Source organism: Haloarcula rara, assembly GCF_029338235.1.
In the GTDB taxonomy this organism is placed as follows: Archaea; Halobacteriota; Halobacteria; order Halobacteriales; family Haloarculaceae; genus Haloarcula; species Haloarcula rara.
Genome location: NZ_CP119785.1, coordinates 282,286 through 392,677 on the forward strand (window position 1 = coordinate 282,286; position 110,392 = coordinate 392,677).

The 110,392-nt window shown below is 66.7% G+C and carries 109 protein-coding genes, 2 tRNA genes and 7 pseudogenes (2 of these 118 running past the window's edge); 55 read left to right on the plus strand and 63 right to left on the minus strand.

The window, feature by feature from the left end:
* A protein-coding gene (locus tag P1K32_RS01400) for a cation-translocating P-type ATPase (protein ID WP_276250948.1) crosses the window boundary here: on the minus strand, window positions 1-1,271 show its 5' end (the start). It extends 1,411 nt beyond the left edge of the window; only the first 1,271 of its 2,682 coding nucleotides appear in the window; its start codon is at window positions 1,269-1,271; the stop codon falls past the left edge of the window.
* Window positions 1,272-1,657: 386 nt separating this feature from the next.
* Between P1K32_RS01400 and P1K32_RS17735 the strand changes: the two genes are divergently transcribed.
* Entirely contained in the window at window positions 1,658-1,900 is a 243-nt protein-coding gene (locus P1K32_RS17735) for a DUF7522 family protein (protein WP_419181056.1), read from the plus strand.
* Window positions 1,843-2,082 (plus strand): DUF7522 family protein, encoded by a 240-nt coding sequence (locus P1K32_RS01405; RefSeq protein WP_276250949.1) that lies wholly within the window; start codon window positions 1,843-1,845, stop codon window positions 2,080-2,082. The genes P1K32_RS17735 and P1K32_RS01405 overlap by 58 nt, the downstream gene beginning before the upstream one ends.
* Here P1K32_RS01405 and P1K32_RS01410 read toward each other — a convergent pair whose 3' ends face one another.
* A complete protein-coding gene (locus tag P1K32_RS01410) occupies window positions 2,083-2,334 on the minus strand; it encodes a DUF8145 family protein (protein WP_276250950.1) in 252 nt (83 codons plus the stop codon).
* Window positions 2,331-2,830: pseudogene (locus tag P1K32_RS01415) on the minus strand (macro domain-containing protein). The gene P1K32_RS01410 and the pseudogene P1K32_RS01415 overlap by 4 nt, the downstream one beginning before the upstream one ends.
* 93 nt (window positions 2,831-2,923) lie before the next feature.
* Between P1K32_RS01415 and P1K32_RS01420 the strand changes: the two are divergent.
* A complete protein-coding gene (locus P1K32_RS01420; protein WP_276250951.1) occupies window positions 2,924-3,610 on the plus strand; it encodes a YqjF family protein in 687 nt (228 codons plus the stop codon).
* 214 nt (window positions 3,611-3,824) lie between these two features.
* Here the strand turns inward: P1K32_RS01420 and P1K32_RS01425 are convergent, their stop codons facing one another.
* Window positions 3,825-4,151 (minus strand): DUF4870 domain-containing protein, encoded by a 327-nt coding sequence (locus tag P1K32_RS01425; RefSeq protein WP_276250952.1) that lies wholly within the window; start codon window positions 4,149-4,151, stop codon window positions 3,825-3,827.
* Between the two features lie 286 nt (window positions 4,152-4,437).
* On the opposite strand from P1K32_RS01425, the gene P1K32_RS01430 reads away from it, so the two are divergent.
* From P1K32_RS01430 to P1K32_RS01460, 7 genes are all read left to right on the plus strand, one after another.
* Window positions 4,438-5,127: a DUF2071 domain-containing protein gene (locus tag P1K32_RS01430; protein WP_276250953.1), complete on the plus strand. Its 690-nt coding sequence runs from the start codon at window positions 4,438-4,440 to the stop codon at window positions 5,125-5,127.
* A 118-nt stretch (window positions 5,128-5,245) separates the two neighbouring features.
* Complete coding sequence (locus P1K32_RS01435; protein WP_276250954.1) at window positions 5,246-5,851, plus strand: DUF998 domain-containing protein; 606 nt, start codon at window positions 5,246-5,248, stop codon at window positions 5,849-5,851.
* A gap of 66 nt (window positions 5,852-5,917) precedes the next feature.
* Window positions 5,918-6,655 (plus strand): ABC transporter ATP-binding protein, encoded by a 738-nt coding sequence (locus P1K32_RS01440; protein ID WP_276250955.1) that lies wholly within the window; start codon window positions 5,918-5,920, stop codon window positions 6,653-6,655.
* Window positions 6,652-8,049 (plus strand): hypothetical protein, encoded by a 1,398-nt coding sequence (locus P1K32_RS01445; protein ID WP_276250956.1) that lies wholly within the window; start codon window positions 6,652-6,654, stop codon window positions 8,047-8,049. Before P1K32_RS01440 ends, P1K32_RS01445 begins: the two co-directional genes overlap by 4 nt.
* 70 nt (window positions 8,050-8,119) lie before the next feature.
* Window positions 8,120-9,484 (plus strand): ATP-binding response regulator, encoded by a 1,365-nt coding sequence (locus P1K32_RS01450; RefSeq protein WP_276250957.1) that lies wholly within the window; start codon window positions 8,120-8,122, stop codon window positions 9,482-9,484.
* A 34-nt stretch (window positions 9,485-9,518) separates the two neighbouring features.
* On the plus strand, window positions 9,519-10,301 hold the full coding sequence (locus P1K32_RS01455; protein WP_276250958.1) for an HAD-IIA family hydrolase: 783 nt from the start codon (window positions 9,519-9,521) through the stop codon (window positions 10,299-10,301).
* A gap of 108 nt (window positions 10,302-10,409) precedes the next feature.
* Complete coding sequence (locus tag P1K32_RS01460; RefSeq protein WP_276250959.1) at window positions 10,410-10,658, plus strand: MTH865 family protein; 249 nt, start codon at window positions 10,410-10,412, stop codon at window positions 10,656-10,658.
* Here P1K32_RS01460 and P1K32_RS01465 read toward each other — a convergent pair.
* Window positions 10,651-11,136 (minus strand): metal-dependent hydrolase, encoded by a 486-nt coding sequence (locus P1K32_RS01465; RefSeq protein WP_276250960.1) that lies wholly within the window; start codon window positions 11,134-11,136, stop codon window positions 10,651-10,653. The two genes, P1K32_RS01460 and P1K32_RS01465, sit on opposite strands and share 8 nt — an antisense overlap.
* 85 nt (window positions 11,137-11,221) lie before the next feature.
* Here P1K32_RS01465 and P1K32_RS01470 point away from each other — a divergent pair, with 85 nt between their 5' ends.
* The 5 genes from P1K32_RS01470 (at window position 11,222) to P1K32_RS01490 (ending at window position 17,435) form a co-directional block, all read left to right on the plus strand.
* Window positions 11,222-11,374, plus strand: a complete 153-nt coding sequence (locus P1K32_RS01470) for a hypothetical protein (RefSeq protein ID WP_220587193.1) — start codon at window positions 11,222-11,224, stop codon at window positions 11,372-11,374.
* 103 nt (window positions 11,375-11,477) lie between these two features.
* On the plus strand, window positions 11,478-12,167 hold the full coding sequence (locus P1K32_RS01475; RefSeq protein WP_276250961.1) for a metal-dependent transcriptional regulator: 690 nt from the start codon (window positions 11,478-11,480) through the stop codon (window positions 12,165-12,167).
* Entirely contained in the window at window positions 12,164-12,871 is a 708-nt protein-coding gene (locus tag P1K32_RS01480) for a TMEM165/GDT1 family protein (protein ID WP_276250962.1), read from the plus strand. Before P1K32_RS01475 ends, P1K32_RS01480 begins: the two co-directional genes overlap by 4 nt.
* A 117-nt stretch (window positions 12,872-12,988) precedes the next feature.
* Window positions 12,989-15,607 (plus strand): heavy metal translocating P-type ATPase, encoded by a 2,619-nt coding sequence (locus P1K32_RS01485; RefSeq protein WP_276250963.1) that lies wholly within the window; start codon window positions 12,989-12,991, stop codon window positions 15,605-15,607.
* 43 nt (window positions 15,608-15,650) lie between these two features.
* On the plus strand, window positions 15,651-17,435 hold the full coding sequence (locus P1K32_RS01490) for an ABC1 kinase family protein (RefSeq protein ID WP_419181057.1): 1,785 nt from the start codon (window positions 15,651-15,653) through the stop codon (window positions 17,433-17,435).
* 1 nt (window position 17,436) lies between these two features.
* On the opposite strand, the gene P1K32_RS01495 is transcribed toward P1K32_RS01490, so the two are convergent.
* The 4 genes from P1K32_RS01495 to P1K32_RS01510 form a co-directional block, all read right to left on the minus strand.
* Window positions 17,437-18,963: a cryptochrome/photolyase family protein gene (locus tag P1K32_RS01495; protein ID WP_276250964.1), complete on the minus strand. Its 1,527-nt coding sequence runs from the start codon at window positions 18,961-18,963 to the stop codon at window positions 17,437-17,439.
* Window positions 18,964-19,352: 389 nt separating this feature from the next.
* Window positions 19,353-19,426: transfer RNA gene (locus P1K32_RS01500), tRNA-Arg, on the minus strand.
* Between the two features lie 32 nt (window positions 19,427-19,458).
* The gene (gene tatA, locus P1K32_RS01505) at window positions 19,459-19,749 is read right to left on the minus strand and encodes a twin-arginine translocase TatA/TatE family subunit (protein ID WP_379690665.1); all 291 of its coding nucleotides are present in this window, start codon (window positions 19,747-19,749) and stop codon (window positions 19,459-19,461) included.
* 180 nt (window positions 19,750-19,929) lie between these two features.
* A complete protein-coding gene (locus P1K32_RS01510) occupies window positions 19,930-20,166 on the minus strand; it encodes a hypothetical protein (RefSeq protein ID WP_276250965.1) in 237 nt (78 codons plus the stop codon).
* Window positions 20,167-20,257: 91 nt separating this feature from the next.
* Here P1K32_RS01510 and P1K32_RS01515 point away from each other — a divergent pair, with 91 nt between their 5' ends.
* From P1K32_RS01515 to P1K32_RS01525, 3 genes are read left to right on the plus strand one after another with little or no spacing between them, the layout of a single operon-like run.
* Window positions 20,258-20,731, plus strand: coding sequence for a redoxin domain-containing protein (locus P1K32_RS01515; protein WP_276250966.1), 474 nt, complete (start codon window positions 20,258-20,260; stop codon window positions 20,729-20,731).
* A 39-nt stretch (window positions 20,732-20,770) separates the two neighbouring features.
* The gene (locus P1K32_RS01520; protein WP_276250967.1) at window positions 20,771-21,583 is read left to right on the plus strand and encodes an HD domain-containing protein; all 813 of its coding nucleotides are present in this window, start codon (window positions 20,771-20,773) and stop codon (window positions 21,581-21,583) included.
* Window positions 21,584-21,640: 57 nt separating this feature from the next.
* Window positions 21,641-22,000 carry a hypothetical protein gene (locus P1K32_RS01525; RefSeq protein WP_276250968.1) on the plus strand — a complete coding sequence of 120 codons (360 nt, stop codon included), beginning with the start codon at window positions 21,641-21,643 and terminating at the stop codon, window positions 21,998-22,000.
* 104 nt (window positions 22,001-22,104) lie between these two features.
* Here the strand turns inward: P1K32_RS01525 and P1K32_RS01530 are convergent.
* The 5 genes from P1K32_RS01530 to P1K32_RS01550 all read right to left on the minus strand — a co-directional run bounded on the left by P1K32_RS01530 (window position 22,105) and on the right by P1K32_RS01550 (window position 24,330).
* Window positions 22,105-22,175, minus strand: a tRNA-Gly gene (locus P1K32_RS01530).
* A gap of 138 nt (window positions 22,176-22,313) precedes the next feature.
* On the minus strand, window positions 22,314-22,970 hold the full coding sequence (locus P1K32_RS01535) for a class I SAM-dependent methyltransferase (RefSeq protein ID WP_276250969.1): 657 nt from the start codon (window positions 22,968-22,970) through the stop codon (window positions 22,314-22,316).
* A 41-nt stretch (window positions 22,971-23,011) separates the two neighbouring features.
* Entirely contained in the window at window positions 23,012-23,479 is a 468-nt protein-coding gene (locus P1K32_RS01540; RefSeq protein WP_276250970.1) for a redoxin domain-containing protein, read from the minus strand.
* A gap of 36 nt (window positions 23,480-23,515) precedes the next feature.
* Window positions 23,516-23,812, minus strand: a complete 297-nt coding sequence (locus tag P1K32_RS01545; RefSeq protein WP_419181058.1) for a hypothetical protein — start codon at window positions 23,810-23,812, stop codon at window positions 23,516-23,518.
* Entirely contained in the window at window positions 23,809-24,330 is a 522-nt protein-coding gene (locus P1K32_RS01550; protein WP_276252153.1) for a DoxX family protein, read from the minus strand. Before P1K32_RS01550 ends, P1K32_RS01545 begins: the two co-directional genes overlap by 4 nt.
* A gap of 217 nt (window positions 24,331-24,547) precedes the next feature.
* Here P1K32_RS01550 and P1K32_RS01555 point away from each other — a divergent pair, with 217 nt between their 5' ends.
* The gene (locus P1K32_RS01555) at window positions 24,548-26,014 is read left to right on the plus strand and encodes an RtcB family protein (protein ID WP_276250972.1); all 1,467 of its coding nucleotides are present in this window, start codon (window positions 24,548-24,550) and stop codon (window positions 26,012-26,014) included.
* Between the two features lie 78 nt (window positions 26,015-26,092).
* On the opposite strand, the gene P1K32_RS01560 is transcribed toward P1K32_RS01555, so the two are convergent.
* Complete coding sequence (locus tag P1K32_RS01560; protein WP_379691335.1) at window positions 26,093-27,304, minus strand: MFS transporter; 1,212 nt, start codon at window positions 27,302-27,304, stop codon at window positions 26,093-26,095.
* Between the two features lie 409 nt (window positions 27,305-27,713).
* Here P1K32_RS01560 and P1K32_RS01565 point away from each other — a divergent pair, with 409 nt between their 5' ends.
* From P1K32_RS01565 to P1K32_RS01575, 3 genes are read left to right on the plus strand one after another with little or no spacing between them, the layout of a single operon-like run.
* The gene (locus tag P1K32_RS01565) at window positions 27,714-28,130 is read left to right on the plus strand and encodes a DUF2178 domain-containing protein (RefSeq protein WP_276250974.1); all 417 of its coding nucleotides are present in this window, start codon (window positions 27,714-27,716) and stop codon (window positions 28,128-28,130) included.
* Window positions 28,127-28,333, plus strand: coding sequence for a helix-turn-helix transcriptional regulator (locus P1K32_RS01570; protein ID WP_276250975.1), 207 nt, complete (start codon window positions 28,127-28,129; stop codon window positions 28,331-28,333). Before P1K32_RS01565 ends, P1K32_RS01570 begins: the two co-directional genes overlap by 4 nt.
* Before the next feature lie 42 nt (window positions 28,334-28,375).
* On the plus strand, window positions 28,376-28,786 hold the full coding sequence (locus tag P1K32_RS01575) for a universal stress protein (RefSeq protein WP_276250976.1): 411 nt from the start codon (window positions 28,376-28,378) through the stop codon (window positions 28,784-28,786).
* On the opposite strand, the pseudogene P1K32_RS01580 reads toward P1K32_RS01575, so the two are convergent.
* Window positions 28,787-29,926, minus strand: a pseudogene (locus tag P1K32_RS01580) (acyl-CoA dehydrogenase family protein).
* Between the two features lie 76 nt (window positions 29,927-30,002).
* On the opposite strand from P1K32_RS01580, the gene P1K32_RS01585 reads away from it, so the two are divergent.
* The gene (locus P1K32_RS01585; RefSeq protein WP_276250977.1) at window positions 30,003-30,800 is read left to right on the plus strand and encodes an RIO1 family regulatory kinase/ATPase domain-containing protein; all 798 of its coding nucleotides are present in this window, start codon (window positions 30,003-30,005) and stop codon (window positions 30,798-30,800) included.
* 84 nt (window positions 30,801-30,884) lie between these two features.
* Here the strand turns inward: P1K32_RS01585 and P1K32_RS01590 are convergent, their stop codons facing one another.
* From P1K32_RS01590 to P1K32_RS01610, 5 genes are all read right to left on the minus strand, one after another.
* Window positions 30,885-31,436, minus strand: coding sequence for an FAD-dependent oxidoreductase (locus P1K32_RS01590; protein ID WP_276250978.1), 552 nt, complete (start codon window positions 31,434-31,436; stop codon window positions 30,885-30,887).
* 63 nt (window positions 31,437-31,499) lie between these two features.
* A complete protein-coding gene (locus P1K32_RS01595; RefSeq protein WP_276250979.1) occupies window positions 31,500-31,985 on the minus strand; it encodes an SRPBCC family protein in 486 nt (161 codons plus the stop codon).
* A gap of 625 nt (window positions 31,986-32,610) precedes the next feature.
* A complete protein-coding gene (locus P1K32_RS01600; RefSeq protein ID WP_276250980.1) occupies window positions 32,611-33,867 on the minus strand; it encodes a Glu/Leu/Phe/Val family dehydrogenase in 1,257 nt (418 codons plus the stop codon).
* Window positions 33,868-33,997: 130 nt separating this feature from the next.
* Window positions 33,998-35,785 (minus strand): DUF2339 domain-containing protein, encoded by a 1,788-nt coding sequence (locus P1K32_RS01605; RefSeq protein WP_276250981.1) that lies wholly within the window; start codon window positions 35,783-35,785, stop codon window positions 33,998-34,000.
* Window positions 35,786-35,877: 92 nt separating this feature from the next.
* The gene (locus P1K32_RS01610) at window positions 35,878-36,705 is read right to left on the minus strand and encodes an HpcH/HpaI aldolase/citrate lyase family protein (protein WP_276250982.1); all 828 of its coding nucleotides are present in this window, start codon (window positions 36,703-36,705) and stop codon (window positions 35,878-35,880) included.
* Between the two features lie 75 nt (window positions 36,706-36,780).
* Between P1K32_RS01610 and P1K32_RS01615 the strand changes: the two genes are divergently transcribed.
* Window positions 36,781-37,230: a MaoC family dehydratase gene (locus P1K32_RS01615; protein ID WP_276250983.1), complete on the plus strand. Its 450-nt coding sequence runs from the start codon at window positions 36,781-36,783 to the stop codon at window positions 37,228-37,230.
* Between the two features lie 9 nt (window positions 37,231-37,239).
* Here the strand turns inward: P1K32_RS01615 and P1K32_RS01620 are convergent, their stop codons facing one another.
* Window positions 37,240-37,605 (minus strand): DUF5658 family protein, encoded by a 366-nt coding sequence (locus tag P1K32_RS01620; RefSeq protein WP_276250984.1) that lies wholly within the window; start codon window positions 37,603-37,605, stop codon window positions 37,240-37,242.
* Window positions 37,606-37,732: 127 nt separating this feature from the next.
* Here P1K32_RS01620 and P1K32_RS01625 point away from each other — a divergent pair, with 127 nt between their 5' ends.
* Window positions 37,733-37,885, plus strand: coding sequence for a hypothetical protein (locus tag P1K32_RS01625; protein ID WP_276250985.1), 153 nt, complete (start codon window positions 37,733-37,735; stop codon window positions 37,883-37,885).
* A gap of 9 nt (window positions 37,886-37,894) precedes the next feature.
* Here P1K32_RS01625 and P1K32_RS01630 read toward each other — a convergent pair.
* Window positions 37,895-39,664, minus strand: a pseudogene (locus P1K32_RS01630) (acyl-CoA carboxylase subunit beta).
* A 188-nt stretch (window positions 39,665-39,852) separates the two neighbouring features.
* Here P1K32_RS01630 and P1K32_RS01635 point away from each other — a divergent pair.
* Entirely contained in the window at window positions 39,853-41,853 is a 2,001-nt protein-coding gene (locus P1K32_RS01635; RefSeq protein ID WP_276250986.1) for a PKD domain-containing protein, read from the plus strand.
* Between the two features lie 15 nt (window positions 41,854-41,868).
* On the opposite strand, the gene P1K32_RS01640 is transcribed toward P1K32_RS01635, so the two are convergent.
* Window positions 41,869-42,747: a class 1 fructose-bisphosphatase gene (locus tag P1K32_RS01640; RefSeq protein ID WP_276250987.1), complete on the minus strand. Its 879-nt coding sequence runs from the start codon at window positions 42,745-42,747 to the stop codon at window positions 41,869-41,871.
* Window positions 42,748-42,991: 244 nt separating this feature from the next.
* On the opposite strand from P1K32_RS01640, the gene P1K32_RS01645 reads away from it, so the two are divergent.
* Entirely contained in the window at window positions 42,992-43,849 is an 858-nt protein-coding gene (locus P1K32_RS01645) for a 3-hydroxyacyl-CoA dehydrogenase family protein (RefSeq protein WP_276250988.1), read from the plus strand.
* Window positions 43,850-43,870: 21 nt separating this feature from the next.
* Here P1K32_RS01645 and P1K32_RS01650 read toward each other — a convergent pair whose 3' ends face one another.
* From P1K32_RS01650 to P1K32_RS01660, 3 genes are all read right to left on the minus strand, one after another.
* Window positions 43,871-44,158: a PadR family transcriptional regulator gene (locus tag P1K32_RS01650; RefSeq protein WP_276250989.1), complete on the minus strand. Its 288-nt coding sequence runs from the start codon at window positions 44,156-44,158 to the stop codon at window positions 43,871-43,873.
* Between the two features lie 38 nt (window positions 44,159-44,196).
* Entirely contained in the window at window positions 44,197-44,547 is a 351-nt protein-coding gene (locus P1K32_RS01655; protein ID WP_276250990.1) for a hypothetical protein, read from the minus strand.
* Between the two features lie 125 nt (window positions 44,548-44,672).
* Window positions 44,673-45,617 carry an HTTM domain-containing protein gene (locus P1K32_RS01660; protein WP_276250991.1) on the minus strand — a complete coding sequence of 315 codons (945 nt, stop codon included), beginning with the start codon at window positions 45,615-45,617 and terminating at the stop codon, window positions 44,673-44,675.
* 84 nt (window positions 45,618-45,701) lie between these two features.
* Here P1K32_RS01660 and P1K32_RS01665 point away from each other — a divergent pair, with 84 nt between their 5' ends.
* The 6 genes from P1K32_RS01665 (at window position 45,702) to P1K32_RS01690 (ending at window position 51,251) form a co-directional block, all read left to right on the plus strand.
* Window positions 45,702-45,977, plus strand: a complete 276-nt coding sequence (locus P1K32_RS01665; protein WP_276250992.1) for a DUF7111 family protein — start codon at window positions 45,702-45,704, stop codon at window positions 45,975-45,977.
* 141 nt (window positions 45,978-46,118) lie between these two features.
* A complete protein-coding gene (locus P1K32_RS01670; RefSeq protein ID WP_276250993.1) occupies window positions 46,119-46,886 on the plus strand; it encodes a response regulator in 768 nt (255 codons plus the stop codon).
* Window positions 46,887-46,904: 18 nt separating this feature from the next.
* Complete coding sequence (locus tag P1K32_RS01675; protein ID WP_276250994.1) at window positions 46,905-48,740, plus strand: PAS domain S-box protein; 1,836 nt, start codon at window positions 46,905-46,907, stop codon at window positions 48,738-48,740.
* 51 nt (window positions 48,741-48,791) lie between these two features.
* The gene (locus P1K32_RS01680; protein ID WP_276250995.1) at window positions 48,792-49,211 is read left to right on the plus strand and encodes a cobalamin B12-binding domain-containing protein; all 420 of its coding nucleotides are present in this window, start codon (window positions 48,792-48,794) and stop codon (window positions 49,209-49,211) included.
* Window positions 49,208-50,260, plus strand: a complete 1,053-nt coding sequence (gene meaB / locus P1K32_RS01685) for a methylmalonyl Co-A mutase-associated GTPase MeaB (protein ID WP_276250996.1) — start codon at window positions 49,208-49,210, stop codon at window positions 50,258-50,260. The genes P1K32_RS01680 and meaB overlap by 4 nt, the downstream gene beginning before the upstream one ends.
* A gap of 49 nt (window positions 50,261-50,309) precedes the next feature.
* The gene (locus P1K32_RS01690) at window positions 50,310-51,251 is read left to right on the plus strand and encodes an alpha/beta fold hydrolase (RefSeq protein WP_276250997.1); all 942 of its coding nucleotides are present in this window, start codon (window positions 50,310-50,312) and stop codon (window positions 51,249-51,251) included.
* On the opposite strand, the gene P1K32_RS01695 is transcribed toward P1K32_RS01690, so the two are convergent.
* From P1K32_RS01695 to P1K32_RS01705, 3 genes are all read right to left on the minus strand, one after another.
* Window positions 51,252-51,638: a Zn-ribbon domain-containing OB-fold protein gene (locus P1K32_RS01695; RefSeq protein ID WP_276250998.1), complete on the minus strand. Its 387-nt coding sequence runs from the start codon at window positions 51,636-51,638 to the stop codon at window positions 51,252-51,254. It lies immediately after the preceding gene.
* Complete coding sequence (locus P1K32_RS01700) at window positions 51,635-52,801, minus strand: thiolase domain-containing protein (protein WP_276250999.1); 1,167 nt, start codon at window positions 52,799-52,801, stop codon at window positions 51,635-51,637. Before P1K32_RS01700 ends, P1K32_RS01695 begins: the two co-directional genes overlap by 4 nt.
* A 149-nt stretch (window positions 52,802-52,950) precedes the next feature.
* On the minus strand, window positions 52,951-53,148 hold the full coding sequence (locus P1K32_RS01705; protein WP_276251000.1) for a DUF5800 family protein: 198 nt from the start codon (window positions 53,146-53,148) through the stop codon (window positions 52,951-52,953).
* Between the two features lie 174 nt (window positions 53,149-53,322).
* Between P1K32_RS01705 and P1K32_RS01710 the strand changes: the two genes are divergently transcribed.
* Genes P1K32_RS01710 through P1K32_RS01725 form a run of 4 tightly spaced genes read left to right on the plus strand, consistent with a single transcriptional unit; the run spans window position 53,323 to window position 58,069 of the window.
* On the plus strand, window positions 53,323-54,333 hold the full coding sequence (locus P1K32_RS01710) for a polymer-forming cytoskeletal protein (RefSeq protein WP_276251001.1): 1,011 nt from the start codon (window positions 53,323-53,325) through the stop codon (window positions 54,331-54,333).
* 50 nt (window positions 54,334-54,383) lie between these two features.
* A complete protein-coding gene (locus tag P1K32_RS01715) occupies window positions 54,384-55,592 on the plus strand; it encodes an outer membrane protein assembly factor BamB family protein (protein ID WP_276251002.1) in 1,209 nt (402 codons plus the stop codon).
* Window positions 55,589-56,842, plus strand: a complete 1,254-nt coding sequence (locus P1K32_RS01720) for an outer membrane protein assembly factor BamB family protein (RefSeq protein ID WP_276251003.1) — start codon at window positions 55,589-55,591, stop codon at window positions 56,840-56,842. Before P1K32_RS01715 ends, P1K32_RS01720 begins: the two co-directional genes overlap by 4 nt.
* 48 nt (window positions 56,843-56,890) lie before the next feature.
* Window positions 56,891-58,069: a redox-regulated ATPase YchF gene (locus tag P1K32_RS01725; protein WP_276251004.1), complete on the plus strand. Its 1,179-nt coding sequence runs from the start codon at window positions 56,891-56,893 to the stop codon at window positions 58,067-58,069.
* A gap of 132 nt (window positions 58,070-58,201) precedes the next feature.
* Here the strand turns inward: P1K32_RS01725 and P1K32_RS01730 are convergent, their stop codons facing one another.
* The 7 genes from P1K32_RS01730 to P1K32_RS01760 all read right to left on the minus strand — a co-directional run bounded on the left by P1K32_RS01730 (window position 58,202) and on the right by P1K32_RS01760 (window position 65,697).
* The gene (locus P1K32_RS01730) at window positions 58,202-58,918 is read right to left on the minus strand and encodes a ZIP family metal transporter (protein ID WP_276251005.1); all 717 of its coding nucleotides are present in this window, start codon (window positions 58,916-58,918) and stop codon (window positions 58,202-58,204) included.
* A gap of 150 nt (window positions 58,919-59,068) precedes the next feature.
* Entirely contained in the window at window positions 59,069-60,412 is a 1,344-nt protein-coding gene (locus tag P1K32_RS01735) for a nucleotide sugar dehydrogenase (protein WP_276251006.1), read from the minus strand.
* Window positions 60,409-61,521: a non-hydrolyzing UDP-N-acetylglucosamine 2-epimerase gene (wecB, locus tag P1K32_RS01740; protein WP_276251007.1), complete on the minus strand. Its 1,113-nt coding sequence runs from the start codon at window positions 61,519-61,521 to the stop codon at window positions 60,409-60,411. Before wecB ends, P1K32_RS01735 begins: the two co-directional genes overlap by 4 nt.
* Window positions 61,522-61,760: 239 nt before the next feature.
* Window positions 61,761-62,687: a glycosyltransferase family 2 protein gene (locus P1K32_RS01745; protein ID WP_276251008.1), complete on the minus strand. Its 927-nt coding sequence runs from the start codon at window positions 62,685-62,687 to the stop codon at window positions 61,761-61,763.
* Between the two features lie 274 nt (window positions 62,688-62,961).
* Entirely contained in the window at window positions 62,962-63,738 is a 777-nt protein-coding gene (locus P1K32_RS01750; protein WP_276251009.1) for a glycosyltransferase family 2 protein, read from the minus strand.
* Between the two features lie 64 nt (window positions 63,739-63,802).
* Window positions 63,803-64,462 carry a cohesin domain-containing protein gene (locus tag P1K32_RS01755; protein WP_276251010.1) on the minus strand — a complete coding sequence of 220 codons (660 nt, stop codon included), beginning with the start codon at window positions 64,460-64,462 and terminating at the stop codon, window positions 63,803-63,805.
* Complete coding sequence (locus tag P1K32_RS01760) at window positions 64,462-65,697, minus strand: metallophosphoesterase (protein ID WP_276251011.1); 1,236 nt, start codon at window positions 65,695-65,697, stop codon at window positions 64,462-64,464. Before P1K32_RS01760 ends, P1K32_RS01755 begins: the two co-directional genes overlap by 1 nt.
* 377 nt (window positions 65,698-66,074) lie before the next feature.
* On the opposite strand from P1K32_RS01760, the gene P1K32_RS01765 reads away from it, so the two are divergent.
* The 4 genes from P1K32_RS01765 (at window position 66,075) to P1K32_RS01780 (ending at window position 70,647) form a co-directional block, all read left to right on the plus strand.
* The gene (locus P1K32_RS01765; RefSeq protein ID WP_276251012.1) at window positions 66,075-67,214 is read left to right on the plus strand and encodes a Gfo/Idh/MocA family protein; all 1,140 of its coding nucleotides are present in this window, start codon (window positions 66,075-66,077) and stop codon (window positions 67,212-67,214) included.
* Window positions 67,215-67,464: 250 nt separating this feature from the next.
* Window positions 67,465-68,202, plus strand: a complete 738-nt coding sequence (locus P1K32_RS01770; RefSeq protein WP_276251013.1) for a hypothetical protein — start codon at window positions 67,465-67,467, stop codon at window positions 68,200-68,202.
* A gap of 9 nt (window positions 68,203-68,211) precedes the next feature.
* Entirely contained in the window at window positions 68,212-68,778 is a 567-nt protein-coding gene (locus P1K32_RS01775; protein ID WP_276251014.1) for a hypothetical protein, read from the plus strand.
* A 3-nt stretch (window positions 68,779-68,781) separates the two neighbouring features.
* Window positions 68,782-70,647, plus strand: coding sequence for a glycosyl hydrolase family 28-related protein (locus P1K32_RS01780; RefSeq protein ID WP_276251015.1), 1,866 nt, complete (start codon window positions 68,782-68,784; stop codon window positions 70,645-70,647).
* Between the two features lie 16 nt (window positions 70,648-70,663).
* On the opposite strand, the gene P1K32_RS01785 is transcribed toward P1K32_RS01780, so the two are convergent.
* Window positions 70,664-72,070, minus strand: a complete 1,407-nt coding sequence (locus P1K32_RS01785) for a glycosyl hydrolase family 28-related protein (protein WP_276251016.1) — start codon at window positions 72,068-72,070, stop codon at window positions 70,664-70,666.
* A gap of 333 nt (window positions 72,071-72,403) precedes the next feature.
* Here P1K32_RS01785 and P1K32_RS01790 point away from each other — a divergent pair, with 333 nt between their 5' ends.
* Entirely contained in the window at window positions 72,404-73,903 is a 1,500-nt protein-coding gene (locus P1K32_RS01790) for a lipopolysaccharide biosynthesis protein (protein ID WP_276251017.1), read from the plus strand.
* A gap of 7 nt (window positions 73,904-73,910) precedes the next feature.
* Here the strand turns inward: P1K32_RS01790 and P1K32_RS01795 are convergent, their stop codons facing one another.
* A complete protein-coding gene (locus tag P1K32_RS01795) occupies window positions 73,911-74,696 on the minus strand; it encodes a hypothetical protein (protein WP_276251018.1) in 786 nt (261 codons plus the stop codon).
* Between the two features lie 203 nt (window positions 74,697-74,899).
* Window positions 74,900-75,874, minus strand: coding sequence for an ATP-grasp domain-containing protein (locus P1K32_RS01800; RefSeq protein WP_276251019.1), 975 nt, complete (start codon window positions 75,872-75,874; stop codon window positions 74,900-74,902).
* A gap of 115 nt (window positions 75,875-75,989) precedes the next feature.
* Between P1K32_RS01800 and P1K32_RS01805 the strand changes: the two genes are divergently transcribed.
* The gene (locus tag P1K32_RS01805) at window positions 75,990-76,673 is read left to right on the plus strand and encodes an HAD family hydrolase (RefSeq protein WP_276251020.1); all 684 of its coding nucleotides are present in this window, start codon (window positions 75,990-75,992) and stop codon (window positions 76,671-76,673) included.
* A gap of 50 nt (window positions 76,674-76,723) precedes the next feature.
* Here the strand turns inward: P1K32_RS01805 and P1K32_RS01810 are convergent, their stop codons facing one another.
* Together P1K32_RS01810 and P1K32_RS01815 are read right to left on the minus strand one after the other, a co-directional pair.
* The gene (locus P1K32_RS01810; RefSeq protein ID WP_276251021.1) at window positions 76,724-77,356 is read right to left on the minus strand and encodes a PIG-L deacetylase family protein; all 633 of its coding nucleotides are present in this window, start codon (window positions 77,354-77,356) and stop codon (window positions 76,724-76,726) included.
* Window positions 77,357-77,516: 160 nt separating this feature from the next.
* Entirely contained in the window at window positions 77,517-78,689 is a 1,173-nt protein-coding gene (locus P1K32_RS01815) for a glycosyltransferase (protein WP_276251022.1), read from the minus strand.
* Window positions 78,690-79,025: 336 nt separating this feature from the next.
* On the opposite strand from P1K32_RS01815, the gene P1K32_RS01820 reads away from it, so the two are divergent.
* Entirely contained in the window at window positions 79,026-80,123 is a 1,098-nt protein-coding gene (locus P1K32_RS01820) for a glycosyltransferase family 4 protein (RefSeq protein WP_276251023.1), read from the plus strand.
* Window positions 80,124-80,129: 6 nt separating this feature from the next.
* Here the strand turns inward: P1K32_RS01820 and P1K32_RS01825 are convergent, their stop codons facing one another.
* Both P1K32_RS01825 and P1K32_RS01830 read right to left on the minus strand, forming a co-directional pair.
* Complete coding sequence (locus tag P1K32_RS01825) at window positions 80,130-81,053, minus strand: glycosyltransferase (RefSeq protein WP_276251024.1); 924 nt, start codon at window positions 81,051-81,053, stop codon at window positions 80,130-80,132.
* Window positions 81,054-81,183: 130 nt separating this feature from the next.
* Window positions 81,184-81,594, minus strand: coding sequence for a DUF8044 family membrane protein (locus tag P1K32_RS01830; RefSeq protein WP_276251025.1), 411 nt, complete (start codon window positions 81,592-81,594; stop codon window positions 81,184-81,186).
* A 336-nt stretch (window positions 81,595-81,930) separates the two neighbouring features.
* On the opposite strand from P1K32_RS01830, the gene P1K32_RS01835 reads away from it, so the two are divergent.
* The 4 genes and pseudogenes from P1K32_RS01835 (at window position 81,931) to P1K32_RS01855 (ending at window position 86,703) form a co-directional block, all read left to right on the plus strand.
* Complete coding sequence (locus P1K32_RS01835) at window positions 81,931-83,187, plus strand: heparinase II/III family protein (protein WP_276251026.1); 1,257 nt, start codon at window positions 81,931-81,933, stop codon at window positions 83,185-83,187.
* Window positions 83,085-83,821: pseudogene (locus tag P1K32_RS17650) on the plus strand (heparinase II/III family protein). Before P1K32_RS01835 ends, P1K32_RS17650 begins: the two are co-directional and overlap by 103 nt.
* A 146-nt stretch (window positions 83,822-83,967) precedes the next feature.
* Entirely contained in the window at window positions 83,968-84,918 is a 951-nt protein-coding gene (locus tag P1K32_RS01850; RefSeq protein WP_276251028.1) for a DUF1616 domain-containing protein, read from the plus strand.
* Complete coding sequence (locus tag P1K32_RS01855) at window positions 84,919-86,703, plus strand: hypothetical protein (protein WP_276251029.1); 1,785 nt, start codon at window positions 84,919-84,921, stop codon at window positions 86,701-86,703.
* 125 nt (window positions 86,704-86,828) lie between these two features.
* On the opposite strand, the gene P1K32_RS01860 is transcribed toward P1K32_RS01855, so the two are convergent.
* Together P1K32_RS01860 and P1K32_RS01865 are read right to left on the minus strand one after the other, a co-directional pair.
* Window positions 86,829-87,914, minus strand: a complete 1,086-nt coding sequence (locus P1K32_RS01860) for a Gfo/Idh/MocA family protein (RefSeq protein WP_276251030.1) — start codon at window positions 87,912-87,914, stop codon at window positions 86,829-86,831.
* 201 nt (window positions 87,915-88,115) lie between these two features.
* Complete coding sequence (locus P1K32_RS01865; protein WP_276251031.1) at window positions 88,116-89,363, minus strand: polysaccharide pyruvyl transferase family protein; 1,248 nt, start codon at window positions 89,361-89,363, stop codon at window positions 88,116-88,118.
* Between the two features lie 251 nt (window positions 89,364-89,614).
* Here P1K32_RS01865 and P1K32_RS01870 point away from each other — a divergent pair, with 251 nt between their 5' ends.
* Window positions 89,615-90,904: a glycosyltransferase family 4 protein gene (locus P1K32_RS01870; RefSeq protein WP_276251032.1), complete on the plus strand. Its 1,290-nt coding sequence runs from the start codon at window positions 89,615-89,617 to the stop codon at window positions 90,902-90,904.
* Window positions 90,905-90,931: 27 nt separating this feature from the next.
* Here the strand turns inward: P1K32_RS01870 and P1K32_RS01875 are convergent, their stop codons facing one another.
* Window positions 90,932-91,501 (minus strand): metal-dependent hydrolase, encoded by a 570-nt coding sequence (locus P1K32_RS01875; RefSeq protein ID WP_276251033.1) that lies wholly within the window; start codon window positions 91,499-91,501, stop codon window positions 90,932-90,934.
* Window positions 91,502-91,754: 253 nt separating this feature from the next.
* Here P1K32_RS01875 and P1K32_RS01880 point away from each other — a divergent pair, with 253 nt between their 5' ends.
* Window positions 91,755-92,903 carry an FG-GAP repeat domain-containing protein gene (locus P1K32_RS01880; protein ID WP_276251034.1) on the plus strand — a complete coding sequence of 383 codons (1,149 nt, stop codon included), beginning with the start codon at window positions 91,755-91,757 and terminating at the stop codon, window positions 92,901-92,903.
* Window positions 92,904-93,240: 337 nt separating this feature from the next.
* Here P1K32_RS01880 and P1K32_RS01885 read toward each other — a convergent pair whose 3' ends face one another.
* Window positions 93,241-94,095: a UbiA family prenyltransferase gene (locus P1K32_RS01885; protein ID WP_276251035.1), complete on the minus strand. Its 855-nt coding sequence runs from the start codon at window positions 94,093-94,095 to the stop codon at window positions 93,241-93,243.
* 297 nt (window positions 94,096-94,392) lie between these two features.
* Between P1K32_RS01885 and P1K32_RS01890 the strand changes: the two genes are divergently transcribed.
* Window positions 94,393-95,526: a hypothetical protein gene (locus tag P1K32_RS01890; RefSeq protein WP_276251036.1), complete on the plus strand. Its 1,134-nt coding sequence runs from the start codon at window positions 94,393-94,395 to the stop codon at window positions 95,524-95,526.
* A gap of 74 nt (window positions 95,527-95,600) precedes the next feature.
* Here P1K32_RS01890 and P1K32_RS01895 read toward each other — a convergent pair whose 3' ends face one another.
* From P1K32_RS01895 to P1K32_RS01915, 5 genes are all read right to left on the minus strand, one after another.
* Complete coding sequence (locus P1K32_RS01895) at window positions 95,601-95,981, minus strand: hypothetical protein (RefSeq protein ID WP_276251037.1); 381 nt, start codon at window positions 95,979-95,981, stop codon at window positions 95,601-95,603.
* A gap of 69 nt (window positions 95,982-96,050) precedes the next feature.
* Entirely contained in the window at window positions 96,051-96,347 is a 297-nt protein-coding gene (locus tag P1K32_RS01900) for a DUF8036 family membrane protein (RefSeq protein WP_276251038.1), read from the minus strand.
* Window positions 96,348-96,390: 43 nt separating this feature from the next.
* On the minus strand, window positions 96,391-96,669 hold the full coding sequence (locus P1K32_RS01905) for an ArsR/SmtB family transcription factor (protein WP_276251039.1): 279 nt from the start codon (window positions 96,667-96,669) through the stop codon (window positions 96,391-96,393).
* Window positions 96,670-96,837: 168 nt separating this feature from the next.
* Entirely contained in the window at window positions 96,838-97,959 is a 1,122-nt protein-coding gene (locus P1K32_RS01910; protein ID WP_276251040.1) for a pyridoxal phosphate-dependent aminotransferase, read from the minus strand.
* 50 nt (window positions 97,960-98,009) lie between these two features.
* Complete coding sequence (locus tag P1K32_RS01915; RefSeq protein ID WP_276251041.1) at window positions 98,010-99,377, minus strand: HEAT repeat domain-containing protein; 1,368 nt, start codon at window positions 99,375-99,377, stop codon at window positions 98,010-98,012.
* A gap of 142 nt (window positions 99,378-99,519) precedes the next feature.
* Between P1K32_RS01915 and P1K32_RS01920 the strand changes: the two genes are divergently transcribed.
* A complete protein-coding gene (locus P1K32_RS01920; protein WP_276251042.1) occupies window positions 99,520-101,442 on the plus strand; it encodes an AAA family ATPase in 1,923 nt (640 codons plus the stop codon).
* Window positions 101,443-101,589: 147 nt separating this feature from the next.
* Here P1K32_RS01920 and P1K32_RS01925 read toward each other — a convergent pair whose 3' ends face one another.
* From P1K32_RS01925 to P1K32_RS01940, 4 genes and pseudogenes are all read right to left on the minus strand, one after another.
* Window positions 101,590-101,901 (minus strand): HalOD1 output domain-containing protein, encoded by a 312-nt coding sequence (locus P1K32_RS01925; RefSeq protein ID WP_276251043.1) that lies wholly within the window; start codon window positions 101,899-101,901, stop codon window positions 101,590-101,592.
* A gap of 236 nt (window positions 101,902-102,137) precedes the next feature.
* On the minus strand, window positions 102,138-103,301 hold the full coding sequence (locus tag P1K32_RS01930) for a thiolase family protein (RefSeq protein WP_276251044.1): 1,164 nt from the start codon (window positions 103,299-103,301) through the stop codon (window positions 102,138-102,140).
* A 50-nt stretch (window positions 103,302-103,351) separates the two neighbouring features.
* The gene (locus P1K32_RS01935; RefSeq protein ID WP_276251045.1) at window positions 103,352-103,516 is read right to left on the minus strand and encodes a hypothetical protein; all 165 of its coding nucleotides are present in this window, start codon (window positions 103,514-103,516) and stop codon (window positions 103,352-103,354) included.
* Window positions 103,517-103,551: 35 nt separating this feature from the next.
* Window positions 103,552-104,321: pseudogene (locus tag P1K32_RS01940) on the minus strand (DUF7839 domain-containing protein).
* Window positions 104,322-104,552: 231 nt separating this feature from the next.
* On the opposite strand from P1K32_RS01940, the gene P1K32_RS01945 reads away from it, so the two are divergent.
* Together P1K32_RS01945 and P1K32_RS01950 are read left to right on the plus strand one after the other, a co-directional pair.
* Window positions 104,553-105,233, plus strand: coding sequence for a metallophosphoesterase (locus P1K32_RS01945; RefSeq protein ID WP_276251046.1), 681 nt, complete (start codon window positions 104,553-104,555; stop codon window positions 105,231-105,233).
* Window positions 105,234-105,270: 37 nt separating this feature from the next.
* Window positions 105,271-105,417: a hypothetical protein gene (locus P1K32_RS01950; protein ID WP_276251047.1), complete on the plus strand. Its 147-nt coding sequence runs from the start codon at window positions 105,271-105,273 to the stop codon at window positions 105,415-105,417.
* A gap of 10 nt (window positions 105,418-105,427) precedes the next feature.
* Here P1K32_RS01950 and P1K32_RS01955 read toward each other — a convergent pair whose 3' ends face one another.
* A complete protein-coding gene (locus tag P1K32_RS01955) occupies window positions 105,428-106,681 on the minus strand; it encodes an NAD(P)/FAD-dependent oxidoreductase (RefSeq protein WP_276251048.1) in 1,254 nt (417 codons plus the stop codon).
* An 82-nt stretch (window positions 106,682-106,763) separates the two neighbouring features.
* On the opposite strand from P1K32_RS01955, the gene P1K32_RS01960 reads away from it, so the two are divergent.
* Window positions 106,764-107,888, plus strand: a complete 1,125-nt coding sequence (locus P1K32_RS01960; RefSeq protein WP_276251049.1) for a threonine synthase — start codon at window positions 106,764-106,766, stop codon at window positions 107,886-107,888.
* A 12-nt stretch (window positions 107,889-107,900) separates the two neighbouring features.
* Here the strand turns inward: P1K32_RS01960 and P1K32_RS01965 are convergent, their stop codons facing one another.
* The 5 genes and pseudogenes from P1K32_RS01965 to P1K32_RS01985 form a co-directional block, all read right to left on the minus strand.
* Window positions 107,901-108,512: a J domain-containing protein gene (locus tag P1K32_RS01965; protein ID WP_276251050.1), complete on the minus strand. Its 612-nt coding sequence runs from the start codon at window positions 108,510-108,512 to the stop codon at window positions 107,901-107,903.
* 61 nt (window positions 108,513-108,573) lie between these two features.
* A pseudogene (locus P1K32_RS01970) lies at window positions 108,574-109,333 on the minus strand (proteasome assembly chaperone family protein).
* 5 nt (window positions 109,334-109,338) lie between these two features.
* Window positions 109,339-109,522, minus strand: a pseudogene (locus tag P1K32_RS01975) (RNA-protein complex protein Nop10).
* A complete protein-coding gene (locus tag P1K32_RS01980) occupies window positions 109,519-110,319 on the minus strand; it encodes a translation initiation factor IF-2 subunit alpha (RefSeq protein ID WP_276251051.1) in 801 nt (266 codons plus the stop codon). Before P1K32_RS01980 ends, P1K32_RS01975 begins: the two are co-directional and overlap by 4 nt.
* Window position 110,320: 1 nt before the next feature.
* Window positions 110,321-110,392: the 3' portion of a 30S ribosomal protein S27e gene (locus P1K32_RS01985; RefSeq protein WP_276251052.1), read on the minus strand. The gene runs 102 nt beyond the window's last position; the window shows 72 of its 174 coding nt (coding positions 103-174); its start codon lies beyond the right edge, outside the window; it ends in the stop codon at window positions 110,321-110,323.

Consider the following 110,392-nt stretch of genomic DNA (forward strand, 5'->3'; position numbering starts at 1 on the left):
TGCGTCCAGTCGAGTTTCCGCCCGAACGTCAGCAGCGCCACGTCCGTCGGGTCGCCCCGCCAGGTCCACTCGCCGTTCCGGCTCGAGAGGGTCCCCTCGTTACAGAGGACCGCGGCCCGTGCGAGCCGGTCCAGTTCGTCGGCCGCCGCCGTATCCGGCGCCTGCCCGTCTCGGCGCACCGCCCCCGACGGGTCGTACCCCTGGCCCGTCACCGCGTAGACGCCGCCGTCGGGGAGCCTGACCTGCCGAACGGTCAGCTCGTTGGCCGTGAGCGTACCCGTCTTGTCGGAGGCTATCATCGTACAGCTCCCCAGCCCCTCGACGGCGACGAGGCGTCGGACGATGACGCCCACCTCGGCCAGGCGGCGACTCGCGACCCCGAGTGCGACCGTCATGCCGACGGGTAATCCCTCCGGAATCGCCGAGACCGCCAGCGCGACCGCGAAGAGAAACATCTCCACGGGGTCGTACTGGTGGACGAGCACGCCGAGCAGGGCCGTGGCCGCTGCCGCGAGGAGGACGGCGACGCTAATCGTGCGAGTGAACCGCTCCATTCGGGTCAGCAGCGGCGGCTGCCCGCCATCGACAACCGTCAGGTCCTCGGCGAGGCGGCCGACGACGGTGTCGGACCCGGTTTCCACCACGACACCCCGACCCCGGCCGCGACTGACAGTCGTTCCGGCGTAAGCCATATTTCGCCTGTCGCCGAGGGGGACCGCCTCGCTCTCCGTCCACCCCTCGTCTTTTACCACCGGTTCTGATTCCCCCGTGAGGGCGGACTCGTCGACGGTGAGTTCCTGGCTGTCCGTGAGACGGACGTCAGCCGGCACCCTGGCGCCCGATTCCAGCACCAGCACGTCCCCGGGGACGACGTCATCGCTGTCTACGTCGCGGAGTTCGCCGTCGCGTCGCACTGTCGCCGTTGTCTCGATGAGTTCCTGTAGCGCGCGGCTGCTCTGCTCGGCTTGCCACTCCTGAACCCCACCGACGACAGCGTTAACGAGGAGCACCGCTCCGATGAAGGCGGCGTCGGTCCCCTCGCCGATGGCCAGCGAGACGACCGCGGCGACGATGAGGATGTAGATGAGCGGGTCCTTGAACTGGCGGAGCAGAATCTGCCAGACGGTGACCGGCGCCGCCCTCGGGAGCCGGTTTGGTCCCTGCTCCGCGAGCCGGCGCCGGGCCTCGTCGTCGCTGAGCCCCTCGGGGTCGCTCTCGAGGGAGTCGAGCACTGTTTCGACCGCCGCAGTGTACCAGTCAGACCGGTCCATCCGTGCCAGCTCGGCTGCCGTAGCCGTCTCTCCGCACGGGTAGTGTAATTTCCTCCTTACCCGGCGACACCGACCGACTACTGTCCCACCAGGAGCGGTCCGGTCGGGACGAGGGGGTATCTGCCGTGAGCATCAACCGTCCATGGACTGTAGGGCCGGCGACTCGACGTGACGGCGTTCTCAATCGGCGCTGCCCTGACCGCTTGAGGGGACCCCATATCGTCGGTGCCCCGAACGTCAGTCACCTCGAGGCGCAGCGGGGGACGGAGTGAGCCACGAGCCAGAAGCGGCCTGTCACCGGAAGGTGGCTACCAGCCGAAGCTACCGGCAAATTGTGGCCCGCTCCTGTCAATTGGAATCAATACGTCGGCCGTCATATACGGCGCATGTACGAAGTCCCGTTCGAGACAGATATCGACTCGAAGTCGGCCGACAGCGTCATCAGCGCCGCCCGGGAGAGTCTCGGTGATACCCTCCGGAGCGTCGTCTACTTCACACCCTCGGGGATGGACCTCCTCTACGTCCGACAGGACCCTACGAATCGCGCCAGCGGGCCGTCGAGGCCAAGTCCATGCTCGTCGAGTACGAGCGTGTCGGCTTTGCCGAAGCGCCCGTTCGGACCGCGCTAGCGGCGCCCCAGACCCGCGAGAGCATCGGGCCGTACGACTTCACCGTCCGGGTTCACGATGACGGGTTCGTCGTCAGGTTCCTCGACGGGGAGAACGGGGTCATCCTGACAACCGACGGCATGGACGTCGAGGCGTTCGACGACGCCGGCGTGGCGATTACGACGCTCCTCCGCGAGCCGTAGTCACGGAATCCGTCCCCCCGCACTCCCTGGCTGGTCGGTGCCGGTCTGCTCGTGGGTGTGGTGGAAAAAGCGGATGAGCGGCGTCCCGTCCTCGCTACCCGGCTGGAAGCAGACCCGCTGATAGCGATCGTTGTCGCGCATGTTCACCATCAGCCCCTCGTCGTGGACCGACACCGTCTCGAAGTCGGCCCCACAGACCGGGCAGATGACCGGGCCCTGAGAGTCCGTCTCGTCGCCGTCGCTCCCGCTCACGCCTGCACCTCCGACGCGATTCGCTCCAGTCGCTGGAACTCGTCGTCGTCGTAGGCGATGAGTTCGACGTCCGAGAGCGAATCGGGCTCGAAGGCAGAAATTTCCTCGCAGATGATGCGAACCCCGTCACCGAAGTCGAACCCGGCGATGCCACAGCCCAGCGCCGGCATGACGAGGGACGCACAGTCCAGCGCGTCGGCCTCGGCCAGCGCGTTCCTGGTCGCGTCGCGGATGCTCTCGGTCGTCGCCTGCCCGCCGGCGGGCATCGCCGCGGCGTGGATGACGTAGTCGGCGTCAGCTGGTAGGCGTCCGTCGTCGCGACGCCACCGAGCGCGACCGGTCCCTTGGCGACGGCCTCGTCGTCGATACCTGACCCCGCTGCCCGCTTGAGCGCGCCGGCGACGCCGGACCCCATCCGGAGGCTGGTGTTTGCCGCGTTGACCAGCGCGTCGGCCGACTGGGCCGCGATGTCGCCCTGAATGACGTCGAACTCCATACCCGACGATGGGGCCGTCGAACCCATAGGCTTACTGGCGTGTGGTGGCACTCCTCACATCAGTTCGATACCCCTCGGGCCCCAAAAGCCGGTATGGACCTCCTGGGAATGACGTGGCGGGACGTGGGCTTCCTGCACTGGCCGGTCGAGCCGAGCGTCGTCGCGGCGACGCTGCCCGACGGCCTGACCGTCGATAGCAAGGACGGCCAGGCCTGGCTCGGCGTCGTCCCCTTCGAGATGGCCGACATCCGGCCCCGCGGGAGCCCCATCGGCCGTTCCTTCGGCGAGTTGAACCTCCGGACCTACGTCACCGACGGGGAGACCCCGGGCGTCTACTTCTACAATCTCGACGCCGACGACCGCCTCAGCGTCGCCATCGCCAGGCGGCTGTTCGAGCTGCCCTACTACCGCGCGTCGATGCAGGTGGGCCGGAACGGCGACGGGGTCCGGTTCCGGAGTCGGCGGACCGACGACCGCGCGCCGTCGGCCGACTTCGACGCCACCTACGGCCCCGCTGACGGTGGTGAGGCCCACGAGACGACGCCGCGTTCGCTGGAGGCGTTTCTCGTCTCCCGCTACCGATTCTACGTCGCCGACGACGCGGGGACCATCTACTACGCCGACATAGACCACGACCCGTGGCCGCTGCAGGAGGGGGTCGTCGAGGTCCGGGCGAACGACCTCTTCGAGGCGAACGGGTTCGACCACCCCGAGGGCGACCCGGTGGTGTACTACAGCCCTGGTATCGACGTGACGGCCGGGCGGCTGCGTCGGCTGTGAACAGAGTGCAGGTAGTGTTTCGTTCCGGCCCACGGCGGACGAACAGCTGTCTCAGGCGGAACGCTCGATGACGGACATATTGTCGAAATCGTGCTGCATACAAAGCGCATAGTCACCACACCAGATGGTCGGTCAGTATGACATAGCCCACGACCAGCTCGAGAGTTTCGAGTGTCCGTAGTGTGGTCAGACGGTCGATGAGTATCTGTCTCCGTCAGATGAGATTCGGCGTGAGTGGGTAGTGGTAGATTTCGCCTTCGCTCGCCCGTAGCGTCCCGATGATTCTAATCACGAGCCCGCCCGGGATGAGTACCAGCAAGAACAGAAACCCGATGAGAACAAACGCCAACACGAAGGAGATCAGTATAGCAATAAAAAATACGATCTCGAAGTTGAGCGAACTCTTCGCGTTTTCCTCAACGAGCGTATCGCCGTCGTCTGCGATTAGCAAAATGAGCAGTGGTCCGAGGAAGGGCGCAAACAGCGAAGAGGCATGTGCGAGCGCAGCTAGCGTCGTATCTCCGTCAGTGCGGTTTGTCATATTGCCCGATAGTCAGGGGTGCGGGATAAAATCCGAGCCTATCATTCACGTGTGTGAAATTTATTAATTTGAATTGTTGATTTCTGGACTCACTGGTCAGCTGATTCAGTGAGAGCGGGGTAAAAGAAATGGGAGTGCTGTGCTGACTATAGCCTCTGTATTCAGCACGCTGTTCCTGTCACGCATCGCGGGCGCGGCGGAGCTGAACGGCCAGACGGCCGTTCCTGCGACCAACGGCGATAGCGCCCGGCACTACACTCAAGACGCCCGAGTCCCGAGAGCGGATATGTCGAGGAAGCCGCTCACGGTCCAGGTCGCGGACGTCTGTTTCTGTCACTGGCCGGTCGACCCCGACGCGCTGGAGCGGACACTCCCCGACTGGCTCACAGTCGAGCGAGCGGCCGACGACGCCTGGATTACGGCCATCCATCACACCGTCACCGGCGTCTCGGCGTTCGGCGTCGACCTGGGGAATCCGGCCCAGTCGGTCACGGTCCGGACGTACGTCACGGGTCCCGACGGCCAGCGGGGGCTGTACTTCTTCGCCGCCTTCACCACGGACCCGATAGCCAGCGCCGCCAGCCCACTCCTCCGGCTGAACTACCGCGACGGTGAGGTAACTCGACGGGACGCCGACAGCGACAACCGGACCGAGCGGACGCTTTCCGTCGACGGTCGGCGTGCGCTCACGGTCCGGTACACGCCGGGCGATGAGTCCGCGACGACGGCGCCGCCGGACTCTCTCCCGGCCTTCTTCGTCGAGCGGTTCCGCGTCTTCGGCGACGGGCCCCTCGGGGCGAAGTTCGTGGGTCACGTCGGCCACGACCCCTGGGAGCTGGGGCCGGTCGAGGCGAGCGTCGACGGCGACCCGCTGTCGGTACTGTCCCTCCCCGAGCCGGTCGGGGACCCGCTGGTCCACTACAGCCCCGGCAACGAAATGGGCGTCTCGCCGTTCAAACCGCTCTGGCTCGACTGATACTGGTGGCTGTAACAAACTGACGTAATTCGCCACCGCGAATATCTTTGCGAACGTACAGCCACCAGTATGAGGCTCCCCGAAGGTTACAACAGGCGCCCCCTCGTTTTCGGCGCCAATGGACGAACTGACGCGAGGGGGGCGTCTCGCCGGCGTGGTCGCTGTCCTCGTCGCTGCGGTCGGTATCGCCGGCGCGATACTGGCGTCACCGGCCTTCACAATCGCCGGGAACGCCCTCTCTGACCTCGGGCAGCCGGGCAACCCGGTCGCGACGCCGGTGACGACGCTGCTGTTCGACGGCGGCCTGGTCCTCGCCGGCGTGGTCGGGCTCCCCTTCGCCGTTGTGCTGTGGCGGCGAAGCGAGACCCGACTCGGACAGGCGGCCGTCGTCCCCTTCACCATCGCACTGCTCGGGATGGTCGGCGTCGGCCTCTTTCCGGCCGGGCGGGCGCTCCACGTCCCGGCCGCGCTGACGCTGTATCTCGCCTCGATGGTCGCCATGGGGCTCGACGGTATCGGTGACGTGCTATCCGGACAGCGACGGCGCGGCGCAGGTACGTGCTCGCTCGTGGCTGTCCACGTCGCCGGCTGGTGGTGGTGGGCCGCCAGTGGCCCAGTGCTGCGGCCCGGACTGGTTATCCCGGAGCTGCTCGGCGCGGGCATCTTCGCCGCGTGGGTCTTGCTGACCGCGCTGGGGCAAGCGCCCGGTTGGCCCGAAAGCTGACGCGAGTATCAAATACGGCAACCGGGCCGAACGAATAAAGGGGCGAGTGGCTGGTACTCTCGAGGTATGGTAGCTATCGAGACGACGGACCTGACGCGCCGCTTCGGCGAGGTAACGGCGCTGTCAGAACTCTCCCTCTCCGTCGACGACGGCGCCCTCTTCGGGCTTCTGGGACCCAACGGCTCCGGGAAGACGACGACCATCGAACTGCTGACCGGGCAGCGCGAGCCGTCCAGCGGGACGGCCACCGTCGTCGGCCACGACCCGGTCACGAAGCCGATGGCAGTCAAGCGCGCTATCGGCATCCTGCCCGAGCGCGAGGACCCGCCGAGCTTTCTCTCTCCCAGGGAGTATCTCACCTTCGTCGGCGAGGTGCGAGACGTGCCCGACGTGGACGACCGCATCGAGACGTGGGCCGAGCGCCTGGAGTTTGCGGGCGTGCTGGACGCCCTGTCGACGGGACTGTCGGAGGGGGAGCGCCAGCGGGTGATGCTCGCCGCCGCCTTCCTGCACGACCCCGACCTGGTGTTCATCGACGAGCCGCTCGTGAACCTGGACCCAATCATGCAAGAGCAGGTCAAAGCAGTCCTCGCTGACTACTGCGAGCGGGGGAACACGCTCTTTCTCTCGACACATTACGTCGACGTGGCCGCCGAGCTCTGTACGCACGTCGGCATCGTCGAGAGCGGCGAACTCGTCGCCGAGTGTGACCCCAGCGAGATGAGCGAGGACGAGCTGCTGGAGTACTTCATCGCCGAGGTCGGCGGGGAGCGCCACGGCGGCGGGGTGGAGGTGCGGGCGTGACGGGGACGCTGTTCCGGTGGATGGTCCGCGAGGAGTGGCGTCTCCACAGCCACCTCTTCGGGGGGGCGCGCTTCGCGGCGTTTCCCCTGCTCGTGGCCGCACTAACAGCGGTCGGCACGTGGCTGTTGCCGATGACGGGGACCCCCATGGACACCGTCGCGGGCGGGCTGGTCGCGCTCGTGGCCTTCTTCGGGCTGCAGGTCGGGACCATCGGCCTGGTCGGCCGGGACGCGCTGCGGGACGTGCTGGGCGAGATGACGTTGCTGGTCTTCTCGGCGCGCACCCTCCCGCTGTCCTTTCGGCGCCTGCTCGCGACGTTCCTGTTAAAGGACGTCTGCTACTACACCGGGTTCGTGCTCACGCCGGCGGTGCTGGGCTACGGTGCCGTGGCCATCGCGTCGGGGACAGCCCCGGCGAGTGTCGCCCTGCTGTGGCTCGCCGTCGTCGCGGCCTTCGCCTTCGGCGCGTCGCTATCGCTCGCACTCGTCGCCGTGGCGACCCGGAGCCGGCCGGCGTTCGTGGGCGGGCTCGCCGCCGGAACGCTTTCGGTCCTCGCGCTGGGCGTCGACCCCGTCGCGTACACGCCCTACGCCCTGTACGCCGACCCGTCGGTGGCCACGGCCGTTCGCGGCGTCGCGCCGACGCTCGCGCTCGCGGCGGTCGGTGTCGCGCTCTTCGAGCCGGTCGACGACACCGGCTCGGCTCGTCACCGGGCGACCGAACGGCTCTTTACGGGCGTCTCGGACCCGCTGACCAGACAGTCGCTCCTGTCGGTCGCGCGCTCCTCTGGCTCGGTCGGCAAGGTCGTCTTCTCGATGGGCGTACTCTTTGCCGTCACGGCGTTGTTGCTGGACCGGATTACCGCTGCGACCGGTATTCGACCGCAAGCCGGCGTCGCGTTCGGGACGCTGCTGGGACTGGGTGCCTTCACGACCTACAGCTGGGTCACGCAGTTCGATTCCCCCCGGTCGTATCTCCGCTATCCGGTGGCCTACGCCGACGTCTTCGCAGGGACCCTGCGGGCGTATCTGGTGCTCTCGCTGTCGGCAGCGGCGCTCTATCTGACCGTGGCGACGCTGTGGTATCCACCCGCGGCCGTCGCGGTCGGTGCCCTCGTTGTCCCCGGGGTGGCCGTCTACGTCTTCGGCGTGGCGGCGTATCTCACCGGGCTGTCGCCCAACGAGTTGCTGTTCGATACCGCGCTGTTTGCCGTCTTCGGGGCCGCGCTGGCCGCGCTGGCAGTCCCACTACTGGTCGCCGCGCTCGTAGTCTCTGTGGCGCCCCTGGCCGCCGTCGGCGGTGCGGTGGGACTGGCCGGGCTGGCCGGCGCCGTCGGCTGGTGGCTGATAGGTCGTGCCGGTCCACGCTGGGAGGGGCGACTCAGGAGACAATGACAGTACAGGGACAGCTTTCCGTAGGTACAAGTGCAAAAACGTGTTCGAGTATGGTATACGAGTAGATTACATGGCCGAGGGTACTATCAGAACGCTGGTGGTCGACGACAGCGAGTTCTTCGCAGATATGACTGCGGAGACGTTGACCCAGGAACACGACATGGACGCTGTCTCGGTCCACAGCGGCACCGCCGCCGCCGAGCGGCTGGCCGAGGAGGAGTTCGACTGCGTCGTCAGCGACTACGAGATGCCCGAGATGGACGGGCTGGAGTTGCTGTCGACAGTCCGGAGCGAGGACCCGTCGCTGCCCTTTATTCTCCTCACGGGCCGGGGCGACGAGGAGACGGCGAGCAAGGCGATACGGGCCGGCGTGGCCGACTACCTGCTGAAACTCGAGGTCGTCGAGGACAAGCAGTACGGTCGGCTGGCCAACCGCATCGAGAGCGTCGTCGCACAGGACCGGACCAGAAAGAAGTTCGAGTCACTGGTCGCGAACTCGCCGGACGGTATCGCACACATCACTGCGAAGGGGGTCCTGCTGTCGGCCAACCCCTCGCTGGCCGACCGGCTCGGGACGACCCCCGAGGCGCTGGCCGGCGAGCGCCTCATCGACGTGATGGACACCGAAACCGCTCGCCGGCGGGTCGCCGCTGTGCGTGAGGCAATCGACGAGGGCGAGACGGTCGAGACGACGGACTCGCTCGACGGGCGCCACTACCAGAACCAGTTCGTCCCCGTCGAGAGCCACCGCGAGCGGGCCACGGCCCAGCTTGTCTCCCGGGACGTCACGGAACGGGTCGAGCGCGAACGGGAGCTCGAACGGCAGAACGAGCGGCTAGAGGAATTCGCAAGCGTCGTCAGCCACGACCTCAGAAACCCGTTGAACGTCGCCGCCAGCGCCCTGGAACTGCTCGACGTCGAGGACGACAACGAGATGGTGGCCAAGATAGACCGGTCGCTCGACCGGATGAGCGACATCATCGAGGACGTCCTGACGCTGGCTCGCGAGGGGCGGGCCGTCCACGAGCCCGAGTGGGTCGCAATTGATTCGCTGGCCGAGGAGGCCTGGGCCGACGTCGCGACAGATGGCGCGACACTCTCGGTGACAGTGACGGGCGAGATAGAGGCCGACCCCACACGGGCCCGTGACCTCTTCGCGAACCTCTTTCGCAACGCCGTCGAGCACAACGACGGCCCCGTGACAGTGACCGTCGGCCCCCGCGACGACGGAATCTACGTCGCCGACGACGGGACCGGTATCGACGAGGAGAGCGACGTGTTCGAGATGGGCCACTCGACGGCCGACGACGGGACCGGTATCGGGCTGGCCATCGTCGCCCAGATCGCCGACGCCCACGGGTGGGGGCTCGACCTGACCGAGAGCGAGGACGGCGGCGCCCGCTTCGATGTGACCGACGTGGCCAGCCGCGAATGAGGGGCTTTTCACCCCTGGCGCCATACCGGCACCCATGACTGTCCGGGGCGTCCTGCTGGACCTCGACGGAACGGTGTATCACCACGACGACCCCCTGCCCGGGGCACCCGAAGCGGTCGACCGCCTTCGCGAGAGCGGCCGCTCGTTACTGTTCTTCTCGAACAACCCCCTCCACGGCGGAACGGAGTACGTCGAGCGCCTGCAGTCGCTGGGAATCGACGCTCGCCCCGGCGAGGCCTGCTCCTCGGCCGTGGTCACGCGGGAGTACATCGACGAGCACCACGCAAGCGACGACGTGTTCGTCATCGGCTCGGCCGCGATTCGCGAGCGTATCGCCCGCGGGCGGGCCGACGTGGTCGCTGAACCGGGCGAGGCCGACGTGCTGCTGGCTTCCTGGACCGACGAGTTTCACTACGAGGACATGACCGACGCGCTCCGCGTGCTCGACACCGGCACCGTCTATCTGGGCACGGACCCCGACCCGACCTTCCCGGGACCCGGCGGCGACCCGGTGCCCGGCTCGGGCGCGATCCTCCGGGCTATCACGGGCGTCACGGAACGCGAGCCCGACCGGGTCCTGGGCAAGCCATCCGAGGTCGCCATCGAGGCGGCGCTCGACCGGCTGCGCCACGACGCCGAGGACATCCTCGTCGTCGGCGACCGCCTGGGGACCGACATCCTGCTCGGCGAGCGCGCCGGGATGGAGACGGCGCTCGTGATGACAGGCGTCACCGACGACGCGACGCTCGCCGCCAGTGACGTGAAACCCGACCACGTGCTGGACTCGCTCGCGGATATCGACAGTATTCTCTCGTAGCCTCGGCGGGTCGAACATCCTGAACCGTCGGATAAACTCCCAACAACGGGAACGTGTCCCACTGTCGAACCCTTTATTGGCCGGGTTGTGCAACTGATATGATAACCGATGGTCGACAAAGCCGAACTCCGCGAGCAGTTCACTGAAGCGTTCCAGGACGCAGACTACCCCATCTCCAGCCCGATGGACCTCGTGCCAGCGCTACCCGCCGGTCCGGCGACGAAGTTCGAGTCCGGCGAGTTCTCGATGACGGCGATGGAACTGAACACCAAACTCGACGGGGAGTTCCCCTACGAGAGCGTCGACGACTTCGTCGACGACGTGATGGCGTCGCTGGAATCGCAGGACCTCATCTAGGGGCGACCGCGAGGACCGCAACCGTGAGCGCGATACCGAGCCCCAGCAGCGCGTAGTTCGCCAGCGTGTTGTCCGCTCGACAGACGCCGAGCGTGTAGTGCCGGTCAGAGACCGGCCAGAAGGGCGTGATGCCCATGGGCGTGATGGCGTCCGCGAGCAGGTGCGAGACGACGGCAGTCGTGCCGACCGCGAACCCGACAGCGGCGAGCTCGACCGGCGTTCCGACGCCGGCGTCCCGGCCGAGCAGCCAGCCGAGCACGCCGAGGGCACCACCGACCGCGACCGCAAATCCCAGGGTGTGGGTGACGCCCCGATGGGCGACGCCGGGCAGGCGCTGGTCGACGTCTGGCAGGGACGCGAGCGCGACCGAGCCGGCGCCACCGACGATAGCGAGGGTCGGCCGGCCCAGCAGTAACAGCGCCAGCCCCAGCGGCGCGTACACGACGAGTGCGGCCCCCTGATGGCCCAGCCGGTACATACCAGTCAGTTTGTCCCCGATAGCTTCTAAACTGTCGGTCCGCCTCCGTGGCGAGGCTTATGTGGCCGGCGGGGCAAGTAAGGCCATGTTACTGCCGGCGGTCGTCGAGACGCTGATTGCGACCTTTGGCCCGTTTCTCATCCCGGCGACGCTGTTCGTGCTGGGTGCCATCGGCTACCTGTTTCTCTATCTGGTGACTCGGGCCCGCCGTGAGACGTACACTGACGACCAGTCGTGACAGACCAGGCCGGCCGTGACACGCACCTGTGGACGGATATGAACCGACCCAATTTTTGTTTTGAAACACTACGCTTTTCAGTTAGACGCGTCTAAATCACCCCATGTTGAGCGCGAAGATGGAGGACTATCTGAAGGCTATCTACCGGCTCGAACGGGAGGGCGAACCCCCCGTGGCGACCTCGACTATCGCTGAGACGCTGGAGGTGACGCCGCCGACCGCGACGAGCATGGTCGAGACGCTCGCCGACCGCGACCTCGTCGAACGCGAGAAGTACAAGGGCGTCACTCTCTCTCCGGAGGGCGAGACGGTCGCACTGGAGGTCATCCGTCACCACCGGCTGCTGGAGACCTTTCTCACCGAGGAGCTGGGCTACGACTGGGCGGAGGTCCACGAGGAAGCCGAGATTCTGGAACACCACATCAGCGAGGAGTTCGAGCGCCGCGTCGCCGCCGCACTGGACGACCCCGAGGTCGACCCCCACGGCGACCCGATTCCCAGCGACACGCTGGACCCTATCGACGACATCCCGGCCTCCGCGCTGGCCGACCACGGCGAGGGGACCCGACTGCTGGTCGCTCGTGTGCGAGACCGCGACCCGGAAGAGCTGACGTATCTCGACGGGGCGGGCATCCGGCCGGGCGTCGAACTCGTCGTCGAGGAAGTCGCCCCCATCGGGATGGTGACGGTCCGACTGGACAGCGGTGAGACGGTGGCGCTGCCAGACCACATCGCCGACGCCATCCAGGTCCGCAACCCCGACGAGGCCGCCGAAGAGGTGACCGAGGTGTGAGCGAGGTCACCTGGCTCGGCGTCGTCGCTATCGCCGCCGGCGCACAGCTGACCGTCCTCCCCGGTGAGAAGGTCCAGTTCATCATCGCGGGGCTCTCGACCCGGTACCACCCGGCGATGGTCGTCGCCGCGGCCGGCACCGCCTTTGCCGGTTGGACGGCCCTGGAGGTATGGCTCGGCAGCGCCGTCACCGAACTCCTCCCCGGAATCTACCTCGACGCGATGACGGCGGCGCTGTTCGTCCTCTTTGCCTACCTACTGGTCCGGACCGCCCCCGACAAAGACGCTCCGGACAGGGAGGCCGCTACAGGCCTGCTGACCGACGGCGGCGAACTGGACGTCACCGTCCCCTACCTCGGCTGGCAGGTCCCGAACAAACTCGGGGGCTTCCTGCCCATCTTCGCGATGATGGCCTTCGGCGAGTTCGGCGACAAGACCCAGCTCATCACCATCTCGCTGGCCGCCCAGTACCCCGCGTTCGGGACCGCCATCTGGACCGGCGAGATGCTGGCTATCATTCCGGTGAGCATCGCCAACGCCCTGTTCTTCCACAAGTTCTCCCATCACTTCGACCTCCGGAAGGCCCACTTCGTCGGCGCCGGCCTGTTCCTCTTTTTCGCCGTCGACTTCGCGGTGAAGGTCACCGTTGGCTTCTCGCTGTGGGAGACCGTCGTCACCGCGGCGGCGAACGCGCTACCGTTCTGACGTTCTTATCGAATTTTCTTGCGGCATCTCGCTTTCTATTCGAAGGTATAGTTCCGTTAGAACCTTACAATCACAGTGACAAACCGCATCAACGGGGAGGTCCTACTAGTACCAAAGATGACGGACCGCACCATACGCCTGGAACTGACGGGGATGAGCTGTGCGAACTGCTCGGGGACCATCGAAGACCGTGTCGGCGAACTCGAGGGCGTCTCGTCGGTCGACGCCAACTACGCCACCGACGAGGGGAGCGTCACCTACGACCCCGACCAGGTGTCCCTTTCCGACATCGTCGACGCCGTCCACGACGCCGGCTACGGCGTCGACACCGAGACGGCGACCATCGGTATCACGGACATGACCTGTTCGAACTGCGCCCAGACGAACACCGAGGCACTCGTTGGGGTCGCGGGCGTCGTCTCCGCGGACGTCAACTACGCCACCGACGAGGCACAGGTCACCTATCTCCCGTCGGTCACCTCTCTGTCGGAACTCTACGACGCCGTCGAGGCGGCCGGCTACTCGCCGGTCCGTGAGGGAGGCGGCGACAGTGACGACGGCCAGTCGTCAGAGGACCGCCGCGACGCCGCCCGGAACGCGGAGGTCCGAAAGCAGCGCCGGTTGACGCTGTTCGGCGCGGCGCTCTCGCTCCCGCTGCTGGTGTTCATGACCGACCACCTCCTCTCGCTGGGGCTGTTCGAGGCGACGCTGTTTGGGGTACCCCTTGGCTGGGTGCAGTTCGCGCTCGCGACGCCGGTCCAGATTGCGCTGGGCAAGCCGTTCTACGAGAACGCGTACAAGGCGCTGGTGAAGAACCGCCGGGCGAACATGGACGTGCTCATCGCGCTGGGCTCGACGACGGCCTACGGCTACTCGGTCATCGCCCTGCTGGGACTCATCGCCAGCACGGGGCTGTACTTCGACACGGCCGCCTTCATCCTCGTGTTCATCACGCTGGGTAACTTCCTGGAGGCCCGCTCGAAGTCCCAGGCCGGCGCGGCCATCCGCGAGTTGCTGGAGATGGAGGCCGACACCGCGACGGTCGTCCGCGAGGACGGGACCGAAGCGGAGATACCCCTCGACGAGGTCGCCGTCGGCGACCGGCTGAAGGTCCGCCCCGGCGAGAAGATTCCGACTGACGGCGTGGTTCGGGACGGCGGCAGCGCCGTCGACGAGTCGATGGTCACGGGCGAGTCGGTCCCAGTCGAGAAAGGCGAGGGCGACGAGGTCATCGGCGCGACGGTCAACCAGAACGGCGTCCTCGAGATAGAGGCGACGAAGGTCGGCTCGGAGACGGCGCTCCAGCAGATCGTCGAGCGCGTGAAAACCGCCCAGTCGCGCCAGCCGGACATCCAGAACGTCGCCGACCGCATCTCCGCGTACTTCGTCCCGGCGGTCATCGCCAACGCCGTCCTGTGGGCAGCCGTCTGGGCGCTGTTCCCCGACGCCCTCGCGAGCTTCGTCGCGGCGCTGCCAATCTGGGGGCTCGCAGCGGGTGGCCCCGCCGCCGTCGGCGTCACCGAGTTCGCCGTCGTCGTCTTCGCCTCGGCGGTGCTCATCGCCTGTCCCTGTGCGCTGGGGCTGGCGACGCCCGCCGCGACGATGGTCGGGACCACCATCGGCGCGCGCAACGGCGTCCTGTTCAAGGGCGGCGACGTGCTGGAGACGGTCCGGGACATCGACACCGTCGTCTTCGACAAGACCGGGACGCTGACCGAGGGGGCGATGGAGCTGACCGACGTCGAGGTCGTCGGGCCGGCCGCCGACGGGAGCGGCCCCGACGCTGCTGCCGATGGGGGGGCCCTCGAAGAACGCCCCGAACTCACCGAGGCGTTCGTCCTCGAACTCGCCGCCAGCGCCGAGAGCGGGAGCGAACACCCACTCGCCGAGGCAATCGTCGAGGGGGCCCGCGAGCGTGGCGTCGACTTTGCCGACGCCGAGGAGTTCGAGAACGTCCCCGGCCAGGGGGTGCGAGCGACCACCGACCACGGCGAGGTGCTGGTCGGGAACCGCAAGCTGCTCGCGGACAACGGCGTCGACACCGACCCCGCCGAGGAGCGGATGGACGCCCTGGAGCGAGAGGGGAAGACGGCGATGCTAGTCGCACTGGCGGAACCTGAGACCGATACCTTCCGCCTCGTCGGCGTCGTCGCCGACGCGGACACGGTCAAAGACAGCGCCAAGCGCGCCGTCTCGGACCTCCGCGAGCGCGGGCTCGACGTGTGGATGATTACGGGCGACAACGACCGGACCGCCCGCGCGGTCGCCGAGCAGGTCGGTATCGACCCCGACAACGTCCAGGCCGAGGTCCTCCCCGAGGAGAAGGCCGCCGCAGTCGAGGAAATTCAGCGCGACGGGAGCCGGGCGATGATGGTCGGCGACGGCGTCAACGACGCCCCCGCGCTCGCGACGGCCACCGTGGGCTGTGCCATCGGCTCGGGCACCGACGTGGCCATCGAGGCCGCCGACGTGACCCTCCTCAGAGACGACCCCGCCGACGTGCTGAAGACCATCCGCGTCTCCGAGGCCAGCCTCCGGAAGATAAAGCAGAATCTCTTCTGGGCGCTGGGGTACAACACGGTGATGATTCCGCTGGCCTCGCTGGGGCTGCTCCAGCCCGCGCTGGCCGCCGGAGCGATGGCCGCCTCGTCGGTGTCGGTGCTGGCAAACAGCCTCGCCTTCCGCCGGTATACGCCCGACGAGGACTACGAACTGCTGGGACGACTGCGGCCCTGAGCATCCAGTACGTTCATACGAACAGAGCCCCGAGCCACGCCCAGTGAGCGAGTCGCAGCCGGCCGAGCGGAGCCAGCCGTCCCAGCGTCGCCAGCCGTCCCAGCGTCGCCAGCCGTCCCAGCGTCGCCAGCCGTCCCAGCGTCGCCAGCCGTCGGGCCTGGGGGTCCGCCTGCGTGCCCTCTGGCGCGCCCTCGTCGTCGCCTGGCAGTTCGTCCCCTTCCTGTGGGCGTGGGCCAGAGACCGCAAGCGGTTCCTGCTTTTCGGCCGGTCTCGCGACGTCACGAGCGAGCAGCGCGTCCAGCGGGCCCGCCGGCTGAAGACGACCTTCGTCGAGCTCGGGCCAGCCTTCATCAAGCTCGGGCAGATGCTGTCGACGCGACCCGACGCCCTGCCAGCGGAGTACATCGAGGTCCTCTCTGAGCTCCAGGACAGGGTGCCGCCGGAACCGTGGGCCGACATCGAGCCGCTACTGGAAACGGAGCTGGGCGCTCCCGTCGACGAGCGATTCGACGAGTTCGACACCGACCCCATCAGCGGCGCGTCGCTGGGACAGGTCTACGGGGCGAGCGTCGACGGCCAGCGCGTCGCGGTGAAGGTACTGCGACCTGGGATTCGCGAGCGTGTCGAGTCCGACCTGCGAGTGCTTTCGACGCTGACGCCACTGCTGGCCCGCGGCGCGGAGCCGGCCCAGGCCTATACCCTCGAGAACCTGAGCGAGGAGTTCGCGGCCACCATCCGCGAGGAGATGGACTACGCCCACGAAGCGCGGATGTTACGGGATATCGGTGCGAGCTTCGCCGACCGCGACGACGTGGCTATCCCAGAGGTCGTCGAGAGCCACTCGACGGACCGGGTGGTGACGATGACGTATCTCGACGGGGTGAAGATAGACGACGTGGCCAGCATCGACGAAATGGGCGTCGACCGCGGCGAGCTGGTCCAGCGGCTCGAAGAGGTGTACATCCAGATGATAGTCGAGGACGGTCGCTTCCACGCCGACCCCCATCCCGGGAACCTCGCGGTGCAGGCAGACGGGACGCTGGTCTTCTACGACTTCGGGATGACCGGGCGGCTGGGCCCCCGCACCCGCGAGCAGCTGATGGAGTTCTACGTCGGGCTGGCGGCCGACGACGTCGACCGGGTGATGGACGCCTTCGTCGCGATGGGCGCGCTGGACCCCGCGGCGAACCGCGAGGTGATGGCCGAAGCGTTCGAAATCGTCATCGAGCAGTTCCGCGGCGAGGACATCAGCGACTATCGCGTCGAGCAGCTCGTGGGCCAGTTCGAGAGCCAGCTCTACGAGTTCCCGATGCGCCTGCCACAGGACCTGGCGCTCGTGGTCCGCGTGACCACGGTGCTTGAGGGGGTCTGTCGCACGCTCGACCCCGAGTTCGACTTCATCGAGATAATCACCGACTACGTGATGGAACAGGGCGGGGCTGACGCCGGCGAGGCGATTCGCGAGGAGATACAGGAGACCGTCACCCAGGGCGCCCGCTCGCTCGTGACGACGGCGCCACGGGCCGAGCGGGCCCTCGACATCGCCGAGCGCGGGGAGCTGACACTGGAGACCGTCCTCAGGGACGGCGACGGCCTCGCCCGGCAGATGGCAAAGCGGCTGCTGCTTGGCTTTGTCGCGGCCGCCGGGATTCCGGTCGCGGCCCTCTTCTACGTCGACGCGACGCTCCCGTCGATGGCGCTGGCACTGGGAGTCACGGGACTCTCACTCGCCGCGCTGGTGTGGTCGTTCCGCCGGTCGCGGGGTAGCAGCCTCGGCTCGCCGCAGTTCACGCGCCACGAGATGCGTCGCCGCGAAGACCAGGGGTAGCTCACAGCTCCCCCTGTTCGGCCAGATTGCGTATCTCGTTGGCTCGGTCGCGAATCTTGGCCCACTCCTCGTCGTCCTTGTTGTCCACGTGGCTGTACATCAGTCCCATACGGTGGTTCGACCGCAGCGAGTCTTCGTTGCGGTCCAGGAAGTCCCAGTACAGGGCGTTGAACGGACAGGCCCCCTCGCCGGTTGTCTTTGTCTTGTAGTAGGGACAGCCCGAACAGTAGTCGCTCATCTTGTCAACGTAGTTGGCCGAGGCGGCGTACGGTTTCGTCGCGAAGACGCCGGCGCCGTACAGCCCCATCTCGACGACGTTGGGCGTTGTCACCCAGTGGAAGGCGTCGACGTAGCCCGCGTGAAACCAACGATTGAGCTGTGCGGGCTCGACGCCGTAGACGAGCCCGAAGTTCGCCAGAATCATCAGCCGCTCGATGTGGTGGGAGTAGCCCCGCTCCCGGACCCCGTCGACCACGTCCGAGAGACAGGCCATGTCGGTGTCGCCGGTCCAGTACAGCTCCGGCAACGGCTCATCGGCGCCGAGTTGATTGGCTCTCACCAGGTCGGGCATCTCCCGGCGGTAGACCTGGCGCATGAACTCCCGCCAGCCCAGTACCTGCCTGACGAATCCCTCCACACTGTTGAGCGGTGCTTCGCCGTCCTCGTAGGCCTCTATAGCACGCTGAATGACCTCCTCGGGCAGGAGCAACCCGAGATTCAGCGACGTCGACAGCACACTGTGGCTCATCGCCCACTCCTCGCCTCGCATCGCGTCCTGGTACGGGCCGAAGTCGGCGAGCCGGAGAGTGACGAAGTGGTCCAGGGCTTGTACCGCCTGTCGGCGCGTCACCGGCCAGCGGAACGGCTCGGGGTCAGCCCAATCGCCGCCGTAGGGCGGGTCCTCGTAGCCGCCAGCGAAGGTCTCCTCGACCCACGCCGCTGTCTCGTGGACGATATCGTCGTAGTCGAAGCTGGGCGGGTCAGCCGGCTCCCAGTCGTCGGGCGGCGTCTCGCGGTTCTGGTCGTCGTAGTTCCACTCGCCGCCGACGGGGTCGCCACCGTGCATGAGATACCCTGTCTCGCGGCGCATGAACCGGTAGAAATCCTCGTGGCGATACCGGCCGTCGCTCGCCCACTCGTCGAACTGCTCGGCCGAGCAAAGGAACCGCTCGTCGGGAACGAACGCCACCTCGCCGCCCGCAGCCGAGACCAGCGACTCGATGCGTTCGCGCGCGCCGTCGGCCTGTGGCTCGGTCGTCACCAGCCGGTCGTCGGGATGGGCCTCGAAGTGGGCGGCCAGTCCCTCGGCGAACGTGTCGACCCGCCTGTAGTCGACGGTCCGGCCCGCCTCGCGCAGCTCGTCCCGGAACCGACGCATCGCCGCAAACACCAGAGTCAGCTTCTGCGGGTGGTAGGGCAGCTTTCGGGCGAACGATTCGGCCTCGACGAGCAGGACACGCTCGTCGGGCTGTCGTGCCAATGGCCCCCGATGGCGGACCAGGTGGTCACCCCGGAGCCACACCGTCACGGCTGACACCTCGCATACCTCTCACTTTCGGTGCCAGCGGCATCAATCCACGTCCGCACTACGGCGGCATCGACCGCGAGACTCGTTTGGCTCGTCGGCACTCCGTACGGGCGTGGCGGGAGTGAGTGAAGCCGAAGGCTTTTCGAACATCGAGAGACGCCGCCGGCGTCTCTCGGGATTCGAACCGGAGCAAGACGGTCGCTCACTTCGTTCGCACTGCGACTTGCAGGGTTCGAACTCCGTGTCCGTCGGCTCCTCACGTCCGTTCGTCGCACGACGGGCGTGGCGGGATTCGAACCCGAGGCGAGACTCGCTTCGCTCGTCTCGCGTGATTCGAATCCCGCCATGCCGGTTCGAGGCCGACTCGCTTCGCTCGTCGGCACTCTGCACGGGCGTGGCGGGATTCGAACCCGCGCTCTAGGGGTTAGGAACCCCTCACCCTCGTCCACTAGGCCACACGCCCTCGGCGGGAATGAAAAAGGCCCGAAAACCCTGTTAGTTGCTGCTGGATTCGGTCGTCTTCTCTTCGGTCGTCTCGCTCGTGGTCTCGGTCGCCGAGTCGCCTGCAGCCTCGGTCGCCGAGTCGCTCGCGGTAGCACCCTCGCGCATCTCTTCGAGTTCCTGCTCGACTTCTTCGCGGCCTTTCTGGAACTCGCCCATGGCCTCACCGGTCGAGCGAGCGAGCTTCGGAATCTTGTTGGCGCCGAACAGGAGCACGGCGATCAGGAGGATAACTAGCAGCTCCACCCCACCGGGCACCCCGGGAAACAGGGGAATCTCAAACATTGTGATGGGAAATTACGTGGTTGCTATTATAGTCTTTTTGTCTGTCCACGGATTCCTGAACGGGTTTTAAACGGTGTGAAATCGCTAATATCGCCATTTCGGTCGACAGTCAGGGACGCCGATATCAACCTTTTGCTGGCACTGTCATAGACAGACGGTGCCACGGCGACAGTGTAGCGCTTACTGCTGGACGAGCCGCGCGCTGACGTCGTCGAGCCACTCGGGGACGTCGAGGTCGGCGAGCGCGCCGTCGCGCCAGGTCGTCACGACTTCGGTCTCGCCGCCGCGCGTGAGGTCTATCTGCCACTTGCGGCCGTCTTCGGCGGTGATGTTGAACCGGGCGCCGCCGTTTGCCAGCGTCGAGACGTGTTCGACCGTCACCTCGATACCGGTGTAGACCTCCATCGTGTCGGGCATATCTGTCCCTATGTGCCGGCTGCTATTTAAACAACCCCGCACGTGGGGCCGGACCATCGGACTCATTTGTCTCGCACTCTGAGCCAGCGATATGATTTCAGTCGGCGACGAAGCGCCCGATTTCACCGCACCGCTCGCGAACGGCGACGTAGCCGAGATTTCCCTCTCCGACGCCGTCGCGGACGGACCGGTCGTGCTCGCCTTCTTCCCGGGCGCGTTCACGAGTGTCTGCAGCCACGAGATGGAGACCTTCGACGACCGACTCGAAGAGTTCGCCGACGCGGGCGTCACTGTCTACGGCGTCAGCATCGACACGCCGTTCGCTCAGAACGCCTTCCGCGAGGAGATCGGGCTTGGCTTTGCCCTCATCAGCGACAGCAACCGCGACATCGTCGACGCCTACGACATCGCGATGGATTTCACCGCGCTGGGTGTCCACAACCTCGCCAAGCGAGCGGTGTTCGTCGTCGACGAGGACCGCACCGTCACGTACGCGTGGGTCAGCGACGACCCCGGCGTCGAACCCGACTACGACGAGGTCGTCGCGGCCGTCCGGGACGACTGAACGCCCGGCTTTTTCTCGCTGGCCACACGTGCTAGACCCATGAGTGAGAGCGACGACGAGGCGGGCGGCCGCATCTACGACCCCGACGCCGACCACGCGTTCCCCGACGAACGGGTCAACGACGTCCTCGCCATGCTGGCCGCCGACGAGGAAGTGCAGGCGTATCTCGAAGCCCAGAACGTCAATCCCGTGGCTCGAAAACGCTACAACGACCACGGGACCAAACACATCAGCATCGTCCGGAACCGGGCGCTCTGTCTCTATGACCTGCTCAAACGGGGTGGCGTCGAGTTCAACGGCGCAACCGAGCAGGGCCTCGAAGAAGCAGACGAGGCGGTCATCATCGGACTCGCCGCGACGCTGCACGACATCGGCCACGTCGTCCACCGCGACGAGCATCCTTACTACTCGATTCCCCTCGCCGCCGACCTACTGGACCGCCTGCTCGAACCGTACTACGACATCGCTGCCCGCGTCCGCATGAAAGGCGAGGTGTTACACGCCATCCTCTGTCACCACACCGAGGAGGAACCGCTCACACTGGAGGCGGGCGTGGTCCGGGTCGCCGACGCCCTGGACATGGAGCGGGGCCGTTCGCGCATCCCCTACGAACGCGGCGGGCGCGGTATCAACACGGTCTCCAGTCAGGCCATCGAGACGGTGACGCTCACGAGCGGCGACGACTACCCCGTCCTTGTGGAGATAGAGATGAACAACGCCGCCGGTGTCTATCAGGTCGACAACCTTCTGAAGGCGAAGCTGACCGACTCCGGTCTCGAAGGGAGCATACGTATCGTGGCGCTCAACAGCCACGAAAACGGCGACCGAATCGTCGAGCGGATCGAGCTCTGAGCGACGGAACCTGAAAGCGACATAACTGTTTAGTACCGGCGAGCCCAACCTTTGTGCATGAGTCTCATACCCCTCGACGAGCCGCGGGGTGACGGGCCGGACCCCGGCGGAGACGGCCCGAAAGACGCCTCTCTCGCCGATCGCTTCCTGTCCGGAGTGAGGGCAGTCCTGCTCGCGCTCCCCGGCGTCTCGGCGCTTTCGAGCAGTCGGGCCAGCGACCGGAGCGAGGCGTCCGTCGACACCAGCGGCGACGACACCTCGCCCGAGCGGAACGCACCGGCCGCACTCCCCGGCGGGCCAGCGAGTGGCCAGGTCGAGGTGGTCAGCACCGAGACCGACGACACCCTCACCGTCGAAGCCGTCGACAACCCCGACGCGACGATCAGTTCGGATACCTGGGAACCCGTCAGGCGGTAGCTTGATTTCTCTCGGATTGCAGTCGCTACGCTGCGCGCGGCTGATAGGCTTCAAATCCCTCCGCGAATACACTCGACGCTCGCGAAGTTGCTCGCGTTGAGAAGTGCGGCGGCCGGGATTTGAACCCGGGCCATGAGCTTGGAAGGCTCAGGTCCTACCACTAGACCACCGCCGCATGCTCGCTTTGCTCGCATGCGGCGAGGTTCGCGAATCCGCCGGATTCGCTCACCACCGCCGCTCACTTGTCACGGCCCAGGTTTGGGAAGGTTTCAGGGCCGCGACGCGAGCGTATTACGCCATAGAGCCAAGGAGATTAAGGACCTTTCCCTTCGGACCGAACGACGGCGTAGCAGTTGCCGCTAGATATCTCGAACGACTCGGTCGCCAGGCCGCTCTCGTCCAGCTCCCGCTCGAACTCCGCCGGGGCGTAGATGTAGTAGAAGCGAGGCACCGTCTCGCCGCCGGGGAGGGTCCAGTCGACGGTGGTGTCAAAGCCCGTCTCGGCGTCGGCGGGGGCGTCGAAGCGGTCGTGGGCCGTACTCCAGACGCTGACGAGGGCACGGCCCCCGGGCGCGAGAACGCGGGCGAGTTCGTCCAGGCTCGCGCGGCGGTCGGCGGCCGAGGGGAGGTGATGCAGCGTGGCGACATAGACCGCCAGGTCGACACAGTCGTCACCAATCGGCAGGCGGGCGGCATCGCCGAGCAGCAGCGAGACGCGGCTCCCGACCCGTTCTTCCGCGGCGTCGAGCAGCGAGCGGCTGGCGTCCAGCCCGACGACGCGGTCGGCCACGTCGGCGAGCAAGGCGGCGTGGCGGCCGTTGCCACAGCCGATATCGAGCGCCGTCTCGCAGGCGGGGGCGTCGTCGACGAACGACTCGACCTCGGGCCAGGCGTACTCGCGGGTCTTCGAGAAGTGGGCGCCGATGCGCTCGTAGGTGCGACGGACGCCGGCCCGTGAACGGTCCTCCATGCGGAGTGGTGGTAGCGGCGGCCGCTTACTCCTTTCCACTCTTAGAGCCGCGCGACCGCCGACCGGACGGGGTCGATGTCGGGTGCGACGGCAGTGTCACTGTCGGGCTCGGGGTCGGCCCACGAGAACTGGACCCGGCAGCGACGGTCGACGAGGAAGGCAGCCCGTCGCGTCGAGCCGTCGGGTCGCTGGACGCCGAACTGCCCGTCGACGCCGGGGTGGTCGACAAGCAGCGGGAACGGCAACTCGAGGTCTGTGGCGAACTGCCGGTGGTCGTCCATGCTGCCGGGCGCGACGCCGAAAACGGCGATGGCGTCGGTCAGCCCGGCCCAGTCCGTGTCCTGGAGCGTTTCGAGATACGCCCGGCAGCGGGGCTCGAAATCCGCCGTGTAGAACGCGACGAGCACAGGCGCCTGCCCGGCCGCCGCGGAGAGGCGGTAGGCTCCAGTCCGCTCGCCGTCAGTGCCGTCCAGGTCGAAATCGGGCGCAGGGTCCCCCGCCTCGAGCATACCTAACGGTGCAGACGCAGGGGGAAAAAGAGTCCGTCAGTCAGCCGTCGTCTCGGCGGCCGTGGCCTGTCCCTCCGCCTCTTCGGGGGTCGCGACCGCGTAGAGGCCGTACAGTCCCAGCACGGCCAGTCCGGCCAGCACGAGCCCGGTCCGGAGAACCGGGTCGACCGCCGGGGTCGCGATGACCGTGCCGGCCTCGTTCGTCAGTGGCGCCGCGCCGTAGGGCTTGCCAGCGAGCATCTCGACGATGCCCAGGCCAGCAGTGCCCAGGATCATCAGTCCGCCGCCCAGTGCCATCGCCGCCTTCTGGATAGTGTCAGTCATTGTTGTCACCCCATGATGTACCGGAGTTTCGGGTGCGCTTTCACGAACGCCGTCTGTTCGAGGATGCCGTCGAGGCCGTAGTACCGGCCGGCGCCGACGACCAGCACCGTCGCGAACAGCAACAGGCCCATGAAGTCGGCGTTGACCAGCCCGTGACCGAACTCGGCGTTGCCGAGCCAGAACAGGGTCATGAAGATGACCCCGCCCACAGCGGCCAGCCGGGTCAGCGCGCCGACTATCAGCGCCAGTCCGATGAGCGTCTCGAACAGTGGCACCCCGGGCTCGATGAGCCAGGCCAGGTTCTCGCCCATCCAGACCGGGATGGGACCCAGCGCAGTCCCGGTCATCCCCTCCATGTACATCGGCCCGTACGTGAAGGCCAGCCCGTCCTCGATGAGCTTGGTCACCCCGGCGTGGAAGAACCACCAGCCGGTCACGAACCGCAGGAACGCCAGCCAGTAGGCGGTCCACGGTCCGTCCAGTTCGAATTCGACGGTGTCGGTCAGGGGAGCAGTTTGGTAGTTCATCGGTGCCTCACAGGTGAACATCTGACGGCGAACGACATATAAGCGGATACGGGTTCCCACGCACTGAGAACGTTTCTACGCCCCTGAGAAACGCCCAGCGTTCGAATCCGGCTTCAGGGAGAGACGGGCTCGCTGACGGCTGCGACAGCGGTCACCGCTTGGCGGGTGGCCCCCTCACCGTGAAGTTCAAACCGTCGTCCGGATTACCTCCGATAAGATGCCTATCGAGATGGAGGGCGCCCACACCACGGCGCGCGTGATGGTCGACGACGAGTCGCTGGTAGAGGAGGGGTGTATGGAGCAGATACAGACCCTCATCGACCACCCCGCCTTCACCGAACCGGTTCGTATCATGCCAGATACGCACTGGGGGGCGGGCGCGCCTATCGGCTTCACGATGCCGCTTGCCGACCGCGTCGTCCCGAACATCGTCGGGGTGGACGTGGGCTGTGGGATGGCGGTGACGAACCTCGGTAACGAGTTCCCGCTCGAAGACGCCGAACGGGAGCGACGGGTCCGCGAGGCCGTCCCGATGGGCCGGTCGGTCCACGACTACGGCGACGCCCCACACCTCGTCGAGGAGTTCCCCTTCGACCGGGCCAACGAGGTCTTCGAGCGCTTCGACGAGGCCTTCGCCGAGCGCTTCGGCGAACACATCGACCCCATCGAGTTCGATTTCGACGGCTACGACGGCGACTACTTCGAAGCGCTCTGTGACCGCGTCCTGGCCGACCAGCGCCAGGGCGTCGACCACGTCATCAAGAGCGCCGGAACGCTGGGCGGGGGCAACCACTTCGTGGAGTTCGCGAAAGGACGCGAGTCGGGTGACTACTGGCTCGTCGTCCACAGCGGCTCCCGGTATCTGGGGATGTCCGTCGCCCAGTACTGGCAGTCGACGGCGACGGACCGGCGGGCTATCGGCGATATCCGCGCGGAAATTCCCGACGAGTACACCGAGTACCTGAAGTTCGACCCCGACACGGTCGAGTCTCGGGACCTCTACACCTGGGTGACCGGCGGGATGGGCGAGTCCTACATCGACAAAGAACACCTGCGACGGGAGCTGGACGGCAGCGACATCGAGGACGCCTTCGACACGCTGGGTCGGCTTCAGGAGGCGGTCCGGGACGACCTCGGCGAGGACGACCGGAACACCGACCTCGACTGGCTGGAAGGGCGGGAGGCCCACGGCTACTACGTCGACATGCTGTTCGCCCAGCAGTACGCCCGCTGGAACCGGGAGCTGATGAGCGACGCCATCTGTGCGGCACTCGGCGTCGAGCCGGTCGAGCGCTTCCAGTCCATTCACAATTACATCGACTTCAGGGATATGACAGTTCGGAAGGGCGCGACGCCGGCCCGTGAGGGCCAGCGCCTCATCGTCCCCTTCAATATGGCCGAGGGGTCGATTCTGGCCCGCGGGAAGGGCAACAACGAGTGGCACCAGACCGCGCCCCACGGCGCCGGCCGGGTGATGAGCCGCCGGCGGGCCCACGACGTAGTCGACATGGACGCGTTCGCCGACGCGATGGCCGGCGTCTACTCCGAGTCGGTGGTCGAGGGCGTCCGCGACGAGGCCCCGATGGCCTACAAGGACGCCGAGCGTATCGCCGCGGCACTTTCCCCGACCGCCGAGGTGGTCGAGTGGCTCGACCCGGTTCACAACCTGAAATCGACGGACTGAGTGATTTTCGGCTGGCTGTCGGGCGTGTGACGAACAGCCATAGCTGGACAGCGCTGCCCGGTGACGGGAGGTGGCGTGTCAGTCCTCGATGTCGGGAGCGAACTGGCCAGTCGCCCGATACACGCCGGCAAGAAGGACGCCCAGTGCGACCAGTGGGATGACCGCGCAGGCGACGTATATCGGCCGGAAGCCGACGATATCGGCGAGCGGAAGGGCGACGACAGGGGCACTGGCGCCGCCGATGTCCCCGAAGAGATTGCTCGTCCCGGACGCACGCCCCATCTGCTGGTCCGGCACGAGGTCGGCAAGCAGCGCCGTCAGCGGCCCGATAATCCCGCCCTGTCCGACGCCGATAGCGGCGCAGGCAGCAGTCAGGAGCACCATCGAATCGGTCGACGCGAGCAGCGCGTACCCGACCGAGGAGACGAGCAGGAAGCAACTCAGCGTCGGCACGCGGGACCCGTTCCGGTCACTCAGCGCGCCGGCGACGTACATCGAACCGCCGGCTGCGATGACGCTCAACCCCATGAACAGCCCCGACGTCCCCTGTGGACCGAACCCGAAGACGCTGAGTTCGGCGGCGTCGAGGAAGACGACGAGCGTCACGAACAGGACCCCGAAGTAGACGAAGTACACGGAGAAATTAACGACACCGACCGAGAGCGCCGGGACGCCGGTGTTTATCTCCCACGGTTTCGAGCGGGGCTCTTCGGACTCCGTGACGTGGGTCTCGGGCACTGTCAGGTACGCGAGACCACTGGCAATAAAGGCAAAGCCCGTAGCGACCGTGAAGGCCACAATCGGGCCGGCGAGTTCGCTGAGAAGGCCACCGAGGACCACTCCCGTCGGGAAGCCGAAAATCACTCCGCCGCGGATGAGCCCCATGCTCTTGCCCCGAGAGGCCTCGTCACTGATGTCGGCGGCGATAGTCTGTCCCGCGGCGAAGACGAACGCGCTCCCGACGCCCCAGACGATTCGTGCGCCCATAAACAGGGCTTCCGGAACGGCGACCAGCATCGCGACCACGTATCCCGCCGTCGCGACGCCCTGTATGGCCACCCCGAGGACAAAGGGTGTCCGCGTGCCGATTCTGTCGACGAACCCGCCGGCCGGAGCGTGTGCGACCAGCCGCGAGACGCGGTTTGCGCTCATGATGACCGCGACGATAAACGGCGAGATACCCAGTATCGAACCGAGATTCGGGAGAATCGGATAGATAACGCCCCCGCCGAACCCGATGAAGAAGGTGCTGGTAATCACCCCAATCATGACGATAGTCCGCTCGTCCATGTCGACGACGAGGGACTCCCGTATCTGCTCCTCGAAACGCGATAGGACACGCTGTGGCGAACTCATTATAGGCTCTCACATTGTCGGGACGCGTTCACTCGTCCGGGCCCCCACCCAGAGACAGAGAGACCCGTGCAACGGGCGATTCATTTGTGACCGGCCGTGTACACACCCGTTTTCGCGGCGGTTACGTAAAAATATCGTAATCAATGAGACAAAAAAGGAGCGCGCGTATCTCGGACCCGGTCCGGCGAGGGGTCGACGGCGGGGGACACAGCGACGGCCGACCCACCCGACGGGCGACCGCTCGATAACAGCATCGGGTGTGTAAAAATCGGCTCTGTACGACAGGCCCGATAGAACTAAGTGACAGTGTAAAGTACACTTTACTGTAAAGCGTACTTTACACATGACCGCAGCTGAATCCCCCGCGACCACGACGCTCTCCAGGCGACGGACGTATCGGCGATTGATGTTCGGTTCGGTGTACGGCGGTGTCGCCGTCGGGCTCGTCCTCCGATATCTCGACTATCCGGTCGTCGGCGAAGCGGCCTACTGGGTCGGTATCCTGGCCTTCGTCGCCATCTGGAAGGGCTCGGACGTACAGTTGATGGACGAACGCGACTGGGCGCTCGAACGCCGCGCCAGCCTGAGCGCCCTGCAGCTAGTCGGTGCCGTCCTGGTCCTTGGCGCCTCGGCGTCAAGACTGGTGACCTGGCTCACCGATTACACCGTCCCCACCCTCGTGTGGGGCGCGCTGTACGGCTACATCGGACTGTTTATCGCCTTCGGCGTGTCCTATCTCTGGCACCGCTCCCGTCTATGAAAAACGAACTCGACACGTACCGCAGCCGCGACGGGCTGAGCCAGGGCGACCTCGCCGAGGCCGTCGGCGTCAGCCGCCAGACCATCAACGCAATCGAGCGCGAGCGCTACGACCCGTCGCTGGAACTCGCGTTCAAACTCGCAACCCAGTTCGACTGTACGGTCGAGGAACTGTTCGACCCGGATATCGACGGGAGCGAATAGTTGTTAGATAAGCAATAATTGTGTTCGGCCCGTAGCGCTGGTATGACCATCCTGGTCGCAGTCGCCGACGACGAGGCCGCCAGTCGCGTCATCGATACGGCCGTCACGCTCGGCGCGGCGCTTTCCACGCCGCTGTACGTCGTCCATCTCGTCGACGACGCGGACGCGGACCGGACGGCCGAACGGATGCGTGATTCGCTGAAAGACCGCCTCGAGGACGAGCCAGTCAAGTCGCGGGTCGCCCTGGAGTACGTGGGTCGGCACAGCCGGCGGCCAGGCGCTCGCATCGCACGCGAGCTCCTCGAAATCGCGGCGGACGTCGACATTACCCACATCGTGATGGGCCACGAACCGAAAGGACTGCGCGGTCGGCTGCGCAGCGGGGACGTTGCCCTCGCCGTGGTCAACGAGACGACGGTACCGGTCACCGTCGTCCCACGGGTAGACGAGTAACTACAACCCGAGCTCCCGGCCCAGTACCAGCCGCTGAATCTCGCTGGTCCCTTCGCCGATCTCCATCAGCTTCGCGTCGCGGTAGAACCGCTGTGGGGCGTACTCGGAGAGGTAGCCATAGCCCCCGAGGACCTGCACGGCCGCCTCGCCGACTTCGCGGGCCGTCTCGCTGGCGTCGAGCTTGGCCAGCGAGGCGATTCTGGTCACATCTTGACCGTCGTCGTACATCGTCGCCGCCTTCTGGGTCAGCAACCGCGAGCGCTCTATCTTGCGGTCCATCTCGACTAGCTTGTCCCGGACCGCATCAATTTTCGAGATGGGGCGGTCGAACTGCTCGCGCTCGATGGCGTAGGACTTCGCAGCCTCGAAGGCCCCCTGTGCCAGTCCCACCGACAGTGCCGCAATGGAGATGCGCCCGCCGTCGAGTGTCTGTTTCGTCTGTGTCCAGCCGTCGCCTTCCTCGCCCAGTAGCCGGTCGGCCGGCACCCGGCAGTCGTCTAACTGCAGTTCACAGGTCGGCGAGGCGTTCAGTCCCATCTTGTCCTACTCCGTCGTCACCGTCCAGCCGTTGTCACCCGGTGAGACGATGAACGTCGAGATGCCGTCGTAGCCGGCTCCGGGGTCGGTGACAGCTTTCACGAGCAGGCTCCCGGCGACCGACGCGTTCGTGATGAACTGTTTGATGCCGTCGATGACGTACTCGTCACCGTCGCGCATGGCGGTCGTGTCCATGTCGCTGGCGTCGCTCCCGCTCCCGGGTTCGGTCAGCGCCCACGCGCCCAGCCGGTCGCCGGTCGCCAGCGGCTCCAGCCAGCGCTCCCGCTGGGCGTCCGTGCCGAACGTTTCGATGGGCTTGCTTCCCAGCGAGGTGTGGGCGGCGTAGGAGAGCCCGACCGCACCGGAGACCCGACCCAGCTCCTCGCAGACGACGGCGTACAGCTACTGGTCGCCGCCCAGCCCGCCCCAGCGCTCGTCGATAGGGACCCCCATCACGTCGAGTTCGCCGAGCTGGTCGAATATCTCGGCCGGGAAGCGCTCCTCGTCCTCTATATCCTGGGCGATGGGCGCGATTTCGTCCTCGGCGAACTCCCGTACGGCCGTCCGGACGTGGCGGTGTTCGGCCGGGAGCGTGAACTCCATAGCGCACGTATGGCCCCTGTCGACAAATACCATGTGGGACATAACATCTATCAGTCGGCCTCGCCTCTGCTACCCCGTGGCGTTCCGACGGCTCCTCCGAGGCACGGTCCCGTGGTCGCAACTGGTTGGGGTCGCCCGGGCCGTCCTCGACCGGTACGACGAGCCCGCCGGCCGCGTTCGCTTTCTGGAGGCCGACAACTGGCTCTCGACGCCGATGGTCGTCGAGGACCGCTGGTTCGTGAAGGTCATCACCCCACAGAACTCGCTGGTCCACGCGCTCCTTACCACGGGCCGCAACATCGGTGCCTTCTCCTCGGGAACGACCGGGTTCTTCGAACACTTCGGGACGCCCTACGAGATGGCGGAACACGAGCTCGCGGCGACCGAGCGGATGCGCGAACTCGGCGTGAACGCCCCCGAGCCTATCGAGGCGTTCGAATACGAGGGACTCGGCGTCATCGTCCTCGAGTATCTCGAAGAGTTCCGGACGCTCGACGAACTCCCGTCGGAGAGCGTCGCCGCCCACGCCGACACGGTCTTCGAGTTCCTCCACCGGATGCACGACGCCGGCCTGGCTCACGGCGACTTCCGCTCGGAGAACGTCCTGGTCGCCGAGGACCGGCTCTACTTCATCGACGCCACGAGCGTCCGCGAGGCGGCTATCGCCGACGCCAGAGCCTACGACGTGGCCTGTGCGCTCGGTGCGCTGGAGCCCCTCGTCGGCGCCCACGCCGCCGTGAGCGCGGCCAGGGAGTACTACACGACCGAAGAGCTACTGGCCGCCGAGGAGTTCCTCGATTTCGTCAACATCCGCCCGGACCACGACTTCGAGGCGACGATTCTGCGGGGCGCTATCGAGCGGTCGGCGGACTGAGCGCGGTTCTCGCCGAGCGCGAGAACCGCGTCATGGCGAACAGAGAGCGATAGCGAGCCGTGAGCGGCGCGGACCCGTGCCGACTTACTCCGCGTCGGCCGGCGTGTCGAAGTCGTGGAAGTGCTCGCCCTCCTCCTTCGAGAGGATGTCGAGCGCCGCGGCGCCGCCGTCGCCGGCGGAGATGATGGCCTGCCACTCCTGGTCCCGGACCATCGCACCGGTGGCGTAGGCGTCCGCGACGCTGGTCTCCATCGAGAGGGTCACGTCGACGAGGTCGCCGTCGAAGTCACAGCCGAGCGTCTCCGCCAGCGAGCGGTCGGCGCCGGTTGCCAGCACCAGATAGGTCGCCTCGGCCTCGCCCTCGGCCGTCGTGACGAGGAATCCGTCGTCGCGCTGTTCGATATCCGTGACCTCGCTCTCCGTGATGTCGACACCGAACTCCACGACCTGCTCGCGGGAAACGTCCATGTACTCCGAGCCGTCCATCGAGTCGATGCCGAGGTAGTTGAACAGGTGGGCCTTGTGCATCCACGTCTCGTCCGTGTCGTAGACGACCGTGTCGAGGCCGTTTTTCTCCGTGAACAGTGCCGCGCTGAGGCCGGCGGGACCGCCGCCGACGACGACTACGTCTGTCATGCACTTGTCGTTCGCCGTCGACACTGAAATGGCTGTTCGAGCCCGCAGTATTCCCGCCCAAAATCAGGCTTCCAGCAGGTCCTTCGTCTTCCGGTGGCGGAACCGAAACATCGGCTCCATCCCGACGAAGCCAAGCGGTCCAGCGAGTTCGCCCAGCCGCCCGCCGGGCAGCTCGTAGGCCACGCGGTCGTGGACGATGGTCGCCAGGTCGCCGGCCGCCCGGAACTGGTGGGTGTGTTCCCACTCCGGGAACGGCCCCTCGGTCATGACGTCCCGGAACATCGCCTCGTGGTCGCCCTCCTCCCGGGCGACGATTTCGGAGACCCACTCCTGGCGCGGCCCGATACCGAAGGGCTGAATGGATGAGACGACGACCGACCCCGTCGTCAGCTCGTCGGGGTCGGCCTCCCCGTCGGGCCCGCGGGTCTCATCCACCCGGAGGTGCATCCAGTCGGGGGTCAGGGCCACGAGGCCGTCGGCCGTCGCGTGGAACTCCCAGACGTCAGCAAGCGGCGCCGACACGCGTACCTCGCGCTCGAAAACGGGCATGGTATCGTCTAGGGGCGAGCGGAACAAAACTCCAGCGGTCGGCTAGGGAGTAATCGACTCGAGTGTTTCTGGAGTTAACCTGCGTGCCAACAGCCAGAAAGTCCCCGCGCTCTGGACTCCCGCGGCTCGTTGCGCTCCTCGGCCTCCGGCCTGTGGTGCTTACGTCGCCGAGGTTCGTCCAGAGCGCGGCCCCTTTTCAGTCCCGCCCGTAGCCGGTTGGCCGGCCGTCAGAGGTGGGACTGAAAGGGGCGGCTGCGTGGCGGCTTCGCCGCCACGACTAACGAGGTCGGCAAAGCCGACCTCGCTTGCTACACGAAGGCGGACGACGCAAGCACTGTCGTCCGAGAGGGCGGAGCCCTCTCGTGATCACGAAAGACGCGGAGCGTCTTTCGAACGACACTGAGCGAACGTAGTGAGCGAGGGAAGCGCGCAGCGAGTTCTCCGAAAATCGAAGATTTTCGGGATGAGTGTGGGACCGAGGATCCCACGAACCTGCGAACGGGCGCGAAGCGCCCGTGAGCAGATGACGAGAGACGCCATTGGCGTCTCTCGAACCATCCCCGAGTGTAGCAAGCCGGGGCTTTCTGGCTCTCAAAACTGTTTGTCGAAGAGTCGACTGTTATTGCTAGGGCCAGATACCGCCCTCCTCGGCGGCGTCGACGACGCGCTCGATGGCGACGACGTACATCGCCGTCCGGAAGCTCGGCGCGTCGGTCCGCTCGTAGGTGTCGACGAGATTGTCGAAGGCATCCGTGATGATGGTCTCGAGTTCGTCGTTGACGCGCTCCTCGGACCAGTAGAAACGCTGGCGGTTCTGGACCCACTCGAAGTACGACACCGTGACGCCGCCGGCGTTTGCGAGAATGTCGGGGAAAACGGCCACGTCGCGGTCGGTCAGCACGTCGTCGGCCCGGGGAGTGAGCGGGCCGTTGGCGGCCTCCACGATGATGTCGGCCTCGACGCTCTGGGCCAGGTCCCCGTCGATGGCGTTCTCCAGTGCGGCGGGGACCAGCAGGTCGACGTCCATGGTGAGCAGGGCCTCGTTCGACCGCTCCTCGGTCGCCCCCTCGAAGCCCGAAAGCGAGCCGGTCTCGCGCTTGTGGTCCTTCGCCGCGCGGGCGTCGAAGCCGTCGGGGTTGACGACAGCACCGGAGGAGTCGGAGGCAGCGACGATGTCGGCCCCGAGGTCGTCGATGAGCTTCGCCGCGACGGAGCCGGCGTTGCCATAGCCCTGGATTGCGACGGTGGCGTCCTCGATGTCCTTCCCGAGGTAGTCGAAGGCCTCTCGCGTAGTGAGCATCACCGACCGGCCGGTCGCCTCGACGCGGCCCGCGCTCCCGCCCGATTCGGGCGCTTTCCCCGTGATGACGCCCGGCTCCGTGGTGTCCTCCAGGGTCTCGTAGGTGTCCTTTATCCAGTTCATCTCCCGCTGGCCGGTGTTGACGTCGGGGGCGGGGATGTCCTTGTCCTCGCCGATGAACGGACGCAGCTCCTTCGCGAAGGAGCGGGTGATGCGCTCGATTTCGCTCGCGGAGTAGCGCCGCGGGTCGATGCGGATGCCCCCTTTGCCGCCGCCGTAGGGGATGCCGACGGCGGCGCACTTGTACACCATCCAGCCCGAGAGGGCCTTCACTTCGTCGCGGGAGACCTGGGGGTGATAGCGGATGCCGCCCTTGTAGGGGCCGCGGTCGCCGTTGAACTGCGAGCGGAAGGCTTTGAACACCTCGACGGAACCGTCGTCCATCTCCACCGAGAGCGTCGTCTCCAGCACCCGCTCGGGGTGTTTCAGCCGCTCCAAAACGTCAGTTGGATATTCGAGGTAGGCGGCGGCGTCGTCGATCTGCTCCTGCAGACTCTCGAACGGATTCACCTCGTCAGACATACCCGACAAATCAGTGAGCGCGGACAAAAGGATGCCGCCGAACATGGACGATTTCGCCCCACGTCAGCGTCGTGTCCGGTGCCCGTCTGGGGGCATCGTCGTGATAGAGGCCGGTAATCGTACGGCGGCGTCACTCACCGAATGTCGGTACGGACCCTTCGCCCCGAGTTCTGGCGTAGAAATACGACGTGACCAGCAGTATCACGCCGAGAACGATAAAGGAGAGAATACGGGGAATCGGGTCGAGCCCGGCCGTGTCGTAGATGAAGACCTTTACTGAGGTTATTCCGAGCAGGCCGATGCCGTTGATGCGGAACATCCTGATGGCCGACACCGTCCCGACAGCGATCAGCGTGAACCCGAGGACGCTCCAGACGACCGAGAGCGCGACGCCGGACCAGACGATGTCACAGGCGAGCGTCAGCAGTACTGTCGCCCCCCAGGCGTAGAGATTGGCGACCGGCGTCTCAGTGCCCGGAACGGTCCGAGACGGACGCAACTCAGTCCAACGCGAGAGCACGTACACCGCGGTGAAGACACTCGCGAGGGCGAGGAGCATCACGGCGTTCGCCGCCTGGGTCGCGACTGGCACCACCGACGTGTCCCCGCCGAGATAGGCGATACGCACCGCGTCGAGACAGAGCAGTCCCGAGGCCGCGTGCGTCGCGCTCCCCAGCCAGCGGCTCCGCAGCCGCGGTGCCACGACAGACGCCGCGAGTATCACAGCTGCGAGACAGCCCACGCGGATGATATCGTCCGTGAGGACGGCCAGCCCGGCGGCGGCCGTGACGTAGCCGAGGAACGGCTCGGCGATAGCCGCCCTGGAGCGGCGTTCGGTCTCGACGTAGTACTGCACGCACAGAACGCCACTCATCAAGAGCAACAACCCACCAGTGAGGGATTCACCCACCGGCTCTATCAAGAGTGCGAGCAGCGGGAGAGCGATGAACACGTTAAGCACGGGAATGACGAAGCTCCCTGAGTTGTCCGTTTCCCCCAGTTCCGGTCCCGCCCGTCGCGTAGCAGCCGTGACGACGGCAAAGACGGAGAAAAGCAGCGTCAACAATCCCGCCTCGATAGTCGCGCCGTTTTGCAGGTCAGCCATGTTGACCCAGAGCGACGTGAGTGCGTACGCTGGAAGGACCGAGACTATCGGCGGCAGTGTCCAGTCGCGCACCCCCGAGACGGCGACGACAGTCGCGACCGCCGCGAGGATCGTCGCCCCGAACGCGGTGGTCCCCACGGAGTAGTCCGCGACGACGACGGGCGTTGTCCACAGCAGCATCGTCGCCTCTGTCGCGAGTAACGGGTCGCGCTGGGAGACGGTGTCACCGAGAAACCCCGCGACGAGGACCGAAATCAACAGGAGCGGGACCCAGGCGGGCGTTCCAATCGCGTCCCGGTAGGGAGCGTATCCGTGCGAAGCATAGAGCGCAACGTACGCGATGACGGCACCGGCCCCGACGACGATCGCGCCCCATCGCCTGATATCCCTGGTCCGCGAGGCGTAGCGCCCGCCGAGCATCATACCGACGCCGACTCCCGTCGCAAGGAGGACCCGACCGAGCGGCCCGATATACCCCCGTTGGATGGCCAGTTGCAACAGGAACAGCGCCGCGACGATGAGCGCGACACCACCGGTCACCCCGATGAGGCGTACCCCGACGATGGATTCGATATCCGGAACGTACGTCCGGGGGTCACGGCTCACCGACGACCCGGACTCGCTATCGTCGCTCCCGGTGGGGAGGATTGCCGAACTGCCCTGTGTCGTCTCGCCAGCGGGACTGTCGCCCGCCGTCGTTTCCAGGGCCGTTTCGAGTTCGTCAACCCGCGCCTGGAGGTCCGCAACCTCCTCGGAGAGCGTCGCGACCTGCGCTTCTAGCTCTCTGTCGTCACCGTCCCCGGCGTCGGTCATTGCTTTCGTTCCTCCCTGGTGAAATTAAATTCTTTCTGAGTGAACTGCCCTCCCAAATCGGCTACGCTCGACCGATACCGAGCGGCCGGCGGTCAGTTCTCGCCGGCCCGTTCCAGCACCCGCTCGGCCTGGCGAATCTGGGGCGCGTCTATCATCTCGCCGTCGAGGACGAAGACGCCGCCGTCGGCGTCCTCGCGAGCGCCCAGCAGCCGCGTTGCCCACTGAACGCGTTCTGGGCCCGGGGTGAACACGTCGTTGATGACTCTCACTTGCCCCGGGTGAACGGCGAGTTTGCCGTCGTAGCCCAGTTCGACGGCGCGTACTGCCTCGGCTCGGAGCCCCGCGTCGTCGGTGTAGTTCGGGTAATGCGTGTCGATGGGCACGACGCCGGCCGCTCGCGCCGCGAGGACGACGTGCTGGCGAGCGTGGGTCAGCTCCCCGCCCTCGGCGGTGCGGGTCGCACCGACGTCGCCAGCGAGGTCCTCCGCGCCGAAGACGAGCGCGTCGGTCGAGTCGTGAGCAGCGATTTCCTCGGCGTGGAGGACGCCGGCGGCGGACTCGACCAGCGCGAGTATCGGACAGTCGACGCCGGCCTCGGAGAGCAGTGTCGCGAGCCGTGTGACGTCCTCGGCGCCACTGGTCTTCGGGAGCAGGACCGAATCGGGGGCGACACCGGAGAGCGCGACGGCCACATCGTCGGCCGCGCCCCGACCCACCGGGTTGACGCGGACACAGACCTCGGCGTCGGCCGGTACGACCTCGACAAGCGCGTCACGCACGGTCTCGCGAGCAGCCGGCTTCGCGCTCGGGACGACGGCGTCTTCGAGGTCGAAGACCACGACGTCGGTCTCGAAACTGACCGCCTTCCGTAGCTTCTGGGGGTCGTCGCCGGGCGAGAAGAGGACGCTTCGGCGGGCCATGGTGTGGCTTGGGCGCCCACCGTGGTAAGTGATGTGTGCCCACACGGCTAAGGGTCAGGCCGGTGTTGGTCCGGTATGAGCGGGCTGTACTACGAGGGGTTCACCGAGGGCGAGACCATCGAGCACGACCGCCGACGGACGGTCAGCGAGAGCGACAACCAGCGCTTTTGTGACCTCACGATGAACCAGCAGCCGCTGCATCTGGACGCCGACTTCGCCGCCGAGACGAGCTTCGGCGAGCGGGTGGTCAACGGGCTCTACACGATGGCGCTGGCCGTCGGGCTGACGATTCCCGACACCACGGACGGGACTATCCTCGCAAACCTCGGCTACGACGCCGTCGAACACCCCAGTCCGGTGTTCCACGGCGACACCGTCCGGGCGGAGACCACAGTACTGGAAAAACGACTCACGAGCGACGGCGACCGGGGCGTCGTCACGATGCAGGTCGACGCCTACACCGGCGAGGACACGCTGGTCTGTACGTTCGAGCGGACCGCCCTGGTCGAGCGCGCCGAAGCCTGACGCGGCCGTTCAGCGTCCGAGCAACAGCGTGCCGTTGATACAGACGGCGACCACCCACGGGACGGCCAGCCCGAGCGGAATCGTCGGTGCCTGACGGGCCGGTACCAGCTCGCGGACGGCGCCGGCCAGCCCCACGACCCCAAATTTGAGCGCGGCCAGTGCACCGATACCGAACTGCCCGATAAGGTGCCGAACGAGTGGGTTCCCCTCGCGGAGCCCGTACTGGAGTCCGAGCTGTGTCAGATAGACGTCTGCGAGCAGGGCCACGGCGACGACGACCCATAGCTCTCGCTCGAGGTCCGCGAGCATGTCGAGCGCTCGGCGCCCCCACCGGTCGATGGTCCCGTGACGGACCGTGCGGTCAGATAGCCACATCTTGCACCCCCGGAGCGCCCCATAATATTTCGTCACCGCTCCGTTAATTCACATCTATGATAGTAGCGAAATAACTGTTCCGGTCGGCCCCGACACCGCCTTTCCGCTGGGGGCCGTATCGGGAGCCGTGATTCCACCACTCCGGCGACGCTGTCCGCAGTGTGGCCACCGGGACTGGACGACCCGCTTCGAAACAGTTCGGGAAGACGGCGCCCGGTTCGTCGTCTGTCCGGCCTGTGCACAGCAGTTCGAGCCGGTCGAGACGCCCTGGCTCAACTGAGTGCCGGCGTCACAGAATCGTCCCGTGTTTCTTCTCCGGACGGTCTTTCTCGACGGTCGCGTACAGTTCGAAGCGAGCGGCCAGTTCGGCCCGCAAGTCGCCCGGGGGGACGATTTCGTCGATGACGACTTCGCTGGCCATCCGGTAGGCGTCGATGTCTTCTCGGTACTGCTCGCGGAGGTCCCGCTCGCGTTCGGCCCGCTCTTCGGGGTCGTCGATGTCGTCCAGTTTGTTGGCGTAGACGGCGTTGATAGCCGCTTCGGGCCCCATGATGGCAATCTCGCCGCTGGGTAGTGCCAGCGTCGCCTCCGGGTCGTAGGCCGGCCCGGACATGGCGTAGATGCCGGCGCCGTAGGCCTTCCGGACGACGACACACTGTTTGGGCACCGTCGCCTCGCTCGTGGCGTATATCATCTTCTTGCCCACCTCCAGGATGCCCTCCTTCTCGACGCCCGAGCCGGCCATGAACCCCGGCGTATCACAGAGGTACAGCAGCGGGACGTTGAACGCGTCGCACTTCCAGACGAACTCGGCGGCTTTGCGGGCCGAGTCCGGGAAGATGGCCCCGGCGCGGTGGGCGGGCTGGTTTGCGACCACTCCGACCGTGCGGCCGTCGATGCGGGCGAACCCGATGAGTATCTCCCGCCCGTACTCGGGCTGGAGCTCGAAGAAGGAGCCGCCGTCGACGACGCGCTCGATGACCCGATGCATGTCGTATCCTTTGTTCGGTTCCGGCGGAATGACGCTGTCGAGGCCCGCCGGGGAGCGTGCGGGCTCGACCGGGTCGGCCGACGGTGGCTCGTCCTCGCAGCTGTCCGGGAGATAGCTGACGAGCTGAGCGACGAGTTCCCGGGCCTCGGCCTCGTCGTCGGCAACCAGGTCAGCGCTGCCGGAGTGACGCGCGTGGACGTCCGGCCCCCCGAGTTCCGCGAGGTCGATGTCCTCGCCCGTGACCATCCTCACCATCCGCGGCGAGGCGATAGCCAGCGTGCTCATCCCGCGGACCATCACGGTGAAATCCGAGAAGACAGGCGTGTACGCCGCGCCGGCGATACAGGGGCCATAGAGGACGCATATCTGTGGGACGACGCCGGAGATGCGGGAGTGGTTGAAGTAGAACTTCCCGATTCCCTCGCGATTCGCGAAAAAGCCCAACTACTGGTCGATGCGCCCGCCCGAGGAGTCCACGAGATACAGCGCCGGTCGCCCGGTCTTCAACGCGCGCTCCTGCAGCCGGATGAACTTCTCGACGCCGTGTTTCGCCACCGAGCCGGCCTTCACGGTGAAGTCGTTGGCACCGACGTGGAGTTTGCGCCCGTCCAGCGTGCCGGCGCCGGTGACGAGCCCGTCGGCCGGGAGCCGCGTGTCGGGGTCGTACTCCTCGACGTCAGGGCCCTCGGGACTCCAGCTGTCGAAGTTCGCGAACCGACCGTCCTCGAAGTCGAGGCCGTCCGCGCCGAACCACAGTTCCCGTCGGTCACGGACGAACAGCTTCCCCTGGTCTTCGAGCCGTTCGCGGTACTTCTCGGGGCCACCGCGTTCGATATCGGCTATCTCCTCTCGGAGGCGGCGTTCCCAGTCGGTCGGGCCGGACTCGGTCGCTCGGCCACCCGAGTCGCCCTCGTCCGCCCCGTCGGTCCCGGCCATCTCCCGGACCAGCGTCGGTTCGTCGCTATCACCGACGTACACCTCGACAGTCTCACCGACGTGTTCGGCCACGGCCGCGGCGATAGCGGCGGCCTCGTCCCGAGTGACCGACGCGGCTATACGCACCTTCATACCATACCACACGGTCCGAGGGGCCATACAGATTTGTGTAGAGTACGTCCGATAGCAGCGACCCAGCGTCGGTGCCCGGGACAGTCCGACAGCCGGCGGTCTCACGTGCGTTTGCTCCGGCTGAAGTGATTATCATCGGTTGTAATAGTGCCGGGTCATTGATGTTCAGGGCCGCGTAACTGGCACGTATGCGAGGGGTCAGATTGGAGCGCGCGACGACCGCGCGAGGAGTTCGCGCCGGCGGCTGGCTCCTCGTCTCGCTGTGCCTGCTTGCGGTTTTCCTCGCGGTCACTGGGTCGGCGACGGCGACCGGGACACAGCCACTGGGGGAGGAAAACGACACCGAACCCCCCACGTGGGAGAACGCGACGAAGGCGGGCCCCGAAGAGGTAGAGCTTATTTTCACTGATAACAGCACCATCGACCAGCAGACGATAGCGGCCTCCGACTTCGCCCTCAGTTCGGGGAACGTCTCCAACGTCTCTGTCGAATCGACCGACGGGGGAGTGTCCGTGATGTTGCTTCTCGAGGACCGGCTGGACGTGAACAACGTCACGGTACGCATCGCGGAGTCAGGCGGCATAGCCGACGTGGAGGGCAACGAGCTGAGGAACGGCACGAAGACGGTCACCGGGATGGACACGTCCGTCCCCGACTTTCGCAGCTTCGACCTGACACGCGTAAACGACTCGACCGCCGAGATACAGGTCGAAGCCAGCGAGCCGCTCACCGAGCTGGCAGTCGACGTGACGGGCCCGACGAACGACCGGCTCACGATAGCGGACTTCACCGCCGTCGACGACGCGAACACGACCTTCGAGACCCGCTACACCGTCCCCGAGTTCGGGGCCTACAGCTTCGTCTGGGAGCGTGCCATCGACCGCTACGACAACCGACGAGTGATGTCGCGGATGCGGCAGTTCCGGTACGAGGATTCGGCGCCGGAAATCGTCTTCGACGGGCCGGCCAGGACGACGGTCGACACGTCGGTGAACTTCAGCGCCACCGAGACGGTCGACGAGGACGGTATCGACAGCTACCAGTGGCGCATCGACGGCGGGACCGTGCTCTCCGGGCCGTCTATTCAGGTTGCCTTCGCGGCCGCCGGGCGCCACGATATCACGCTCGAGGTGACCGACAGCAAGGGGTACACGGCGGTCGAGACCCGAGAGATTCAGGTCGAACAGAGCTCGGACAGTCCGGTGTCGGTCACGGTCCACAACGGGACCCACGCGAACGCGACCGTCGAGGGCGCCGGGCTCGTCCAGCAGGTCCGGGCCGAGAAGGACACGCTCGTTGGGACTGACAACGTCACCCTCGAACGACTCAGTGCCGCCTTCCCGGCCAACACGTCGGTGTCGCTCGGCTTCCGGGCCAGCGATAGTGGCCCGGCCTCACTCGACGGCCAGTCGTTCGGCCTGTTCGACATCGACCACGACCAGCCAGCCAACCGCGTGAGCATCAGGTTCAGCGTCGATAGAGAGCGCCTGAATCGGACCGATGTGGACCCCGAATCCGTCGCGCTGTACCGGGACGCCGACGGCTGGACGCCGCTGTCGACGTCGGTCGTCAGCCGACCAGACGACCGAGTGGTCTACCAGGCCACGGCCCCGGGACTCTCACAGTTCGCTGTCGGAACCGCACCGGACCCGACTGAACCGACGGGAGCCGAGACGAACGAGACGACTGACGCGTCGAACGACACCAAGTCTCCGACTAGCAACTCGACGGCGGCCACCGAACCGGACGCCCGCGCAGATATCACCATCACGAACGTGACCGTCAACGAGACGTCGCCGAGCGTGGGCGAGACAGTCGTCATCAACGTCACCGCGACGAATCGGGGCGAAGCTGGGGGTACCTACCCGTTCAGCGTCCGGCTCAACGGCACCAGCGTCGCCACCCACGAGCTGTCGGTCCCGGCAGGAGACACGGTGACGCGGAGTTACGAGCAGAACCTCACAGCCGAGGGGGAGCTGTCGGTCGCCGGAACACCGGTCGCGAACGTGAGTGCCGAGAGCGGCGGGTCGCTCCTGCCCGCGTCGGTCGCCGGCTTGCTGTCTGGGCTGCCGAACCCACTGGCGCTGTGGCCCGGCGGCATCGTCGGCACGGTTCTGGGCGCGCTCGTCGGGCTCGTGGTCGTGGTCTACAGCGTTCTCAAGGCGCTGGCGATATACCTCGGATACTAGAAGGTCGACAGCGCGTTAGCGCTCGACAGCGGATTCGATGCGGTCGATGAGTTCGTCGTTCCCGAGATACAGCGGCGTCCGCTCGTGGAGGTCGTCGGGTTCGGCCGAAAGCAGTGAGCCGTCGCCGTTCGAGGAACTCCCGCCGGCCGATTCGACGATGTAGGCCATGGGGTGGCCTTCGAACTGGAGACGGAGTTTGCCCTCCGGCCGCGATTCCAGCGCGGGGTAGGCGAAGACGCCGCCGTAGGTGAGGACCTGGTTGATGTCTGCCACCATCGCGCCGCCGTAGCGCAGTTTCAGCTCCTCGCGAATCTCCTCGGCGACCGGCTCGAACTCGTCGGTCCAGGAGTCGACGCCGCCGCCGAAGCCAAAGACCGTTGGGTCTTCGGGGACGGTGACCTCGTTGTCGACGAGCTGCTTCTCGCCGTCCTCGAGGAGGTATTCGCGGACGCGGTCGTCGCGGGCCACCAGCATCGAGGTGACCGGGCCGTAGATGACGAAGCCGGCGGCGACGAGGTTCCGCCCGCTGGTCGGCGGGCGCTCGGTGTAGACGGCGAAGATGGTCCCCATCCCGCTGTTCGGTTCGAGGTTCGAGGAGCCATCGAGCGGGTCGACGGCGACGTGGAGCCGGCCGGTCGAGGTGGTCACGTCCTCGCGTTCCTCGCTGGCGTAGCTGGCCACGCCGTCGATGGCGAGGAGGCGCTGCTCGAATATCTCGTCCGCTCGGAGGTCCGCAGCCAGCTGCTCGTCGCCGGTCGGGTTCACCGAGTCGCTATGGCCCCGTTCCGTGAAGATTGCCGTCCGCACGTCGGCGGTGGTTTCCGCGATGGTGTCGATGACCTGTGCGACCGTGGCGTCGGCGTTCGTGGCCGAAGCGTCGAGTGATTCGCTCATTGATGGGGTAGGTGTAGTGCCCTGACAGGTCGGGCAGTGGTCTGGGATGCGTCGTATATTCGTTCAGGCGCCCCCCATAAGTATCTTTAGGCTGACAGTTACTACAAATCGAGTAAATATCTTCACACCGGCACCATCTGTGGGTTAGATATGCCAGTTGAATCGTACATCAGCTAATAGTCAGAATTAGTATATATCGTATCCCGGCGGCACGCTTACCCACCGGCCGGCCCAACTGACCCCTATGGAACGCGACGATATCGACACCGTCGGCGTCGTCGGCGCGGGCACGATGGGCAGCGGTATCGCGCAGGTGGCCGCGGTCAACGGCTACCGCGTGGTCATGCGCGACGTCGAGGAGCGGTTCGTCGACAGCGGAGTCGACGCTATCGAGAAAAGCCTCGACCGATTCGTCTCCCGGGGCGAGCTGAACCAGTCGGCGGCCGAGAGCGCCCGAGAGCGTATCGAGGGAACAACCGACCTCACCGCCCTGGGCGAGGCCGACCTCGTGGTCGAGGCGGTGACCGAGGCGCTCTCGGTCAAACAGTCAGTGTTCGCAGACCTGGCCGACGTCTGTGACCCCGAGACGGTGCTCGCGACGAACACGAGCACGCTCTCGATAACGAGTATCGCGAGCGCCGTCGACCGCCCGGAGCGGGTCGTCGGGCTGCACTTCATGAACCCGGTCCCGGTGATGGCCGGGGTCGAAGTGGTCGTCGGCGAGCAGACGAGTCGGTCGACGGCCGACCTCGCCCACGCGTTCGCCGCCGAGCTGGAGAAGGAGACCTGGGAGGCCGACGACAGACCCGGCTTCGTCGTCAACCGCGTCCTCATGCCCTGGATAAACGAGGGCATCCGGGCCTACGACGAGGGCGTCGCGGCAAAGGGCGACGTGGACCGGGGCCTGCGCCTGGGGACCAACGTCCCGATGGGGCCCCTGGAGCTGGCCGACCACATCGGACTGGACGTGGTCTTCGAGTCCAGCGAGACGCTCCACGACGAGCTCGGTGACCGCTACAAACCGGCGTATCTGCTGAAGCGGAAGGTCGAGGCCGGTGACCTCGGCAAGAAGACCGGCTCGGGCTTCTACGAGTACGATTGAGCGGCGGGCCGACCGAGCCACTCACGCCTCGCCCAGGCTCTCGCGCATCCACTCGAACTGCTCGCGGAGCCGGGCCTCGCCCGCTTCAGTCAGCGAGTATTTGTCTGCGATACCGTCGGTCCGCTGTGTGACGAACCCGCCGTCGACCATCGCCTCCAGGGCCCCGTAGAAGCTCTTGGGGTCGATGCGCGTGTCGTAGCGGGATTCGAGGCGCGTCTTCAGCCGCTGGCCGGTCAGTTCGCCGTCCTCGGCCGCCGCGAGCAGGATACAGATGTCGCGTCGCCGACCGCTCTGGAGCCATTTCGCCATACGACCACCACGACCGGCCCCGTCTCGGGCCTTTCGACTCATCTCTCCCCACACCGATAGCTGCCCAGACGCTCGCGCTCGACCGACTCCGGCCCGTCGAGGTCCGTCCGTTCGGACAGATACCACAGCTGTACGTCCGTCATCTCGCTGTCGTGGGTCCGATTCCAGCGCGTACAGAGGTGTCTGGCCAGCGACTCGCGAAGTCGGGGCTCCACTCTCGCGTCGGCGAAGAACTTGCGCCATCGCTCGTTTCGGTGCATCGCGGCGACCTCCGTCGGCCGCGAGGCGTCGAACGGCTCACCGGTGATGGCGTTGACCCGCTCGCCCGATGTGAGGTTCGCCGGCGCGAGGGCCCACCACGTCGCACGCGGCGGCGACGGTGCGAACATATCCCAGGAGCGCTCCGTGACCTGGTCCGGTGTCCCCGCCGGCGCCCCGACCGCGCTGAGGCCGACGGCGTTGACGACGACCAGCGCGGCGAGACAGAGCGCGGCGAGCGTTCGAGCGGCCGCGGTCAGGGCCGGGAGCCGTCTGGCGAGCGGGGTCCGGGGAGCCGCGGGAGCTGCCGGGGGACGGGCAGCCGCGCCTCGACGCGGTCCCAGACCCACCCCGGGAGCAGCGGAACCAGGCCGGCAAGCGACACCAGCGGGAAGACGCCAAGCTGCATGGTCACCAGCATTCCGGCGTGTATCGCGGCGAAGGCCCCCACGAGCGTCGCCCTTGCGCGGCCGGTCAGGACGACAAGCAGCGGCGAGCCGACGAGCAGGGCGAGCCAGACCCAGGCAGCGAGCTGTACTGCGGGCGTCCAGCCCGCGATGACGTCGCCCAGTAGCACGGTGAAGTGGTCGAGCTGGAAGGCGTACCTGACCGCGTCGCCCCGCAACCAGACGTCGGCTCGGAGCTTCACGACCGCGTTCGTCAGGTAGACGACGACCACCTGCGCGAGGAGCCCGGCTGTGGCGATACCGACGACGCGGTCGGTGGGACCGGGAGCCTCGCCGAGGTCAGCGCTGTCGACCGCCCACCGGCTCCCAAGCGGGAGGAACGCGCTCCAGAACAGCAGGCGCCGCAAGAGTACGTCCCCGCTGTTGAGGACCAGTGGATTGCGCAGCTGGAGAGAGACGAGCAAGACGAGCGAGACGACGGTCGCCAGCCGCGTCCGATAGCCGACCAGCAGCGCCAGCGCGGCGACCGCGGCGAGAGCGAACAGGGCAAACTGGACGACCAGCCCACCGGAGAGAGCGTGCAGCGAGACGGCGCCGTAGCCGGGATACAGGGTCGAAAGCAGCGACCGGGGGAGGACGCCGGCGTCGGTGTAGAAGGCCCGTACGTCGGGGAGGCGCCGCGCGAGGTCGGCGAGCACGACGAGCGCCAGGGCGACGCGAAACGCCGCGAGCGCCCGGCGGTCGATTGCCAGTCGCCGGGTGATGGCCGCCCACACGGTGGCGCGTTCGGTCACGATATCGGAGCCACAGCGGTGGCGGACATAAATCTTCCACCGCGGACCGACAGCTTTCAAGCGGTACAGTCCTAACGCCCGGCAATGACAGCGACCGAAGCGACGGCCGACGGCATCACGGCCCGGTATACCGAGACCGAGGCGGAGCGACTGCTCACCTTCGAGGGCGAGACGGGCACCGCCGCCATCGCCCAGAACGTCGAGGGCTACGCGATGCTGAAGGTCCGGCCGACCGCCGACGGGGACGAGCTCGAACGCTACTACGGGTTCGACATGGCGCTTGACCACGTCGCCGAGTTGCTCGGAGTGGCTGCCCACGCGCTGCCGGTGCCCGAGGCCGCCGACGACATGGGGATGTAGTCGGCTGGCGAACTACCGCGTGCCAGTTCCGGTAATCGCTCTTTTCCTCGGGCAGCCACTGGTACGTATCCGGCGGCACCTCGGCTGTACCGGTTCTAAAGGCGTGACAACGGTATTCTATAGACTCGACCTTCTACCGGTATGACTGGCCTGAACAGTCCTTCTGACCGGTGTGACCTGTCGAGTGACGAACTGTTTTCGGTCCTCGCACATCCTATCCGCCGAACAGTCCTGTTCCACCTCCGTCAGCATCGGGCCGCGACGGTCGCCGAACTCGTCGAAGTCGCCGTCGAACTCGATGCGGCGGACGCCACAGCTCCCGGTCGGGTGCGGGGCTCGCTCCACCACGTCCACCTTCCCGTACTGACGGCGAGCGGACTCGTGACCTACGACACGGCGACGGGTGTCGTCGAATCGGTCGCTGTCCACGACGAGCTCGGCGAGTGGCTCGACCTCGCCGTCCGTCGGGAGATTCAGCTCGGCGACGGCGTGGCCGCGTCCGAATCGGCCGCCGACGGTGACGGTATTCGCGTCCTCCTGACCGACGACGAACCCGGTCTGCCGGAGACCATCGCGGGACACATCGAGCGCGACCACCCCGACATATCCGTCACGACTGCGGCGAGCGCTCTGGAGGCCGTCTCCGCCGTCAGAGAGGCTCCCTTCGATTGCATCGTGAGTGACTATCAGATGCCGGCGATAAGCGGCCTGGACTTCCTGACGGCCGTCCGCGAGGAGGACGCGACCATCCCGTTTATCGTGTTCACCGCGAAGGGGAGCGAAGAGATCGCGAGCAGGGCCATCGCGACCGGCGTCACCGATTACGTCCAGAAGACGTCAGCCACGGACCAGTACCGGACGCTGGTCGACCGGATTCGGCGTGCCGTCGACGCCAAGGGGGACGATTGAACGGCCGGAGCACGGCCAATGTCCGAGCGAGAACGGGCGACCGACGACACGACGACAGGAGCCAGTGCAGCCCCGATACGAGTCCTCTGTGTCGGCCCGGACGGAGAGCGTCTCGACCGAACCGCTGACGGGCTTGTGAGGGGCGCCACTCGGTTGTCGACGAGCACGGCAACCGATTTCGAGGGTGTCTCTGAGGCGCTGGAGACCGGCCGCGTCGACTGTGTGGTCAGCGACCACAGGCGACCCGAGTTCGACGGCGTGGCGTTGCTGGAGCGGGTCCGGAGTATCGACGAGTCACTCCCTGTGGTGTTGTTTACAGCGCACGGGGACGAGACCACCGCCAGTGCCGTAAACGCCGGGAACGTGAGCGGCTACGTCAGCGAAACGGGCGAATCTAGCCAGTACGCGGCCCTCTCGGACCGCATCGAGAACGTCGTCGACAAGCACCGCCGGGGGTTACGGCTGAGCGAGCGGAAATCGGGGTTCGAACTCGCCGAGACGCTATTCAACAACACGCAGGACGCGTTGTTCATCGTCGACGTGAGCGACGAACCGTTCCGGTTGGAGCGGGTCAACCCGACATACGAGTGCCTCTCCGGGCTCTCGAACGAGGAACTCCGTGGTCGCACCCTGACCGACGCGGTCGGTGAGCAGGATGGCGGAGCGATTCTCGAACGCTACCACGCCTGTGTCGAGGCGCGCGAGCCGCTTGAATACGAGGAAGAAGTGTCGCTTCCGTCCTCCGGGCCCTACTGGGAGACACGAATCTCGCCAGTTATCGTGGACGACCGGGTCGAGAAACTCGTCGGGGCCACGCGAAACATCACCGAGCGCAAGCGAGAACAGCAAGAGCTGGAGCGCACCGGCGAGTTCCTCTCCCAGATTCAACGGGTCGCGGGCATCGGCGGGTGGGAACTGGACGAGCGGACGGAGACGGTCCGGTGGACGGCGGAACTGCACAGGATTCACGGACTCCCACCGGAGTACGAACCGACAGTGGCGGAGGCTATCGACTTCTGCCACCCGGCGGACAGGGAGCGAGTCCAGACGGCCTACGAACGGTTGTCGAGCGAGGGCGACCCGTTCGACCTCGAACTCCGACTGAAAACCGATGACGGTGAACGCCGCTGGGTCCGCTCCCGTGGGGAGCCGTGGCACGACGGCGGCGACCGTGTCGGCGCTCGCGGGACAGTACAGGATATCACGGAGCGGAAAGAGCGCGAGGCGGCGCTCGAACGCACCAACGACAGGCTAGACGAGTTCGCCTCGGTCGTGAGCCACGACCTGCGGAACCCTCTCGTGGTCGCACAGGGGTCACTGTCCCTGTATCACGAGAGCGGTGCGGAGGCGGACTTCGAGCGGGTCGTGGCGGCCCACGAACGTATCGAAGCGCTCATCAACGACCTGCTGTCACTCGCCCGCGAGGGGCAGCAGGTCACCGAGCGGACCACGGTCGCACTCGGGCAACAGGTGGCGTCTGCCTTCGGCCTCGTCCCCGGTGACGACGCGACACTGGATATCGCCGTCGGCGAGTACACGCTCCGGGCCGACAAAGCGCGCCTGGGCCAGATGCTCGATAACCTGCTCGGCAACGCCGTCAGACACGGGGGCGCGGACGTGACGGTTCGCGTCGGGCTGCTGGACGACGACGCCGGGTTCTACGTCGCCGACGACGGTCCGGGAATTCCGCCACCCTTGCGTGACCAGGTGTTCGAGCACGGCTACTCGACCGGGACCGAGGGGACCGGTCTCGGCCTCGCCATCGTCAGGGGCATCGCGGCGGCACATGGGTGGCAGGTCGGGGTCACGGACAGCACCCTCGGCGGGGCCAGATTCGAAGTGCGTACTGAGTGACGGCGCGGACTGGGGGCAAGAACCAAACCCGATGACGTGGTAGCTGTTGGCATGAGCGTAGAGCAGCAGGACGAGCGGACAATCCGCTGTCTGGTCGCGAAAGTCGGTCTAGACGGCCACGACCGGGGGGCCCACGTCATCGCCCGCGCGCTGCGGGATGCGGGCTTTGAGGTCATCTACTCCGGGCTCCACCGGTCGCCCGACGAGGTGGTACAGGCCGCCGTCCAGGAGGACGTCGACGTCGTCGGCATCTCCATCCTCTCGGGGGCCCACAAGACGCTGGTCCCCAGGATTCTCGACGGACTCCGGGAGTACGACGCCTTCGACGACCGACTGGTGCTCGTGGGCGGCATCGTCCCCGACGACGACCAGCCGGAGTTGCGCGACCTCGGCGTCGACGAGATTTTCGGGCCCGGCGCGTCGATGGAAGAGATGATACGGTACATCCGCGAGCAGGCTCCCGAGCGATGAGCGACCTCGTCGACGACTTGCTCGCAGGCAAACACAGCGCGCTGGCACGGGTCATCACGAAGATAGAGAACCGCTCGCCAGGCTACCGCGAGGTCGTCTCCGCGCTGCACGAACACACCGGCCACGCCGAGGTCATCGGCGTCACCGGCAGCCCTGGGGCGGGGAAATCAACACTCGTGGACAAGGTGGCCGCCCGGCTCCGCGAGGACGGCGACACCGTCGGCGTCATCGCCATCGACCCCTCCTCGCCGTACTCGGGCGGCGCGGTACTCGGGGACCGCATCCGGATGGCCTCGAACGCCGGTGACATGGACGTCTTCTTCCGCTCGATGTCCGCGCGGGGCTCGCTGGGCGGGCTCTCGACCGCGACGACGGACGCCGTCACCGCGCTCGATGCCTTCGGGAAGGACTACGTCATCGTCGAGACCGTCGGCGCCGGCCAGAACGAGGTCGACATCGTCCGAACTGCGGATACTGTCGCCGTCCTCGTTCCGCCGGGCAGCGGCGACGACGTGCAGATGCTGAAAGCGGGTATCCTCGAAATCGGCGACGTCTTCGTCGTCAACAAGGCCGACCTGGACGGCGCCGACCGAACCGTCCAGCAACTGCGCGAGATGCTACAGGGCCGCTCGACGGCGGGCCACCACGGCGCGTCCGGGGCCGAGATGGCCGAGGTCGCCGGGACCGCAGACGACGGCGGCGACGCGGGCGAGGAGACCGACGCCTGGGAGCCACCCATTGTCGAGACGGTCGCAAACCGGGGCGAGGGGGTCGAGGACTTCCTCGCGGCACTCGACGACCACGGCGACTATCTGGACCGGACCGGCGGGCGCGAACAGCAGGCCCGGGACCGGTTCGCCGCCGAGATTCGGACGCTGCTGCGCGAGGATGCCAACAGCCTGCTGGCCGCCGAACTCGACCGACAGGGCGGTATCGAGTCTGCGGTCGACGACGTGCTGGCCCGCGAGACGGACCCCTACACCGTCGTCGACGAGGTGCTGGCGCCCCTCCGGGACAGTCTGGACGACCCGTCTGACCCGCGCGAGTGAGCGTCGCTCGCCCCCACGTATAAACACGTTCCCGCTCCTACGGGTGTGTATGAAACTCCGCAACGCGCTCGGCGCCGCAGTCGGTGCGGTCGGCACGATGGCGATTGCAGACCGGGTCCTCCAGTCCCGGGCCGGCGAGTTCGAACCGTTCCTCGACGGCGACCAGCGGACCTACCGCTGGCGGGGGTTCGACGTGGCCTACACCGAGGCCGGCGACCCGGACGACCCCGACCTCGTCCTGCTGCACGGCATCAACGCCGCTGCCTCGAACCACGAGTTCCACGCCGTCTTCGACGCGCTGGCCGAGGACTACCACGTCCTCGCGCCGGACCTTCCCGGCTTCGGCCAGACCGACCGGCCGCCGCTGCTGTACTCCGCATCGCTCATGACGACGTTCGTCCGTGACTTCCTCGCCGACGAGAGCGAGGACGCGACGGTCGTGGGCTCCTCGCTGACGGGCGCCTACGCCGCGCTGGCCGCCCGCGAGGTGGCTATCTCCGAGCTGATTCTGATCTGTCCCACGGACACCTCGATGGGCGACCGGTCGGTCCCGCGACGGTCCCTCGTCCGGGCCCCCGTCGTCGGGCAGGCCATCTACAACCTCGTCGGCTCGAAGGCCTCGATTCGCCACTTCCACGCCGACCACGGCTACTACGACATGGACAAGCTCACCGACGCTGTCGTCGACTACGAGTGGACCAGCGCCCACCAGCCCGGGGCCCGGTTCGCGCCGGCCTCGTTCGTCTCGGGCTTTCTCGACCCCGAGAAAGACCTGGGCGACGTGCTCGACGGCCTCGACGTGCCGATAACCCTGGTCTGGGGCGAGGATGCCGACATCACGCCACTGGCCGACGGGCGCGTGCTCGCCGACCAGGCCGACGCGACGCTCGTCGTCTTCGGTGAGTCGCTGTTGCTCCCCCACGTCGAACACCCCGAGCAGTTCGTCGACGTGGTGCGGGGCGAGACGGCTACTGTCGACGTCACCGAGTAGCTACCGCGGTCGGAAGACGACGGCGCGCTCGCCGGTGGTCTCGCGCTCGCCGACCTCGATACCGACCACGTCTTCCATCGAAACGTCTTCCGGGTCGACGCCCCGGACCAGCCCGGTAATCGAGACGGGGCCGAAGTCCGCGATAGCGGTGACGTAGGGCGCGTCGTCCTCGAACTGCGGCGTGGCGACGGTAATCGTGGTGTGCGTGACTATCTCGCCGCTGTCGGGCAGGGGCTCGTCGTGGAGCTCCCGGGAACCACAGTCCGGACAGACCCGCCGGGGCGGAAGCCAGCCGTGACCTTCGTCACACTCGACGTAGTACCCCTCGCCGTCTTCGATGCTGTCGAGCCACTCGTCGAACTCACCGTTGAGCGGAGTTTCAGTCATTCTTGCACCTCCAGGACGTGGACGGTCGTGGACGCGACGGTCCCGCCGGCGTTGTGGGCGACGCCGACGGTGCCGTCCGGGACCGCATCGGCCCGCGGGTGGGTGCCATCGAGTACCCACGCGATGGTGGCCAGCTGGGCGACGCCGGTCGCACCGACGGGGTGGCCCTTGGCCTTCAGGCCGCCCGATAGGTTGACCGGCATCTCGCCGTGCCGGCTCGTGGTCCCCTCGGTCGCGGCGTGGATTCCCTCTCCGGGTTCGAACAGTCCCAGCGACTCGATGGCCAGCACTTCGGCGATGGTGAAACAGTCGTGGACCTCCGCGACGTCGACGTCGTCCGCGTCGATGCCGGCATCGGCGTAAGCCTCCTCGGCGGCCTTGTCCGCCGCGGGCGTCCGGGCGAGGTGCGGGCGGTCCTGCAGGGCGAGGTTGTCGCCGCCCTGGCCGGTGCCGCTGATAGCGACCGGCGCGTCGAGGCCGTGTTCCTCGGCGTACTCGTCGGTCGTCAGCACCGCCGCAGCGGCGCCGTCAGTGATGGGACAGGAGTCATACAGGCCAAGCGGCGCGGCGATTGTCGGTGCCTCCATGGCGTCCTCGACGGTGATCTCCTTCTGAATCTGGGCGTGCTCGTTGACCAGCGCGTGCTCGTGGTTCTTGACGGCGACGTGGGCGAGGTCCTCGTGGGAGCCGCCGTACGCCTCGAAGTAGGCCCGCGCCATCAGCGCGTAGGCGCCGGGGAAGGTCATCCCGGCGCGCACCTCGAAGAGGTCGTCGGCCGCGATGGCCAGGGCGTCCGTCGCCGCCGCGGTACCGATGTTGGTCATCCGCTCGGCGCCACCGACGACGACCACGTCAGCTTCACCGTTCCGCAGCGTCTTCACGGCCTCACGCACCGCGGCCCCCGCGGAGGCACAGGCGGCCTCCAGGCGCGTGGCGGGCGCGTCGACGCCGATGGCCTCTGCCATCAGCGGGCCCTGGTGGCCCTGGTGCTCGGCGAGTTCCCCCATGAAGTTCCCGTAGTACAGTGCGTCGACGTCGTCGGGGTCGACACCCGACTGGTCGAGCGCTTCGAGTCCGGCGTCGGCAAAGAGGTCGCGACCGGTGCGCTCGGGGTGCTTCCCGAACTGTGTGACACCGGCCCCCGCGATACGTGGGTCTGTCATTACATCGGGGTGCGTTCTGAGTACTTAAATGCTTGCCGCCACTGTGAGTTTTTGCCACGATTACTCGACGGAAAAACCGCAATACAGCGGCGCATTAGTTTAGTATGTTATATTTTCCGTCGTGAGAACCGATACCTTCGTGGGATTTTTTAGTCCACTATCTCCGCGATGCGGCGCGGTTCGCCCGACAGCGACGGGTCGGGTTCGACGAGTTGGAGCACTTCGTGGTCGGTCACGTCGGGGTAGGACTTCTGGGTGGCGTCTTCGATGAGTGACTTCTCCAGTCTGAACTCCGTACCGTCGTAGACGACGTCGACTCCCTGGTCGTCGAACGAGAGAACAGTCATGCGCGAGCGTAGGCGATGTGCGGGTAAAAACGTACTCGCTTTCCGGGGACACCACCCGTTCGGACGTGAACGTCCCACGTTCGACACCGCTCCACAGACAGGCGTCAGACGCTCGTCAGACGCCCGTCGTGCACGCCCTCAGGCTTTAAGTCGGTCGAACCGCGTATTGGACGTGTGCAATTCGGCTCCGACCCGCTCTCCGAACTCTCGATTCCCGACGGGACGACTGTCGAGGAACACGACCTCGTGACTGACGGAGACGTGGTGGTCGGCGGCCAGAGCACGGTGGAGTTCGGCGTTCGCGGTCGGTCGGTCATCGCGGACGAACGCGTCCGCTTCGGTGGCCACATCGAGGCCGACGGCGACTGCCGGCTCGATATGTGGTGTGACGTCGCGGAGAACGTCCTCGTCGCCGAGGACGCCTACATCGGCGAGCGGGTCCACATCGGCGGCGAACTGCGCGTCGCGGGCGACCTGGACATCGGCGACGACGTCGACATAGAGGACGGCTTCGAGGCCAACGGCTGGATCGTCATCCGCAACCCGATGCCGACCATCGTCTTCCTCTTTGTCTACCTCTCGCAGCTGCTGCGTATCGGCGAGGACGAAGCCGCCGAGGAGGTGCTGTCGGAGATGCTGGGCGAGGACGACGAGTACGAACCACTCCTTATTCCCCGCGGTGCGAGCGTCTCGGACGACGCCTGGCGCGTGTCGACGCCGGCGGTCATCGGCGACGACTGCCGGCTGCACGGCAACATCCGCGCGGAGTCCCTGGTTGTCGGCCGGGACAACGTCGTCTTCGGCAGCCTCCGGGCCCGTGAGAACATCGTCCTCGGCAGGGGTAGCGAGATAAAGGGCGACGTGACGACCCGCGACGGCGACGTCCGCATCGGCCCCGGTGTGAAGGTGTGGGGCGACATCTCCGCGAACACGGTCGATCTCCACGAGAACGCCACTATCGACGGGAAGATTCGCGCGAGCGGGGAGATGCGGATGCACACCGACGAAGTGCTCGACAGGCCCGACGAGGACGCCGCGGCGATGGCCGAGATGGCCGAAGAACTCGAAGACGGCGGGACAACGGAACAAGCTGACACTGACACTACGGAGACGGACCACGCAGACGACGATGCGACGGCCGACCCGACCGGAGACGACGGGTCTGCCGCGAACCGGGCGGAGTGAGGTCACAGCGACCAGCGGATTTTTCATATCGAGCCTTATAATTACGGCCGATGGACCGACGTACCGTGCTCGCCACAGTTACGACCGCCACGCTGGGTGGCTGTCTGAACCTCCGTTCCGGTGAATCGACACCCACGTCGGGTCGTGACAACTCGACGGAGACAGTGGACGAGACGACATCGAAATCGACGCCGACGGTCGGGGCCATCGACAACGAACTATCACTGGAATCGTCCTGGGCACGATCGTTTCCCTCAGAACGGTATCTGTTCGTCGACGGCGACCGACTGTACACACCAGTGCGGGGGTCGGGGGACAGGGCCGACGGAATCAGAGCAGTCGCCCTCGAGTCCGGGGCGACGCTCTGGACAGCCGCGCTCGGGACGTCCCCGAATTTCATGTACGCGACAGTCGCCAACAATCGGCTCTACTTAACGGCGAATCAAACGCTGTACGCAGTCGAGACGACTGACGGACGCATCGCAGAGCAGCGTTCCCTCGGAAACACCCGAGGGCCACCGGCCGTTGTCGACGGGACGGTCGTCGTCGGGACGACGTTCGAGGAGAAGAACACGCTGTATGGGCTCGACGCGGAAACGTTCGCCGAACGCTGGCGTGTCGGAAACCGGCTCGAACTCGGTGACGGCAGGTACGTTCCATCCGGGTTCGACGGGGCGGTCGCCGCGGGCGGCCGCGTCGTCGCGGCCTACTGGAACGGTCGCCTCTCTGCGTACGACCCGACGAACGGCACGGAGCTGTGGCGGACGCAATTCGTGACGGCCGGGCCGAAGTACGGTCCGTTCCCCGACGGCGTCGGTCGCGTCCTCGCGATACAGTCGGAGCAACTGGTGGTCGCTAGCCTGGACCCGGCGACCGGCGACCGCCGCTGGGAGTTCGAGTTCGAGACGCGGACCGGGGATTTACCGCCGGTTGCCCGGCCGGCCGTCGTCGACGGAACGGGGTGGCTCGGGGTCGAACGAAACCTGTTCTGTTTCGACATCGAGACCGGCGACATCCGCTGGCGTGTCGACCTATCGGACCCGGTCTCGGACGGGCGAGTCGGTCTGACCGCGGAGACAGTGTGGGTCGTCACCGGCGACGAACAGGCGACATGGCATGGGTACGACCGGACCGACGGTACGCTGCGCTACCAGAACCCCGACCCGCCGCTGTCGGCACACATCCTCGGTGACGGGACGGGACTGGTCGCGAGCGGGCGGGCAGCGCTCGAACGCTTCGCCGTCGGGGAGGCAGAATGACCGAGCGCCGCCGACAGTCCCGTCGCGGGCTGCTCGCCGCCGTGGCAGTGACCGCTACCGCGGGCTGTCTCCGGTCAAACGTCGGTCAGTCGTCCGAGGCCCGGAGCGCAGGCACGGCGACCCGGACGGGCGACACAGACACGGACGACCGAACAGGAGACACCGACGGAGTGACGTCGGGATGGCCCGCCTTTGGCGCGGACCGGACCGGCCGCGGGACCGCAGACGTGACCCCTCCCGGGACGCCCCTGGCCGCCGAGTGGTCGGTCGCCCTCGACGCCGAGGCGGGCGACCCGGCCGTGTCTGATGGCACCGTCTACGTCGTCGGTCGGACCAGCATCACCGCTCTGGACGCGGCGACCGGTTCGGAAGAGTGGGTGTACGATGTCGGCCTCGCCAACGGCGGGCCGGCGCCGACGGTGGTCGGCGACACCGTCTACGCCACTCCCGGCGATGGCTACGCGTACGCGCTCTCGACGGAGGGCGAATTCCAGTGGTCGGAGCAGTTGACCGCCGGGAACGGGACGAGCCGGATAGGGCCGCGTCCGGTTGCAGACACGGTCGTCGTCGCCGACCAGCGACAGATAGCCGGGCTGGCGGCCGACACCGGCGAGCGCGAGTGGGCGCGGACGGTTCCCGGAAACGGCATCACGGGTATCGTCACGGACGGGAAGCGTGTCTACGTCGGTTCGTTCACGTCGACGATAGACGAACCAACCGTACTCGCACTTGACGGGGCGTCCGGCGAGACGGTGTGGCGACAGGACGGCCAGTTCAACGGGGCACACGCGCCCGCCGTCGTCGACGGGACCGTCTATGCCGGGGGGTTCAGGAAGGGGACACCGCTGTTCGCCCTGGACGCGGAAACCGGGGACACGATGTGGACACAGACCGTCAGCGCCGAAATCCACACGTCGCCAGCGGTGGGCGAATCGACGGTGTACGTGTCGGACCTGCGCGGGACGCTACACGCAGTCGAGCGTGAGACCGGCACGCGTCGCTGGCAGACAGACCTGCGGGAGGAGACAGTCGAAACCGACCCCGTCAACAGCTCCGCCCCGGCGCTCGTCGACGGACAGGTCTACCTCGGCACGCAAAGCGGCCAGATGGTCGTCATCGACACAGAGGACGGTTCGGTCCTGTCATCGGTGACGGTCGGCGAGACAGTCCTGGCTTCGCCCGCCGTCGCTGACGGGCGAGTCATCGTGGGAAGCACCGACGGGACCCTGTCCGCCTACGTGACCAACTAAACTCGCGGGACCGAAACGACCTTTCACCAGGGCGCGATACTGGGTGACATGCTCTCTATCGCGCTGGCCGGCAAACCGAACGCCGGGAAGTCTACGTTCTACAAGGCCGCGACCATGGCCGACGTCGACGTCGGTAACTACCCCTTCACGACCATCGACGCCAACCGCGGCGTGAGTCACGTCCGTACCGACTGTCCCTGTCTCGACCGGGACGAGCGCTGCGGGGGCGACAACTGCCGCGACGGGAAGCGCTACGTCCCCGTCGAGCTCATCGACGTGGCCGGGCTGGTCCCGGGCGCCCACGAGGGCCGCGGGCTCGGCAACCAGTTCCTCGACGAGCTCACGAACGCCGATGTCATCCTGAACGTCGTCGACGCTTCCGGGGGGACTGACGCCGAGGGCGAACCCGTCGAGGTCGGCGAACACGACCCCGTCGAGGACGTCGACTTCGTCGAGACGGAGATGGACCTCTGGCTCGCAAGCATCGTGAACCGCAACTGGGAGTCAATCGAACGCCAGTCCCGGTCGCCCGATTTCGCCCTGGACGAGGCACTCGTCGACCTGCTGGCCGGTGTCGGCGCGAGCGAACTCGACGTGGCCCGGACGCTGCGGGAACTGGAGTACCCCGAGGATCCTATCGCCTGGACCGACGAGGACCGCGAGGCGCTGGCCCGCGAGATACGCGAGCGGACGAAACCAATCGTCGTCGTGGCCAACAAGGCAGATATCGCGCCCGACGGGAACATCGAGCGACTGCGCGAGGCCGCCGATATCGTGGTCCCCGCGACCGCCGACGGCGAGCTCGCACTCCGCAACGCGGCCAAAGCCGGCGTCGTGGACTACGACCCAGGAGACAGCGACTTCGATATCGTCGGTGACGTGAGCGACCAGCAACAACAGGGCCTGGAGAGGATTCGCGACGTGATGGCCGAGTTCGGGGGCACGGGGGTCCAGGGGGCCATGGACACCGCCGTCTACGACCTGCTCGACCACATCACCGCCTACCCCGTCCAGAACGACACGAAGTGGACCGACGGCCAGGGAAACGTCCTCCCGGACGCGCACCTGCTCCCCCGCGGCTCGACGCCGAAGGACCTCGCCTACGCCGTCCACTCGGATATCGGCGACGGCTACACCCACGCCGTCGACGCCCGCAAGGAGATGCGCGTCAGCGACGAGACGGAACTGGAAGAGGGCGCCGTCATCAAGATAATCTCCGACGGGTAGCTACTACTAGTGTGCGTTGCCTGGGTGAACAACCAGCTAGCCCAACCGATAGCGCTCGCTCCAGGGATAGAGACGACAGTAGGCGACACTGGTCGACGATATTACCTGTCCGGGCTCCCGCGACGCCGGTACTCAGTGGAGCATGTCGAGCAGGAAGATGGCGAGAAAGCCAACAAAAAAGAGCGTCGTCGACACCGGCGTCTCGGGGACTTTCGCGGCCTTCACGAGCAGTTCCTCGGTGACGAGGTACAGCAGAGCGGCGGAACCGAAGGCGAGAATAATCGCGATGGGAGCGCCCGTCACGCCCTCTAGCACGAGCACACCACCGGTCACGCCCGTCGCGAGCAAGAGTCCGAACGCCGCCGGGACGGCGAGCTTCCGAGCCATACCCAGCTCCCGTGGCAGCGCGACGACGCCGGCGACCCCGAGAAAGAGCACCTCGATGGCCAGCGCCACGGCGATGATGATTCCGGTGTCGGGGTTGTCGAGGAAGGTGACGCCAATCAGGACCCCGTCGATGAGCATGTCTATTCCGATGGTGATGAGCAACCCGGCCGCACCGGCGAACTGTCCACCGATTTCACGCTTCTCGATGGTCTTGCTCAGGCGGTGGATACCCAGCATCGTCACGACGCCGATGGCGAAACCGAGGACGACGACCTGGGGTGCCCGTTCGTGAACGTCCGGGAGCAGTTCGGCGGCGACGGCAGCGATGACGACCCCGGCCGCGAAGTGCTGGACGTTGCTCTCCATCTGTGGGCTCGGCGGGCGGTAGACGGCGATGACCCCACCGACGAGGGCGGCCACGACAGCGAGTGCTGTATACGACAGCGCCTGCGTAAGTACCATGCACAGTCGTGATAACCGAACCCCCAAGACTCTTAATTAAGCAGTCTCCGCTCCCTGAACGAGTAGTGCCTCACGGATACGTGCGCAGACGCTTTGCAGCAGCGCCGTTTCGAACCACTCTGAAGCAGTCAATAGCGCCGTGACGACCAGTCAGAGCCGCCTGACGTCAAGCCCAGCCTCGTGCCAGGACTCGTCGGTCAGCCCGCGGGCGTCAACGACGACGTTGTCGTCCATCCGCTCGGCGACGACTTCGGGGTCCAGTTCGGTGAACTCGTCGTGGTCGGTCATGAACACCAGCGCGTCGGCCCCGTCGAGGGCGGCCGATTCACTCCAGAGGTCGACCCCGGCTTCGCTGACGTGGGGGTCGTGGACGCGCACGTCGACCGACGCCTCGCCGCCGTCGGTGGCGACCAGCTCCGGCGTCTCGCCGAGCGTCTCGACGAACCGCGTCGCCGGGCTGTTTCGGGTGTCCGCGACGTTGCCCTTGTAGGCCAGCCCGAAGACGGCGACGCGCTTCTCGGCGAGCGAGCCCAGGCCCTCTTCGAGGAGGTCCCGGACGTAGTAGACCATCCCGTCGTTGACCGCCCGGGCGTGTTCGATGAGGGCGACGTGGTCGGAGTGCTGTCCCAGATACAGCGGGTCGACCGGGAGGCAGTGGCCGCCGACGCCCGGCCCCGGGTGGAGCAGGTCGACCCGCGGGTGTTCGTTGGCGAGGTCGAACGCCGGACGGGGAACGACGCCGTGGTCGCGGGCCACCTTCGCGAGTTCGTTGGCGATGGCGATGTTCGCGTCGCGATGGGTGTTCTGGGCCAGCTTGGCGAACTCCGCCGTCGCGGCGTCTGGTGCGGTGTGGATGTCGCCGTCGACCACGCCCGCAAAGAGGTCGCGGGCGGCGGCCGTGGCCTCGTCGTCGATGCCACCGACGATACGGTCGTTGCCCCGGAGCTCCTCGAGTATCGAGCCAGGCAGGACCGTCTCGGGACAGAACGCGAGGTTGAACGTCTCTCGCAGGAGGTCGCCGTTGCGTTCGAGCGTTTCGCCGACCACGTTCGCGGTCGTCCCCGGCGGCACCGTCGATTCGACGACGACGGTGTCGCCCGGCCGGAGCGCCGGGGCGATGCCCTCGGCGGCGGCCCTGACATAGGAGAGGTCGGCGGCCTCGCGGTCGTGGTCGAACGGCGTCGGCACGCATATCAGGTGGTAGTCGCTCTCGGTGGGGTGCTCACGCAGGTGCAGCGCGTCCGTCCCGAGCACGCGGTCGACGTAGTCGTTGAGGTCTGCCTCCCGGAAGTCGGCGCCCTCGGTCCGGAGCCGTTCGAGTTTGTCGGGCTGGGTGTCGATGCCGTAGACGGTGTAGCCGTTGTTGGCAAACAGCGCCGCTGTCGGCAGACCCACGTAGCCGAGCCCGTGGACGGAGACGGTGGCAGTACCGTCTCCGCCGTGGACGGAGTCGGTGGCAGTACCGTCTCCGCCGTGCCCGGAACCGTCCGTCATACCAGGACCTCCCCGGACACGGCCGGCACGTCGACCCCGAGCGTCTCGAGGATGCGTTCGGCCGCGTGGCCGTCCCCGAAGGGGGGTTCCCAGTCGTTGCGCCCCCGTCGCACCTCCTCGGCGGCGTCGACGATGCTCTCCGGGGTCGGCTGCGCGAGCACGTTCGAGCCCACGGTCAGCGTTTCGGGCCGCTCGGTGCTCTCGCGGACGGTGACACAGGGCGTCCCGAGGACGCAGGTCTCCTCCTGGACGCCGCCCGAGTCGGTGAAGACGACCGCCGCCTCGCTCTCCAGCCGGAGGAAATCGAGGAAGTTCAGCGGTTCGATACACGCGATGGCGTCGGGGACGTCGAGGTCGAACGCGTCGAGTTTCTCGCGGGAGCGCGGGTGGACGGGGTAGACGACCGGGAGGTCCCGCTCGTGGGCGTACTGGCCGACGCCGTCGAGCAGGCCCTGGAACCGCTCGGGGTCGTCGACGTTGCCCGGCCGGTGGGCCGTCAGGAGGGCAAAGGGCGCCTCGCCGAGGTCCAGTTCCGCGAGCACGTCGCTTTTCTCCCGGGCCAGCTGTTCGTGCTGGCGCACCGCGTCGACGACGGTGTTGCCGGTTACCTCGATGCGACGGTCGGGAATCGCCTCCGTCCGGAGCTGGTCGGCGGCCTCGCCGGTGGGAGCGAACAGGTGCTCGGCAGCGTGGTCGATGAGCACCCGGTTGAGCTCCTCGGGCATCTCCCGGTTGAAGCTCCGGAGGCCGGCTTCGACGTGGGCAAGTTTCGCGTCGCGCTTGCTCGCGACGATGCCGCCCGCAAAGGCGGAGTTGGTGTCGCCCTGGACGACGACGACGTCGGGAGACTCCCGCTCTAGCACCTCGCCCAGGCGAGCCACCATCTCGCTCGTCTGGGCCGCGTGGTCGCCCGACCCGACTTCGAGGTTGTACTCGGGCGCGGGCAGTTCCAGGTCGTCGAAGAAGACCCCGTCGAGGCGCTCGGAGTAGTGCTGGCCCGTGTGGACCACGCTGTAGTCGACCGCGGCGCGGTCACAGGCTCTGATTATCGGCGCGAGTTTGACGATCTCGGGACGCGTTCCGAGCACGAAGACGATTCGGGGCGTCATGGGAGAACCAACCTGCCCTTGTTCTATTTGTAATACAGTCTATAGCAGGACGCCGTCACGTCCGAGTAGAGAACAGTCACGTTCGGGCCAGAGTAAACACCGACTTCTATCTTTCACTGACAGTGTAGGTGTGTTATTGAGAGCTACGTTTGCGAGATTTCACACGAGCGATCGTCGAACACCTACCACGTACACACCAGTGGCCACACCGTGGCGGACGAGGAACAGTGTGACGTCGTTCACTCACTGGACGGCGTCAACCGGCCGATAGCCAGGGCGGCCCCGAGCAGCCCGCTGCCGGTCAGGACCAACACTGCGACCAGCACCGGGACGACAGCCAAAGTGAGCCCGGTGAGCGAGACGCTCGTGAGCAGGACACCCAGGACGAGACAGATCGAGCCGGGAACGCCGAGCACTCGACCCGGTCGGTCCGAGAGGGCGCGACCGACGATGTTGGAGACGAGGACGCTCCCGTGGACGACGGGGTTGTGGGTGTTAGCTTCTGCGACGTTGTAGGTCACGTCGACGGGCGTCTCGGTGAAGGTGAACTCCTCGTCGGCGGCGTGAAACAGGATATCGAGGCTGGCGTCCATCCCGTCGCTCAGGTCGGCCCGACAGGCGAGCAGTTCGATGGCTTCGGCGTTGTACGCCCGGAAGCCGCTCTGGGTGTCTGCGACGCGCTCGGCCGAGTAGCCGAGGCGCAACGCGGCGCCGGTGAGCCCGTTGATGACACCGAGACCGGCGCGTCGGTACAGCGGCATATCGGTCTGTGACCCCTCGACGAACCGGCTCCCGATGACGATGTCGCCGCCGGTGGACCGCTGGGTCTCGACGAGCTCTAGGGCCTCGGTGGGGTCGTGCTGTCCGTCGGCGTCGACGACGACGAGGTGGTCCACACTGTTCTCGTGGGCAACCGAAAACAGTGTGCCGAGTGCGGCGCCGTAGCCGCGGTTGTCCCCGTGCTGGAGCACAGTGGCGCCGGCGTCGGCAGCCACCGCCGCTGTGCTGTCGTCACTCCCGTCGTCGACCACCACCACGTCCACGCTCGGGTCGGACGCTGCGCGGACGACGTCGCCGACAGTGTCGGCCTCGTTGTACGCGGGGATACCGATTACCACGTCGCTCGTGAGCCGGCGTTCGGTCGAATTGGAGGCTATCGTACTCATGGCAATTTCGTAGCGACCGACGGCACGGCCGTGAGTGACCTGACATCTCAGTAAGACATTGTTACGGGCTTCCTGCGAACTTGCTGTCCCTACGTGAGGAATATCCGGCACAGCGACGGGGCTGACTAACGGAATTAGCAACCTGCATACTGTGAGCGCCGTGGTCGTTTCCAGTGAGAAACCCTAAGCGTCCGCCACGCGGTAGATTGCAGTTCCGGGACGAATTGGCCGAAAAATGTTATTACTCTGATGACAAATGGGTCCTCGGGCCCGTTCAGATGCGGTCGTCCGCGGGCTGGTCGAACCGGCCGTCACCGCCGTCTTCGGCCAGATAGCGCACGAGTCCGCGCGCCATCCCGGCAACGGCCACGAGCTGACCGAGCGTCCGGAGCGCCGTCGCCGTGGCTGTAGGGCCGGTGTAGTGGCTCGGGACGAGGACGAAGCGGGCCATTCGCCGGGGCAGGTTCTCGCCTCGAATCGCGTAGTAGGGGACGGCCTCGCGGCCGTGTCGGTACTGCTTCTCCAGATAGCCACCCAGCGAGTCGGCGAAGGGGTGGTCGACGACCAGATCGGGACAGTACCAGACGTCGTAGGCGTCACAGAGGCGGTCGATAAGCTCCGTCTCCTCGTGGCCGTACGGGAGTCGCTCGTCGAAACCACCGATGTCCTCGAGGACCGCACGGCGCATCGCCATGTTACAGCCGACGACCGTCTCCGTGACGTGGCCCGACTCGCCCTGGTCGTAGTCACTCGAGGAGACCGGGCGGATGAACCGCGACCCCGTGTCACGAATCCGACCGGTCACCGCCGGGTGGTCGTCGAGGAGCGCCGAGACGCGCTGGAAGTAGTCGCCCCGGGGGTCGGAGTCGTCGTCGAGAAAGACGAGTTTGTCCGCGCTGGCCGCCCGAATCCCCGCGTTGCGGGCAGCCGAGGCGCTGCCTTCGTCTCTGACGAGCAGTTCGGCCTCTACGGGCGAGGCCCGGAGCTTCGACTCCCACCCGAAGGTCCGGTCGGCGTCGGGCGTCGGGACGATTACCGAGATGTCTGGCATGGATACCAGAAACGTGTGTTTCTCTTTGGTTACTCACCGTCTACTGCCGGGACCCCCGAGGCGGTTACGTCTGCCGTCGGTTGCGCAGCACCAGCCAGCCGACGGTGGCCAGCGCCCCAAGGAGGGCCGCGGGACCACCGACCCCCAGCCCGGACTGGTCAGGACGGCCTGTCCCATCCGTCCTGTTCTCTCCCGGCTTGACAGCGATAGTCACACCGTTCGAACCGTCCGGGTCGAACGTCGCCCCCGTGGCGTCGCTGAACCGCGTCTCCTGGGTGCGGACCGACAGGTCGCCCCGTTGCCCGGCGGTGCCGATAACCTGAACTGAGAGTTCGACGAGCGCCGCGTCCGTGGTCTCTCCCGAGCGAATCTGGTTGAACACCACCGACCCGTTCGCGTTGTCGACAGTCGCGACCGGCTCGGCGAAGTCCTCGGTGCCGGTGAGCGTCTTCACCTGCAGGACGCTCGGGTCGTACGACAGCGCCGACTGGTAGCCACTCACGTTCGTTGCGTTCACCCGAACGGCCACGGTGACTGTCTCCCAGCGCTGGACGGAGACTGTCCCGTCGGGATCCGTCGTGACTATCGTGGTGTCGTTCGCGGCCTGGGTCGCGGTCGCACCGTCGGTCGTTGCTTGCGTCGCCGCGGCTGTGGCCGGCGTCGCAGCGATGGAGACGGCGACGACCAGGGCGGCGAGGAACCACACGTGCCAGTGGCCCCCCATCAGTATCCCCGCCCCTTGTTCCGAATGCGAACCGCGTCGCCGATGTCGACGTCACCGTCGTCGTCGATATCGGCCGCATCGGTGTCGACATCCGCGTCCTCGTCAGCGAGCCGCCGCTGGACGAGCTCGCTGTCCTCCGTGTCGATGTCGCCGTCTCCGTCGGCGTCCCCCGAACAGTCAGTATCGAACGCCGACGCCCCGAACCGCGTGTCGAAGTCCACGTCGAAGGCGAACTCGCTGTTGTCGTCAGTCATGTACTCGTCCAGCACCGGGGAGTAGGTCCGGACCTGGATACGGTCAGGCGCGTTTGCCCCCTCCCCGGGCCGGAACTCGATGCGGCGGAGGTATCCCTCCCCGCGTTCGTCCTCTCCCTGGTAGTTCGCGAGCAGCTCGTAGACCGAGCCACAGGCCTCGTTCTGTGACACCTGGTGGTATTCTCCGTCTCGCCGCCAGGAGTGACCACAGAGGACCATGAAAATCTGGGCGTTCGGGCTGACGAGCGAATTCCAGATGGCCTCGCCGCTGTTCCCGTCACCGTTGACTTCGTCGACGTCGGTCGACCGTCCGGCCGCCCGCACGTCGAGATACGAGTGGGTCGTGAGAATCGTCGGCCGGTCGGGGTACTGGTCGAGGACCGTCTGTGCCCAGCCCAGCGGCGTCGATGCGTCCGTTACGCTCCCGGGTGCCGGCCACTCAAGGGCCAGGTGGAGGAAGTCGTATCCGCCGGCGGAGAACAGCTGGTAGGTGCTCAGGTTCCCCCCGCCGTCCGAGGGCCCCGAACCACCGTACCAGTCCCTGGACCGGTATCTCTCCGGCCCGAAGTGTTCCCTGTACCGCCGTATCGAGGAACTGCGGTCGTCCGGTGTCATATAGTCGTGGTCCCCGGGTATGGTCGCGTAGGGGACCGCCCCGTCGAGCGTCGACATGGCGCGGTCCATGTACTCCCACTCGACCGGTCGGTCGGGGTTCTGGACTACGTCGCCCACGTGAGAGACGAACGCGATGTGTTCCTCGGTCAGGTTGTCCCCTATCCACTGGGTCTGGGCGCGCACGTATCGCTCGTCTCGCGCACTGTACTGCGTGTCCGGGAGCGCGACCACCGTCCAGTAGTCCTCGGCGGCGCCCGCTATCGAGCCGACCGTCGCCACGCCGGCGCCGGCGGCGAGTGTCCCCAGGACCGTTCGGCGACTGACCGACCGCGAGCTGTCGGAGCTCGACGCCGTGGGCTCAGTCATCGTGTGCCACCCCGACAGCCTGCTGGTCGGAGCCCGGGGAACTGCTGACGTCGCTGGTGTGTGCCGCGAGTAGAATATCGAACAGTCATTGGGGCTATCCTGTCGGGAGAATTCCAGTTCGCACCATTAGTTATAGAGCGTTAAATGCAGGTGCCGAGAACGCAGCCCGCTCCCGGGCATCAGCTGCTATGCAAACGGAGATGCGGGAGGCATCCTACGATACGGTCGGCAATCGACGAGCCGACAGACGAGGGAATCTCCCGTCCGGACGGTCACCTCACCTGGAGAACTGGATACCACTCCGAAGTGAAGGGGAAAGCGACGGGTCCGTAGTAAGTGTATACTAATGCACAGAAACTGAGTGAATCTACGAGAAGATGGGATACGACATCGGATTTATCGGCACAGGGGCGGATCCGGACGACCCGGACCAGGACGGGTTCGCGATGGCGTACCGGCACGCGGCGGGCTACGAAACGCTCGACAGCTGCCAGTTGACGGCGTGTGCGGACATCGTCCGCGAGAACGCCGAGCGGTTCGCCGCCGAGTACGGCATCGAACACGTCTACGAACAGTACGAGCGGATGCTCGCCGAGACCCAGCCGGACATCGTGAGCGTCTGTGTCCCGCCGGGCATCCACGCGGATATCGTCGTCGGCTGTGCCGAGACGGGTGTGCCCGACGCCATCCACTGCGAGAAGCCGATGGCCAAGACCTGGGGCGACTGCCGTGAGATGGTCGAGGCCTGCGAGGCCGAGGGCATCCAGCTGAGTTTCAACCACCAGAAGCGCTTTGGGGGCCCCGTCCGCGAGGCCAAGCGGCTGCTCGATGACGGCGCAATCGGCGAGCTCGAACGCCTGGAGTTCAGCGAGGAACACCTCTACGACACTGGCACCCACGTCTTCGATATCTGCTCGTACATGACCGACGGCGAGCCCGTCGAGTGGGTGATGGGGCAGGTGGATTACCGGGAGGAGAACGTCTGGTTCGGCGCGCACAACGAGAACCACGGCCTGACGACGTGGGCCTACGCGGACGGGACCCGAGGGCTGGCAATGACCGGCGAGGGGAGCGACTACGTCGACTGTTATCTCCGTCTGCGCGGGAGCGAGGGCTGTCTCGAAATCGGTTCGACCGAGGGCCCGCCGCTGCGACTCCGCCGGGGTAACGGGTGGACGCGAGTGGACACGAACCGCGAAGGCATCCACAGCACGTCGCCGAGCCGACTCGGGCGAGTGCGGAATCTCCTGGTCGAGGGGCTCCCCTTTGTCTCCACCGACAGCGGTCCCAGTGCGACCTACACCGAGCGTGCCATCGCAGAAGTCGTCGAGGCGCTCGAGGCGGGGCGGCCGCCGGAAATCGGTGGCCGGACTGCGTTGCGGTCGACCGAGCTCATCTTCGCGAGCTGGGAGTCAGCGCGGCGTCGCGCCCGCATCGACCTGCCGCTGGACATCGACGACAACCCGCTAGAGAGCATGGTCGAAGCGGGCGAACTCAACCCGCGACCGGCCGACTGACGACCCGGAGTAGCACTCCCTTACCACCCAGCGACCTGTCGAGCTGGTATCTGGTAACTACTCGCCCGAAGCTGCGCCGTAGCTGGGATGGTCCGTACCTGTCAACGAAACCTGCCGTATTGGTAACTAACTGTATGTATTGTTGGAGTATCCGGTGTTGACTCATGGATTTCTGGCAGTGAAAGGCTCGTATAGAGCCGGTAGCTGGTAATAATTGTTAATTAAGACTGTACTAACCGTGGGTTTGCGAATGGACGATAACAGCGAACGAAAGAAGACGGGTCTTACCGGTCTGTTTGAGCGGGGTAATCGATTCATAACCCGCGACAGCAGTTCGAGTTCGGAACAGGACGGATTAGTACTGGACCGTCGGTCGTACCTTGCGGCTGCCGGTCTCACGACCGCGGCACTTGCGGGCTGTGCTGACCTCGGCGGCGATGAGACGGTCCGCCCGGTGTCGGCCTATGGCTACGGCGGGTCGGCGGCACTACAGCAGACGTCCTCACTCACGGTCTCCGAATCGGAGCCGAACGACCGTGAGAGCAGCGCCGACGCGGTCAGTCTGGGAGCGACGGTCGACGCCACACTCACTGCAAACGACAGCGACTGGTACGTGGTCGAACTGGCGGCTGGCGACGATATGGTCGTCGAGTTCTCTCGTGAGGCACCGGACGGCGTCACCGCCGTGATACTGTACGACCCAGACGGGACGTACAGCAATCTCAGATACGTCTCGACGGACGACCCGGTCACCGTCGCCCAGACGGCAGAGACCAGTGGGACGTACTACATCCAGGTCGTCGACACACAGGAGAGCGACGGCGACTACACGATGACCGTCGGCGACGGGACGACGGCCACGCCGACACCGACCGAGACCGAGACCGAGACTGCGACACCGACCGCGACCGAGACCGCCACACCTGTCGAAGACGAGTACGGCGAGCAGGGCTACGGCGAGTACGGCTACGGCGGCATTGCGGCCTAATATATACCAATGACAGACAGATACACCACACCGGACGAAGGAACGCTTGACTGGCACGTCCCGCTGAACGAGAACTTCGAACAGCTCGGTCGTGACGTCGAACGACGGGACGAGGAAGCGAACATCGAACAGTACGACCCGGTCGCCGGCGCGAAGTTCTTCGCGACCGACTCGGGTGCCATATACAGCGGTGACGGCTCCGACTGGACGCTCGTCGGCTACGCGACGCGAGCCGTCGGCGGCGACATCGGCCACTACGTCAACTACACCGACGGGCTGGTCGACGAACCCGTCAACGACTTCCTGTTCAGCGATAGCGAGACACTCGAAGTGACGCGACTCGCCTTCCCGGTAAAGGGAGTTCCGAACGACGAGCCCGTCGCCGACGCGGCACTTCGCGTCTACGAGGGCGAGGACCTCCTCGTCGAAATCGAGGGGAACACGTTCCAGACGGCCGCCGAAGCCGACTCGGCGCCGTGGGTGGCGGACAACGGCCCCGTAACCGTCACAGTCACTAACGAGTCGGGCTCCGCCATCGCGGGGATTCCGAAAGTGTGGGCCAACATCAGGAGATAACCAATGGCCACACTCAACGTCGAAGACTACGGTGCAGAAGGCGACGGCGAAACCGACGACACGGCCGCGATCAACGACGCCATCGCCGACGCGGGGACGGGCGACACCGTCCTGATACCGGCGACGGCCGACCACTACCTCGTCAGTTCGGGGAACCGGGCGGCGGTCGATTTCACCGGCGTCGCCGACGACGTGACCATCACCGGCGAGGGACCGGGTTCGCGCCTCAAGATGGACGACGTGACCGATGGCAAAAACCAGTGGGTCCTCGGCGCAGAGGCCGACGCCGGCTCGCTGTCGGGCGTCACCATCAAGCGGCTCACGCTCGACGGGAGCCGCGAGGTCAACGGGGATAAGTCCACCAGCGGTTTCAACCTCTATCCGGGCGGCGGCGGTCACGACATCCGCATCGAGGACGTCGTCGCCGAGAACTGCGCCGGGACCGGGATGAGCTTCAGCGGCGTCGGCTCGGTGACGCTGCGCCGCATCACCTCACGGGACAACGGCCAGCACGGGTTCGACCTCTCCGGCGACGACGAGGACCCCGACTTCGACGCGCGGTCGCTGAAGTCCGTCGACAACGACGGGACCGGCGTCGACTTCCACAACGGCAACCACGTCGTCGAGGACCTCTACTGTGACAGCAACCGCAGCGGGACGAAGATGGGGTACACCGGCGGTGACGCCGACAGCGTCGTCCTCCGGAACGCCAACCTCCGGAACGCCCGGGAGAACAGCGGCTTCCGCGAGACGATGCGCGACGGCGCCGGCACCGACGTCACGCTCGACAACGTCCAGGTAATCGACGCCGCACTCCACGGCTTTCGCCTCTCGAACTCCGCGAACTACACCATCACGGAGATACTCACCGACGGAACGGGGTATGAGCCCCAGAACCGGGCGCCGATCTACGTCACCGACTCGGCGTCCATCGACGCCGACGTCGTCCGGTCACAGAACGCGAGATACGGCCCGGGCGTCCGGGACGACTCGCCGGAATCGAGTTCCATCGGCGAGTACTACCACTACAACAACCCCGACGGCGCCGTCGACGGCGATATCGACGTCGGGAGCCAGTACAACGAGGAGTCGGCGGAACTCGACGTCCCGGGGCCGAACGACGTGGGCGCGTTCACCTCGTCGTCGGAGCCGGACGAAGAAGAGGAGACGGAGCCGACCGACGAGACTGGGACCTACCGGACGAACTTCTCGACCTACGAGACGGGGACGGTTCCGGAGGACTGGACGCCGGAACACGCCTCGGGCGAGGACGACTGGGCGGTCGTCGACGAGCAGTCCCCGGCCGGCAGTTCGGTGTTACAGTTCGATTCCGAGACGAGTGCGCGACACGCGCTGTCGTACGACGCGGTCGGCACCGCCTCGGACGTCGAACTGCTGGGCCTGTTCCGCGTGAGCGACCTCTCACAGAGCCCGACGGCCGGCGGGCGGCTCTTCCTGCGCGGGTCGGGGAGCTCGGACGACGAGAGCGGCTACCTCTTCAACGTCCGTGACAGCCAGTTCGGCGTCTGGAAGTACGACGGCGGGAGCTCCGACCAGCTCGTCGAGTGGGGCGACCCCTCGGACGGCCAGTGGTACTTCGCCCGGTTCCGAGCTGTGGGTGACCGACTACGGGCCCGCATCTGGCCCGCGGACGCCGACGAACCGAGCGACTGGGACGCAGACGTCACCGACACTTCGCTCACCTCGGGCTGGGTGGGCGTCGGCTCTTACAGCGAGTTCGCCGACGACTGGGGGTACCTCTCGGCAGGTGTCGGCGGGGAATCGGCCCCGATGCCCGACACGTCGAGGACAGATTCCAACCGCAGTGCCGTCATCCAGACCATCGACGGGACCATCCAGACCGGCTAACCGCCGACTGAGTCTCTCAGTTCGACTGCCCGCTGAACGCGCCGACCGACGCCGCACCGGGCGTCCCGAAGATGTTGCGCCCGGGGTCCACGTTCTCTATTTTCTCGAAGTTGAGCACGCCCGACTCGGCGATAAAGGCACCCTCCTCGTTCTCGAAGTGGTCGAACGTCCCGACGTTCATGACGGCGTCGCTGCCGACGTAGACGCCCCCGCCGTTGTCGGTCCCGACGACGACGATGTGGCCCTCCGTCTGCTCGCCGGTGTGGGCGTCACGGGAGAGCACGATGCCGGCCCGAGAGTTTCGCACCGCCGTCTGTCTGACCTCGACGTTGTCGAAGTCACAGGCGATCTCCGTGTTGTCACCGGAGACGCGGATGCCGCTTATCTGGGGTTGCTCGACGAGGACGTTCCTGAAGACGACGTGCTGGGTGTCGGGTACGTCGTCGGTGCCCGTGTGGTTCGACCGCCAGCCGCGGTTTCGGTCCCGGAAAGAGTGGTGGTTGCGGACCTCGAGGCGTCTGACGTGGTGTTTCCACTTGTTGCCCGAGCGGTTGTTCTCGGTGTAGAGGTTCTCCAGCCGGGCCGTCCCGCGGCGGTGGTCGATACCCGTCCCGCCGTTGTCGACCGACCTGATGGATTTCCCGACGAATCCCGGGTCGGCCTCGGTGTCGCCGGCCACCGGATTGAAGCCGTGGCGGCCGGCCCGACGAGCCGTGACGTTACGACAGATGACGCCGCTCTCCTCGAACCGCAGCGCCGATGCCGAGCAGTCCTGGACGACGCAGTTCTCGAAGGCGATGTCGTGGCCGCCACCGGCGTCGCCGCGGCGCAAGAGCACGCCGGTTACGGACTCCTCGCCGTCGAGGGCGGCGGCGCCGTCGTCGGGCGGGCGGCCGCCGTCGATGGTAAGGTTGCGAAACAGGAGGCCCTCGAAGACACGCGTGGCCTCTAGTTTCAGCACCCAGTTCGACGTGTCGGCGTCGTAGGACCCCGGTTCGACCTGGAGCGTCTGGGCCCCGGGCGCGGCCCGCTCCCCCAGGACGGTGATATCGGATAGGTCCGACTCCGTCCCGAGATGGAGCGCCGCCTCCTCCCCGGTCCCGTCGAACGACAGGAGGTACGAGTCGGCCGTCTCCGGCAGGAAGACCGTCTCGCCCGGTTCAGCGGCTCGAATCGCCGACATTATCGCGTCCGAGTCGTCGGTGGCCCCGTCGCCGACGGCCCCGAACTCGCGGACGTCGACCACGTCCTCGCGGTCGGCGAACGCCTCCGTCCGTTCGACCTGTCCCGGCGTGGCGGTCCGCGGGCCATCACCGAGTGACTGTGTGTCGTCCGGCCCGTCGTCGCGGGAGAGGAGATACCCCAGAAATCCGACGGACCCGACCCCCGAAGCCGTCGCTATGAGTTGCCGTCGCGTTACCATTACTGTCTGTGTCCGCGACGGCACCGAGTATAATTATGCTCCGACTACGGCCGAGCTAACCGTTCGGCGGCGTTAATTTTTCTCGACTGTCGGGAGTGTCGCGGCGCCACGGACCAGCGGGCCTGGCTGGTTCCGGCCCGTACCCCGGAGCCGTCACCCGGTGAAACAGCCCGGAAACGACGGTAGTTGGACCGTAGCGGGAGTGTGAATCGAGACCGTGTTACAATCGCCCACGGTGCGTGTAGAAACAGCATAACAAGGGAAGAAGTTCCGCTTCGGATAATCGATGGAGTTCACAACCGCAGTGGGGCGTTGTGCGTCGGAGGTGGGCAGATGAGCGACCGACTGGACCGACTGCTCGAACGGGCAGTCCCGTCCGGGTCAGTGCTGCAACGAGCGGTCAAGAGCGGTATCTGGGTCTCGCTGACGAAAGTCGCGATGCGTTCGTCACAGCTGCTGATGCTCGTCGTCCTCGCCCGACTGCTGTCGCCGGCGCAGTTCGGCCTGATGGGCATCAGCCTGCTGATGCTGTCGGCGACGCGGAAGTTCACCCGGTTCGGGCTCGACGCGGCGCTCATCCAGAAGAAGGAGTCGAACGTCGACAGCTATCTCAACACGACCTGGTGTCTGGAGATCGGACGGGGCCTGCTCCTCTTCGGTATCCTCTTTGCCGCGGGGCCGTTCGCCGCGACGCTGTTCGGGGAGCCAAGCGCGGCGCCGCTCGTCCGCACGCTCGGGCTCGTGCCGCTGGTCCACGGGCTTCGGAACCCCGCAGTCGTCTACTTCGAGAAGGACCTCGCCTTCCACAAGAGCTTCCTGTACAAGGCAAGCGGGGGGCTCGCACAGGTCGTCGTCGGCGTCGGCTACGCGCTTTACTCGCCGACGGTGTGGGCGCTCGTGTTCGCGTCGCTGGCGAAGCCGGCGACCAGAACGACTGTCTCGTACTTCCTCGATGACTTCCGGCCGCGACCGTTCCCCGAGCTCGGGGCCGCGAAGGAACTCATCCAGTTCGGGAAGTGGATGACCGGCAGCTCGATACTGGGCTTCATCTACAGCGAGGGCGACGACGCCTTCGTCGGCTGGTTCCTCTCTGCGACGGCGCTTGGCTTCTACCAGTACGCCTACCGGATGGCCGACATGCCGGCGACGCAGCTCTCGGGAGTCCTTTCGCAGGTGACTTTTCCCACCTATTCGGCACTCCAGGAAGACATCGGTGAGGTCCGCTCGGCCGTGCTACAGACGACGCGCCTGACAGCGTTTTTCGCCTTCCCGACGGCCTTCGGCATCGCGCTGGTCGCGCCGAGTTTCGTCCCGGTCGTCCTGGGCGAGCAGTGGATACCGATGGTCGTCTCTATGCAGATACTGGCGTTCTACGGTCTCTTCCACGCTATCACCCGCAACTTCGGCGAGCTGTGGAAATCGCAGGGACGGCCGGACCTGCAGGTGAAGCTCGGACTGGTCCGGATCGGCTGTCTGGCCGTCGCGGTCTGGCCCGCAGCAGCGGCGTGGGGCATCGAAGGCGTGGCGCTTGCCGTCACCGGAATCTACCTGTTCCCGATGGTCCCGCTTGACGTCTACATCACGGCGAACATGCTCGAGACCACGTCCGCCAAGTTCTATCGCGAGTTCGTCTATCCGCTTGTCGCCGCCGCGACGATGTTCGGCAGCCTCTGGTACGTCCGGACGGTGACGGAGTGGTCGTCGCTGGTCGAGCTCGTGGTCCTCGTCCCGGCCGGCGCAGCCGTCTACGCCGCAGCCTCACTGCTGCTGGAGGAGCAATTCGAGTGGGGCATCAGGCGGATTTTCGGCATGGTCATCCAGGGAATCAAGTGAGCTCGGGCTACGCGACCGACCGACAGCCCGGGACGTCAGGGTGGTCGGCGATTGCGGACTCGCTCGTCCGGTAGCGGGCGTGTTTTCGCTTCTCTTGCCACTGTTCGTGTCTGGCGAACACGCGGACTGGAATCGAATCAAGCCCCAGGAGTTTCGCGATAGCAAGCCGATGCCGGCCGTTAAAGTTGAACAGAAGTTCGCCCGAACGGCCGATGTTGACGTCGACCTCGTAGTGTTCCGGGACCGGCAGCGGCCGACTGTACAGCGGGACGTCTTCACAGTCGCGGAGCTCGCGCTGGGTCCGGTACTGTCCCGAGCGGATATGTTCATACAGCGTGTCGACCTGCGCCAGGCGTTCTCGCATCCGCTCCTCGTCCGGGTACTGCCCGACGACGCCCGGATGGTCTCGAATCCACTGGTACCAGTCAGTGTCCCGCCAGGCAACGCCCCCGGAAAAGTGCGCTTCCATGGCGCGATACAGCGCGTGGTCCTCGAACCGGGCCCGGACGGGCTCCGCAAAGCCGCGGGTGTACCAGACGTCGTCGTACACCCTATGGCGGTCCCACTCGCCGTCGAGGAGGTGTGAGCCGTACGTCGAGAGGTCGAACTGGGCTTGCAGCGACGGGAGCGTACAGTACTCGATTCTCGCCGGGTCGACGTGGATGAGATCGTAGGGCCGTGGTGCCAGTCGGCCGTAGGCCGTCGCGTATCGCAGGTGGCGGAGTGCAGTACCGGTGGTCTGTCGGGCGAGTCGAAATCCCTGGCGTGACTTTTCCAGGAGGGACGTTGGCATATATAGTCGGTATCACGGAACGGCCGGAATAGTATAGACTAAATATACTATATACCGACCGCGCAAAGACTGTTTTCGACCCGGAGCGGGTACGCGCGAGGACATCTCGGACGGCCGCCGAGCAGTTGCGCTCGGGAACGCGAAATCCTCGACGGCTGAGGCCGAAAAAACGGTCCTGTTCCGGAGTCGCTACCGCACAGCAGTCAGGACTCGCCGGCCCGCGAGCGGTACTGGTCGCCTTCGACGAAGACGTGGTTGTCGTAGCGCAGGAAGTAGACCCCCGACTCGTACTCGGCGGGGGCTGAGACGGCCTCGCCGAGCGCGTCGCGAATCAGCAGGTCGAGCTCGTTGACGCCAGCCTCGACCGTGAGACACGCCGTCGACGAGAACCGCGGGTTTATCTCGATAGTGTAGGGCGTCCCGTCCTCGGCGACAATCTGCTGGACGTTCATCGGCCCGGCCGGCGAGAGCGTCGAGGCGATGTCGCGGCAGGCCCTGCGCACGGCCGGCTGCGTCCGAGTGACGCCTTTGACCGTCGACCCGGCCTTCTCCATCGCCTCTTTGGGGACGACACTCAGCAGTCGGTCCTCGGCCGTCGAGACGACGCTCGTAGTGAACTCCGTCCCCTCGACGAACTCCTGGAGGAGCAGTTCCTCGGCCGACCGCCCGGCCGCCTCGATCGAGCGCGCTGTGTCGGCGGGCGTCTCGACCCGTTCGATACCCCGACTCCCGCGACCCCGCCGTGGCTTCCGGATGAGCGGGTAGGCCGATTCTGGAATCTCGGCCGCCTCGCTCGCGAGCCAGGTCCGTGGAACGGTGTGGCCGGCGGCCTCGAGCGCCCGGTAGGTCGTGTACTTGTCGAGCGCGATGTCGATAACGCCAGGTCGCGGGGCGACGACGGGCAGGTCCTCGGGGAGGGCGTCGAGTTCGGACAGCTCCTCGTCGACGGTCGGGACGACGACGTCCACGTCGTGGTCGTCGACGACGTCCCTGAGTGCAGGCCCCCACTCGTCGGCGTGGGCGGGCGGTATCGCTCGCCCGGCGTCGGCGAGATACAGCCCCGCCGCGTCGGGGTTCATATCCACCCCCACGATGTCGTGTGGCGTGGTCTCACGGAGCGCTCTGACAGCGCCGATACCACTCGCACCGCCGACACCGGTGACGAGAACGGTCGCCATGTGAAATCGTCCGGGGAGCGGTCCTTTAGCTATGTATCTACTTCGGCCACTCGCCGGCCGCTCGCGAGCGACTAGCAGGCGCTTACTTTTCAATCGGGTGCACGTTCAGTACCGTGTGCGTCGCAGTTCGGTCCGGGCCGTCTGTTTCGACCTCGACGGCACGCTGTTCGACGACCGCCAGTACGCCAGGGCCGGCCTGGTCAGCGCCGCCGCGGAGCTGCGGCGCCGCACCGGCGTCGACCTCACCGAGGAGCTGCTTTCGGCCTATTTCAGGGAGGGCCACCGCGAGGCGACGTTCGACGTCGTGCTCTCGGCGGCCGGACTCGCCGACGACCACGTCCCGGCGCTCGTCAGTGCCTACCACGACAACGACGCGTCGCTCGTGCCGTATGCGGACGCCGCGGCGACGCTCGAACGGCTGGAGTCGGACTACCCTATCGGGGTCATCACCGGCGGCACGAACGGCCGCGAGAAGCTCGCTCGACTGGGCCTCGACGACCAGGTCGCAGCGGTCATCGTCACCGCGGAGCGGGAGGACTCGAAGCGGGCGCCGGCGCCGTTCGTCGAGATGGCCGACCGCTTCGACGTTCCCCACGAGTCGATGGCGTTCGTCGGCGACCGACCGGGGCTGGATTTCCCCCAGCCGAACCGGCTCGGTATGTCGACGATTCGGGTCATGCGGGGGCGCTACGCGGACGCCGTCGCCCGGAACGCGGCCGCGCCCGACACTGCCGTCGAGTCGCTGGCGGCGGTCCCGGAGGTACTCGCGCGGTTCGACGAGCGCACAGAGCAGCTGTGAGCGGTCGCGTGTGAGCCACCGTCAGTGACCGTGCGAACGCTGATCTCCGGTCAGTGGTGGTCGTAGAAGTTCGACTTGTACATGTTGTTGATGCGGATGACCTGAAACGCCTCGGCGTACGTCGAGTTGGCCTGGCGGCCGCGGAACCGCGCCAGTCCCTTCATCGCCTCCGCCTCGAGGTACTTCTTCTCCTGCTGGGACTCGTGGGAGCGGATGGCCTCTATCTTGCCCTCGATGACGCCCTCGGGGACGGAGTTGTAGTACTGGGGCGCAAAGGAAGACCGTGTCGAGGGGGCCTCGAACGCGAGTACCTGGTTGACGTTTCGCGACGCCGTGATAGAGGCCTTCGCGGCCCGGCGGTGGTCTTGGTGGGTGTCCTCTTCGGCGTGGATGTACACCCGGTCCGGGTCAATCTCCGAGAGCGCCGCCTCCAGTTCGTCCACCGACTCCTGGTTGTACGGCACCTTCGTGTCCTCGTAGCCCAGGAAGTGGACGTCGTCGACGTTCAGTATCTCCGCCGCTCGCTCGGCCTCTGCGCGTCGCTGGTCGCGCTCGGCGACCTTGCCACCTTTCGTCAGGATGATGAACCGAACAGTGTCACCGCGGTTCCGGTGGACGGCAATCGACGCGCCGGCACCGATTTCGATGTCATCGGGATGTGCCCCAATTGCAGCAACCTTCATCGAGTGTAATTGCTGGGTAAGCAGACCTTGTTATTGTTTAATTACTAATAGTAACGTTTGGCTGTCAGAAACTAACAATGAACTAATATTTACGTGTCGTTCAGTCACTGGAACGATACCGGGGGAGTAACGAAACAGCGCGGACCGGCGAGTGGACGACTCAATCCCCAGCAACGGCCTGGATGTACGACTCGTACCTGTCGGCGCCGGCGGCCATCGAGAAGTGCGTTGCGCGTTCACGGCTCCGTTCGGGTGGCGTCGGGTCCGCAAGCGCCTCACAGAGCGTCTCTGCCATCTGCTCGGGGTCGCCGACCGGCGTGAGCCGGCCGTACCGACCGTCCTCGAGGATCTCCCGCGGTCCGTACTGGCAGTCCGTCGAGACGATGGTACAGCCACACGCGAGCGCCTCGACGAGCACCGTCGGCAACCCTTCGACCTTCGAGGACATCGCGAACACCGATGCCCGGGCCATGTACGCGTAGGGGTTGTCCGTGTAGCCGGTGAACGCCACCGAGTCGGCGACGCCCAGCCGGTCGGCCAGCGCCTCCAGGCGGTCGCGCTCGGTCCCCTTGCCGACGATGACGAGGCGCGTCGCGGGACGGCGCTCACGTAGCGTCGCGAACGCCCGCAACAGGGTGCCAAAGTCCTTCGCGGGTTTCAGTCGACCGACGGCGACGACAGGCTCTACCGCCGGGTCGTCCAGCCACTCGTGGTCGACCGGTTCCTCGGCCCCCGACCGGATGTCCGCGATGTCGACCGGGTTGTTGAGTACGGTCGTCCCGTCCCGATCGCGACCGGTGTGCTGGACGACCGTCTCGGCGACGCCCTCAGAGACGCCGATGACGTCGTCGGCGTACGGATAGAGACGGGCCGCGAGCGCCGCCGTGACCCGGTCTTTCCGCGTCGGCTGGTGGGTGAAGGGGCTGTGTTCCGTGACCGCGACGTGGACGTCCGCGTCCGTCAGCCGACCCGCGGCGACGGCTGCGAGGTTGGTGTGGGTTCGGCTGGCAAACAACACCTCGGGCCGATGTTCGTCGAGATACGACACCAGCCGCGGGACCGCGGCGAGGATACCCGCGGCCGGGACCTGCGGGACGTCCAGTTCGACGGTGTTGACCGCGTCCCCGATGAGCGAGACGAACTCGCCTTCGAGGTGGCCCGCGACGAGGTCCACCTCGTGTCCCCGGTCCGCGAGGCTGTTGGCGATGTTCACCGTCACCCGCTGTGCGCCCCCGAAATCCGGTGCCGGCGTAAAGAAGGCGACCCGTCGGTCCGGGTCCGCTACCGAGGTCGCCTCGTCAGTCGCTGTCGTCGTCTCGGCGCTGCCAGTCATCTGTTGCGCTCCCTCGCCGTCTGACGGTACCTGGTCCGGGGTGGGAACCACCCACCCACTCGACACTCGTGTCCCTGGCCACTCGTGTGCATACATGGTCACTGGGCGGGTACGCGGCCAAAGTTACACAGCTACTAACCCCACAGACGGCAACTGGGTCGAAAGTACACGGCCACAAACTGAGCGTGCAACTGCGCGTAACAAAGGCAGTCGTGAGAGACCGACCGATATGCCGAATCTGTCTCGCGCCACGCGACGGCCGACCACGGACGAGGGCGCCGCGGCGGCAGTACCGGTCGAAGGGGCAACACTGAGTGCGTTCTCGGGGGTACGGCCATGACCCGTGAGATACTCGCTATCGGCCCGCGGTCGCCGCCAATCACCGGCCCCGGGCTGAAAAACAGGTACATCCAGGCGGGGCTCGAGGGCCACGGGCTCGACGTCCACTGGGTGAACACGCTCGAGACCCGCCCGAAGACCGTCGCTGAGCTCCTGTCGAAGACGCTGTCCTACGACGCGTATATCCTGAGCGCGTCGACGAAGGTCCGTCTGGGGGTCGCCCCCCTGCTCGCGACGAAACTCCGGTCGCCGGACGTCCACGGCGCGCTGTTCCCGGCGGGCGGCGAGTTCGCAAACGAGCTGCGGGCGCTTCCGGGTCCAGTCCGTCGGTTCTACCGCCGGACGTTCTCCGCGTTCGACGGGGTCTACCCCCAGACCGACGAGCTGAGCCGCGACCTCAGCGGGCTGCTCGATGACTCGGTCCAGGTCCGGACCGTGCCGAATCTCCGGCCGTTGCCGGCGTCGACGGACTCGACCACCGAGGGAGCGAGCGGCGCCCTTCGACTCGCGTACGTCGGCCGCATCAAGGAATCGAAGGGCATCGACGACCTGCTCGAGGCTTACGAGCGGGCCAGCGACGCCGGGGCTGACGTCGTCCTCGACGTCTACGGTCACTTCCTGCCAGACGACCCGTACGAGGACCACTTCCTCGACCGGTGCAGTCGGCTGCCGGGCGCCCGATTTCACGGCAAGCTCCCGAACGAGGCGGTCATCCCGACCCTGCAGGACGCCGACGCCTTCGTGTTCCCGACGGTGTACGACGGGGAGGGGTTCCCCGGCGCGCTCGTGGAGGCCTTCGCCGCCGGCTGTCCCGTGCTTGCCACCGACTGGAACTTCAACGCGGACATCGTGACCGACGGCGTCGACGGGCGGCTGTTCGAGCCCCGCGACGTGGCGGCGCTTTCGGCCCACATCAGAGAGCTGGCCGACGACCGGGCCGCACTCGCCGAGCTGCAGGCGAACGCGCGAGAGACGGGCCGGCAGTACAGCGTCGAGCGCGTCACCGGCACTATCGTCGAGTATCTCGGCGAGAGCGGCTGGGACCTCCCGGGAGCGACCGTCGAACGGTCCGAAGCCGTCCTGACCAAGCGTTGAGAACGGTCAGCCCCGGAGGCCTCGGACCGTCCGACCGAGTTCGTGGGTCCGTTCGCCCCCGAGGGAAGCGAGGAGATACGTCGCGAACTGCGGTTCGAGCGGGTACTGGCGGACGGCGCTGTACAGCAACTCGCGAGCGCGGTCGTACCGCCCGTCGTGGAACGCGCTCTTGCCGGCCCGAAAGGCCGCCCAGGCCCGGAACTCCCGGCGGAAGCGGTCGCCGTAGTCGGCCGCCAGCGGCTCGAACTCCTCGAGGAACAGCTCGTAGCCCCGCTGGACCTTCTCGAAGTCCCCGGTCAACCGGCCCGGCGAGTCACACTCGTACACCACGAGCGGTTCCGGAACGCGGGCAAAGTCAGTCTCCCGCGAGAGGTTGACGAACCACTCCAGGTCGGCCCAGCAGGGAAAGCGCTCGTCAAGCGGGACCCGCTCGGCGACGTCGGTCTCGACCAGCGCGACGGACATCGAGCCGACGACGTTCGCACACAGCAGCGCCTTCGTCATGTCGTCGTCGACGGCCCGCGGAATCTCGATGCGCTCCTCGTCGGGCAACACGCGCCTGATGCCACAGTAGGCGACGCCGGCGTCCTCGTCGGCTTCGACGGCGTGGACCTGCCGGGCGAGCTTCTTGGGCAGCCACTGGTCGTCGTCGTCGAGGAAGGCGACGTACTCGCCGTCCGCCGCGCCGATACCGGTGTTTCGGGCGGCGTTGGCCCCGCGGTTCGTCTCGTGGCGGACCACGCGGTGTGCGGTAAGCGAGTCGAGGTCGACGTCGCCAAGCACCTCCCGTGCCGGCGTCTCCGAGTGGTCGTCCACGACGACCAGTTCGACCCCGTCGTAGGTCTGCTCGCGGACGCTCTCGACGGCGGCTCGGAGATGGTCGGGCCGGTCGTAAGTCGTGACGACGGCCGTCACGAGCGGGCCACTCACGCGTGTGCCCCCCGTCGACTGCCTCGCCTGTCGGCCCTGTCACTCACCGTCTGGTCCCCGGGTGTCCGGGGGCGAGAGATAGTCCCCATCGGCCGTATCCAGCCGCCTGTACCCCTTAAGTATCCGACGGCTACGCCGAGGCCGGCAGGCTGGCCGTGATACGGAGGTAGACGATGTACGACAGTACCGCGAAGCCGACCCACGTGAGCGCGTTGACCACTCGCCACCACCGCCCGGTGGCCCCTCGCGGGGCGAACAGCACACGGTTACACAGCAGGCCGATGAACGATACCAGGAAGTACAGGCGCGCGGACAGCAGGGTCAGTGCGAAAAGCACTGCCAGCGTGACCGCCATCCAGAGGGCCTGTCCGTAGACGAGCAACGTCGGGTCGCCCGCGTCGCGGTCCCCCCCGGAGCCGTACGCGCCGAAGGGGTCGTCGGACGGTGATTGCCGTTCGGCTCCACTCTCCTCGCCGGCCACAGACCGGGCGACCGTTACACAGCGCTCCCAGAAGGTGGTCACGTAGGTGACTGCGCTCACGGCCACCCCGCTCCCGTCGGATATGCTAGTGCTCCCATCATCCGACTTCTCGCGCGGTCGGTACTCAGTTAGTTACGTACTACTCACGCTGTGGGAGACCGAACCCCAGCGCCGGCAAATCGGCGGGCGGGGGACCCAGAGCGGTTCAGGAGCGGCGTAACAAACTACCAGTGGACGTATCCCCACGACTATGGGTGAACTGTGTCCAGCCCCCACGTCGTCGACCCGGTCGCGGGCGGCGCACGTGGCGGCGGGCGGTGACCGGCAGGCGGACCGACCGGACGGAACCACGCGAGCGGGACCGAAGCGAGCCGGCGGCGACGGAGGCCCCGACCGATGAGCGGCGGCCAGTCCCGTCTCTCGCAGCTCGCAGACACTGAGACCGCACCGCTCCTGTACGAGACAGTGCGTAACATGGAGCGCGAGCAACTGCTGGGCGTCGCCGACCGGACGCTCCGGCAACTGGTGGTCCCCTCACTGCCGCTCGACGCCGACCAGTGGTACGAGCGCCAGGTCCCGAGCGGGCTGGCGATACGCCCCGAGAGTATCCGGGGCAACACCACGACGCTCCGTCGGTGCCTCGATTCGGCGAGCCGCGAGAACTACCGCGAGCGGGCCGACGAGACCGCCTCCGGAACGGTGACGCTCCTGGAGCGGTCGCTGTCGGTGACCGGCGAGGACGGTGTCGGCTGGCTCGACGACGCGGTGCTGGACTCGCCCGCGATGTGGGCGCTGCAGTTCCACGGCTTCGAGTTCCTGTCGTGGGCGACGCTTGGCTACGACGGCCCGGGAGCGTGTCCGGACGTCGTCGAGACGCTCGCAGACTGGCTCGCCGACTGGGACGACGCCGAGGCGACGGCCATCGGCGCGCCGGGCTACCTCCGGCGTGCCTGGACGCCCCACGCCGTCTCGCTTCGAGTCCTGCACCTCGCTCGCTTTTGCGCGTGGGTCCGTGACGACACGGCCGTCGAGGCGCTCGCGGCCCGCCTGGTCTACCGGAACGCGGCCTTCCTGTCGAACCACGTCGAACACGACGTGGGCGGTAACCACCTGATAGAGAACGGCGCCGCGCTGGTGATGGCGGGCGCCCTCTTCGACGGCGAGGGGGAGGCGTGGCTCCAGCAGGGGGTCGACGTGCTACGGGAAGCACGCGACCAGTTCCTCGCCGACGGCGGCCACTTCGAGCGCAGCCCGATGTACCACAGCATCGCGCTCGTTCGGTATCTGACGGCTGTGGACCTGCTTCGCCGACAGGGGCGGTCGGTGCCGACCGAGCTCCGCGAGGTGGCCCTCGAGGCCACGGCGTTCCTCCAGCGACTGCGCCCGCCCGACGACCGGATACCCCTCCTGAACGACGCGGTGTTCGGGGAGGCCCCGCCGCTTTCCGCCGTGTGCCGGTACGCCGACGCCGTCGGCGTGGACGCGACGGCGACGCCGGGGAGTCACTGCCGTCGTCGGGCTACTACTGGCTCGGCGACGGCGACGACCGACTGCTCGTCGACGGCGGCCAGCCCGGGCCGGCCCACCTGCCGGGACACACCCACAACGACGGGCTCTCGGTGGCGTTCTGGGCCGACGGGAAACGGCTGCTGACCGACACCGGGACCCGCGGGTACGCGCCGACAAACCAGCGCGAGTACGCCAGAAGCGTCGCCGCCCACAACACCGTCCAGTACGGCGACGTGGAGCCGATGCCGGTCGGCGGCAGCTACCTGCTCGGTCGGCGGGTCGAGCCCTCGGCCACGGTGACCCGGCGCGAGGGGTCGAGCTGTTCGACGGGCGCTACAGCCGCGAGGCCACACCCCGCTACACCCACCGGCGCCGTATCTACCACGACGAGGGCTGGTGGCTCGTCTGGGACACGGTCGACGCCGACGACGAGGCGACGGTGACGAGCCGGCTCCACGCCGCGCCCGATATCGACGTCGACCACGCCGGCGACGGCGGCCAACCGCGGTTCGACCTCCGCGCGGACGGCTCGGCGCTGGCGTCGGTCGTCCCGCTGGGCGTCGAGCGAGCGACCGTCGCGACCAGTCAGTACTTCCCCGAGTTCGGGCGGGCCGAGAGTCGGGCGAAGCTTTCGCTCCAGTCTGCCGGGAGCGCGGTCCACAGTGGCTTTCTCCTCTCGACGGGCGCGCCGAGCTCGGTCGCCGTCGACCACGACGGGACCAGCGTCGCCGGGCTCTCCATCGACGACGAGTACCGTTCGCTCCCGCCCTCGGAGTGACCGGCCTCATGTCGGACGGTCGGTCCCGGGCCGCTCTGAGTAGCGGTTGGTAACAACCCAGAAACCAAGCGGTAGGCGGCGTTTTCTTATACTGCTATAGCCGGCAGAGGTATCCAATGGCTCGTGGCCGAAGTTGGGGGACCGGAGTGGTATCGACACTCAGCGACCTGGCCGTCGTCTGTGGCATCACGCTGGTAACGTACGCGGTCTGGCTGCTCCCGGGGAATCCCCTGGGCCCGCTTCGCGTCCTGATAGGGGGTTCGTTCGTCCTCCTGGCGCCGGGATACGCGCTGACGGCAGCGCTGTTCCCCCACGGGGAGTCAGCCGTGTCCGTGACCGGCGACCGAGTGACCCTGTCCGGGCTCGAACGGGTCGTCTACGCGGTCGGTCTCAGCATCGTCACCGTGCCGTTGCTCGCCCTGTTCCTGAACTACACCAGCTGGGGTATCACCCCGTCGTCGGTCGTTCTGACGCTGGTGTGGTTCGTCCTGGGCGCAACGGTGGTAGCCGCCGTCCGGCGACTGCGCGTTCCGGCGGCCGAGCGCTACCGGCTTCCGGTGGGAGACGCCCTCACCAGGCTCACCGGCGCGGGGCCGGCGACGGCCGTCATCGGGGTGTTGTTCGTCCTGTCACTGGCCGTCGCCGGGACGGCGCTCGCGACGACGGACGGCGGCCAGCGCTACACCGAGTTCTACCTCATGGGCGAGGACGACGAGACCGGCGAACTCGTCGCCGACGACTACCCGGACGAGATTGCCCCGGGCAACAGCGCGCCCGTCTACGTCGGTATCGAGAACCGCGAGCGGCGGCAGATGACCTACACCGTCCTCGTGGAGTTCCACCGGGTCAGCGCTGTCGACGGCGAGCGGAGAGTGACCGCCCGCTGGCAGGAGGCCCGTTACGAGACACGGCTCCGGGACGGCGCCACCAACGGGACCAGAGTGGACGTCTCGCCGCCAGAATCAGCCGCGGGTGACCGGCTCCGCTTGACAGTCATGCTCTACAGGGGGTCGGCCGGCGAGAACCCCGAAATCGCCGACGCCTACCGAACAGTCCACGTCTGGGTCGACGTGCCGTCCGGGGGAGGGGAGCCCTAGATGTCGGGCGCCGTCGACTGGACCGACGACCGCTGGCTGGCGGCCGGCGGGTTCGCGCTCGTGTTCGTCCTCACGGTCGTCATCGCGCTGACCCCGGAGGCAGGCGGTTACGAGCCTTCCATCTACGGGGCCTACCCGTGGTACTTCTGGGCGCTCACCGTCGTCGCCCTGCTCGTCGGGAACGTGGTCATCGTCAAAAGCGCACGGTCGGGGACGAACGACTGGCTCTACGGCCTCCTTCTCGTCCTGACCGTCGTCGGGCTGCTCGTCTTCCTGCCGTACTTCCGCGGGTACGCGATGTTCGGCCGGGCGGACGTGCTCTCACACGTCGGGTTCATCAGGGACATCCAGCAGACGGGCCGGGTCAGCACCGGAAACATCTACCCGAACTTCCACCTGCTGGTACTGAGCCTCGCGTACGCCACCGGCCTCGAACCACAGACGATGCTGATGGGGCTTGCAGGTATCGGCTCGCTGTTCAGCGTCATCTCCTTCGTGGCGCTCGTCAGCGCCGTCTTCGACCGGCGTCGGGCGCTGCTTGCGCTCCCGTTCGCGACGGTGCTGGTCGCCGGCCAGTCGGTCCCGTACGTGTTCAGCGTCCTGCTGGTCCCCTTCGTCCTCTACCTGTTCGTCATGGAGCGGCGGACGCGGGCGCTCCGCGTCCGCGCCGCGCTAGGCGCCACGCTGTTCGGAGTGGTCATCTATCACCCCATCACCGTCCTGTTCTTGTTGCTGGTCCTCGGCGTGTACGGGGTCGCCCGGGCGCTGCACCGTCGCGGCGTGCTTCAGAGCGCCGAGCAGGTGCCCGGTCCAGTGGGTGCGATGCCGTACTCACAGCTGCTCGTCGCCGTCTTCGCGGTGTGGTATCTGGACTTCCCCAAGATCGTCGAACGGGTCGGTATCGTCTTCGAGACGCTCGCCTCGCCCGGTGGCGTCGGGTCCTCGGCCGCCTCGTACGGCGAAACGGTGGCCCAGTACACCCCGTCGCTGGTCGACATCGGCCGCATCGCCGCGCTCAGATACGGCGTGTCGGCGATACTGCTCACCCTCGGGGGCTGCTACGCGCTCGCGGTCCTCGTCGGAACCCTCCGCTCGCGTTCGAGTGGCACCGTCTTCCGGTCGACGTTTGTCGGCGGGCTCGGGCTCTTTACCGTCCTCTCGGCGCTCTTTTTCGTCGTCGACCTGCTCGTTGGCTTCGGCCGCCCGCTGGTGTACGCGGAGCTGTTCGGGGCGTTGCTTTCCGGCGCGTTCGTCTACTTCCTGGCCGAGCGGACCGGGGCCCGGAAAACCGTCTACGGGCTTCTGTACGTCACCGTCGCAGTGCTGGTGGCCACCAGCACGATGGGGCTGTACATCTCACCGCTTACCGTCGGCCAGAACCAGCAGGTCACCGACGCGGAGCTCGAGGGGTCCGAGTGGTACGTCGAGAACCGCGACACCCGGGACGACCTCACCGAGTTCGGCGTCGAGACCCACCGGTTCCGGGACGCCGTCTTCGGTCGGGAGACCTACACCGACGACCAGGTGGTGACCAGCAACACCGACCGGATACCGCGCCACTTCGGCTACGCCGAGAACGACACTCTCGGCGCCAGCTACGATGGCGAGAAGTATCTCGTCCTGACGGCGGCCGGGCGCACCTTCTACGAGAGCGTCTACCCTGGCTACGAGGAGTTCTGGAAGTACGAGCGCTCGGACTTCGACCGTCTCAAGCGGGACCCGACAGTGTCGTCGGTGTACGACAACGGCGAGTACGACGTCTACCGCGTGAACGGGACTCGGTGAGGGCAGGCGTGCTTCCAGTCGGCTTGCGCAGTTTTATCGACAATCCGACCGACTCGAAAGCCAGAAAATAGAGCTCTCGTTGGCGTTGGACTAGACCTGGCTACTGACGCTTCATTGGGTGTGGTTCACTCGTCGTCGAGGCGCACACTGGTCCCGGCCTCGGCCGACCGATAGATGCCATCGATGACGCGCTGGACGGTGAGCGCCCGCTTGAGGGTATTCTCTACGGGCGGCTCACCGCTGACGACCGCGTCGAGGAACCGCTCGTCGCTGCCCTTCCAGCCAGTCGTATCGAGGGAGCCCTGAGTCAGCTCCGACTGCATGACGTGGTCGGTGCCCTGCTGGCCGGACTCGAGCAGGTGCAGTTCCTCGCCACCCAAATCGAGGCGCGCGCCGCCGTCGGTCCCGCGGACGATGAACTCCTGGGTCTCGGCCTGGTTGGCCGCCCAGGCGACCTCCAGTGAGATCGTCCGGTCGTCCGCACAGCGGACCATCGCCGTCGCGGAGTCCTCGACATCGAAGACGGCCGCCTCGGTCGCGTCGTACCAGTCTCCGGGGTCGGCGTAGTCCGCCCGGTTACCGAACTCCGTTCGGGTGACGGCGAATACCTCCTCGACCCGGGGGAAGTCCATCAGGTAGAGCGCGAAGTCGATGGCGTGGACACCGATGTCGACGACTGCGCCACCACCCGAAATTTCTCTGTTCGTAAACCACGAGCCGACGCCGGGGATACCCCGTGAGCGGACGTAGTTCGCCTGGACGTGGGTCACGTCGCCAAAGCGCCCCGCCTCGCGGTAGCCCGTGAACACCGCCGCGGCCGTGGCGACCCGGTTGTGAAAGTTCACCGCGAGGAACCCTTCGGCGTCTCGAGCGGTCTCAGCAATACGCTCCGCCGCGGCGAGGTCGTCGGCGAGCGGTTTCTCGCAGAGCACGTTGTAGCCGTGTTCGAGCGCACCGACGACCGCGTGCTCGTGGAAGGCGTTCGGCGTCGAGACGACGACAGCGTCCAGATCCTCGGCGGCGTACATCTCGGCAGCGTCCTCGTAGGTCGCCGTGCCGTACGTCTCGGCGAACTCGTCGCGGCTGTCGGCGTCTACGTCGGTGCCGGCGACGACTTCGTGGCCGAGTTCGGTAGCGTTCGAGGCGTGGGTCTGTCCCATGAAGCCGAGTCCGACAATACCGAGTCGGACGGCGTCGCGGTGTTCACTCATCATCACGCTTTCGTTGACGAAGCCCAGATACTTCAAATGGTTTTTACTTTTGGACAGGTGATAGGTTTTCTCCGCCTTGTCGCCCGGCTGATTTCGTGTCAGTATATTCCGTGTGCGGTACGCAAACACACTGTGCGGTTAATTCACCAGGTCGTGGCTTCCAGGGACTCCGCTTGAATTACGGGATAAAACACTGGAAAGTTACGCGAACCCGTCGGCAGTCGCGAGTGCCGTCCGGAGGTCGCTGACGAGCGCCTCATTTTGCAGTGTCACGTTGTCGGCGATACGCTGTGAGAGCCCCGCCCCCTCCTCGAGCGCGTCCTCGGTGACCGCTTCGAGCGTCTCGGCGGTCGCCTCGTCCCACGGAAGCGCGTAGTCGGGGATATCCAGCGTTCGAAACGTGCCGGGCATCTTCGGGCCCCACTCGGGTCGGTACACGCCGACAGTGGGCGTCCCGACCGAGAGGGCGAAGATGGCCGCGTGCAGGCGCATCGTCACGAGCAGGTCCATCTCGGCGTAGTGGGCCCGGAGCTCGTCGGGGTCGTAGCTCTCGTAGTAGCCGACGCCGACGTCGTCGAGGCGGTCGCGGTGACGGTCGGCCCACGCCTCGTCGATTTCGGTCTGTACCGTCAGCGTCACCTCGTGTCCGGCGTCGACGAGCCGTTCCAGGTACGTCAGGAAGGCTCCTTCCATCCGGACCCCGGCCTCGTCCAGCTCCCCGGTATCGCCCAGCGTCGAGAACCGCGGTACGACGGCGATACGGCTCGACTCGCCGTCGGACGGCTCGCTCGCCGACGGAGTGCCGTTGAGGAAGGCGGTGTCGACGCCGTTGATGAGCTGTGTCGAGAGGCCGAACTCCGAGAGGTAGTCGAAGGTGGTCGCGTCCCGCGTCATGACGAAGGCGGCGTCGTCCAGAATCGGGCGGACGAGCCGTTCGGCGACCCCCTCCAGCGCGAACGTCGTCTGGGGGAGCAGTCCGTAGGGGACGTCGTTGCGGCGTGCGACCTGCAACGGGTACAGCATCGCGAGGAGATAGGGAAGATTCCCGTGGCTCGGCGAGTGATGGATGGCGTTGCCGCCGTTGAACAGCAGCGCGTCCCCGTCGGTTATCCGGTCGTACAGCGCCGAGTGGACCGACTGCCCCTCGGCGACGCCGGCCAGGTCGACGCCGTACTGGAGGCCGTTGTGCGCCAGCGCGGCGAACTGGGCCGGCCGGGACTGGCGCTCCGGGTCGTACGTTATCGGGCCGCCCACGAGCGTGAGCTCGTCGTCGAGTTCGTCGGCCATCCGCTGGAACTCCGGTGACTCGGCGGCGAACCGCGAGACTGCGGTCACGTCGGCCTCCGGGGCGGCCCGGGAAAGGAGCGCGAGCGCCCCCTCGTTGATAGCGAAATCCCCCGCGTTGCGACAGCCGTAGGCGTAGGCCAGCGTCAGTGAATCCAGGTCCATCGTATGCGAGAGAGCGTTGACAGTCCAGCCAGTTTAGTAGCCAATCGATAACGGAGTGAGCACAGTCCCCGGGCCAGTTTGTTTCCCGTCTGCCAGCTCGCGTATAGGACGCATACTAACGTGGATATCGTCGGTGCGTTTCGACGTCCAATGGCAAGTGTGATTTCCGCGGCCGACCGCCGGACAGCGGCTGCCTGTCCAACGGGTGACAGCCGACGAGTACCGGTCCTCGTGGGGGCGTCGAGGTGACGATGGCCGAGCCAAACAGCTACGTCTTCGTCTCCCAGCGATACCCACCGGAGAAAGGCGGGAACGCCTCGCGCATCCGCGACCTCGCCGTCAACGTCGCCGACGGGGCGAGCGTGACCGTACTGGCGCCGCCGACGTCGTACCCGCCGGGGAACTTCGAGCGGAGCTGGGAGCGCAGCGAGACCGAGCGCGTGGACGGGGTCGTCGTCCGCCGCCTGTGGTCGTGGCAACCACAGGTCGAGAACCCGGGACTGGCCCGCCGGCTCCCGTACTACCTGCTTTTCGCGCTCCACGCGACCCTCTGGCTCGTCTGGAATCACCGGTCCTACGACGCGGTACTCACGTCCACGCCGCCCATCACGACGGGTATCCCGGGGCTGGCAGCCGCCCTCCTCGGGACCCCGTGGGTGGTCGACGTGCGCGACCTCTGGATAGACAACTCCGTGGCGCTTGGCTACGTCGACGCCGACAGCCCGCTGGTCGGGGCGAGCCGGTGGTTCCAGGGACTCGTCTTGCGGACGGCGGACCGCATCACGGTCACGACCGAGTCACTGGGGACCGCCATCACCGAGAAGTACGGCGACCAGCTGGCCGACCGGATTCGACACGTCCCCAACGGCGTCGACACAGAGATGTTCGCGCCGCGTGCGGAGCGGGGCGAGGGGGCGCAAAGCGAGAGCAAAAGCGACGACGGGGCCCGGCCGGTCATCGTCTACACCGGCAACCTCGGGAGCGCACAGCCCCTGGAGCCGTGTATCCGTGCGATGGACGAGCTGTCCAACGACGACGCGGTCCTCCGGCTCGTCGGGGACGGCGACGAGCGCTCCCGTCTGGAGGCCCTGACCGAGCGCCTCGGCCTCGAGGACCGTGTCGAGTTCGTCGGCCTGGTCGACCGCGAGGCGGTGCCGGCCCACATCAACGACGCCGCCGTCGGGCTGGCGCCGATAAAGGACGCGGCCGAACTGGCCTACGCGATGCCGACAAAGAGCTACGAGTACCTCGCCTGTGCGGTCCCGGTCGTGGTCACCGGTCGCGGCGAAGTGCGTCGGTTCGTCGACGATTCGGGCGGGGGCCGCCACGCCGAGGTCGACCCGGCGGCCATCGCGGAGGCCCTCGATGCCATGCTCGACTCACCGGAACGCCGCAAACGGCTGGGCGCGGCCGGCCGCGAACACGTGGTCGAACAGTACGACCGCGCTGGTATCGCCGACCGGCTCGAGGACCTGCTGTCGAGACTCGTCGGTTCGGACGACGCGGCCCCGCCGCCCAAGCACTCGACTGTCCAGTCTTGAGAGTCCCGCCCGGCACTGGCGTGGCAGTCACTCGATTTTGCCGCTCTTGACGCGTGTGAGGTAGCGCCCGAGGCCCGCTACACCCGGGAATCCGTCGGCGCCCCAAAGGGCCACGACGAGAACGAGAAGCGCCAGTCGGTCGGGACTCGTCAGCAGGGACGCTACCGGTTCGGCGGCCACCTCCGCGAAGTTCGCCACCACTGGGTCCGCCCCGTCGTAGTCCGGGAGCGGCAAGAGCGGCCACAGGAGGAAGGTGAGCGAGTCGAACTCGCCGGCCGGGAGCTTCGGGAGGGCGTCGCCGGCGAGGTGGCTGCCGTAGCCCACGACGAACGCGAGTGCCGGGTCGGCGCGGTCACGCCGACCGGCAACGTAGAGCACGACGGCCGAAACCACCGCGGCGGTGACCACCGAGTGTGCCAGGCTCCGCCCGGCGGGCAGGACGCCGAAAGCCCACGCCAGCGGTTTGTCGACGAGGTCCGGGAACTGCGTCCCCAGCGCCGCGGCGACAGCCACCGCGCCGTCGACCCGACGGGCACGGAGCCGCCACAGGAGCGAGACGAGCAGATAGCCGAATCCGAGATGCGTCCACGGCCACATCAGCGTCGCTCCTGGCGATACCCAGTGGTCGACGCGGCTGCTCGATGGACGGCCCATAGCTGCTTGCAGGGCATGGTCTGAGGAAACGACCCGGACGGTTTGTTACGATGTCCGGAACCGTCCGCCTTGACAGTCCCGCGCCGACTCGAGGGTCGGCACCAGGGCCCGACACAGCGGCCGGCTCGCCCCACAAATGTGGCAGTTAGCAGGTGATTACTCATGACCCACCTGAGCAAAGCCCGGGACACAGCATATGAGTGGATTTACGCATCAGCGGATAGACGAGCGGCCACCCTGTACGAAACTCGGGTTCTGCCTCACCACGGACCTGACTGGCAACGGCCGCGACGACGTCATCGTCGGCGGGGCCGGCGAGGGGTTCCCCGGTAAGGGTCTCGTCTGGAAAGCCGAACAGTACGGCGTCCCCACAGGTTCGCTCCGGTCGGCGATAGGTATCGGTGAATCCAACCTCTTCTGGTACGAGAATCCCGGCTTCGAGCGCCACGAGATATCGTTCACGCCGGCGCTTGACGTCGGCGGTGCCGTCGGCGACATCACCGGGACCGGCGGGCCGAACATCGTGGCCGGCCAGGGAATCAACAACACCGACCTGTACTGGTTCGAGCCGGGAGCGGACCCACGGGAGCCCTGGGCGCGCTACCGCATCACCGACCGCTTCGAGAAGTACCACGACGTCACCGTCGCCGACGTCGACGACGACGGCGAGCCCGAAGTCGTCGGGCTCTCACAGGAGTCCGAGACCGTCTTCTACTACGACGTCCCGGCCGCGCCACGGCAGACGCCCTGGGGAGAGGACAACCTCCACGTCGTCGACGAGGGCCGCGAACTGGAGGGCGTCGCTGTCGTCGACATCGACGGCGACGGCCGGACGGAGCTGGTCGCCGGGCCGAACGTCTACCACCGGGACCCCGACGCCGAGACCGGCTGGCGACGGGAGGCGATCGTCGACGGGTGGGACAACACCCGGGTCGCCGTCGCCGACGTCGACGACGACGGCGACCTCGAAGTCGTCCTCTCGGAGGGAGACTCGCCACATCTGGGCACCCACCCCGGACGGGTCGCCTGGTTCGACCCGCCCGACTGGGACCAGCATCTCATCGCGGACGGGCTGTTCTGTCCCCACTCGCTCGAGGTCGAGGACTTCACCGGCGACGGCCTGCCGGACATCTACGTCGCGGAGATGGGCCTGGGAAAGCACAGCGACCCGCGTCACTTCGTCTTCTACAATCGCGGCGGGGAGTTCGAGCGCGAGACGGTCGCGACGGGCATCGAGACCCACGAGGCGAAAGTCGTCGACCTGACCGGCAGCGGCCGACCGGACGTCGTCGGGAAGTCCTACGGTCCCGACCACCACGTCGACGTCTGGTTCAACAGGTCCTAGTAACCGCTTGAGTGTATTTGGATACCGAACTGTCTGTAGCCCGATTTAAACACTATCTAACAAGGTGTAGGTGTCTGTTCTCTCCACGCAAGTGGTCACTATGGAACCAACGTCCAACTCACAGCCCCGGGAGTCAACCGGTGTATCAGATAGCGCCGACCCAGACCATATCTGCCGAGTCTGTCACCAGCCGGTTCCCCGGCAGACCGACCAGCGGCGCGAATCGCTGGTACACCGGGCCTGTCTCGCGGAGCTGCGGTGCGGTGTCACCCTAGGCGGGCCGACAGACGAGCAGATACGCGAGCGGGACACCATCTGAACCGCTCGCGAACGCCCGCTACGCCAGCGGCCGGAACCACACCGCGGCCACCAGCACGGCGAGAAAGAGATACGAGCCCCGTATCAACAGCATCGTCGCGAGTTCTGCCTCGGCCCGGTAGGCAAGCGCCAGGACGGCGCCGAAGACGACGGCCCCGCCCGCCGCAGTCGGCGGGATCCCGGGCAGCGCTATCGCGAGCGCGACGACGCCGACCATCGCGAGGGCAAAGAGTCCGAGCGCGAGCTGTCTGGACCGCCGGGGGCCGAGCACGACCGCGACCGTCCGTTTGTCGATGGAGCTGTCGTAGTCGAAGTCCGTCTCGTCGTCGATTATCTTGATACCGGTAAGCAACAGCAGGAAGACTGTGGCCAGCCCCAGCACCTGCGGGCCGAAGTGGGTCGTCTGGGCGTAGTAACCACCCAGCAGGGAAAGTGCAATACCACTGGGGTACCCCATCGTCGCGCCGACGGGGTTGAGGTCCAGTTGCGGGGCGTGGGTGTAGCCGATGAGCCAGGTCGGCGCCGTCACCAGCGCCGCGACCGGAGAGACGAGCAGCCAGATCCCGGCAGTACAGGCCAGGAATCCGACGGCTGCGGTGACCAGTGCCCCCCGGCAGCCGCCGACGGTCAGTGGGTGGTCGTCGTCCTCGCCGCGGACGTGGAAGTCGACGTAGCCGTCCTTGACGTGGGCCGTGTAGACGGCGAAGAACATCGCCAGCGCGTGTAGCCCGGCTACCCGGAGGTCCACGGTGCCGGCGAGGACGGCGCCAAACAGCGATGTCGCCAGCGGCGGCAACATGAACACCGGGTGGACCTGGGAGGCGAGCGCCTTGCCGGCACCGACGACGCCGGCCTCGTGTCTGGCGACTGCCATACCGGAGCGAGGGACGGGAGCGTCAAAAAGTCTCGTACGTCGGAGTACCGCGGCGGGCAGCCGGTCGTGCGAACGACTGTGTGCACAGAACTACTGGGTTCGGCGCATCGATGAACGGAGCGAGTACGAGGCGAGTGCTGTCGTCTATAGTAGCAATTGAAACGATTTACACACCGATCACACCGTAGTCGTGCGATCGGGTGTGCATTGATTTTCAATGGCTACTATAGTTCAGACGGGATGCCACAGCGGCCGGAGCACTACATTTTTGAATCAGTTACTCGATACCGGAATTATATGGGCCATCAGTCACCGCTGAAATTCGACGGTGACGACGAGAGGACGCTTTTCGACCTCTTCAAATCGCTGTTCCTCCTGTTTCTCGCTCTGGGGACGCTGCGGGTCTTCAACAGGAGTATGCTCTTCCGGGCCTGGAGCGCTGTCCGGTCGACGCCCGATTCGGTACTGACCGGGACGGCGGTGTACGCAGGGACAGGTCTGGTGATACTCTGTGTGGTAGTCGTACTGTGGCGAGCGCGACGGCCCGCTGAGCAGCGAGTCCAGCGCGGGACACTCATCCGATACGGTGGTGTGGCGACCGTGAGTCTGGTCGTCGCCGCGTACCTGCTGCACCGGAATCTGACACTCCCCGTTTTTCCGAGAGAGCTGCTCATCGCAGTGTCGAACGGACTGGTCGTGATGGGACTGTTCGCGGTCCGCTACACCAGAGCCCGCGACATCGACCTGCCGCTATCGAAGCCAGACCGGACCGGCTGGGCCACGGCCATGGGAACGTCCCTTCTGGCCGCTATCGTCGGGCTCGGCGGGAGGTACCGCTCCATGCGGACCGTCGAGACAATTCCACAGATGCCGTTCGACAGAGCCGGGATGGGCGGGGTCTGGCCCGTAGAACTCGTGCTGTCCGGCGTGTTTCTCGGATTCGGCTGGGGGCTGCTGTTTCACGGCGCCGTACAGACGGCGCTTCGTGACCGACTGGGCACCGCCGCCGGCGTCACCGCCACTGCGGCACTGTCGGGCTCCCCGCTCGTTGTAAGCAGCGCTCTGGACGTCTCGGTCTGGGAGCTGAACGCGCTCCCGAGGGCGGCATTCTTGACAGCGGATAACTTCATGCTGGTGGTGATGACACTCGCGCTCGTTCAGGGAATCTGGTTCCTCTCCCGACAGTTCGGCATCGATTGCACGCCTGTTCTGGCCGTGGTCGCCGTCGTCCTCGTGGTTGCACTTGTCAGTCTCGCCATCGAAGAGTCCCCGTTCGTCCCGCTGACGGTCAGCTTCGCGTTCGTCGCTGCACTCGCTACCGTCGGCTATGAACGGTCCGGGTCGGTATGGGTGCCCGTAGCCGCCTATGTCAGTTACCAGATATTCTCGACCATGGAGGCCGTCCGATTTCTGGTAGGGGTACCAGTCTGAGGGGGGTCGGCCACAGCGGCGCAGGGACTGTAGCGCTGGATAGGAGGGCAAAAATCTCGTCCGACGACGGCGCGTTACTGCCAGTTGCCTCGGTCGAGGACGAACGGCGAGATGTGCGAGGCCAGGTCTCGCGCCGCGCGCTCGGTCGGGGTGTGAAGCTCGCCGGAGACGGCGCCAGCCTCACCGCCGACCCCCTCCGTCTCGGAAACGGGGTCGGACGCGTCGGGACTGGTCTCGTAGCCGCGCCGCGAGCGGACCCGGTCACGGAGCTGCTGGAGCGTTCGCTGTGAGAGCTGGACGTCGAGATGCTGGAGGTCGTATCTGACAATGTAGCCGCGGGCGGCCGTCCGGATGGCGATGACCGGCTGGCCGCGGTCGCTACAGCGGTCCCAGAGACGTTGCTGTTCGGCCGTCGTCGCGTACACCGGCACGTTCGACGGTGCGAGGTGGTCCATTGGGACAGCTAACGGATGCAGCATTATCCGTGCTTCGCTCGTCCCAGTGACGGCACGCAAAGACGGTTCCTACCGAAGCGTCGTATACGACAATGCAGCGATAGCGACGAACTGCAGGCCCCGCAGTATCAGAACGACTTTCTGGACGCCGGGGTCGCCGCTGTAGAAGCTGGCCATCGAGAAAAAGAAGTAGATAGCCATCGCGTTCTCGGCGAGCATGGCGACGGCAAAGAGGACGAGGCCGCCGACGAGGCCGGTCCCGAAGGTGCTGTAGTTGCGGACCCACACGCCCACGAGCGGGAGCAAGAGGAGCGTGTTCAGGCCCGCGATGACCACGGCGGCCGTGATGAGTGTCCCCATCGCCATCAGTGACCGCCCCCGCGCCGGTCCGTCCTGTCAGTGTGTCCGGTCATGTGTCCATCTGCTCCGTGATATCCTCGAACGTATCGCGGTACGTGTCGAACCGGTCGGTGAGGAAGTAGAGTTTCGCGTACGATTCCTCGCCCGACTCGACGATGTCGTGGTCCTCGAGTTGCTCCATATGGTGACGGATTGTCTTGTACCCGACGTCTAGCTCCTCGGCCAGCTCGTTGGCGTTTTTCGGCCGCTCGCTGAGAGCGTCGATGATACGCGCCCGGTTGGCGCCGCCACGCGTCGCCGTCAGCAGATACCAGAGCGCTTTCTCCATCCTGCTCCTCTCTGTGGTCCCGGTGCCCGTAGTAAATAGTTGGCCCTCACAATCTCTCTGGTATGTCTCGCGTCGGTCGCTGTCATGGACGGTGACCACGGCTCGTTCGTCCGTGGCGACGCGAGGCGACCACAAAACCCTTCTTCGAACTCTCTTCCAAATTCGTTCCTAGTTCAGTGCAGCGGTCGCATCGGCCATGATATCGATTGCCTCACGGAGCGTCTCGGTGTCCGTGGCATAGGAGATGCGGGCGTAGCCAGCACCGTTCTCGCCGAACGCGTCGCCCGGAACGACGACGACGCCCCGGTCGATGACCTCGTCGACCCATCCCTCGGGGACCTTCGGCATCGCGTAGAAGGCGCCCTTCGGCGTGGGACACGCAAGCCCCATCTCGTCGAAGCCCGAAAGCAGGATGTCACGGCGCTCCTGGAAGGCCTCACGCATCTCCGAGACGGGGTCCTGGGGTCCTGTCAGAGCGGCCTCGGCGGCGTACTGTGCGGGTGCGGAGGCACAGGCCTGGGCGTACTGGTGGACCCGGAGCATCCGCTCTACGCGGTCGGTCGCACCGGTGACCCAGCCCAGCCGCCAGCCGGTCATCGAGTAGGCCTTCGAGCAGGCGTTGACGACGACGACGTTGCCCGACTCGTCGAACTCCGCGGGCGAGCGGTGCTCGCCCTCGAACACCTGGTGTTCGTACACCTCATCGGAGATACAGAGCACGTCGTGTTCCTCGGCGATGCGGGCGAACTCGCGCATATCCTCGGGGGACTGGACGGCCCCGGTCGGGTTGGCCGGCGAGTTCACGACGAACGCCGCGGTGTCGTCGGTGATGGCGTCCTCGACGGCCTCGGGAGCCATCGTCAGGTCCTCTCGCAGACCGACCGGGTTCGGCGTCCCGCCGGCCAGATGGGTCAAGGCGTCGTAGGAGACGAAACCGGGGTCGGGGAAGACGACCTCCTGTCCCGCGTCGACGTGGGCCTCCAGCACGATGTGCAGCGCCTCGCTCCCGCCGGAGGTGGCGATGATATCCGCTGGGTCAACGTCGAGGTCGTTGTCCCGGTCGTGCTTTGCGGCGATGGCCTCGCGGAGTTCACGCGTCCCCTTGTTCGACGTATATGCGTCGACCGCCCCCGACTGGATGGCCTCGATTGCGGCCTCGCGGGCGTGGTCGGGCGTCGGGAAGTCCGGTTGCCCCAGTCCCAGGTTGATAGCGTCCTCGCCGGCGGCTTCGAACACTTCGCGGATACCCGAGATGGAGACGGCTTCGACGCGACTGGAGAATCCTGTCATACTGGTTGGGAGCGGCCCGGGGAGATAATAGTTCAGGAATTCCACGACACTCACTCGTCGTGGCGCTCCAGTGCGGACCTGGCGGCGTCCTGCAATGAGGTAGCGCCCGTAGAATCCGCCGGCTCGTCGGCCGCATCGTCGCTCGGCTGCGTCGTGGCTGATGACTCGGAGGTGGATGCCGACGCCCCCTCACTGTCTGAGGAACCAGTCGACTTGGTTCCCGCGTCAGGAGCCGCCTGGTCGACGGTCCTCTCGTAGCTGACGACCTCGACGTTCGAGAGCGCCTTCGCCGCGGCGTCTCTGACGCCCTCGTCGTCGTCTTCATAGCGCTCCTGAAGCTCCGCCACTGCCGAGTCGACGGCCTCGGGGTACTCCCGACCGACACCGTCGAGGGCAGTCACCGCGTGCCGGCGAACCTCGGCCAGGTCGTCAGTCAGTCGCCGCTCGAACAGGTCCGTGTACGGCCGGGCCGTCGCCGGGAAATTGAGAGCGACGTTCGCCAGTGCGTACCCGGCACCGTTGCGGGCGCCCGGTTCCTCGTCGTCGAACAGCAGGGCCAGGTCTTCGACGAACGGCTTCACCGCAGACGGCTCCGCAGCGGAAACCACGCCGTGGGCGAGTGCCGCGCCAGTGCGGGCGCGGTCTATCCGGTCGGTGAACAGCGCTGCGAGTTCGCCGAGTGCAGGCGCCACTGTGTCGGGGAATTCCGGTGCCAGCCGGTGCAGCGCGTCGGCTGCGTAGGCGCGGGTCTGGGGGTCGTCGTGGGCGAGCCGCGACCGGAGCTGCTGGGCGGCCGGCCGGACAGCGGCAGGATAGTCGATGGCGACCCCGTTGAGACACTTTGTGGCATGCCGGACGATTTCGGGGGCGCTGTGTCGCAGTGCCCCTCGAACACTGTCGACGTGTGGGTGGACTGCCTCGGGATGGTCTGCTGCGATGTTCGCAAGCGCCTTTATCGCGGCCAATACGGTCTCGTCGGCGGCATCGTCGAGTCGCGCCGCCAGCGTCGCCGTCGCTCCGCGCAGCGCGGCCGGGTCGACGATGGAGATGCGCATCACGGAGCCGGTTGCGAGCTCCCGCACGTCCGGGTCTCTGTCGCGCATCCGCTCGACCAGCGCATCGGTCGCCGGTCGGATTTCCGACGGCAAGCCGTCACCGACGTGCATGAACAGCATCACCGCGTTCATGCGTATCTCGGGGTGCTCGTCGAAGAGGAGGTCGTAGGCCGGTTCCAGACAGTCGGTCACCGCATCCGGGAGGTCGTGGGCGACGTTCGCGAGCGCCCAGACCGCTTGACAGCGTGCGCCGGGGTCGCGGGCGTCGAGCAGGGACACCATCTCGTCGGTTTCCGAGACCATCATGGCGGGCTCCGCCCCCGCACGCTCGCGGAGCTCGACTGCCCGCGCTACCTCGTCCATCCTCTCCACCCTAGCGGGGACGATATACCGCGTGAGACCGTCGTGACGGCATCGCATCCGACTGCCATCGGAGATATATTATCCATGTACAGTTGTTGAGTTAAATCGTAATAAATTTACATATTCAGATGTCACGGTAGGTATGTTACCTATCGGGACGCATCTGGCGGCAACAGTCGCGCTGGTCCTCGCCGCCGTCGCCTCAACGTTGCTCGGTCGGATGCGACGGAACGGATGGGACGAGCTGCTGTTGCTCGGCGCCGGTATCGCCGCGGTCGCCGGCTTCCTCTCGACGTTCGACTACCGCTTTCTCGTCGCCGGCGCAGTCGGGCCAGTGAGCTTCGTCGCGCTCTCGGAAAGCGACACGATGGCCGACAGCGACGACGAAGAGGACGACCACAGCATCGACGAGGACGCTGTTCTCCACCAACCCAACCGGGACTTCGACGACGTGGGCGGGATGGACGACCTGAAGGCGAAGCTACGCGAGCGGGTCATCATGCCGCTGCGTCGGCCGTCGCGCTACGAGGACTACGGTCTCGGCGCCACGGACGGCGTGCTCCTGCACGGGCCGCCCGGCTGTGGGAAGACGTTTATCGCAGGTGCGCTCGCCGGCGAACTCGGTTACAACTACGTGAACCTAACGCCGGCGGACCTCTCGAGCAAGTGGCTCGGCGAAGGGACCGAGAACATCGCGAAGGTGTTCGATGTCGCCGAGGAGAACCAACCGTGTATCCTGTTCATCGACGAAATCGACGCGATCGCCAGCAGCCGTGACGACGGGAGCAATATGCACAACGACCGGAAGATGATGGTGAATCAGCTGCTGACGGAGCTACAGAACGTCCCCGACGGTGTCGTGGTGGTCGCCGCTACGAACTACGTCGACGACATCGACGGCGCCATCCTGCGCTCGGGCCGGTTCGACGAGCGAATCGAAGTCCCGCCGCCGGACCCGGTCGCCCGGGGAGAAATTCTCTCCCTGTACCTGCCCGATGCCAAGACCGAGCCCAACGTCTCGATTGACGCGACGGTGGACGTGACGGGCGGGTACGCGTCGAGCGACATCGAACTCGTCGCGGAGCTTGCCGCTCGCCACGCGATGGCGAACAGCGAGAAAATCTCGGCGGACCACCTCGCGGCCGCCGTCGCCGAGACGTCGACCAGCATCGCCGACTGGTTACACCGGTACGACGGGCTGGACAGTGGCGAGAGCGGGACGGTCGTCACACAGCCCGAGAGCACCAACCTCCCTGCGGCAGAGCTGCTAGATACGTCTCCCCCGTCCTTCGACGATGTCACCGGACTGGCCGACCGGAAACGCGAGGTCGTCGAGCGGCTCATCAAGCCACTGGCGAACGCCGACCAGTACGAGTCCCTCGGCGTCAACACCGTCGACGGTGTGCTCCTGTACGGCCCACAGGGATGTGACAGATCCGCCCTCGGCTCGGCAATAGCCGGCGAACTCGGCCTGCCGCTGCTGTCGTTGACACACGACTCACTGCTCGACCACGAGGAGGCAGACCTGACCGATTTCGTCGACAGTGTCTTCGCTATCGCACGGGCCAACACGCCCTGCGTGCTGTTCATAGAGGAACTCGCAGCACTGACTCCCAGGGACCCGCAGTCCGAGGAAAACGCCGCCTTCGCTCGGTACCTGGCGACGAAGCTCCGAGCCATCGAGGAGCACAACGTGGTCGTCGTGGGGACCGCGACGTCGCCCGACGCCGTCGCCGAGGGAGTGCTGTTCTCTGGCTGTTTCGACGAACACGTCGTCGTGCCCGAGCCAACAGAGGCGACTCGAGAGGCGTTGCTTCGAGAGACGCTCGACGAGCAGATACTCGCAGACGGGTTCGACTGGACTGTGGCCACATCGGCCGTCGAGGGCTACAGCAGCGTGGACGTGCGAACCATCGCCGAGCGCGTCGCACGGGGGGCAGTCCGCGACGACTCCGAGGTGACGGCGTCGACCATCGCAGCCGAGGCCGACGAAACCGACTCCAGCCTCGAGGAGTGGGACGACACCGCGGCCCAGAGCGACCGGGGCCTCAGCTACATCAACTGAGACGGACCGGTGTCGATTCGTCCGTGTGCGTACCATCCGCGGGTCGGTAAACGCCGGCTCGTCGCGATGCTATTCCGGAGGCTCGCCATCACGCGGCCGGCGACACGAGGAGGTAGCCGACTCGGCGGGGAGCCGTCGCTCGGCGCGCTACAGCGACTCCTTGACCGAGACGAGCGTGACGGCCCCGTTCCGGTCGATGGTGACGCGGTAACCGCCGTAGGAAAACGAGATAGACATCTGGGCCGCCGCCGACGGGGGCGTCCTGAAAAGCGTCTCCACGACGTGTTCGACCTCGTTGTACAGCGCCGGGAGGTCCTCTATCTCACATCCATCGACTTCGGCGAGTATCTCGAGCAAGTCGTACTCGGCGGTTTCCGGGTCCGGCGGTATCTGCCGACGTATCATCCCGAAATCGTCGGATTCTCTACCCTCCTCCTTTTCGGGCTGAAAATCTGCCATTGTACTGCGTAGCCAATCGGCGGTTACAAGCGTAGTGTCGGATTGTATACCAGCTTGATAGGCGTGGTCGACAGACAACTGCACCCACCAGCGCCGCCGGGCGGGCTCACCGCGTCAACGACAGCGCGCCCCCGCCGCCGACTTCCATCGCGTCGCCGCCGGGCGGGCTCACCGCGTCAACGACAGCGCCAGCGCGCCCCCGCCGCCGACTTCCATCCCGTCGCCGCCGGGCGGACTCACCGCGTCAACGACAGCGCCAGCGCGCCCCCGCCGCCGACGCTCATCGCCACGACGCCTCTATCCAGGTCCTCGTGTTCCATCGCGTACAGCAGCGTGGTCGTGAGAATGCCGCCGCTGGCGCCGATAGGGTGGCCAAGCGCCACGGCCCCACCCAGCGGGTTGTGTTTCTCCGGGGGGATGTCGAGTTCGTCGGCGACATACACCATCTGGGCGGCGAAGGCCTCGTTGAGCTCGAAGTGGTCGACGTCGGCGACGCCGATGTCCGCCCGCTCGAAGAGGGCCTCCAGGGCGTCACAGACTGCCAGGGAGAACTCGGCGGGGTCGCGGTAGGCGACCGCGTACTCCTCTACGTGGGCCATCGGGCCGACGCCGGCGGCGTTGGCGGCCTCGGCGTCGGCCAGCAGGACCGCGCCCGCGCCGTCCGAGAGCTTCGAGGCGTTGCCCGCGGTGATGGTCCCGTCCTCACTGAAGGCGGGCGGCAGCGCCGCGAGGTCCTCCGCGGTCGTCTCGGGTCGTGGTCCCTCGTCCTCGGTGACGAGGTGGTCACTGACGGCTACCGGAACGATTTCCTGTTCGAACGCGCCCGACTCGATGGCCTCCCCGGCCCGCTGATTGCTCCGCTGGGCGTACTCGTCCTGTTGGGCCCGGCTGATGTCGAACTCCTCGGCGATGCGGTCGGTGAGCGTCCCCATGTGGGCGTCGTAGTTCACGTCCCACAGCGCGTCGTAAATCATCGAATCCACGAGCGTCGTGTCGCCATGGCGCCGGCCGCCACGCATCTCGCGGACCAGATAGGGTGCGTTCGACATCGACTCCATCCCGCCGGCGATGGCGACGTCGACCCGACCCGCTTCGATGCGGTCGATAGCGTTCGTGATCGCCCGCAGGCCCGACCCGGAGGCCTCGTTCGTGGTGGTCGCCGGACAGCTATCGGGGAGGTCGGTGTCGGCGACGACCTGCCTGGCAGGTACCTGGCCGACACCGGCCTGAACGCAATTGCCCAGACAGACCCACTCGACCAGGTCGGGGCCGATGCCGCTCCGCTCCAGGAGCCCCTCCGTGACTGTGCGGCCGAGGTCGGCCGCCGTCTTCCCGGCGAGCGACCCCAGTAGTTCCCCGTGTGCGGTTCTCGCGCCGTCGACGACGACCACGTCGGTCATACGCGAAGATGTCGCCGTAGCTACAAATACTGTCGGGCGGTAGCGGGGGCTTATTCGGTCGCCCTTTCGGCCGTCCGCAGTTGCTCGATGGCGGTCTCGAGCCGGCGCAGCGTCGCGTCGGCGTCGGTGTACCCGCGGTCGTACTCCTCGTAGGCCGAGTCGGCCTCGGAGAGAAACGTTTCGACGGCGGCTTCCAGGTCGTCTGTGTCGCTCATAGCCGACCAGACGGACTCGCCGCACAAAACCGTCGTCACTTGGCGACGTCGTAGCTGACCGACGCGTCCGTCAGCGCGTCGGTGACCCGTCCGATGGTATCCTGCGTGGCGACGACGACAGCGTCCAGACCGCGTGAGGCGGCGTCGGCGGCCACCTCGCCGGGCGCGAAGTAGGTCGTCGGTTCGACGCCGGCGTCACGGAGCGCCGAGACGGCCTCGACGCCGGCGGCGGTGACGATGGGCACGCCCTCGCAGGTCGCTGCGATGTCCGCCCCGGAGCCGTCGGCGTCGGTGCGGACCGTCGGCACCTGGACCACACTGACGTGGCCGGGCTCAGGTCGATGACGCCCTCGAAGCCGGTGACGCCGACCACCTCGCCAGCGGCCGCGTCGGTCGTCGTCACGCCCGTTGCGCCGCCGGCTTCCCGCGGGCCCGCGTGGAGCAGTCCCGCCTCCAGCGACAGTGACACCGTCTCGCCGGCCTCGAAATCGGCGTCGGCGATGGCGGCGTCCTCCTGGACGCTGCCCAGCACGTCGTCGGTGACGTGGTCGACGAACCGGCGCATATCTGTGGCCGACTGGAACACCCAGTCGACGCCCTCCTTCGTCACACGATAGCGCGAGCGCCCCTCCTTCTCGACAAAGTCTTCTTCGACCAGGTCGCGGACGTACTCGCTGACGGCCTGACTCGTCACGCCGACGGCCTCCGCGATCTCCCCCTGGCTCACTGCCGGCTGCCGGTCCGCTATCTCGACGAGAATGCGGAACCGCGTCGCGGAGCGTTTGTTCTCGAGGACGTCGACCATACCCGTGTCTCCGGATTCCTGCCACTAAAAGACCGCCGCCTAGCAAACGTGTGATAGGTGGTCGTTGGGTCGCTGAGTTGAATTGCACTCACTATTGTGGCCGAGTACAGCCAGAAAGCCCCCGAGTGTAGGAGGCCGGGGCTTTCTGGGTGTTCCCATTCCGGACGATACCATCAGCTTCCCTTGCTAGGTGCGTCATCGGTATGTAGCCCGAGCCCGGACACCACCGCAATGGAACTGACGTACGACGGCCGGGGGCTCGTACTCGGGGACACGCTGGTCGTCGCGGACTGCCACGTCGGCCGGGGGACCGGCGGGGAGCTGGAGTTCCCCGTCGGTTCGGGGGCCGACATGGTCGAGCGGTTCCGCGACCTGGTCGAGCGCCACGACCCCGCGGACGTGGTGCTAGCCGGGGACCTGCTACACTCCTTCCAGACAGTGCCACGGACCGTCGAAACCACCGTCGCGGGGCTGCAGTCGGCCTGCCGCGACGCGGGCGCCCGCCTCATCGTCACGCCGGGAAACCACGACACGATGCTTTCGTCGGTGTGGGACGGCCCCACCGAACAGGAGTACTGCGTCGGCGACACCGTCGTTCTGCACGGCCACGAGGCCCCCGAAGTTGATGCGGACCGCTACGTCGTGGGTCACGACCACCCGACCATCGAAATCGAGGGCCAGCGCCGTCCCTGCTATCTGGTCGGTGCGGACCAGTACTGCGGCAGCGACGTGGTGATGGTCCCCTCGTTCAACAAACTGAACGCCGGCGTCAGGGTCAACACGATGTCGGCCGGTGATTTCCAGTCGCCGCTCGTGACCGACGTCGACCGGCTTTCACCGGTCGTGTGGGACGAACATGCCCGTGAGACGAAAGAGTTCCCGCCGCTGGGCGAGTTCCGGCGGATGTTGTAGCGGTAGGTATTTGGGCTATCGCGGTGGAACAGCGAGTATGATTCAGACCGGACCGGCACTCGCGCTCATCGCGACGACACTCATCTGTATCGTGTTGCTCTACTTCGCGACCATCAAGTACGTCTCGGACGTCCTGGTAGGGGACGAACACGACGACCACGGCGACGGCGACCACGCCGCCTGAAACACCCGTTTTACCGCAGTATCTCGGCAGCCACACGCCCACTTTCCAGCGCGCCCTGAATCGACGACCAGCGGGTGTAATCCCCGGCCAGCGCGACCGGTCCCTCGGGGGCGTCGGGCGCGGGCAGCGACTCGCGGAAGCCGGGCGGCTGGGCGAACTGCGCCAGCGGGACCCGGTCGGTCCGCAGGAGTTCCAGCGCGTCGAACCCGGCCGACGGATACCACGAGGTCAGCGCGTTGTAGACGTCGGCGGCCAGGTCCTCGTCGTCGGCGGCTTGCTCCCCGAGGAACGTCGCGCTGTACAGCTCCATCCCCTCGGGGGCGTACTCGGGAGCGACCGTCGACAGCGGCGCGACGGTGTTGGGCCGGTCGTCGGCCGCGTTGAGCACGATGCGTTTGCCCATGCTGGGGGCCTTGCTCGTCGGCAGAGCGAAATACTGCGTGACACAGCCGAGTGTCTCCGTCGGAATCGTATCGACACCGGTCAGCTCTGCTGCTGTCCGGGGGCCAGTGGCGACGACGCAGGCATCGGCCTCGAGGGTCTCCGAGGCCGTCTCGACGGTTACCGCGTCCTCGGACGCGTCGACGGCCTCGACAGTCGCCTCCGTCTCGATGGTCGCGCCTGCTGCGGTCGCCCGGTCGGCGAGTTGCTCGGGCATGGCCTGCATGCCGTCGGCCGGGACGAATATCTCGCCCTCGGAGAGCATCTTGTAGGTGTACTCGAAGATGGCGCTGTCGGTGCCCAGCGACCGATCGAGCGTGATACCGCCGTAGAACGGGGCGGCAAAGCGCTCAACGAACCGCTTCGAGAACCCCCGCCGCGCCAGGTACTCGGCGATTGGCTCGCCGCCGCCGTCGAGCAGCGTCTCCGGGTCTTTGGCGGCGAGGTCGCGCTGCAGTTTGAACACGCGCAGCTTATCGGCCGTCCGGACGTCGCGGTTGAAGATGGTCTGGGGGGCCGCCGTCGGATTGCGAAGCGGGTCCGACAGCACCGAGCGGTGGTTCGGCCGAGCGATGGTCGCGCCGGGCGTGAACGGCCGCGGCGAGAGGGCCTCGACGTCGAGTTCACGCTTGACTGCTGGGTAGGCCGAGAACAGCACCTGGAACCCCCGGTCGAAGGTGTAGCCGTCCTCGTGGGCCGTCCGGACGCGGCCGCCGACGCCGTCGCTCGCTTCCAATAGCGTCACGTCCTGTCCCGACTCGGCGAGATGGCGAGCCGCGACCAGTCCGGCGAGGCCACCACCGACGACAACGGCGTCTGTCATGGCCGTCCGTTCGGACGCGGGCTAAAAGAGCGTGCTGGAGTGGACCGGACGACACTTGGGGGCGGCGTCCCGAGACCCGTGTATGCAGACGACAGCGGCAGTCCGTGGTCTCTCCTGTACGGCGTGTGGCGAGTCGGCCGAACTCTCGGCGCGGCGCTGTCCCGACTGCGGGGGCGTCCTGGTCGTCGACTTCGACGCCGATCGAATCGACTCGGCCGCCGACGTCCACCCATTTCCGACCGGGTCGACCGTCTCCATCGACGAGGGGGCCACACCCCTCGTGGCCGTTCCCGAACTGGCCGACGAACTCGGTGTCGACAGCGTCGCAATCAAAGACGAGGGCCGGAATCCGACGGGGTCGCTCGCCGACCGGAAGGTCGCCCTGGCCGTCACGGCCGCCGCCCAGGCGGGTGCCGACCGCGTCGGGACTCCCTCGACCGGCAACGGCGCCCAGTCGGCGGCGGCCTACGCCGCCCGCGCCGGCATCGACTCGAAGGGCGTCGTCCCGACCCGTTGTCCGTTCCTCAACAAGGCGATGGTGAACGTCCACGGCGGCGATATGTACGTCGTCGAGGGCCGTTACGAGGACGCCGTCGACGCGTTTGGCGAGGGAGACGAGCCGCTCACTCCCGTCGCGCCGGGCCATCCGTTCCGCATCGCCGGTGGGACGGCCCTGGCCCTGGAGCTGGTCGCCGACCGCGAGGCCGCCCCCGACGCTGTCGTCCACCCGACAGGCCACGGGGAGACCGTCGTGGGGCTCCAGCGCGGGTTCGCGCTCGCGGTGGACGCCGGCGTCGCCGACGCCGTCCCGCGAATCTACGCTGCCCAGCCCGACGCCTGTGCACCCATCGCAGCGGCAGTCACCGACGGTGCGGCAGAACCGGTGCCGGTCGAGCATCCCGACACCATCGTCGGCCCGCTTGAAGTGCCAGACCCCGTCACCGGGGCCGCCGCTATCGACGCCATCGACGCGAGCGGCGGCGACGGCGTCGCGGTCGATGACAAGGAAATTCTCCAGGCGGCCGTCGACGGCTGCGAGATGGGGCCCGAAATCGGGGCCACCGGCGGCACCGCCGTCGCCGGCGTGCGAGCGCTGGCCGACCGAGGGGTCTTCGACGCGACCGACGAGGTCGTCCTCGTCAACCCCGTCGCCGGCAGCAAGGAGGCAGACCTCCTTCGCTCCCATCTGATGAGCCAGGGGATGTGAGCGAGTCCGTCCCTAGCTCGCGTGCTGTTTCGCGAGCGTGTAGGCCTCCCGCACGCGCTTGAACTCCTCTTCGTCGCCGCCGTGGTCCGGGTGGACCTGCTTCACCCGGGCCCGATAGGCGGACTTCACCTCGTCGACGGAGGCCGTCTCTCGCAGTCCCAGCTCGGCGAATGCCTGCCGGGTGGGGTCGACAGGTGACTGTGGCCCGGGTCCGGGCTCGGGCCCGACGGAGACGTCTGGCGTCTCGAAGGGGAGACGCTTGCCAAGTGCGGCGCCCGGCATCTCGTGTTCGACCAGCACCGGAACGGTCGGCGAGCGCTCGAGACGGTAGAACGCCCTGGCGTCGAAAGTGATGGCGACGTCGCGGGTGGGGAGATAGAAGGCGACCTCCCCGCCGGCCAGCGGGTGGTTCTCGGCGAACTGCTCGTCGATGGCCGTCAGGTACTCGCGAATCTCGGCCCGACGGCGCTCCTCGCCGCCCTCTCGAACCCCCCGGACCTGCCGCTTCGCGGGGAAGAGTTTCCCGGCGACGACAAACAGCGCGGCGACGACGAGACTCCCGGCTACCCCCAGAAGTAGTCCGAACACCAGCCACGCGGGGAGGCCGCCCGGGTCTGCCTGCACGGTCTCGCGTTAGGTCCCGACGCCTAAGAAATGTCCGCTTTCACCGTGTCGTAGCGCTGGCTCACCCGATGTAGCGCAGGTCCTCGTCGGCCGGCGACGGAGCCGACTGCTCTTCCATCTGCTGTATCTTCCGCACGACCTCCTCCATCTCGTCGGCGCGCTCTTCGAGCGGGTCGAAGGGCACCTCGAACCCGACGACGTCCTGGAGAATCTCCAGGACCGCCTGCGCGCTCTTGGGGTCGACCAGATAGCCCGACGTCTCGCCCATCAGACAGGCGGCGGGGCGGTCCCGTCGCTCGCTCAGTCCCAGCAGGAGGCCGGAGACGCCGACGATGCCGCCGGCGGGTTCGTCCTCCCGGAACTCGACGCCGGCATCCTCCAGGCGGTCGCCGAAGTCGTCGGTCGTCGACGCGCCGAGCACGTCGTACTCCTCGATCAGTTCGCCTGTCGGGACCCCGCCCAGCGCGTACACTTCCTCGACGCCGAACGCCTCACCGATATCGAGAAAGGTCGACGTGAGGCCGTAGTGGCCCTCGTTGTCCTGGGCCTGGTGGTCGCCGGTGAGCACGAGCATGTCCTGCCCGTCCTCGGGAGTGACCGCGTGAAACTCGGCACAGGCAAGCTGGGTGCGTCCGTCCTCGACACTGACCTGTGGCGGGAAATGCGTCGAATAGACCCGCCGGACGAGCTCGCTGTCGAGTTCTTCGAGCAGGTGCTCGGCGGCGAGTTTGCCGACGTGGCCCACGCCGGGCAGCCCCCTCGACGAGCACCGGCTCGTCGAGCTCCGGGTCGGCGATATCGTCGATATCGAATTCGTCCATACCCCCTACTGCCGGCGTCGGCGCTTAAGTGAACGTCGATACTCGCCGTGGGGGTCCGCCGGGTCGAAGGGGGCCGGGGCGCTGTTTACGGCCTCGGCGCCCGCAGTCGGGACAGGTCAGAGAAAGGGTGTACACCGGGCAGTCGTGTTCGGCCCGCCAGGCCGAACACACCCGGATGTCCGACTTCATTCGTCGTCTTCGGTTCTCTCGCGGTGGAACTCGGCGCTACCGCCCTCGGCCTCGACGACCGAGCGGGCGCGGGCGGCGCTCTCCTCGAGCTGGCCCTCGGCGGTCTTGTAGTCGGGCGCCTGCACCTGGATGCGGTACTCGGGCGAGCCGACGTAGGTGACCTCGAGTTCGATTTCCTCGGGCACCTCACCGTTGCCCTCGGCGGCCTCGAGCGCGTCCTTGATGACGTCGACGCCCGCGCTGTCCGGGCAGGTCAGGTCGACGTAGCCCGTGACGTTGACGTAGGGCACCGAGACGTTCGAGCGGGCCGTCTCGACGAGAGACTCGATGTCCTCGTCGTCGAGGTCGGTGTCTTCGAGGGTCGACTCACCGTGGATGGCGGCGGCCTCGAAGCCGTCGTACAGTGAGCCAAACTCACTGAGCAGGGCGTTGGCGATGGCGCTGTATTCCTCGTCGGCGATATTCTCGCCGAAGGCCAGCTCCATCCAGTTGTCGGCCTTCTGCTCGTTTTTCCACTCCTGTATCTTCTCCTTGCGCTGGTGGTCGTTGACGTCCTTGATGGAGAGGTCAATCTGCTGGGCGTCCTCGTCCACGTCGAGCACCTTGGCGACGACCGTCTGCCCGGTGTTGACGTGGTCGCGGACGTTCTTTATCCAGCCACTCGCGACCTCGGAGATGTGACAGAGGCCACGCTTGCCCTCGTACTCCTCGAGGTCGACGAAGACACCGAAGTCCTCGATCTCGTCGACCTTGCCGACGACGAGTTCGCCCGGTTCTGGCCAGCCGCTGTATTTCATGTTACCGTGCCTCGGCGACGTCGGTCACTTCGCCTTCGATGGTGGCCTTTCCACCGGTCGGGGTGGCGAGCGT

Excerpts from the sequence above, each read along its gene's own strand:
- P1K32_RS01615 (WP_276250983.1), top strand. The coding sequence starts at position 36,781 with ATGAGCGGGCTGTACTACGAGGGGTTCACCGAGGGCGAGACCATCGAG.
- P1K32_RS01775 (WP_276251014.1), top strand. The coding sequence starts at position 68,212 with ATGACAGACAGATACACCACACCGGACGAAGGAACGCTTGACTGGCAC.
- P1K32_RS01730 (WP_276251005.1), bottom strand. The coding sequence starts at position 58,918 with ATGGTACTTACGCAGGCGCTGTCGTATACAGCACTCGCTGTCGTGGCC.
- P1K32_RS01560 (WP_379691335.1), bottom strand. The coding sequence starts at position 27,304 with ATGGACGAGCGGACTATCGTCATGATTGGGGTGATTACCAGCACCTTC.
- P1K32_RS01520 (WP_276250967.1), top strand. The coding sequence starts at position 20,771 with ATGAGTGAGAGCGACGACGAGGCGGGCGGCCGCATCTACGACCCCGAC.
- P1K32_RS01880 (WP_276251034.1), top strand. The coding sequence starts at position 91,755 with ATGAGTGGATTTACGCATCAGCGGATAGACGAGCGGCCACCCTGTACG.
- P1K32_RS01535 (WP_276250969.1), bottom strand. The coding sequence starts at position 22,970 with ATGGAGGACCGTTCACGGGCCGGCGTCCGTCGCACCTACGAGCGCATC.
- P1K32_RS01800 (WP_276251019.1), bottom strand. The coding sequence starts at position 75,874 with ATGGCGACCGTTCTCGTCACCGGTGTCGGCGGTGCGAGTGGTATCGGC.
- P1K32_RS01565 (WP_276250974.1), top strand. The coding sequence starts at position 27,714 with ATGACCGCAGCTGAATCCCCCGCGACCACGACGCTCTCCAGGCGACGG.
- P1K32_RS01835 (WP_276251026.1), top strand. The coding sequence starts at position 81,931 with ATGAGCGGCGGCCAGTCCCGTCTCTCGCAGCTCGCAGACACTGAGACC.
- P1K32_RS01550 (WP_276252153.1), bottom strand. The coding sequence starts at position 24,330 with ATGAACTACCAAACTGCTCCCCTGACCGACACCGTCGAATTCGAACTG.
- P1K32_RS01855 (WP_276251029.1), top strand. The coding sequence starts at position 84,919 with ATGTCGGGCGCCGTCGACTGGACCGACGACCGCTGGCTGGCGGCCGGC.
- P1K32_RS01510 (WP_276250965.1), bottom strand. The coding sequence starts at position 20,166 with ATGCCCGACACGATGGAGGTCTACACCGGTATCGAGGTGACGGTCGAA.
- P1K32_RS01755 (WP_276251010.1), bottom strand. The coding sequence starts at position 64,462 with ATGGGGGGCCACTGGCACGTGTGGTTCCTCGCCGCCCTGGTCGTCGCC.
- P1K32_RS01595 (WP_276250979.1), bottom strand. The coding sequence starts at position 31,985 with ATGCCCGTTTTCGAGCGCGAGGTACGCGTGTCGGCGCCGCTTGCTGAC.
- P1K32_RS01785 (WP_276251016.1), bottom strand. The coding sequence starts at position 72,070 with ATGGTAACGCGACGGCAACTCATAGCGACGGCTTCGGGGGTCGGGTCC.
- P1K32_RS01875 (WP_276251033.1), bottom strand. The coding sequence starts at position 91,501 with ATGTGGCCGTGGACGCATCTCGGATTCGGCTATCTGCTCGTCTCGCTC.
- P1K32_RS01930 (WP_276251044.1), bottom strand. The coding sequence starts at position 103,301 with ATGACCGACGTGGTCGTCGTCGACGGCGCGAGAACCGCACACGGGGAA.
- P1K32_RS01725 (WP_276251004.1), top strand. The coding sequence starts at position 56,891 with ATGCTCTCTATCGCGCTGGCCGGCAAACCGAACGCCGGGAAGTCTACG.
- P1K32_RS01605 (WP_276250981.1), bottom strand. The coding sequence starts at position 35,785 with ATGACCGACGCCGGGGACGGTGACGACAGAGAGCTAGAAGCGCAGGTC.
- P1K32_RS01540 (WP_276250970.1), bottom strand. The coding sequence starts at position 23,479 with ATGCTCGAGGCGGGGGACCCTGCGCCCGATTTCGACCTGGACGGCACT.
- P1K32_RS01870 (WP_276251032.1), top strand. The coding sequence starts at position 89,615 with ATGGCCGAGCCAAACAGCTACGTCTTCGTCTCCCAGCGATACCCACCG.
- P1K32_RS01890 (WP_276251036.1), top strand. The coding sequence starts at position 94,393 with ATGGGCCATCAGTCACCGCTGAAATTCGACGGTGACGACGAGAGGACG.
- P1K32_RS01485 (WP_276250963.1), top strand. The coding sequence starts at position 12,989 with ATGACGGACCGCACCATACGCCTGGAACTGACGGGGATGAGCTGTGCG.
- meaB (WP_276250996.1), top strand. The coding sequence starts at position 49,208 with ATGAGCGACCTCGTCGACGACTTGCTCGCAGGCAAACACAGCGCGCTG.
- P1K32_RS01765 (WP_276251012.1), top strand. The coding sequence starts at position 66,075 with ATGGGATACGACATCGGATTTATCGGCACAGGGGCGGATCCGGACGAC.
- P1K32_RS01915 (WP_276251041.1), bottom strand. The coding sequence starts at position 99,377 with ATGGACGAGGTAGCGCGGGCAGTCGAGCTCCGCGAGCGTGCGGGGGCG.
- P1K32_RS01760 (WP_276251011.1), bottom strand. The coding sequence starts at position 65,697 with ATGACTGAGCCCACGGCGTCGAGCTCCGACAGCTCGCGGTCGGTCAGT.
- tatA (WP_379690665.1), bottom strand. The coding sequence starts at position 19,749 with ATGTTTGAGATTCCCCTGTTTCCCGGGGTGCCCGGTGGGGTGGAGCTG.
- P1K32_RS01425 (WP_276250952.1), bottom strand. The coding sequence starts at position 4,151 with ATGACAAACCGCACTGACGGAGATACGACGCTAGCTGCGCTCGCACAT.
- P1K32_RS01780 (WP_276251015.1), top strand. The coding sequence starts at position 68,782 with ATGGCCACACTCAACGTCGAAGACTACGGTGCAGAAGGCGACGGCGAA.
- P1K32_RS01980 (WP_276251051.1), bottom strand. The coding sequence starts at position 110,319 with ATGAAATACAGCGGCTGGCCAGAACCGGGCGAACTCGTCGTCGGCAAG.
- P1K32_RS01905 (WP_276251039.1), bottom strand. The coding sequence starts at position 96,669 with ATGGAGAAAGCGCTCTGGTATCTGCTGACGGCGACGCGTGGCGGCGCC.
- P1K32_RS01515 (WP_276250966.1), top strand. The coding sequence starts at position 20,258 with ATGATTTCAGTCGGCGACGAAGCGCCCGATTTCACCGCACCGCTCGCG.
- P1K32_RS01715 (WP_276251002.1), top strand. The coding sequence starts at position 54,384 with ATGGACCGACGTACCGTGCTCGCCACAGTTACGACCGCCACGCTGGGT.
- P1K32_RS01895 (WP_276251037.1), bottom strand. The coding sequence starts at position 95,981 with ATGGACCACCTCGCACCGTCGAACGTGCCGGTGTACGCGACGACGGCC.
- P1K32_RS01790 (WP_276251017.1), top strand. The coding sequence starts at position 72,404 with ATGAGCGACCGACTGGACCGACTGCTCGAACGGGCAGTCCCGTCCGGG.
- P1K32_RS01525 (WP_276250968.1), top strand. The coding sequence starts at position 21,641 with ATGAGTCTCATACCCCTCGACGAGCCGCGGGGTGACGGGCCGGACCCC.
- P1K32_RS01720 (WP_276251003.1), top strand. The coding sequence starts at position 55,589 with ATGACCGAGCGCCGCCGACAGTCCCGTCGCGGGCTGCTCGCCGCCGTG.
- P1K32_RS01635 (WP_276250986.1), top strand. The coding sequence starts at position 39,853 with ATGCGAGGGGTCAGATTGGAGCGCGCGACGACCGCGCGAGGAGTTCGC.
- P1K32_RS01620 (WP_276250984.1), bottom strand. The coding sequence starts at position 37,605 with ATGTGGCTATCTGACCGCACGGTCCGTCACGGGACCATCGACCGGTGG.
- P1K32_RS01920 (WP_276251042.1), top strand. The coding sequence starts at position 99,520 with ATGTTACCTATCGGGACGCATCTGGCGGCAACAGTCGCGCTGGTCCTC.
- P1K32_RS01680 (WP_276250995.1), top strand. The coding sequence starts at position 48,792 with ATGAGCGTAGAGCAGCAGGACGAGCGGACAATCCGCTGTCTGGTCGCG.
- P1K32_RS01600 (WP_276250980.1), bottom strand. The coding sequence starts at position 33,867 with ATGTCTGACGAGGTGAATCCGTTCGAGAGTCTGCAGGAGCAGATCGAC.
- P1K32_RS01455 (WP_276250958.1), top strand. The coding sequence starts at position 9,519 with ATGACTGTCCGGGGCGTCCTGCTGGACCTCGACGGAACGGTGTATCAC.
- P1K32_RS17735 (WP_419181056.1), top strand. The coding sequence starts at position 1,658 with ATGTACGAAGTCCCGTTCGAGACAGATATCGACTCGAAGTCGGCCGAC.
- P1K32_RS01865 (WP_276251031.1), bottom strand. The coding sequence starts at position 89,363 with ATGGACCTGGATTCACTGACGCTGGCCTACGCCTACGGCTGTCGCAAC.
- P1K32_RS01655 (WP_276250990.1), bottom strand. The coding sequence starts at position 44,547 with ATGTTCGCACCGTCGCCGCCGCGTGCGACGTGGTGGGCCCTCGCGCCG.
- P1K32_RS01795 (WP_276251018.1), bottom strand. The coding sequence starts at position 74,696 with ATGCCAACGTCCCTCCTGGAAAAGTCACGCCAGGGATTTCGACTCGCC.
- P1K32_RS01460 (WP_276250959.1), top strand. The coding sequence starts at position 10,410 with ATGGTCGACAAAGCCGAACTCCGCGAGCAGTTCACTGAAGCGTTCCAG.
- P1K32_RS01435 (WP_276250954.1), top strand. The coding sequence starts at position 5,246 with ATGGACGAACTGACGCGAGGGGGGCGTCTCGCCGGCGTGGTCGCTGTC.
- P1K32_RS01900 (WP_276251038.1), bottom strand. The coding sequence starts at position 96,347 with ATGGCGATGGGGACACTCATCACGGCCGCCGTGGTCATCGCGGGCCTG.
- P1K32_RS01910 (WP_276251040.1), bottom strand. The coding sequence starts at position 97,959 with ATGACAGGATTCTCCAGTCGCGTCGAAGCCGTCTCCATCTCGGGTATC.
- P1K32_RS01945 (WP_276251046.1), top strand. The coding sequence starts at position 104,553 with ATGGAACTGACGTACGACGGCCGGGGGCTCGTACTCGGGGACACGCTG.
- P1K32_RS01610 (WP_276250982.1), bottom strand. The coding sequence starts at position 36,705 with ATGGCCCGCCGAAGCGTCCTCTTCTCGCCCGGCGACGACCCCCAGAAG.
- P1K32_RS01590 (WP_276250978.1), bottom strand. The coding sequence starts at position 31,436 with ATGACAGACGTAGTCGTCGTCGGCGGCGGTCCCGCCGGCCTCAGCGCG.
- P1K32_RS01570 (WP_276250975.1), top strand. The coding sequence starts at position 28,127 with ATGAAAAACGAACTCGACACGTACCGCAGCCGCGACGGGCTGAGCCAG.
- P1K32_RS01670 (WP_276250993.1), top strand. The coding sequence starts at position 46,119 with ATGACTGGCCTGAACAGTCCTTCTGACCGGTGTGACCTGTCGAGTGAC.
- P1K32_RS01695 (WP_276250998.1), bottom strand. The coding sequence starts at position 51,638 with ATGACTGAAACTCCGCTCAACGGTGAGTTCGACGAGTGGCTCGACAGC.
- P1K32_RS01815 (WP_276251022.1), bottom strand. The coding sequence starts at position 78,689 with ATGACTGGCAGCGCCGAGACGACGACAGCGACTGACGAGGCGACCTCG.
- P1K32_RS01440 (WP_276250955.1), top strand. The coding sequence starts at position 5,918 with ATGGTAGCTATCGAGACGACGGACCTGACGCGCCGCTTCGGCGAGGTA.
- P1K32_RS01750 (WP_276251009.1), bottom strand. The coding sequence starts at position 63,738 with ATGCCAGACATCTCGGTAATCGTCCCGACGCCCGACGCCGACCGGACC.
- P1K32_RS01645 (WP_276250988.1), top strand. The coding sequence starts at position 42,992 with ATGGAACGCGACGATATCGACACCGTCGGCGTCGTCGGCGCGGGCACG.
- P1K32_RS01640 (WP_276250987.1), bottom strand. The coding sequence starts at position 42,747 with ATGAGCGAATCACTCGACGCTTCGGCCACGAACGCCGACGCCACGGTC.
- P1K32_RS01420 (WP_276250951.1), top strand. The coding sequence starts at position 2,924 with ATGGACCTCCTGGGAATGACGTGGCGGGACGTGGGCTTCCTGCACTGG.
- P1K32_RS01690 (WP_276250997.1), top strand. The coding sequence starts at position 50,310 with ATGAAACTCCGCAACGCGCTCGGCGCCGCAGTCGGTGCGGTCGGCACG.
- wecB (WP_276251007.1), bottom strand. The coding sequence starts at position 61,521 with ATGACGCCCCGAATCGTCTTCGTGCTCGGAACGCGTCCCGAGATCGTC.
- P1K32_RS01575 (WP_276250976.1), top strand. The coding sequence starts at position 28,376 with ATGACCATCCTGGTCGCAGTCGCCGACGACGAGGCCGCCAGTCGCGTC.
- P1K32_RS01770 (WP_276251013.1), top strand. The coding sequence starts at position 67,465 with ATGGACGATAACAGCGAACGAAAGAAGACGGGTCTTACCGGTCTGTTT.
- P1K32_RS01810 (WP_276251021.1), bottom strand. The coding sequence starts at position 77,356 with ATGAAGGTTGCTGCAATTGGGGCACATCCCGATGACATCGAAATCGGT.
- P1K32_RS01885 (WP_276251035.1), bottom strand. The coding sequence starts at position 94,095 with ATGGCAGTCGCCAGACACGAGGCCGGCGTCGTCGGTGCCGGCAAGGCG.
- P1K32_RS01860 (WP_276251030.1), bottom strand. The coding sequence starts at position 87,914 with ATGAGTGAACACCGCGACGCCGTCCGACTCGGTATTGTCGGACTCGGC.
- P1K32_RS01925 (WP_276251043.1), bottom strand. The coding sequence starts at position 101,901 with ATGGCAGATTTTCAGCCCGAAAAGGAGGAGGGTAGAGAATCCGACGAT.
- P1K32_RS01955 (WP_276251048.1), bottom strand. The coding sequence starts at position 106,681 with ATGACAGACGCCGTTGTCGTCGGTGGTGGCCTCGCCGGACTGGTCGCG.
- P1K32_RS01450 (WP_276250957.1), top strand. The coding sequence starts at position 8,120 with ATGGCCGAGGGTACTATCAGAACGCTGGTGGTCGACGACAGCGAGTTC.
- P1K32_RS01700 (WP_276250999.1), bottom strand. The coding sequence starts at position 52,801 with ATGACAGACCCACGTATCGCGGGGGCCGGTGTCACACAGTTCGGGAAG.
- P1K32_RS01555 (WP_276250972.1), top strand. The coding sequence starts at position 24,548 with ATGCCTATCGAGATGGAGGGCGCCCACACCACGGCGCGCGTGATGGTC.
- P1K32_RS01820 (WP_276251023.1), top strand. The coding sequence starts at position 79,026 with ATGACCCGTGAGATACTCGCTATCGGCCCGCGGTCGCCGCCAATCACC.
- P1K32_RS01665 (WP_276250992.1), top strand. The coding sequence starts at position 45,702 with ATGACAGCGACCGAAGCGACGGCCGACGGCATCACGGCCCGGTATACC.
- P1K32_RS01935 (WP_276251045.1), bottom strand. The coding sequence starts at position 103,516 with ATGAGCGACACAGACGACCTGGAAGCCGCCGTCGAAACGTTTCTCTCC.
- P1K32_RS01960 (WP_276251049.1), top strand. The coding sequence starts at position 106,764 with ATGCAGACGACAGCGGCAGTCCGTGGTCTCTCCTGTACGGCGTGTGGC.
- P1K32_RS01735 (WP_276251006.1), bottom strand. The coding sequence starts at position 60,412 with ATGACGGACGGTTCCGGGCACGGCGGAGACGGTACTGCCACCGACTCC.
- P1K32_RS01405 (WP_276250949.1), top strand. The coding sequence starts at position 1,843 with ATGCTCGTCGAGTACGAGCGTGTCGGCTTTGCCGAAGCGCCCGTTCGG.
- P1K32_RS01465 (WP_276250960.1), bottom strand. The coding sequence starts at position 11,136 with ATGTACCGGCTGGGCCATCAGGGGGCCGCACTCGTCGTGTACGCGCCG.
- P1K32_RS01705 (WP_276251000.1), bottom strand. The coding sequence starts at position 53,148 with ATGACTGTTCTCTCGTTCGACGACCAGGGAGTCGACGTCGTCTACGAC.
- P1K32_RS01745 (WP_276251008.1), bottom strand. The coding sequence starts at position 62,687 with ATGAGTACGATAGCCTCCAATTCGACCGAACGCCGGCTCACGAGCGAC.
- P1K32_RS01470 (WP_220587193.1), top strand. The coding sequence starts at position 11,222 with ATGTTACTGCCGGCGGTCGTCGAGACGCTGATTGCGACCTTTGGCCCG.
- P1K32_RS01430 (WP_276250953.1), top strand. The coding sequence starts at position 4,438 with ATGTCGAGGAAGCCGCTCACGGTCCAGGTCGCGGACGTCTGTTTCTGT.
- P1K32_RS01950 (WP_276251047.1), top strand. The coding sequence starts at position 105,271 with ATGATTCAGACCGGACCGGCACTCGCGCTCATCGCGACGACACTCATC.
- P1K32_RS01650 (WP_276250989.1), bottom strand. The coding sequence starts at position 44,158 with ATGGCGAAATGGCTCCAGAGCGGTCGGCGACGCGACATCTGTATCCTG.
- P1K32_RS01475 (WP_276250961.1), top strand. The coding sequence starts at position 11,478 with ATGTTGAGCGCGAAGATGGAGGACTATCTGAAGGCTATCTACCGGCTC.
- P1K32_RS01675 (WP_276250994.1), top strand. The coding sequence starts at position 46,905 with ATGTCCGAGCGAGAACGGGCGACCGACGACACGACGACAGGAGCCAGT.